Consider the following 93341-nt stretch of genomic DNA (forward strand, 5'->3'; position numbering starts at 1 on the left):
GCCGCCCGCCGCAGCAGCAGCTCCCGTTCCCGCTCGTTGCGGGCGAGGCCCGCGGCCCGTTCGAACTCCGCGCGGGCCTCGGCCGTGCGCCCGAGGCGGGCCAGCAGGTCGCCGCGGACGCTCGGCAGCAGGTGGTAGCCGCTCAGGGCGGGTTCGGCGGTCAGCGGGTCCACGATCGCGAGGGCCGCCGCCGGGCCGTCCGCCATCGACACGGCCACCGCACGGTTCAGCTCGACGACCGGGGACGGGGAGCGGGCCGCCAGCAGCCCGTACAGGGTGGCGATGGACCTCCAGTCGGTCTCCTCGTACGTGTAAGCGTGCGCGTGGCAGGCCGCGATGGCCGCCTGGAGGGCGTACGGCCCCGGCGCGCCGGTCGCCGTGGCGTCCGCGCGGGCCAGGGCCCTGATGCCGCGGGCGATGAGCATGCGGTTCCAGCGGCGGCGGTTCTGGTCCCTGAGCAGGACCATTTCGCCGTCGGGCCCGGTGCGGGCGGCCGTACGGGAGGACTGGAACTCCAGGAGGGAGGTGAGGGCGTGCACCTCCGGTTCCTTCGGCATCAGGGCGGACAGGACGCGGGCCAGCCGCAGTGCGTCCTCGCAGAGCGACGGGCGCAGCCAGTCGTCGCCCGCCGTGGCCGCGTAGCCCTCGTTGTGGATCAGGTAGATGACGTCCAGGACCGAGCCGAGGCGGGCCTCGCGGTCGGGCCCGTACGGCACCTCGAAGGCGACGTTCCTCGTCGCGAGGGTGCGTTTGGCGCGGACGATGCGCTGGGCGACCGTCGGCTCGGGGACCAGGAAGGCGCGGGCGATCTCGGCCGTGGTCAGGCCGCCGAGGAGGCGCAGGGTCAGGGCCGTGCGGGCCTCGGGCGAGAGCACCGGGTGGCAGGTGGTGAAGACGAGCCGGAGCAGGTCGTCGTCGATGTCCTCCGGGTCGGCGGGCTCCTCGGGCGGGGCCGTCGTCTCGGTGGCGCGGCCGATCTCGGCGAGCTTACGGGCGTAGTTCTCCCGGCGCCGGACCAGGTCGACGGCGCGGTGGCGGGCGGTCGTCATGAGCCAGGCGCCCGGGTTGTCGGGCACGCCGTCCCGCGGCCACTGCTCCAGGGCGGCGACCAGCGCGTCCTGCGCCAGCTCCTCCGCGATCCCGACGTCCCGGACGATCCGGGCGACGCCGGCGATCACGCGGGGCGATTCGAGCCGGAAGACGGTCTCGATGGCGTGGCGGGGATCGGCCGCGGCGCAGGCGGCGGGCTCGGCGGGGGGCTGTGTGCTCACAGCCCCCCATGCAACACCCGCCACCGGGCGTACGCCAGGAGGATCAGCCCTCCGCGATCTCCCGGACCTCGCAGGTCACGGTCCAGAACTCCTCGTGCACCTTGAGGAACCGCTTGGTCCACTCCAGGGCCTCGGCCTTGTCCTTGCACTGCATGATCGCGTAGCCGCCGACGACCTCCTTGGACTCGGTGAACGGTCCGTCGGTGACGGAGATCTTCCCGCCCTCCCAGTGCACGCGGGTGCCCTGGGCGGTCGGCGTGAGGCCCGCGGTGTCCAGCATCACGCCGGCCTTGGTGATCTCCTCGATCAGCTCGCCCATCCGCTGCATCAGCTCCTGGCTGGGGCCTTCGGCGGGGGCGGTGCTCTCGTCGATCTTCACGAGCGACAGGTAACGGGGCATGGTGGCTCCTGTTGGTCCGGTGCGGTGCGGGGTCGCTCCCCGCATCTCACCCTTGCGTCGAACGGCCCGCCCCCGGATCGACACGCGCACCGGAATTCCCCGAAGTTTTTTTCCGGGAGGTTTTCCGGCCCCTGCGCAGGACCTACCGCAGGGACGCCCACAGCTCGCTCGCCGCCGGCTCCTTCGCGATCACCCGGTTGTGGTCGGAGGGCGCGGTCACCACCGGCATCATCACCGTCTTCGTGTGGTCGGAGGTCAGTCCCTTCAGGCTCTGCCCGAGCCGCATCAGCTCGCTGAGCGAGTCCAGGCCGGTGTCGGTGGTGAGGCTGGAGGTGACCGCGTCGGCGACCTCGTAGAGCTTGCCCGGGTTGGTCAGCAGGCTGATGGAGGCGATCCGGTCGAGGAGGGCCTTCACCAGTTTCTGCTGGAGGCCTATCCGGCCCAGGTCGCTGCCGTCGCCTATGCCGTGCCGGGTGCGGGCGAGTGCCAGGGCCTGGGTGCCGTCAAGGTGGTGGGTGCCCTTCTTCAGGTGCAGGTGGCTGTCGTCGTCGTCGATGTCCTGGTCGGTGGTGACGGTCACCCCGCCGAGCGCGTCGACGAGCTTCGCGAAGCCCGAGAAGTCGATCTCCAGGTAGTGGTCCATACGGACGCCGGTGATCGACTCGACCGTCTTGACCGCGCACACCGCCCCGCCCACCGAGTAGGCGCTGTTGAACATCGCGTTGTAGGCGACGGACGTCGAGCCGCCGGAGGAGAGCGGGCAGGAGGGCCGGGTGACCAGGGTGTCGCGCGGGATGCTGACGATCGTGGCGGACGTGCGGCCGGCGTCGACGTGGACGACCATCGCGGTGTCGGAGCGGGCGCCGGAACTGCTGCCGCCGCCGAGCTTCTTGTTCTCCTTGCCGCTGCGCGAGTCCGAGCCCAGCACCAGGATGTTGATCGAGCCGGTGGGCAGCGGGGAGGCGGACGCGGACGGCTCGGCCGTGGGTGTCGTCACCGCCTTCGCCGGGCGGTCGTCCCCGAGCGCGCTGTTGATGTCGACACTCTTGATGTTGTCGTTGAGGTGCCAGTAGACCCATCCAGCGCCCGCGGTGCCGAGCGTCATGACCCCCGCCAGGGTGAGGCCGACGATCTTCAGCGCTCTCGACCGCCGGCCCACCCGTCTGCCCGCGCCGCCTTGCTCCTCGTGTCCCGTCACAAGGAAGGAACGTAAGTCCGAATTATTAGGGGACTGTTAGCGCGAGCACCACGAAGAGGTTTTCTTCGGAAAATCTCACCCTTCTCACCCACGGTTCAGCCCAGGGTTCAGCCGAGGGTGACGGTGGACGCCGGACTGCTGCCGCTCCGGGACGCGTTGAACCCGAAGGTGACCGAACTCCCGTCCGCGACCGTCCCGTTGCGGGAGGCGTTGTACCAGATCGTCGACCGGTAGCTGCCGTCCTCGCTGAAGGGTTCGTTGACGACAACTTTTGGCCAGGCCCGCCTCACGCGGTCCCGGGCGCCGCCGTGCTCGACCGCACCACCAGGCTCGTCGCCAGCTCCACCCGGGTCGCGGTCGTCGCCTCCTCGACCCGCCCCATCTCCAGCACCAGCCGCGCCGCCGCCTCGGCCATCTCGGTCAGCGGCTGCCGTACGGTCGTCAGCGGCGGCCCCACCCAGCGGGCCAGCGGCAGGTCGTCGAACCCGACGACGCTGACGTCCTCCGGGATGCGCAGCCCCAGCTCACGCGCTGCCTCGTAGAGCCCGAGGGCCTGGAGGTCGTTGCCGGTGAAGATCGCGGTGGGCCGGTCCGGCATGCGCAGCAGCTCAAGGCCGAGCCGGTAGCCGGCGTCGTGGTGGAAGTCGCCGGCCTTGATCAGGGCCGGATCCACCGGCAGCCCGGCGGTCTCCAGTGCGGCCCGGTAGCCGTCCACCCGGGCCCGGCTGCACATCATCCGGGACGGCCCGCTGATCGCCCCGATGCGCCGGTGCCCCAGCTCCACCAGGTGCCGGGTGGCGGCGAGCCCGCCCTGCCAGTTGGTGGCCCCGATGGACGGCACGTCCGGCCCCGGATCCCCCGCCGGGTCCATCACCACGAACGGGATGGACCGGCTCAGCAGCAGCGCCCGCTGCGACTCGTCGAGCCCCGACAGCACCAGCACCACTCCGTGCGGCCGCCGCGCCGCCACCTGGTCCGCCCAGGTCCGCCCCGGGGTGAGCCGCCCGGCGCTCTCACTCAGCACGACGCTCAGGCCGGCGTCCCGGGCCACGTTCTCCACCCCCCGGATGACCTCCATCGCCCAGGCGCTCTCCAGCTCGTGGAAGACCAGGTCGATCAGCGGCGACCGGGAGGCCTCGGCGCGGCGCCGCCGGTAGCCGTAGGTGCGCAGCAGCTCCTCGACCCGGGTGCGGGTGGCCGGAGCGACGTCGGCGCGCCCGTTGAGGACCTTCGAAACAGTCGGAGCGGACACGCCGGCCTCACGGGCGATTTCGGCGAGTGTCGCCGACTGCGTTTCTGTGGGCTTCGAAGGCGTCATGCCCGCGATCGTATACTCGCGCTCCTTCTTGACGAAGACCTTCGCTGGCCAAAGGTTTCCGGAACATTCGGCGCGCAGTACGAAACATTCGTAGCAGGTTCGCAGGAGGAGGGCGGTCGGGCGGTGGCGGGAGTGCTGTCGCGCGCGGGCGTGTCGCGTAGGACGCCTGGCGCCGCTACGCGGAGCTGCCGCGGTTGCTCCCCCACCGCCTCTTCGGGGCGCTCAGTCCGCCGCCACCGACTCGAACCGCCACCGGTGCACCGGGCGGCTCACCAACTCCTCCGGCGGGGTGGCGAGTTCGGGCAGGTCCGGGTCGTCGTACGGCGCATCCCACCAGGTGATCACCAGCACCCGGTCCTGCGGTGCCCGGAAGGTCTCGCGGCGCAACGGGGGCGCGGGGAGCACCTGTCGCCCCGCCCAGGCCAGCAACTCCTGGCCCCGGCCCGGTACCGCCCGTGCCTCCCACATCAACGCGACCGTCACGAGTAGAGGTTCTCCTTGCTGACCTCGTGCACGTGGTCGTGGTGGTGGCTGCCGGGGACGTGCGGGTCGGTCACCGGCAGGGAGCTGTCCGCCGAGAGGTCCCAGCCGGACGGGGTCCGGTTACGGGCGACCATCTCCGCCCCGAGCGCGGCCACCATCGCGCCGTTGTCCGTGCACAGCTTCATCCGCGGCACCCGGAGCCGGATCCCGGCCGCCTCGCAGCGCTCCTGGGCGAGGGCGCGGAGCCGGGAGTTGGCGGCGACCCCGCCGCCGATCATCAGGTGGTCGACGCCCTCGTCACGGCAGGCGCGGACGGCCTTGCGGGTCAGGACGTCGACGACCGCCTCCTGGAATGAGGCGGACACGTCGCGGACCGGGACCTCCTCGCCCGCCGCCCGCTTGGCCTCGATCCAGCGGGCCACCGCCGTCTTGAGACCGGAGAAGGAGAAGTCGTACGCCGGGTCACGGGGGCCGGTGAGGCCGCGCGGGAAGGCGATCGCCGCGGGGTCGCCCTCCTTCGCGTACCGGTCGATGACCGGGCCGCCCGGGAAGCCCAGGTTCAGCACGCGCGCGATCTTGTCGAAGGCCTCGCCGGCCGCGTCGTCGATGGTCGCGCCGAGCGGCCGCACGTCGGAGGTGATGTCCGAGGACAGCAGGAGCGAGGAGTGGCCGCCGGAGACCAGCAGGGCCATCGTCGGCTCCGGGAGCGGGCCGTGTTCCAGCTGGTCGACGCAGATGTGGGAGGCGAGGTGGTTCACGCCGTAGAGCGGCTTGCCGAGCGCGTACGCGTACGCCTTCGCCGCCGAGACGCCGACCAGCAGCGCCCCTGCCAGGCCGGGACCCGCCGTGACCGCGACGCCGTCGAGGTCCTTCGCGCTCACCCCCGCGTCCTTCAGGGCCCGTTCGATGGTCGGGACCATCGCCTCCAGGTGCGCCCTGGACGCCACCTCGGGGACGACCCCCCCGAAGCGCGCGTGCTCGTCGACGGAGGAGGCGACGGCGTCGGCGAGCAGGGTGGTGCCCCGGACGATGCCGACGCCGGTCTCGTCGCAGGAGGTCTCGATCCCCAGCACCAGGGGTTCGTCAGCCATTGATCTCGGTTCCTTGTTCTGAGGTGGGCCCGGTGGCGGAGCCACTGCCGGGCTGCCCGGTCGTCAGGCGCATCACCAGGGCGTCCACGTTCCCCGGCTGGTAGTAGCCGCGCCTGAACCCGATGGGCTCGAAGCCGAACCGCTCGTAGAGCTTCTGGGCACGGATGTTGTCGACCCGGCACTCCAGCATGACCTCGGCGCACTCGAAGGCGGTCGCGGCCCGCAGCAGTTCGGTGAGCAGCTCCGCGCCGAGCCCGGTGCCCCACTGGTCACGGCGTACGGCGATGGTCTGGATGTCGCCGACCGCGCCGGAGCCGCTGTCGTCGGAGGCGCCCTGGGCGGCGAGCCCCCCGTACCCGACGATCCGGTCGCCCTCCAGGGCCACCACGTACCGCCGGGTCGCCGCGGGTCCCCTCGCGTGCGCCAGTTCGGACCAGAACATCCCCCGCGACCAGGCGTCCTCGGGGAACAGGTCCTTCTCCAGCTCCAGGACCGGGTCGATGTCCCACCAGCGCATCTCGCGCAGCTGTGCGGTCACTTCGGGGTGACCACCTTGTAGTTCTTGGGCACCTGGGCGTCCGGCCGGCGCAGGTACAGCGGCCGGGGCGCGGGCAGCTCCTCGCCCGCGGCCAGCTTCGCGACGGCCAGCGACGCCAGGGCCGCGGCGGAGACGTGCTCGGGTTCGTGGACGACCGGGAAGGTGTCGGGGTAGAGCAGAGCCCCGGCGCCGACGGCGGGCAGCCCCGCGACCTTCTCGGCGATGTCGCCCGGCCGGTCCACGGCCGGGTCCGTGCGCCGGGTGCGCGAGTCCTCGTACACCGCCCAGTAGACCTCTTTGCGGCGGGCGTCGGTCGCGACGACGAACGGGCCCTTCTCGATGTCGGCCGCGTACGCGAGCCCGTCGAGTGTGCACAGTCCGTGGACGGGCACGCCGAGCGCGAGCCCGAAGGTGTCCGCGGTCATGAGACCGACCCGCAGGCCCGTGTAGGGGCCGGGACCGATGCCGGTGACGATCTCGGTGACGGCGTCCAGCTTGACCCCGGCCTCGGCGAGGACGCGGTCGACGGCCGGCAGCAGCAGCTCGCCGTGCCGGCGCGCGTCCACCTGGCTCGACGAGGCGATGACGGCCGTACCGTCGTGCAGGGCGACGGTGACGGCGGGGGTGGCGGTATCCAGAGCGAGCAAGAGCACGCGAACAGCCTACGGCTCCGGCGCCGCGAGCACGCCCGGCCAGGTCGGACGGTCACTGACTGCTACGGTCTGTACGAAGTACGACATATACGGCGAGTCTCCCCGTGGGGCTCTACGGCAGGCAGAGGTGGCGCACGTGGCAGGGACCAGCTCGGGAGTCGTGGCAGGCCTCACCGCGGCGGCCGTCGGAGCGGTCGGTTTCCTCGCCTACCAGGCCTCGGCCACCGTCCCGCCCGGCCTCGGCAGCCGGTCGTCGGCGAGCCCCGCGCCCGGCGCGCCCGCCGCCAAGGCGCCCCGGGACCACCGCCATCCCACCGCCCTGCCGAACACGTCCGGGACGGGTGAACGGGTGGTGTACTCGGTGGACGACGACCGGGTCTGGCTCGTCAACGAGCGGGGCCGCGTCGAACGCACCTTCAAGGTGAGCCCCGGCACCATCGACCCGCCGCTCGGCGCCTACTGGGTGACGTCCCGCTCGAAGGCCGTCACCGGCACCGACGGTCTCCCCATCGAGCACGTGGTCCGCTTCACCACCACGAAGGACGGCTCCGCCATCGGCTTCAGCGCGGTCACCGCCCAACGCGCCGCCGCGCCCCCCGACCCCACGGTCAAGACGGGCGGCATCCGCGAGACCCGCGCGGACGGCAACGCGATGTGGAACTTCGCGACGATCGGCGTGAAGGTGGTCGTGATCCGCTGAACGTGAAAACGCCCCCGAGGAAGCGCCCCGAAAGGGGCGCGGGGAACTGCGCGACCAGCCCGCACCGGCCCGCACCGGCCCGCCGGCCGAACCCGCCTGAGCGCTCCACGGGAAGTCCTGCGGTCCGCCGGCTGCCGCGCCGTCGTGGCTGATCGCGCAGTCCCCGCGCCCCTACGGGGGCGCTGCCGGGCCGCAGCAGACCTCGAGGGAACCTCCTACGCAGCCTTACGGTCCTGCGTAACCGGCCCGGAAACCGGCTCCGGCGCTTTCGGCGGCCGGGACACAGCGTCAGCGGCCGCACAGGACGCCAGCAGCTCACGCATGGAGACGCCTGGGACCACGGCGACCGCGGCCGGTCGCCGCTCCTCGTGCTGGGACACGGACACGGACGCCTCCTGAAGTGCGGGGGCGGACGTAGTTAGGTAGACCTAACTACGGACTGGGTACCATGTGACCACGCCCGATACGTCCGGCGCAATATCTTGCCGACACCTTGTCGGACATGTTCCCGACGCCTTGTCGGAACGTTCACACGGTCCTCAGGCCGACAGCACCCCCAGGTCCACGCCGTCCCACCGCTCGCCCAGCCCCGTCAGGGTCACGTGCCGTACCTCGTCGGTGGTCTCGCCGACCGCCCGGTGGATGCCGACCACGAGCCGGTCGTCGGTCAGCTCCTCGACCTTGCCCTCGCCCCACTCCACGACGACCACGGACTCGGGCAGCGAGACGTCGAGGTCGAGGTCCTCCATCTCGTCGAGTCCGCCGCCCAGGCGGTACGCGTCCACATGGACGAGCGGCGGGCCGCCCCCCAGGGACGGATGCACGCGGGCGATGACGAACGTCGGCGACGTGACGGCACCGCGTACCCCGAGCCCCTCGCCCAGTCCCCGCGTCAGCGTCGTCTTGCCGGCGCCGAGCTCCCCGCTGAGCATCACCAGGTCGCCGGCGCGCAGCAACTTCGCCAGCCTGCGGCCCAGCTCCCCCATCTGCTCCGGGGAGGTGACGGTCAACTCGGTCTCAGCCTGGCTGTGCCGTGCTGCTGGTGCTTCCATAGCCACTTACGGTAGCCCCTGCCGGCACGGCACCCGCGCGGGTGAGCAGGTCGGCGAGGCGGTCGGTGACCACTTCCGGGTGTTCCAGCATGACCAGGTGCCCGGCGTCCGCGACGAGCACCAGTTCGGCGTCGGGCAGCAGGTCGGCGATGACCTCGCTGTGCTCGCTGGGCGTGACGAGGTCCTGCACCCCGGCCAGCACCAGCACCGGCAGGTTCTGGAAGTAGGCGAGGGCCGCGGTCTTGTCGTGGTCGGTGAAGGCCGGGTAGAACTCGGCGACCACGTCGATCGGCGTCGACTCGATCATCCGCTCCGCGAACCGCTCCACCGCCGGGTCGACGTCCTTGGACGCGAACGAGTACCGCTTGATGATCCCGGCGAAGAGATCCGCGGTGACCCGCCGCCCCTTCTCCACCAGCGCGGCCTGCGTGCCCAGCGCCTTCAGCACCCCGGGCAGCACCCGGCGCACCACGTTCACGCCGGCGACCGGCAGCCCGAAGTTGACCTCGCCGAGCCGCCCGGACGAGGTGCCGACGAAGGCGGTGGCGACCACCCGCTCACGGATCAGGTCGGGGTACTGCGCGGCCAGCGCCATCACCGTCATGCCGCCCATGGAGTGCCCGACCAGCACGATCGGCCCCTCCGGCACCGCCGCGTCCAGGACGGCCTTCAGGTCCCGGCCCAGCTGGTCGATGGTGAGCTCCACCCCGTCCTCGTGCTGGGCGACGCCCCGCCCGGAGCGGCCGTGGCTGCGCTGGTCCCAGTGCACGGTGCGCACGACGCCGCGCAGGGCCGCCCGCTGGAAGTGCCAGGAGTCCTGGTTGAGGCAGTAGCCGTGGCTGAAGACGACGGTGACGGGCGCGGGCGCCTTGCGGCCGAAGAGCCGGCGGCGGCGCGGCGAGACGGCGGGGCCGGGGTCGGGGACCACCTCGTCGACCTCGTAGTACAGCTCGGTGCCGTCGTCGGCGAACGCCTTGCCGGGGGTGCCGCGCAGGGTGCCGTACGGGCCCGCCGAGTCCAGAGCCAGGCGGGCCTTGCGGCGCATCCCGCGGCCGACGGTCATCCGCTCCACGGCGACACCGGCGGCCGCCCCGGCGGCGAGCACTCCTATGGCGGCGCCGGCGACGCCCGTCACCTTGCGCCAGCTGCCGGAGGCCGCCCCCGTGGCCGAGGCGACGACGGCCGCCGCGGCGGCTTCCGCTACGGCCTCCGCACTGCTCTCGCTCACGTACCGCTCCTCTTCGCCGTACTGCAGTTCGCTGACTAGCTGACACGGGTGACGCTGACGCGACGCATGGTGCCGTTGTTGCCGGTGTTGCGGTTGATACAGGTGTAACCGGGTCGTGCCGCCGCCGAACCCCTGGGGTCAGGCGTCGCCCCCTGGTTCTTGCCCATTCGGTTCCCCGTTCACATAGACGCGGGGTACCCGGGTTCCGATGCGCGTGACGATTTCGTATGCGATCGTGCCCGCGGCCTGGGCCCAGTCCTCGGCGGTGGGCTCGCCCCGGTCGCCCGGACCGAACAGCACCGCCTCCGCGCCGACTTCGGGCTCGTCGCCGCCGAGGTCCACGACGAACTGGTCCATGGCGATGCGCCCGGCGGCCGTCCGCCACTTGCCGCCCACCAGCACGGGCCCGGTGCCGGAGGCGTGCCGCGGGATACCGTCCGCGTAGCCGACGGGGACGAGTCCGAGGGTGGTCTCGCCGGGCGTGACGTAGTGGTGCCCGTAGCTGACCCCGTGCCCGCCCGGTACGTGCTTCACGAGGGCGAGCGAGGCGGACAGCGTCATCACGGGGCGCAGCCCGAAGTCGGCCGCGCTGCCCAGCTCGGGGCTGGGCGAGAGGCCGTAGAGCGCGATGCCCGTACGGACCAGGTCGAAATGGGTCTCGGGGAGGGTGAGGGTGGCCGGCGAGTTGGCGATGTGCCGCACCTCGGGGCGCACGCCCTGCCCCTCCGCGTACCCGAGGAGCTCGCGGAAGAGGGTGAGCTGGGCGGCGACGGAGGGGTGGCCCGGCTCGTCGGCGCAGGCGAAGTGCGACCACAGTCCGGTGATCCGGAGCAGTCCCGCGGCCTCGGCGCGCAGCGCCTCGCGGACCAGCTCGGGCCAGTCGGCGGGCTGGCAGCCGTTGCGCCCGAGCCCGGTGTCGGCCTTGAGCTGCACGCGGGCCGGGCGTCCTGCCGCCCGCGCCGCCTCGGTCACCTCGCGCAGGGCCCACATGCCGCTCACCGACACGTCGAGGCCGGCCTCGATCGCCTCCCGCCAGGGGCCGCCCGGCGTCCACAGCCAGCACATGATCCGCACGTCCGCGGGCAGCCCGGGGTCCGCGCGCAGCGCCAGGGCCTCCTCCGGGGTGGCGGTGCCCAGCCAGCTCGCGCCCGCCTCGACGGCCGCGCGAGCACACCGCAGGGCCCCGTGGCCGTACGCGTCGGACTTCACCACGGCCATCAGGGCCGCGCCCGGCGCGAGGGCACGCAGGGTCCGCGCATTGGCCCGCAGGGCGGCCAGGTCGATCTCGGCGCGGGCGCGCAGGGGCGCGGTCGGTGCGGTCTGCGCAGTCTGCGCCGTCGGTGTCTCACTCATCGCGCCCCCAGTGTCTCAGAGGCCTCCGACAGCCCTCAGGCACAGCCCCGGGTACCGGGCTCAGGTACCCGTACGGTGGCCCCACACGTACACCTTGTCGCCCTTCTTCAGCACGCTCCACAGTTTCTTCGCGTCGCCGAGCTTGAGGTTCACGCAGCCCCAGGAGCCGACGGTGGTGTAGATGGAGCCGTACACGGCGTGGAAGGCCTGGCCGCCGTCGAAGAACTGGGCGTAGGGCATGGGCGAGTTGTACAGCGTCGACCAGTGGTTCTTGTGCCGCCAGTAGACGGTGTGCCAGCCGGCCCGGGTCGCGTACCCCTTCCGCCCGCTGCGCATCTGCACCGGCCCGTAGACCACCTTGCTGCCCTTCTGCACCCAGGTGACCTGCCGGTTGAGGTCCACGCAGGCGACCCGGTACGACTTCACGGGGCAGTTCCCGGCGGCGTTCGGGTTCTTCTTCGCCGACAGCAGCATCATCTGGTACCAGGTCACGGGCCCGGCGAACCCGATCGCCGGCTTGATCTTGTACTTCTTCTGGAACTTCTGGATGGCCTTGCAGTCGGCGGCGGACTGCTTCCCGTCCGCCTTCAGCTTCAGCCACTGCTCGATCTGCTTCTGATACGGCCCGGTCAGCTTGGAGCAGCTCACCGTGGAGACGGCGTCGCTGAGCGGCACGTACTCGATGAGGTCGTACGTCCCGGGGGCCGCCGCCTTCGGCTCGACGGCGTCCTCCTTGGCGGTGGGCGTGTACACCTTGGGCGCCAGCATCTGGTCGGGGGTGTCGATCTGCCAGGGCTGCGCGGGACCCGGCGCGACCCCCGGCACCAGCTCCGACTCGGGGACGGCGGCGCCCGGTTCGGGGGCGGCGCCGTCCGCGGCCCCGGTCCCGGCACCGAGGCAGAGCACCGCCACGGCGACCACGAGAACCCCTGCGACCTCCCGCACCAGACCACACCGATAACGAGCGATTCGTCCACAAATCATGCGATCAGACAACCCCGCGCCACCCGAAATCCCGGGAAGCCGCGCGGCGAGGTCACCCAGGGGGCGCGGGGAGGTCACCCGGGGGGTGCAGGGCAGCGCCCCGCAAGGGGCGCGGGGAACTGCGCGCCCAGCCACGACGACGCCGCACCCGACCGCCCGGCATCGGCCGGGGTCCGGGGCGGAGCCCCGCGACGGTGCGGCCTGTCCTACCGAGTCGGGTGGGCGGGTGGGAAAACACCCCGCCACGCCGCCGGCAACTCGTCCGCGACGGCATGCGCCACCGTCGGCGCCCCCTCCGCCGCGAACCGCCCCGCGAGCCCGTGCAGATACGCCGCCACACTCCCCGCGTCCCGCCCGTCCAGCCCTGCCGCCAGCAACGACCCCGCCAGCCCCGACAGCACGTCCCCGCTCCCGGCGGTGGCGAGCCAGGGCGTCCCCGTCGCGTTCACCCGGACGGCGGACCCGTCCCCCGCCGCCACCAGCGTCGTCGACCCCTTCAGCAGCACCGTCGCCCCGTACGCCGCCGCCAGCTCCCGCACCGCCGCGAACCGGCCGGCCTCGACCTCCTCGCGCCGTACCCCCAGCAGGGCCGCTGCCTCCCCGGCGTGCGGCGTCATCAGGGTCGGCGCCGTACGGCCGCGCACCGCGTCCCGGTCGGCGAGCCGCAGCCCGTCCGCGTCGACCAGCACCGGCACGTCCGCCGCCAGCACCTCGGCGACGGCGTCGGCGTCGTCCCCGACCCCCGGCCCGGCCACCCACGCCTGCACCCGCCCGGCCTTCCGCGGTCCCCCGTCCGACACCAGCGTCTCGGGAAAGCGGGCCAGCACCTCGCCCTTGGCCGGCCCGACGTACCGTACGGCCCCGGCCCCGCCCCGCAGCGCCCCCGCGACCGCGAGCACCGCGGCCCCCGGATACCGCGCCGACCCGGCCACGATGCCCACCACCCCGCGCCGGTACTTGTCGCTCTCCGCCGACGGCACCGGCAGCAGCCGCGCCACGTCCACGTCCTGCAACGCCTCCAGCTCGGCCTCCTCGGGCAGTTCGAGCCCGATGTCGACCAGCCGCACCGAACCGGCGTACTCCCGCGCCGGATCGATCAGCAGCCCCGGCTTGTGCGTCCCGAAGGTCACGGTCAGGTCCGCCCGTACGGCCGCCCCGAGCACCTCGCCGGTGTCCGCCTCCACCCCGCTCGGCAGGTCCACGGCGACGACGGCGGCCCGGGACCGCTCCACGACCGCCACCAGTGCGGCCGCCTCGGGCCGCAGCCCGCCCTTCCCGCCGATCCCCACGATCCCGTCGACGACGAGATCGGCCCGCAGGACCAACTCCTCGGCGCCGCCGTCGCGTACGACGGTCCCCCCGGCCCGGCGCAGTGCCGCAAGACCGCCCTCGTGCGTGCGCTCCGGCGCGAGCAGCACCGCCGCGACCCCCGCCCCCCGGCGGGCCAGCCGCGCCCCGGCGTACAGGGCGTCCCCGCCGTTGTCCCCGCTGCCGACCAGCAGGACCACCCGGCTGCCGTACACCCGTCCGAGCAAGTCGGCGCAGGCGGCGGCCAGCCCGGCGGCGGCCCGCTGCATCAGCGCCCCTTCCGGCAGCCGCGCCATCAGCTCCCGCTCGGCCGTCCGTACCGTCTCCACGCTGTAAGCAGTCCGCATGCCCCGAGTCTCCCCCGGAACCCGCGGGACGCGCATCCGTCCCGCCCCGCCCGGGTCACCCCTCGGCGATCACCACCGCCGACGCCACCCCGGCGTCGTGACTGAGCGACACATGCCACGACCGCACGCCCAGTTCCGCCGCGCAGACGGCCACGCTGCCCTGCACCTGCAGCCGCGGCCGCCCGTTGTCCTCGACGACGACCTCCGCGTCCGTCCAGAGCAGCCCCGGCGGTGCGCCGAGCGCCTTGGCCAGCGCCTCCTTGGCCGCGAAACGCGCCGCGAGCGAGGCGACACCGCGCCGCTCCCCGCTCGGCAGATACAGCTCCCGCTCGACGAACAACCGCCCGGCCAGCCCGGGAGTCCGCTCCAGCGACTCCCGGAACCGGTCGATCTCGGCGACGTCGATGCCTACTCCGATGATGCTCATGACCTGCACCCTAAGGTCACTCCACGGTGACCGACTTGGCGAGATTCCTCGGCTGGTCCACCTCGTTGCCCCGGGCGGTGGCCAGCTCGCAGGCGAAGACCTGGAGCGGGACGGTGGCGACCAGCGGCTGGAGCAGGGTCGGGGTGGCCGGGATCCGGATCAGGTGGTCGGCGTACGGTACGACCGCCTCGTCGCCGTCCTCCGCGATCACGATGGTGCGGGCGCCGCGGGCCCGGATCTCCTGGATGTTGGACACGATCTTGTCGTGGAGGACCGAGCGGCCGCGCGGGGACGGGACCACGACGACCACCGGCAGGTCCTCCTCGATCAGCGCGATCGGCCCGTGCTTCAGCTCGCCCGCCGCGAAGCCCTCGGCGTGCATGTACGCCAGCTCCTTGAGCTTCAGGGCGCCTTCGAGGGCCACCGGGTAGCCGACGTGCCGGCCGAGGAACAGCACGGTCTTCTTGTCCGCCAGCGTCCGCGCCAGCGCCCGTACCGGCTCCATGGTCTCCAGGACCCGTTCGACCTCGCCGGAGATGTGCGAGAGGTCCCGGATCACGGCGCTGATCTCGTCGCCCCACTTGGTGCCCCGCACCTGGCCGAGGTACAGCGCCACCAGGTAGCAGGCCACCAGCTGGGTGAGGAACGCCTTGGTCGAGGCGACCGCGACCTCGGGTCCGGCGTGGGTGTACAGCACCGCGTCCGACTCGCGCGGGATCGTCGAGCCGTTGGTGTTGCAGATCGCGAGGACCTTGGAGCCCTGCTCGCGCGCGTGCCTGAGCGCCATCAGGGTGTCCATGGTCTCCCCGGACTGGGAGATGGCGATGACCAGTGAGCGCGAGTCCAGGATCGGGTCCCGGTAGCGGAACTCGCTGGCCAGCTCCACCTCGCACGGGATGCGCGTCCAGTGCTCGATGGCGTACTTGGCGATCAGGCCGGCGTGGAAGGCCGTACCGCACGCGACGATGACGACCTTGTCGACCTCCCGGAGTTCGGCGGCGCCGATCCGGACCTCGTCCAGCGTCAGCGAGCCGTTCGCGTCGATGCGGCCCAGGAGGGTGTCGGCGACCGCCTTGGGCTGCTCGGCGATCTCCTTGAGCATGAAGTAGTCATAACCCCCCTTTTCCGCTGCCGACGCGTCCCAGTCGACGTGGTACGAGCGGACGTCCGCCGGAGCGCCGTCGAAGCCGGTCACCGTCACGCCGTCCCGGCGCAGCTCCACCACCTGGTCCTGGCCCAGCTCGATCGCCGACCGCGTGTGGGCGATGAACGCGGCGACGTCCGAGGCGAGAAAGGCCTCGCCCTCTCCAACGCCCACCACGAGCGGGGAGTTCCGGCGTGCGCCGACGACCACGTCCGGGTCGTCGGCGTGCACCGCGACCAGCGTGAACGCGCCCTCCAGCCGCCGGCACACCAGCCGCATCGCCTCGGCGAGGTCGGCGGTGCCGGAGAACTCCTCGGCGAGCAGGTGCGCGACCACCTCGGTGTCCGTCTCGGACGCGAGGTCGTGCCCGCGCTCGGCCAACTCCCCGCGCAGCGCGGCGAAGTTCTCGATGATCCCGTTGTGGACGACGGCGACCCGGCCCGCGTTGTCGAGGTGCGGGTGCGCGTTGGCGTCCGTCGGGCCGCCGTGCGTGGCCCACCGGGTGTGCCCGATGCCGGTGCCACCGGCCGGCAGCGGCCGCTCCGTCAGCTCCTTCTCCAGGTTGACCAGCTTCCCGGCCTTCTTCGCCGAGGCCAGCCCGCCGTCCGCGAGCACGGCGACACCCGCCGAGTCGTACCCCCGGTACTCCAGCCGCTTGAGCCCGGCGACCACCACATCGAGCGCCGACTGCGCCCCCACGTATCCCACGATTCCACACATGAGCGGCAGCCTAAGGGCCGCTCCCCACCCGAACCCGGCTCAGCGTGCCCGAAATCGGAAATCATCCCGCCCTTACGCCCCACGATCCACACCCACCCGGCCCGCCGGACCGGCGGACCGGCAGACCGGCAGACCGAAGAGCGCGAGACGCACGGCCGAATCCCGGTCCGACCGCGCTCAGGCCCCCGTTCGTTCCGCCTGGACGGTAGCTTCGGCCCTCGGCGCAACGCAGGAGCAGGAGGCCCCGTGAGTTACAGCCTGTACGTGTGCCGGTTCGTCGACGGAGAACCGGTGCCGATGGACGAAACGGTGATACGCGAGGTACTCGGCCCTGTCACGGTCGGCGGCATGCCTGCCTCCGGACTCCCGGAGTCCTGGGACCTCGAAGCCGGGGACGGAGGCGGCTCGGAGGTCTACGGCGACTCGACGGGGCTCACCTTCAACCGCTTCTCCACCGGCGCCGTCCTCGACCGCATGGCCCAACTAGCCCGCCGCACTGGCGCGGTGGTGCTGCCTCAGGACGGACCGGCGATCGTCGGGGACGAAGCCGACCGCGGGCATTTGCCGGAGCCGCTGCGCGCGGACGCGATCGTGGTACCGCCCACCGCCCTGACCGGCCGGGCGCTCGCGCAGATCATCGACCCGCAGCCGGCAGAACCCCTGCGGCCGATCCTCCCGGACTTCCCCTACCACCCGAACCCGGTCGCCACCGGCTCCGTGACCGCCTCCGACGAGGCGTGCGGGTGCTGCGGGCAGCAGCGCGGGTGGATCTACACAGGACCCGTCTACGCGGCGGACGCGCCCGGCACCGGCATCTGCCCGTACTGCATCGCCTTCGGCACCACCGCCGAACGCCACGGCGCCTCCTTCACCGACACGGTCGACGGGGACGTACCCCGGGAGGTCGTACTGACCATCCTGGAACGCACTCCGGGGTTCGTCGCCTGGCAGTCCCCGTACTGGCTGACGCACTGCGGCGACGGCGCCGCCTTCCTCGGCCGCGCCGGAGCCCGGGAGCTCACGGCGTATCCGAGCGCGGTCGAGCACCTGCGCCGCCAGTGGCCGGCCGGTCAGGCCGAGGGCCTGCCGGCCTCGCTCGACAAGGACGGCTCGCCCACCGCCTACCTCTTCCGGTGCAGGGCCTGTGGCATCCACCTCGCGTATGCCGACTTCACCTGAGCAGAACCCCACGTGACCGACCCCACCCCCCACCCCGTTCAAACTCCGTTAACAATGGAATGTGATCTCTCCGGTCTCCCCGATGCCCCGGAGCGCCCACCGGCACAGGCCGGAGGCGACTCCCTACGTCGACCTCACCCGTTCCGAGTGGAGCGCGCTGCGCGACAAGACGCCGCTGCCGCTCACCGCCGAGGAGGTCGAGAAGCTGCGCGGCCTCGGCGACGTCATCGACCTCGACGAGGTGCGGGACATCTATCTCCCGCTGTCCCGGCTGCTGAATCTGTACGTCGGTGCCACGGACGGCCTCAGAGGCGCCCTGAACACCTTCCTCGGTGAGCAGGGTTCCCAGTCCGGCACCCCGTTCGTCATAGGTGTCGCCGGCTCGGTGGCCGTCGGGAAGTCCACCGTCGCCCGGCTGCTGCAGGCCCTGCTCTCCCGCTGGCCCGAGCACCCCCGCGTCGAGCTGGTGACCACGGACGGCTTCCTGCTCCCGACCAGGGAACTCGAAGCCCGCGGCCTGATGTCCCGCAAGGGCTTCCCCGAGTCGTACGACCGCCGGGCCCTGACCCGCTTCGTCGCCGACATCAAGGCCGGCAAGGACGAGGTCACCGCCCCCGTCTACTCCCACCTCATCTACGACATCGTCCCGGACCGGAAGCTCACCGTCCGCCGGCCGGACATCCTCATCGTCGAGGGCCTCAACGTCCTCCAGCCCGCCCTCCCCGGCCAGGACGGCCGCACCCGCGTCGGTCTCGCCGACTACTTCGACTTCAGCGTGTACGTCGACGCGAGCACCGAGGACATCGAACGCTGGTACCTCAACCGCTTCCGCAAGCTGCGTGCGACCGCCTTCCAGAACCCGGACTCGTACTTCCGGAAGTACACCCAGGTCTCGGAGGAGGAGGCCGTCGACTACGCCCGCGGTCTCTGGCGGACCATCAACAAGCCCAACCTGGTGGAGAACATCGCCCCGACCCGCGGCCGCGCCACCCTGGTCGTCCGCAAGGGCCCTGACCACAAGGTGCAGCGACTGCGGCTCCGCAAGCTCTAGAACGCCTGTTAGAAAGGCGTCATGCTGCATCTGCGCCTGATCACCCCGGCCGGCCGGACGGACGACGTGGTCCGCCTGATCTCGACGACTGTGGGCACCACGCACCTGGTCGTGCTGCCGGGCGCCGCCCGCGACCCGGCCGGGGACGTCGTGATGTGCGACGTGGCCCGCGAGGCCGGGGACGAACTCATCCACGGGCTGCGGGCGTTGGATCTCGACCGCACCGGCTCGATCGCCGTCGAGGACATCGACCTGAGCCTCTCCCACCGCGCCGACGAGGCCGAGGCGGAGGCCCCGGGCGAGGGCGCGGACGCGGTGCTGTGGGAGGGGCTGACCGAGGCGACCCACGAGGAGTCGACGCTGTCGGTCACCTACGTCGCCTTCATCACGCTGGCCACGATGATCGCGGCCTGCGGTGTCGTCCTGGACAACGCGATCCTGATCGTGGGGGCGATGGCGGTGGGCCCGGAGTTCGGCCCGCTGGCCGGCCTGTGCACGGCACTGGTGCGGCGCCGGCCCCGCCTGGCGGTGCGCTCCGTCGTCGCGCTGCTGGTCGGCTTCGCGGTGGCGATGCTCGTGACGGTCGGGTTCACCTACCTCATGGACGGCCTCGGCCTGTTCACGAAGGTGCAGCTGGAGGCGGAACGCCCGAACACCAACTTCATCTACCGCCCCGACGCCTTCTCGTTCGTCGTCGCGGTCCTGGCCGGCATCGCCGGCATACTCTCCCTGACCTCCGCGAAGTCCGGCGCCCTGGTGGGCGTCGCCATCTCGGTGACGACGGTCCCGGCAGCCGCGAACGCGGCCGTGGCCTTCGCCTTCACGGAGTACCGCCAGGCGTGGGGTTCGTCGGAACAACTACTGCTGAACCTGCTGGGGATCGTGCTGGCGGGAGCGCTGACGCTGCTGGCCCAGAAGTGGTTCTGGGCCAGCCGGCGTGAGCGCACGGCGAAGGCCGGCGGTTCCTAGAACTGCCGCTCGCAGTTCGTGATGGTGTCGCCGGGGTCGGCGAACACGGTGTCCGTGCCGCCGCCGCAGTCGACCGTGTCACCGCCGGTGTTGTCCTCCACGCCGACCGTGTCGCTGCGGCCGTTGGTCGTCACCTTGTCGGTGCCCGTACCGGCATCGGCGACGGTGCTGACATTGGCGGTGGAACCGTCGAAGGTGTCGTTCCCGTCGCCCAGCTGTACCGCGAGCCGGGTGACCGTGGTGGCGATGCCGCAGTCCGCGGTGTTGGCGTCCACCCGGGTGCAGCCCGGGCCGATCGCGATGCCCGTGGCGTCCGTGAGGATCAGCCGGCCGGTGGAAGTGCTGGCCGTGACCACGTTGTTCACTCCGGCACGCGCCTGGAGTCCGACCAGGCCGCCGAAGATACGGAACGCCGTGGAGCCCGGTGGCGGGGCGGCGGCGACCGCGGTGGCGGACGAGGTGACGACGAGGCCCGCCACCAGAACCGGACCGGCCGCTCGCTTCAGGATGGTGCTCACGATCTTCATGCTGTGTTCTCTTCCGTCGAGAGGGCGCCGCACAGAGCGGCCTCGACGCAAGAGAAACAGTCAGTGATCGGTCGCGCACTTTTTGCTACGCCTTGAGGCTCAACCCAGCGCCGACTTCACCGCGTCGGCCAGCCGCCCCGCCACCGACCGGGCCTGCTCGATGTCGGCCGCCTCGACCATCACCCGCACCAGCGGCTCCGTGCCCGAAGGGCGAAGCAGCACCCGCCCGGTCTCCCCGAGCTCCCGCTCCGCCTCCGCGACCGCCGCCGCCAGGTCCCCGGAGGTCCTCACCCGCGACTTGTCGACGTCCGGCACATTGATCAGCACCTGCGGCAGCCGCTCCATCACGCCCGCCAGCTCCCGCAGCGACCGCCCGGTCTCGGCGACCCGCGCCGCCAGCAGCAGCCCGGTCAGCGTGCCGTCGCCGGTCGTCGCGTGGTCGAGGATGATGACGTGGCCGGACTGCTCGCCGCCGAGGGCGTAGCCGTGCTCCTTCATCTCCTCCAGCACGTACCGGTCGCCGACCGCGGTCTGCACGAGGTGCAACCCCTCCCGCTCCAGCGCCAGTTTGAAGCCGAGGTTGGACATGACGGTGGCGACGACGGTGTCGGCGCGCAGCTCACCGCGCTCGCGCATGGCGAGCGCGAGCACCGCGAGGATCTGGTCGCCGTCGATCTCCTCGCCGGTGTGGTCGACGGCGAGGCAGCGGTCCGCGTCCCCGTCGTGCGCGATGCCGAAGTCCGCGCCGTGCTCGACGACCGCGGCCTTGAGCTTGCCGAGGTGGGTCGAGCCGCAGCCGTCGTTGATGTTGAGCCCGTCCGGCTCCGCGCCGATGGTGACGATCTCGGCGCCGGCCCGGCGGAACGCCTCCGGCGAGACCCCCGCGGCCGCGCCGTGCGCCTCGTCCAGGACGATCTTCAGCCCGTCGAGCCGGTTGGGCAGGACCGACAGGAGGTGGCCGAGGTACTGCTCGAAGCCCTCGTCGTACGACCGCAGCCGGCCCACGCCCGCGCCGGTCGGCCGTTCCCACGGCTCGCCGTGCCGGTGCGACTCGTACACCGCCTCGATCCGGTCCTCCAGCTCGTCGGCGAGCTTGTGGCCGCCGCGGGCGAAGAACTTGATGCCGTTGTCGGGCATGGCGTTGTGGCTGGCGGAGAGCATGACGCCGAGGTCGGCGCCGAGCGCGCCGGTCAGGAACGCGACCGCCGGTGTCGGGAGGACGCCCACGCTCAGGACGTCGACGCCGGCGCTGGCCAGGCCCGCGACCACGGCGGCCTCCAGGAACTCCCCGGACGCGCGCGGGTCCCGTCCGACGACCGCCGTCGGCCGGTGGCCCTCGAACGTGCCCGCCTCGGCCAGCACGTGCGCCGCCGCGACGGACAGGCCGAGCGCCATCTCGGCGGTCAGGTCCGCGTTGGCGACACCGCGCACGCCGTCCGTGCCGAAGAGTCGTCCCACTTGTCCTCCTGAAGAAGCGTCCTTGCTGCCAGGAAATGATGGCAGGCGCTTAGTCATGCGATCACACCAGCCTTTGAGCGTCTTGTGTCGTTATACGCCCTTGACCGGGATAAACGAACGCCCCGACGGCACATGTGGCGTGCCGCCGGGGCGTTCGGAGTACGTGCAGGCAGCTGGTGATCAGCGCTTGCTGTACTGCGGGGCCTTGCGGGCCTTCTTCAGACCGGCCTTCTTGCGCTCGACCGCACGGTCGTCGCGGCGGAGGAAGCCGGCCTTCTTGAGCGGGCCGCGGTTGTTGTCGACGTCGGCCTCGTTCAGCGCGCGGGCGACACCGAGACGGAGCGCACCGGCCTGACCGGAGACACCGCCACCGGCGATGCGGGCGACGACGTCGTAACGGCCCTCGAGCTCGAGCACCTTGAAGGGCTCGTTGACTTCCTGCTGGTGCACCTTGTTCGGGAAGTAGTCCTCGAGGGTGCGGCCGTTGATCTTCCACTTGCCGGTGCCCGGGACGATCCGGACGCGGGCGATGGCGTTCTTGCGACGGCCCAGGCCGGCGGCCGGCTGCGGGTCGCCGAAGCGGGACGCGAGGGACTCGGAGGTGTACTCGCCCTCGACGGGGACGTCCGACTCCGTGGTGTAGCTGTCGATGTCAAGCTCTTCGAGCGGCTGCTCGGCAGTGGTCTCGGCCACGATGCTCCTCAGATTCTCTTCAGTCTTAGGGGGTGGCCGGACTTACTGCGCGACCTGGGTGATCTCGAACGGAACCGGCTGCTGAGCAGCGTGCGGGTGGTTCTCGCCTCGGTAGACCTTCAGCTTCGTGAGCATCTGACGGCCCAGGGTGTTCTTGGGGAGCATGCCCTTGACGGCCTTCTCGATGGCCTTCTCGGGGTTCTTGTCCAGCAGCTCGTCGTAGCGGACGGAGCGCAGACCGCCCGGGTAGCCGGAGTGGCGGTACGCCATCTTCTGGGTCCGCTTGTTGCCGGACAGGTGCACCTTGTCGGCGTTGATGATGATGACGAAGTCACCAGCGTCGACGTGCGGCGCGTAGATCGGCTTGTGCTTGCCGCGGAGAAGGGTCGCGGCGGTGGTGGCGAGACGGCCCAGGACGACGTCCTGAGCGTCAATGACGTGCCACTGGCGAGTCACATCGCCGGGCTTGGGGCTGTACGTACGCACTTCGCAGCCTTCTTCTTCAGTGGATGGGTGCTGACACATGGCATCACTGAAGCGATCGTGCAGCTGGGGACGACAATGCCGGGGACGCTGCCCGTATGCCGCCCACTGGTAACTGCTCCAGGGAACCTAGGTAGAGGCCACTCCCGTGAGAATGAGCGGGCCAATACACAACGAAGAGCAAGCGTACAAGGACGGCCCCGGACGGGTCAAAACGAGCTCGCGTGGACGTCGGGACGAGCGGTCGCCGACCGCCGCGGACATCCTGGGCGCACGCCCGTACCAGGATGCGCCGTCCTGCCCCCAAAGGTCCCCCAAAAGCCCCCCGAGGGTCACCGGTCTCCGTTCGTACAGTCGCACCGGCACCCCCCGGCCCCCGTCTAAGATGCGCCCCATGAGTTATGGGCAGGGGGGACCTCAGTCCCAGTGGGATCCGTGGAAACCGCAGTCTCAGCAGCCCTGGAGCAGCGGGGCCGGCCAGACCCCGGACTGGGCGTCGCTCGCCGAGGCGTCGGAGACGCGGAACAAGCGGCGCAGAGTGCTGTTCATCGGCGGCGGCGTGGTCGCCACGCTGGCGATCGGCACCGCCGTCGCGATGGCCGTGGTGTCCGCCAACGGTGACAACAAGGCCTCCGGCACGCCCACCAACCTGCCGGCCAGCGCCTCGCTGCCCAGCGACACGGCCGGCGCGGTGCCGTCCTTCGCTCCGACCAGCGCGCCGCCGCCGCTGGACCCGGAGGAGTTCATATCGAGCGTGCAGAAGGACACGGCCCCGCTGAGCGCCGCGACCCTCTTCCCGGGCACCCAGCTGACCATGGGCGAGACGGTCTACAAGAAGGGCGCCACGGCCGACACGAAGAAGTGCGCCACGGCCGCCAAGGGCTCCCTGCCTGCCGTCCTCGACAAGGACGGCTGCACCCGCCTGCTGCGGGTCACCTACTTCAAGGACGGCGTCGCCGTGACGGTCGGGGTGGCCGTCTTCAACACCGAGGCGCAGGCGGGCAAGGCCAAGACCGACGCCGACAAGAAGGGCTTCGTGACCACCCTGGCCGGCTCCGGCGTCAAGGCCTTCTGCGATTCCGGCGTCTGCCGTACGACGACCAATTCGTACGGCCGCTACGCGTACTTCACCACCGCCGGCTTCCTGAACGGCAAGGACGTCACCACCAAGGACACCAAGGTCTTCCAGGCCGGCGACGACCTGGCGGAGTTCACCTTCCGCCAGATCCACCGCCGCGGCGAGGCAGAGGCGTCGGCGGCGGCCAACCGGTGACCTGCCCGCCGGGCACGTGAGAGTCTCCCCCGTACCTGGCCGGTGATCAAGGACATCACCGGTCCCCGGGGCCCTGGGGGGACTCATGACGGACACGTCCAGACGCAGACTGCTCGCCGGCGCGGCCGGCCTCGGCGGCACGGCCCTCGCCGTCACGGCCACCGCCGCGACCCCGGCGGCGGCCGCCGCCGGCACCGGCGCGGGCTGGCTGAACGTGCGGGACGCCGAGTACGGCGCCCTCGGCGACGACTCCACCGACGACCGGCCGGCCATCCAGAAGGCGATCGACGCGGCCGGCCAGGGCGGCACGGTCTACTTCCCGCCCGGCAAGTACCGCATCGCCGCCCCGCTCAGGCTCTCGCTGGGCGTGACCCTCCGGGGCGACTGGAACCCGCACTTCCCGGTGCGCACCGACATGGCCGACTCCTTCCTCCGCCCCGGCATCGGCAACTTCACCGGCGAGGCCCTGATCGTCATCGACCCGGCACCGGTGAACGGCGACTACGCCGACTCCGCCTACCGCGGCGGCCCCCGCCTCCACGGCCTCGCCCTGGACGGCCGCGACCAGAAGGACGCCGGCGGCGCCGCGATCGACGGCGTCCGGATCAACCCGGGCGTCAAGGACGTCGGCATGGACAAGGTGACGGTCTGGCGCTGCACCGGCCACGGCCTGAACGCCCAGAACGCGGCCGGCCTCCAGCTCAACCAGGTGCACTGCGTCGACAACGACGGCCACGGCCTCACCTTCGGCGACGCGGCGGGCACCGGCGGCGGTCTGGTCGACGCCGACCTCTTCCAGTGCTACTCCCAGGGCAACAATGGCCACGGCTACGACATCCTCAACCCCAACGCCGTGACCATGGTCGACTGCCGCTCCGAATGGAACGCCCAGCACGGCTACGCGATCTCCGGCATCAACTACTCGATGGTCGTCGTCGGCTGCAACACCGACCGCAGCGGCCAGGACGGCTTCCACGTCGCCACCTCGGCCGGCGGCCGTTTCATCCAGTTCGTGGGCTGCCTGGCCAAGCGCGACGGCAGGTCCGGCACCGGCTACTCGGGCTTCAGCGTCACCGGCCCCTCGGCGGAGGGCGTGGTCCTCACCGCCTGCTCCACCACGACCGGCCGCGACGACGACAACACGGGCGACCTGTCACCGTCGTACGGCATCACGACGTCCGCCCTGAACACCGCGAGCGTGGTCTCGGTGGTCGGCGGTGAGTACGTCGGCACGACGGCCGCCTTCAACGACGCCGGCGTTGCACTCGTCCGCCACAGCGGTGTGGCCGCGGGCCTCCAGGACGCTTCCGGCATCACCTGGGACAAGTCCGATGTGCACATGCTCTCCGGGGCCGCGGGCACCAACCGGGACGTGCAGTTCTGGTCCCGGGGCAAGAACCGCCGGTGGGCCCTGCGGACCACGGACGCGACGGAGTCGGGCGCGGACGAGGGCTCGGACTTCGTCCTCGTCCGGTACGGCGACGACGGTACGGCCCTGGACACGCCGATCAGCGTCCGCCGCAGCTCCGGCCGCGTCACGCTCACCACCCCGGGTGTCGTCGTGAACGCCTCGGCGAGCCCGGGCATCAGCCTCGTCCAGGCCCGCCCGGCCGGCCAGGGATACGCGGTGACCAGCGCGGACGCCGCCTCACGGGTCTTCCAGGCCGGGGTGAGCGGCGACTCCGTCAACCGGTTCGCCATCGAGGTGAACGGCACCCAGACCTTCGGCCCCGGCGGCTCGGCGGGCCGGGACACCAGCTGGGGGCGGCTGGCGCCGGCGCAGGTGGGCAGCACCGACTCGGACCTCGTGGCGGGTCTGGCCGGCAAGGGGCTCAGGGTCAAGGAGGGCACCAACGCCAAGATGGGCACCCTGACGCTGAACGGGGCGACGGCGGTGACGGTGCCCACGACGGCGGTGACCGCGTCGAGCCGCATCTTCCTCACCGTGCAGGCACCCGGCGGCACCCCGGCGGGCGTGGCCTACGTCGCGGGACGCACCGTCGGCACGTCCTTCACCGTCAAGGGGGTGGCCGGCGACACCTCGACCGTCGCCTGGCTCATCGTGGAGCCCGCCTGAGCGCTCCGCTGGACGTACGCGATGTGCAGTCCGACGACTGCGGCGCCGTCGTGCCTGGTCGCGCAGTTCCCTGCGCCCTTACCGGGGCGCTGGCCGGGGCGGGGCAGAATGGTTTCGGCCAGGGCCGGGGGCCGGTCGGGGAGAGACACGGGAGCGGGCTGCGGTCATGCGCATGCGGGGACGGGTCGGGTTCATAGGGGCGGCTGTCGCGGGGCTGCTGGGTCCCCCCGCGGTGTGGTGGGCGCTGCGGGACTCCGAGGACACCGCGCGCACCCCCCGGCCCGTCCCCACCGAACTGCGCAACCGCGATCCCGCGGCGACGCCCGCCGCCCGCCGGGTCTACGCCCTGCTCGCCGGCCTGGAGAACCGGGCGCGGCGTGGCGAGCCGTCCCGGACGGTCATCGGCCAGCACGTCGAGCTGCACAACGAGCGCTACAACGTGTCGTACGGCGACTACCGGGGCACCAAGCAGCCGGGCTACTACTACAAGAAGGTCCACGACATCACCGGCCGGCTGCCCGGCTTCGTGGAGCTGGACCTGGGTCCCGGGTACGGACAGCCGGGCTGGGCGGTGGGCACGGCACGCCCGTACAACAAGGCCTGGCCCGCCTGCCGCCCCTACTGGGGTTACATCGAGGACGCGGTGGACCTCGCCGTCGGCGTGTGGGCGGGGCTGCCCCGGGCGGCCGACGGCTCCTACCGGGTCTCTGGCACGCACCGGGAGTGCGCGGCACACGCGGACGTGTCCCTGCCGCACAACGGAGGCAGGCCGGCCGGTCTGGTCGGCTTCTCCTTCCACCAGCCCTACCCGGGCAGCCCGGTCAAGGGCTTCGCCCAGACGCTGCACGCCAACTCCCCCGGCGCGAAGGACCCCGGCTGGTTCGGCCGGGTGGCCACCGAGGGCACCGCCGAGCACCAGGCCCTCCTGCACGACCTCGACTTCCTCGCGGACCACCTCGGCTACCTCGCAGGCCAGGGAGTGCCGGTGCTGCTGCGGCCGTACCACGAGATGAACGCGGCCCCGGGGCACGGTTTCTGGTGGGCCGGGCAGGATCCGTCCACGTACCGAAGGCTGTGGCGGCTGACGTACGACTACCTGGTGAACCGGCGCGGGCTGCACAACCTGCTCTTCGTGTGGTCGCCGAACTCCTGGGACGGGGGCTACGGCCGCTCGCCCGCCAAGTACTACCCCGGCGGGGACTACGTGGACGTGGTAGGCGTCGACGCCTACAGCGACACCCCTGCGAAGCCGCTCGGCAAGGGCGCCTGGACCGAGATCTGGTACCGCGGGCTGGAGGAGTTCGACCGGCCGCGCGTCGTCGCCGAGTCCTTCCACGTCCCCCTGAACGCGGCCCAGCCCCGGACCCTCACACGGACCCCTTGGGTCATGTGGACGGTGTGGGGTCAATCACTCACGTACGACAACGTCTCCGCCCCGCGGGCGAAGAACACGACGGCCGACGTCAAACAGACCTATGGGTCTTCGAAGTTGATCACCGGCGGCCATCCAACCCAAGCCGCCGACACTGAGTGAAGATCACCACACAAGGCGTAACTTGATTAACTTTTGAACACATCCTTCTCACAAGCATTCCCTGTAACGCCCATGCATGCGAGGATCCAGTGTCTATTCGGTCAGTGACGCGGGCGCCTGGGGGGGCATCTGAGCGGCAGTGGCCGAGGCGCCGAAGAAGGCGTCGAGGGGGATGGACCCGGAACAACCCAGCCGCCAGGCACTGCTCGCGCGTGCCGTGACTGAGATCCGTCGTTGCCTCGACGCACCACCGATTACACGGGAGTTCCGCAGTCGTCATGGCATCGACACTGGTCGACGGGGGTGTGCCGTATTCGCGGCACAATCAGAAGCTGGCCAAGCGCACCGCGGCGTGGAAGCCGGGAATCCTCCCCTTCCTACTGCCTTTCGTTTTCCTGGTCGTGTTCGGGCTGTGGAGCTTCCGGCCCAGTACCTCCCTGCTGAGCTGGGTCCTGACCGTTGTGTGGTCCCTGCCGGTGGCCGGTGTGCTGGTCGGCATCCAGGGCGCCCTGCTGATCCGCCGCCGGGTCCGCAAGAGCGACCTGATGACCCCGCCCGCACCGGCCGAACAGGACTTCCTGATCGTCCTGTGCCCGACCATCGGCCGCAACGACACCTACCCGGCCCTCGAGCGCTCGATCCTCTCGTACGTCGATCACCTGCCCGAGTGGTTCCCGTACATGCGCGTCGACATCCTCACCGAGGAGGGCTGCGAGGCGGCCGCGGACATCGACCGGCTCGCCGACTCCCACCCGCTGATCCGGGTGATCACGGTCCCCAAGGACTACGTCCCGGCCAACGGCACCCGTTTCAAGGCCCGCGCCAACCACTACGCCCACGAACTGCGTATCGAGGAGGGCGAGGCCCTCGACTACGTCTGGGTGCTGCACATGGACGACGACACCGGCGTCGGCCCTGACACCGCGTCCTCGCTCGCCCAGTTCATCAACCGCCAGCGCCGCGCTCACCCCGACGAGGCGAAGCACATGGCCCAGGGCATCCTCACGTATCCGCGCGAGAACGCGGTCAACAAGTTCACCTGGCTCGCCGACGCGGTGCGCCCCGCCGACGACATCGCCCGCTTCCGGGCGCTGACCGGTATGGGCACCCCGGCTGCCGGCGTGCACGGCGAGCTGCTGGTGCTACGCGCGTCCATCGAGGCCGAGATCGGCTGGGACTTCGGCCCCAAGGAGATCGTCGAGGACGCCCGGCTCGCCCTGACCTTCTGCCGCAAGTACCCGGGTCGCAGTGACTGGTTCAACGGCCGCTGTTACGGCGCCTCTCCCGCGACCGCGGCCGACTTCGTCAAGCAGCGGGACCGCTGGGCCTGGGGCCTGGTGGCCCTCTGCTTCAACAGGGCCGTGCCGTTGCGCTACCGCTGGTTCCTGTCGATCTGCGTGACCACCTGGATCCTCGGCCCGCTCCAGCACATCGGCGCCGTGCTCCTCATCGGCTGGCTCTTCAACGACATGAACACCTCGCCCGTGACCCAGTCCATCACCGTCCTGTGGGCCTTCAACTTCGCCTACGTCATCTGGACCTACTGGGAGGGACTGCGGCTGAACGCGCTCGCGTCGATCAGCGGCCGGCGCAAGTGGTGGGAGCCGATCGTGGTGGTCGCGCTCATCCCCGTCTTCTCCGTGATGGAAGGGCTCGGCGGCTTCAAGGGCTTCCTGAAGTTCGTCCGTCGCGAGGAGAACAAGTTCGTCGTGATCGCCAAGCCCGCCTAGCCGCCCGGAAGACAACCACTGACATGCGTTCACGACTGCCTCTGCTTGCCATTTTCCCGGTGACCGTCCTCACCGTCGTCCTCGGCAGCCCCTTCATCCTCGGCAACCACCCGGTGCGCTGGGAGTCGGGCTCCGCCCTGCCCAAGATCGTGATCGGCGACGAGAAGGAGTCCCCGGCCTCGTCCGGCCACCAGTCCGGAACGGCGACGGCCGCCTCCCCCTCCGGTTCCGCGTCCTCCGCCGCCGACGCCCTCCAGGTCGCCAAGCCCTGGAAGCAGGGCATGGCGCAGTGGGGCGTACAGCTCTACTGGGAGGAGGAGAAGACGAAACGCTCGGACACGTTCATCGAGAAGCAGGCCCGCAAACAGGCCGAGTACCTCATCGGCCTGGGCGCCAACTCAGTGTCCGTCTCCTTTCCCTTCTTCATCCAGAACTCCACCTCCGACACGCTCTCGGCCGGCGCCAAGACGCCCTCCCCCGAGCGGCTCCAGAAGGTGCTGAAGGTGTTCAAGGACGCCGGATTCCGCACCCAGGTCCGCCCGATCCTGGACGAGGGGACCCTCAAGCCGGCCAAGCACTGGCGCGGTGACATCGACCCCGCCTCCCGCTCCGCCTGGTTCGCCTCGTACAAGAAGTTCCTCACCCCGTACCTCCGGGCCGCCGACGACGCGAAGACCAACACCTTCGTGATCGGTACCGAGCTGAACTCGCTGGAGGGCGACGTGGGCTGGGAGCCCCTGGTGTCCTACGCCGAGAAGAACTTCTCCGGTGAGGTCTCCTACAACGCCAACTGGGACAACTACGTCACCGGCCGGATCAACATGCCGGTCAACCACCTCGGCGTCGACGCCTACTTCCCGGTCAAGGTGCCGGACACGGCACCCGTCTCAGACCTGGTCAAGGGCTGGAACACCTGGCTGGACCGCAAGGCCACCGGCCCGCTGCCCAAGATCCTCGTCTCCGAGACCGGCATCGGCGCCATGAACGGCGCCTACGACGCCCCCGGCGACTTCTATGCCCGGCGGGCCGTCAACCCGCACGTGCAGGCCAACTGGTACAAGGCGGTCTGCCAGGTCGTCCAGGACCGCAAGATGCAGGGCATCTACTGGTGGTCGCTCTGGTTCGACGACGACCCGAACACCAAGCCCGACGACAAGGTCGCCTCCCGGCTCGACTTCGCCGGACGTCCTCTCTCCGAGGCGGCCATCAAGTCCTGCTTCACCTCTGACTACGCGGGACCCGGCACCGCCACCACCAACTGACCGAGCGGAGGCAGTGATGCAAGAAGCCATCATCCTGGTCGGCGGCAAGGGAACGCGCCTGCGCCCGCTGACCAACCACACCCCGAAGCCACTGCTCAACGTGGCGGGCACCTCCTTCATCCGGCACCAGATCGCCAAGCTGATGGACGCCGGCGTCGAGCACGTGGTGTTCGCCACCTCGTACCTCGCCCGCCTCTTCGAGGAGGAGTTCAGGGACTTCTCCCAGGACCTGGCGATCTCCTACGCCGTCGAGGAGGTCCCGCTCGGCACGGGCGGCGCGATCCGCAACGCCGGGCGCCTGCTGCGCGGCACCTCGGCCGACGCGCCGGTGCTGATCCTCAACGGCGACATCCTGTCCGGCGTCGACCTGCCTGCCGTGCTGGAGCGCCACCAGGCACACGACGCCGACGTGACCCTGCACCTCACCCGGGTCCCCGACCCGCGCGCCTTCGGTCTGGTCCCCACCGACGAGTCCGGCCGTGTGCTCTCCTTCCTGGAGAAGCCCAAGACGCCCGAGGAGTGCGTCACCGACCAGATCAACGCCGGCTGCTACGTCTTCCGCCGGTCCGTGCTGGACGCCATCCCGGCCGACCAGGAGGTCTCGGTCGAGCAGACGACCTTCCCGCAGCTGGTCGCCGCGGGCCGGCGCGTGTTCGGCCACACCACGGAGGACTACTGGCGAGACCTCGGCACCCCACTGGCCTTCGTCCACGGCTCCGCGGACCTGGTCACCGGCGAGGCAGCCTCGCCCCTGGTGGCGGCGCCCGGCGACGCCCTGATCCACCGCACGGCCACCGTCGACCCGACCGCCCGGATCACGGGCGGCTCGACGATCGGCCCGCACGCCGTCATCGGCCCGCACGCGGTCGTCGACCGTTCCATCATCGGCGCGCACGTCATCGTGGCCGAGGGCGCGCAGATCCACGAGTCCGTGGTCGACCACGACTCCTCGATCGGCAGCGAATCGTTTCTCCGTGAGGCCGTGGTGGGCTGCCACTCGCATGTCGGCGCGCAGAACGAGCTCCCCGCCCAGCTACGGCTGTCGTGCGGCATCCGCATCCCCGCCCAGGGTGTACGCGTCAGCGGTACGGCTGTCGCCTGCCCGACGGTCCACTGAAGTCGCCGGCGTAGCCCGGACAGTTACTGGAGAACCGTGACCCGCCATCGAACATCGGCCGCCGACGCCCAGACGGAGCGCCTGCGCAAGTACCGGCCGGACATTCAGGGCCTGCGTGCCGTGGCCATCATGATGGTCGTCAGCATGCACTGCGGCATCCTCGACATCCACGGCGGCGTGGACGTCTCCTTCGTGCTGAGCGGCTTCCTCATCGGCAGCCAGCTCCTGGCCGAGATCGACAAGACCGGCAAGGTGTCCCTGGCCAAGTTCTGGGCCCGCCGGTTCCGGCGGCTGACCCCGCCCATGGCCATCGTCATCGTCGGCACCGCCGCTCTGGCATGGCTGTACGGCAGCCCGCTCAGGTTCCGCGCCTACATGGAGGACGGCCTCAGCGCCTCCCTCAGCTTCCTGAACTGGCGCCTGGTCGAGAACGGCACCGACTACTTCGCCAACGACGGCTCCCAGACCCCGTACCAGCACTTCTGGTCGCTGGGCATCGAGGAGCAGTTCTACCTCGCCGCCCCGATCCTCCTCGTCGTGCTGGTCTGGATCAGCCGCAAGATCTTCCGTAACCGTGCCCTGGTCGCCCTGTTCCTGATGGCCGTCATCGCCGGCTCGTTCTACCTGGGCTGGAAGAAGACCTCCGAGAACCAGCCGCTCGCGTACTTCTCCACGCACACCCGGATCTGGGAGATCACCTGCGGAGTGCTGCTCGCCCTCGCCGCCACGCAGGTCTCCCGCATGAACACCGGTGTGGCCGCGGTCATCTCGTGGCTGGGGCTCGCCACCGTGCTCGTCACCGCCTCACTCATCTCCAGCAAGACGCCGTTGCCCGGATACGCGGTGGCCGGCCCGGTCATCGGCGCCGTCCTGGTGATCGCCGGTGGCTGCGCCAATCCGCGGTACGGCGTGGAGCGGCTGCTCGACAATCCCGTCCTCGACTTCGTCGGCAACGTCAGCTACGGCTGGTATCTGACGCACTGGCCGCTGCTGGTGCTCTGGCCGTCCATCACCGACCGGGACTTCACCTTCCAGGAGCGGATGCGTGTCGTCGTCCTCTCGTTCCTGGTGGCCGTCCTCCTGCACTACGCGGTCGAGCGCAAGTTCAAGAAGAACGTGTCGCTGCTGGCCCGCCCCTGGAAGGGTGTCTTCACCGGGGGATTCACCACTGCGGGCACGGCCGGGGCGATGGTTCTGGCCACGATCGTCCCGCTGCACCTGGCGACCTCGTCCTCGTCGAGCGCGGTCGCGGCGGGGTACACCGACAAGACATCGGTCGAGAAAGCCGTACAGCGCACACAGCTCTCCGTGACCGCGCAGGGCGGTCTGCAGAGCGCGCCCAAGAACCTGGCCACGCACGGCTGCATCGACAACTTCGACGTGGCGAAGTTCGTGATGCGCGACGACTGTGTCGCCGGCGACCCGAAGGGCTCGAAGACCCTCGTCCTGATGGGCGACTCCCACGCCTGGCAGTGGAACGACCTCTACGACGTGATCGGCAAGGATCTCGGCGTCAGGGTGGTGACCATGGCGAAGGGCGGCTGCTCACCGCAGATCTACCACATCGTCAACCCCCAGCTGGGCCGCGAGTACAGCGAGTGCGACAGCTGGCGCCAGTCCGCCTTCGCGGAGCTCAGGAAGATCCACCCGGACGTCGTCGTCATCGCCGACCGAGCGCGTGGTGAGGCGAACCGGGCCGGGGCCGAGGCCTCGTTCAAGGTGCTCAAGGAGACCGGCGCCAAGCTCGTCTTCATGACGGACACCCCGGAGCCCGGCCAGAACATCCCGGACTGTCTCGCCACCCACATCGACAAGATCACCCTCTGCAACCGCCAGCAGTGGCAGGCGCTGGAGTACACGCAGTTCCGCACCATGGAGCGGGAGGTGGCCGAGAAGTACGGGGCGGAGATCATCGACACGACGCTCGCGTTCTGCGCCGCGGGCGTGTGCCCGGCGGTCATCGGCGACCAGATCGTCTACTTCGACAACAGCCACATCACGTCGTCGTACTCGAAGACCCTGAAGCCCTTCCTCGAGCCCACTCTGAAGGAGATCCTGGCCGGCTGACCCCGCCCGTCAGTGCACCTTCCCCCGTACCCGGCGAGCCTGCCGCTGCCTCTCCAGCAGCTGGTCGGCCGCCGGGTACGCGACCTCCTCCAGGGTCAGCCCGTGCGGCCGTACGACATGCACGGCGCTGTCCCGCACCCCCGCGTCCAGCACCTTCCGCGGCCACTCCACGCCCCGGTGCCCGTCCCCCACGAACAGCAGCGCGCCGACCATCGACCGCACCTGGTTGTGGCAGAAGGCGTCGGCCCGGACCTCGATCTCGACGACCCCGTCGGCGCGCCGGGTCACCCCGAAGCCGAGGATCTCCCGGATCGTCGTCGCCCCTTCGCGCTTCTTCGCGTAGGCGGCGAAGTCGTGCTCCCCCACCAGCGACTTCGCGGCGGCGTCCATGACGTCGACGTCCAGCTCCCAGTCGTGCCACAGCACGTGGTTGCGCAGCAGCGGATCCACGCCCCCCGGCCGGTCCCCGACCCGGTACACGTACCGCCGCCACAGCGCCGCGAACCGCGCGTTGAACCCCGGCGGCGCCTCGCCGACCGACCACACCCGCACGTCCTTCGGCAACCGTCCGGCCAGCCGCTTGAGCAGCTTCTCCCGCTGTTCCTCCCACACCCCGGCCGGCAGATCGACATGCGCCACCTGCCCCCGCGCATGCACCCCGGCATCCGTCCGCCCGGCCACGGTCAGGTCGTACACCGCGCCCTGCGACCGTGTGACGATCCGCAGCGCGTCCTCGATCTCCCCCTGCACGGTCCGCTTCCCGCCGGCCTGCTTGGCCCAGCCGTGGAAGTGGGTGCCGTCGTAGGACAGGTCGAGACGGATGCGCACATGGCCGGGCTGAACGTCGTCACTCACAAGAGAATCCTCTCAGGGCAAGAAAGCGGGCCCGCCCCTCGAAAGGAACGGGCCCACCGACGCGCCCTCGAAGGGGCGCGGGGAACTGCGCGACCAGCCACGACGGACCGGCAGCCAAAGGACGGCTTACGCCTCCTCGGCCTCCGGCTTCGCGTCCTCGACGACCTCGTCGGCCTTGGTCTCCTCGACCTTGGCCTCCTCGGCCTCCTTGACCGCACGCTTCGTCGCGGCCTCGGCCTCACCGGTCGCCTGCTGAGCGACGGTCAGCGCCTCCACCAGCTCGATGACAGCCATGGGCGCGTTGTCGCCACGGCGGTTACCGATCTTGGTGATGCGGGTGTAGCCACCGGGACGGTTCTCGTACCGCGGGCCGATCTCGGTGAAGAGCGTGTGCACGATGCTCTTGTCCGTGATGACCTGGAGCACCTGACGGCGGTTGTGAAGGTCGCCCTTCTTCGCCTTGGTGACCAGACGCTCGGCGTACGGGCGCAGGCGGCGGGCCTTCGCCTCGGTGGTGGTGATACGGCCGTGCTCGAAGAGCGACTTCGCGAGGTTCGCGAGGAGCAGCTTCTCGTGCGCGGCGCTGCCGCCCAGACGGGCACCCTTGGTGGGCTTCGGCATGGTTCTTCTCCTGTGTGTCTGCCCCGGCCGTGTCAGGTACCGGGGTCAGTATCCGAGCGGGCGGTCGCCCGTCGGAGATCCGGGGTTCTTTTCAACCCCGGAGGGTCCGCGCCCCCGAAGGGGCGCGGGGAACTGCGCGACCAGCCACAGCGGGTCCGCAGCCGCAGAACCGGCCTCCTCGCGGAGCGCTCAGTACTGCTCGGTCTCCACGAACCCGGCGTCCGCGTCGTCGTCGGCCCCGAAGGCGTCGGCCGCAGCGGTCGGGTCGAATCCGGGCGGGCTGTCCTTGAGGGCCAGGCCCATGCCGGCCAGCTTCGCCTTGACCTCGTCGATGGACTTCGCACCGAAGTTGCGGATGTCCAGGAGGTCCGCCTCGGAGCGCGCCACGAGCTCACCCACGGAGTGGATGCCCTCACGCTTGAGGCAGTTGTAGGAACGGACCGTGAGCTCCAGCTCCTCGATCGGCAGGGCCAGGTCGGCGGCCAGGGCGGCGTCCGTGGGGGACGGGCCCATGTCGATGCCCTCGGCGTCGATATTAAGCTCGCGCGCCAGACCGAACAGCTCGACCAGGGTCTTGCCGGCCGACGCCATGGCGTCACGGGGACGCATGGCCTGCTTCGTCTCGACGTCGACGATCAGCTTGTCGAAGTCGGTGCGCTGCTCGACACGGGTCGCCTCGACCTTGTACGTGACCTTGAGCACCGGCGAGTAGATGGAGTCGACCGGGATACGGCCGATCTCCTGGCCCACCTGCTTGTTCTGCACGGCGGAGACGTAGCCGCGGCCGCGCTCGACCGTCAGCTCCATCTCCAGCTTGCCCTTGCCGTTGAGCGTGGCGAGGACGAGGTCGGGGTTGTGCACCTCGACACCGGCCGGGGGCGCGATGTCGGCGGCGGTGACCAGACCCGGGCCCTGCTTGCGCAGGTACATCACGACCGGCTCGTCGTGCTCCGAGGAGACGACCAGCTGCTTGATGTTGAGGATCAGGTCGGTGACGTCCTCCTTGACGCCCGGCACGGTGGTGAACTCGTGCAGCACGCCGTCGATCCGGATCGACGTGACAGCCGCGCCGGGGATCGAGGACAGGAGGGTACGGCGGAGGGAGTTGCCGAGGGTGTAGCCGAAGCCCGGCTCCAGCGGCTCGATCACGAACCGGGAGCGGAACTCGTCGACGACCTCTTCGGTCAACGAGGGACGCTGAGCGATCAGCATGTGTGGATCAGATCCTTCTTTCGTGGACGCCCGCTATTTGACGCCCGACGGAACCGCACCCGTAAGAGTGCGGGTACTGCAAGGGTACGGGCGGCACGGCCCTTACGGAGCCGTACCGCCCGAGCAGCCCTGCGAAGCGAGGTCAGACGCGACGGCGCTTCGGCGGACGGCAGCCGTTGTGCGGGGTCGGGGTGACGTCCTGGATGGAGCCGACCTCGAGGCCCGTGGCCTGCAGGGAGCGGATCGCGGTCTCACGACCGGAACCCGGGCCCTTCACGAACACGTCGACCTTGCGCATGCCGTGCTCCTGGGCGCGGCGGGCAGCCGACTCGGCGGCCATCTGCGCGGCGAACGGCGTGGACTTCCGGGAGCCCTTGAAGCCGACGTGGCCGGCGGAGGCCCAGGAGATCACGTTGCCGGACGGGTCCGTGATGGAGACGATCGTGTTGTTGAACGTGCTCTTGATGTGCGCGTGGCCGTGAGCGACGTTCTTCTTTTCCTTGCGGCGCACCTTCTTGGCAGCGCCCTGACGACCCTTGGGGGGCATCTAGTAACTCCTACGGGGAGGTGGTCGGTCCTACAGCGAAGACCGCTGATGAAGCGTTGTCCGCTGCGGACTACTTCTTGCCCGGCTTCTTCTTGCCGGCGATGGCGCGACGCGGGCCCTTGCGGGTGCGGGCGTTGGTGCTGGTGCGCTGACCGCGGACGGGCAGACCGCGACGGTGACGCAGACCCTGGTAGCAGCCGATCTCGACCTTGCGGCGGATGTCGGCCTGGATCTCGCGACGGAGGTCACCCTCGGTCTTGATGTTGTTGTCGACGTACTCGCGGATGGCGACCAGCTGCTCTTCGGTCAGGTCGCGAACGCGGGTGTTCGGGTCGATGCCGGTCTCGGCCAGCGTCTGCTGCGAGAGTGTCCGGCCGATGCCGAACACGTAGGTGAGCGCGACCTCCACGCGCTTTTCGCGCGGGATGTCAACACCGGAAACGCGTGCCATTCAATGGCTCCTGGTGATCTTCGGAGGTCTTCCGCAGAACCGGTTCCCAGCCGCCGTGTCAGGTACGAACTGGGTCCCCGGCCTCCGAACCGGGGGTGTCAGGCGCCGTGGCACCTGGGTTCTGCGTATGAACATGTTCAGCTTGCGTCGCGCGAATCTCTGCGATGGATGCAGAGGGATCGGTCGTGCGTCAGCCCTGGCGCTGCTTGTGGCGCGGGTTCTCGCAGATGACCATGACCCGACCGTGACGGCGGATCACCCTGCACTTGTCGCAGATCTTCTTGACGCTCGGCTTGACCTTCATGGGATTGAGGTTCTCCGGGTCAGTTGCCGGCGGCCCCGCTCGCGCGGGACGTGGGCAAGATCTACTTGTATCGGTAGACGATCCGGCCACGCGTCAGGTCGTACGGAGACAGCTCCACCACGACCCGGTCGTCAGGGAGGATGCGGATGTAGTGCATACGCATCTTGCCGCTGATGTGTGCCAGGACCTGGTGGCCGTTCTGGAGCTCGACCTTGAACATGGCGTTCGGAAGAGACTCGACGACAGTGCCCTCGATCTCGATGGCACCTTGCTTCTTGGCCACGCTTCGCCCTTCGAATCGACTACCTTGATCGACTCCCACGCTTCCCGCTCGGGACACCTCACGGGCGCATGCGGACATGCGGATGCACGAGAGCCGACGAGTCAGTCTACGTCAGCGCACCCGGAAAGACGAATCGGGAAAGCCTGCCCCAGAAGCCAGATCATTAAGCGCGCACCTTTTGGAGCGCCCCTTCAGGGGCGATGGGGGCACCCCCGGCCGAAGGCTGGGGGAGGAACTGCGCGGCCAGCCCCCACCGGGCCGCGGAGTCACGAAATGCTCAGCCCAGCGGATCCGGCGCAGCCGTGATCCCGTGCTCGGCCAGCTTGGCCTTGCCCCCGTCCGGAGCCGTCAGCACCAGCGGACCCTCTTCGGTCAGCGCGACGCTGTGCTCCCAGTGCGAGGACCAGGTGCCGTCCGTCGTGATGACCGTCCAGTCGTCCGACAGGACCTCCGTCCGGGGCGTCCCCAGCGACACCATCGGCTCGATGGCCAGGCAGAACCCGGGCACCAGCTTCGGCCCCTTGCCCCGCCGCCGGTCCACGTAGTTCAGCAGGTGCGGGTCCATGTGCATCTCGGTGCCGATGCCGTGGCCGCCGTAGTCCTCGATGATGCCGTAACGGCCGCCGCCCGGCTTCGGCTGGCGGCGGATGTAGGTCTCGATGGCCCGGGAGACGTCGACCAGGCGGTTGCCCTGCTTCATCGCCGCGATGCCGGCCCACATCGACTCCTCGGTCACCCGGGAGAGCTCGATCAGCTCCGGAGCGTGTCCGGAGCCCACGAAGGCGGTGTAGGCCGCGTCCCCGTGCCAGCCGTCGACGATCGCGCCGCAGTCGATGGAGATGATGTCGCCGTCCTTGAGGACGACGTCCTCCGACGGGATGCCGTGGACGACCACCTCGTTGACGGAGGTGCAGATGGTGGCGGGGAAACCGCCGTACCCGAGGAAGTTCGGCTTGGCGCCGTGCTCGGCGAGGACCTTGCGGGCCACCTCGTCCAGGTCCTTGGTGCTGGCGCCGGGGACCGCCGCCTCGCGGGTGGCCGCGTGGATCGCCGCCACGACCAGGCCCGCCGCCCGCATCGTGGCGATCTGCTCGGGGGTCTTGATCTGCACCATGGGTGGCCTGCGCTCTCCATCACTCGCGTCGACTGGGTTGTCTCTACAACAGTACGGCCGCGGCACCCTGGGATTCCCGGACGTGGTCCGGGGAGGGCGCCGCGGCCGGAAGAACCGCGATCTAGTTGTTCTCGGCCTTCTCGCGCTTCAGCGCCTCCAGCGCCCGCTTGGTGATCTCGTCCACCGGGCCCAGGGCGGAGATCGTCACGACCAGCCCCTGCGCCTTGTAGTAGTCGATGATCGGCTCGGTCTGCGTGTGGTAGACCTCCAGCCGGGTGCGGACGGTGTCCTCGGAGTCGTCGTCACGCTGGTAGAGCTCGCCGCCGCAGATGTCGCACACGCCTTCCTGCTTCGGCGGGCTGTACGTCACGTGGAAGACGTGCGAGGAGTCGTTGCGGCAGACGCGCCGGCCGGCGATCCGCTTGACGACCTCTTCCTCCGGGACCTCCAGGTCCAGGACGGCGTCCAGCTCGATGCCCTCGTCGCTCAGCAGCCGGTCCAGCGCCTCGGCCTGCGAGACGTTGCGCGGGAAGCCGTCCAGCAGGAAGCCGTTCGCCGCGTCCGGCTGCTCCATGCGGTCCTTGGCCATGGCGATGGTGACCTCGTCGGGTACGAGGTCCCCGGCGTCCATGTAGGACTTGGCGAGCTTGCCGAGATCGGTCTGCTGACTGATGTTGGCGCGGAACAGGTCGCCCGTGGAGATGTGCGGAATGCCCAGCATCTCGGCAAGGCGGACGGCCTGCGTTCCCTTACCGGCGCCCGGCGGCCCGACGAGGACGATACGCATCAGCGGAGGAACCCTTCGTAATTGCGCTGCTGGAGCTGGCTCTCGATCTGCTTCACCGTCTCGAGACCGACACCCACGATGATGAGGATGCTGGTCCCGCCGAACGGGAAGTTCTGGCTCGCCCCGAAGCCGACCAACGCCACTGTCGGTACGAGAGCGATCAGCCCCAAATACAGCGAACCCGGCCAGGTGATCCGGTTGAGCACGTACGACAGGTACTCAGCGGTCGGTCGGCCAGCCCGGATGCCCGGGATGAAGCCACCATACTTCTTCATGTTGTCGGCGACTTCCTCGGGGTTGAAGGAGATCGCCACGTAGAAGAACGCGAAGAAAACAATGAGCAGGAAGTACAGGGTGATGTACGTGGGACTGTCGCCCTGCTTGGTCAGGTTCTGCTCGATCCAGCTCTTCCAGCCCGAGTTGCCGCCCGCGAACTGCGCCACGAGAGCCGGGATGTACAGCAGCGACGAGGCGAAGATGACGGGGATCACACCCGCCTGGTTCACCTTGAGCGGGATGTACGTGGACGTACCGCCGTAGGAACGACGGCCGATCATGCGCTTCGCGTACTGCACCGGGATGCGGCGCTGGGCCTGCTCGACGAAGACCACGAGCCCGACCATGACCAGGCCGATCGCGATGACCGCGCCGAACTCGATCCAGCCGTCGGCCAGGGTGCCCTGCTTCTTGATGGCCCACAGCGCGGACGGGAAGGTCGCGGCGATCGAGATGAACATCAGGATCGACATGCCGTTGCCGATGCCGCGGTCGGTGATCAGCTCGCCGAGCCACATGACGACGGCCGTACCGGAGGTCATGCAGACGACCATGGTGATCGTCGTGAAGATCGACTGGTCCGGGACGATGCTCGACGCGACCGAGCAGCCGTTGAAGAGCGCGCCGCTGCGGGCGGTGGCGACCAGACCGGTGCCCTGGAGGATGGCCAGGGCCACCGTCAGGTAACGGGTGTACTGCGTGATCTTCGTCGTACCGGCCTGGCCCTCCTTCTTCAGGGCCTCCAGGCGCGGGATGACCACGGTCAGCAGCTGAAGGATGATGCTGGCCGTGATGTACGGCATGATGCCCAGCGCGAAGATCGTGATCTGCAGCAGCGCGCCGCCGCTGAACATGTTGATCAGGCCGAAGAGCCCCTGGTTGCCAGAGGCCTCCTTCACGCACTGCTGCACCGACGAGTAGTTCACACCCGGGATCGGGATGTGCGTACCGACCCGGTAGACCACGATGATGCCCAGCGTGAAGAGCAGCTTCTTGCGCAGGTCGGGCGTCCTGAACGCCCGGGCGAACGCGGTGAGCACGGTGCCTCCTGCGACCCCCGCGCAAGTGCGTCAAGGGTGACGGTCTTGAGGTTCGACGAATGGGAAAAAGAACAGTGCTGGCCACCTTACCGGCCGCACTGCCCCCCTAGGAACGACCAACCGGGGATACCCCATTGTGAGGTATCCCCGGTCGGGATTCGCTTACGTCATCGAGACGACCGAAACGATCAGACGAGCTCGGTGACGGTGCCGCCGGCGGCGGTGATCTTCTCCTTGGCGGAGCCGGAGACGGCGTCGACCGTCACCTGCAGCGCCACGGAGACCTCACCCTGGCCGAGGACCTTGACGAGGCTGTTCTTGCGAACGGCACCCTTGGCGACGAGACCCTCGACGGTGACCTCGCCACCCTCCGGGTACAGCGCGGCCAGCTTCTCGAGGTTCACGACCTGGTACTCGGTCTTGAACGGGTTCTTGAAGCCCTTCAGCTTCGGAAGACGCATGTGGAGCGGCATCTGGCCACCCTCGAAGCGCTCCGGAACCTGGTAACGGGCCTTCGTACCCTTGGTACCACGACCGGCCGTCTTACCCTTCGACGCCTCACCACGACCGACACGGGTCTTGGCGGTCTTGGCGCCGGGGGCCGGACGGAGGTTGTGGATCTTGAGCGGGTTGTTCTCCGCCATGATCAGTCGACCTCCTCGACCGTCACGAGGTGGCGGACGGTGTGCACCATGCCGCGGAACTCGGGGCGGTCCTCCTTGACGACCTGCGTGTTGATGCCCTTGAGACCAAGGGAGCGCAGGGTGTCACGGTGGTTCTGCTTGCTGCCGATGTAGGACTTGACCTGCGTGATCTTGAGCTGCGCCATGATCACACACCCGCCCCGGCACGCGCACGGAGCAGAGCCGCGGGGGCGACGTCCTCGAGCGGCAGACCACGGCGGGCCGCGATCTCCTCGGGACGCTGCAGGCCCTTCAGGGCCTCCACGGTCGCGTGCACGATGTTGATCGCGTTGTCGGAGCCGAGCGACTTCGACAGCACGTCGTGGATACCGGCGCACTCGAGCACGGCACGCACCGGGCCACCGGCGATAACACCGGTACCGGGGGACGCGGGCTTGAGCAGCACGACGCCGGCAGCCTTCTCACCCTGGATCGGGTGCGGGATGGTGCCCTGGATACGGGGGACCTTGAAGAAGTGCTTCTTGGCCTCCTCAACGCCCTTGGCGATGGCGGCCGGCACCTCCTTGGCCTTGCCGTAACCGACACCCACGGTGCCGTCACCGTCGCCCACCACGACCAGCGCGGTGAAGCTGAAGCGACGACCACCCTTCACAACCTTGGCGACGCGGTTGATCGCGACGACGCGCTCAACGTACGCGGTCTTCTCGGCGGCAGCAGCGCCGCCGTCACGGCCCTTCCGGTCCCGCCGCTCGCCGCCACCGGCACCGCCACCGCGGCGCTGGGGTCCAGCCATTGGATTACCTCTCTCTTTCCGCTAGCTACAAGCGGCTCAGAACTTGAGCCCGGCTTCGCGGGCGGCGTCCGCCAGGGCGGCGATGCGCCCGGCGTACTGGTTGCCACCACGGTCGAACACCACGGCCTCGACACCGGCGGCCTTGGCACGCTCGGCGACCAGGGCGCCGACCTGCTTGGCCTGCGCGGACTTGTCGCCCTCGCCACCACGCACCGACGCGTCCAGGGTGGACGCGGAGGCCAGGGTGTGGCCCTTCAGGTCGTCGATCACCTGCGCCACGATGTGGCGGTTGGAGCGGGTCACGACCAGACGGGGACGCTCCGCCGTACCGGCGATCCGCTTGCGGATCCGGATGTGACGGCGCTTGATCGCGGCGCGCTTGTAGGCGTCGCCCTTGAGGATCTTCTGCCCGTATGCCATGGCTTACTTACCCGCCTTTCCGACCTTGCGGCGGATGACTTCGCCCTCGTACTTGACGCCCTTGGCCTTGTACGGGTCGGGCTTGCGCAGCTTGCGGATGTTGGCCGCGACCTCGCCGACCTTCTGCTTGTCGATGCCCTCGACCGAGAAACGGGTCGGAGCCTCGACCTTGAAGGTGATGCCCTCGGGGGCCTCGACCAGGATCGGGTGGCTGTAACCGAGCGCGAACTCGAGGTTCGAGCCCTTGGCGGTCACGCGGTAACCGACACCGCTGATTTCGAGCTTCTTCACGTAACCCTGGGTCACGCCGGTGATCATGTTCGCCACCAGCGTGCGGGACAGGCCGTGCAGGGCCTTGCTCTGACGCTCGTCGTTGGGGCGGGTCACCGCGAGAGTGCCGTCCTCGCCCTTGGCGATGTCGATCGGAGCCACGATGGTGTGGGTCAGCTCGCCCTTGGGGCCCTTGACCTTCACCGTGCGACCGTCGATGGTGACGTCCACGCCGGCGGGAACCGCGATGGGGAGCTTGCCGATGCGCGACATAGCTGTTTCCTCCGTTCCCTTCTGCTACCAGACGTAGGCGAGGACTTCTCCGCCTACGCCCTTCTTGCCGGCCTGCTTGTCGGTGAGGAGCCCGTGCGACGTGGAGATGATCGCCACGCCCAGGCCGCCGAGCACCTTCGGCAGGTTGGTGGACTTCGCGTACACCCGGAGACCGGGCTTGGAGATCCGCTTGATGCCCGCGATGGAGCGCTCACGGTTGGGACCGAACTTCAGGTCCAGGACGAGGTTCTTGCCGACCTCGGCGTCCTCGACCTTCCAGCCCGTGATGAAGCCCTCCTGCTGGAGGATCTCCGCGATGTGAGACTTGATCTTGGACGCCGGCATCGTCACGGAGTCGTGGTACGCCGAGTTCGCGTTCCGCAGACGCGTCAGCATGTCTGCGATCGGATCAGTCATGGTCATGAATTGGCCTTCGGCCTCTCTCGCCGGGGTTTCCTGGTGCGCCATCCCTCTCCCCGATCCGAGACGGGACGGGTGCGGCGCGGTGGACCTACGGCGTAGTAAGTCGTACGGGCGACCGTCAGGCGCCCAACCCTCCAAGCCTAAGCCATGGAGGGGCGGGCGCCTGACACGCCCATTGCTTACCGAGAGCCTCTGGAATCCCTAAAAGCGGGGATTACCAGGAGCTCTTGGTCACGCCCGGCAGCTCGCCACGGTGAGCCATCTCACGAAGGCACACGCGGCACAGGCCGAACTTGCGGTACACGGAGTGCGGACGGCCGCAGCGCTGGCAGCGCGTGTAGCCACGCACACCGAACTTGGGCTTGCGGGCGGCCTTGGCAATCAGAGCCTTCTTCGCCATCTCGCTCACGCCTCCTTGAACGGGAAGCCGAGGTGACGAAGGAGCGCGCGGCCCTCAGCGTCGTTGGTCGCCGTGGTCACCACGGTGATGTCCATACCCCGGGTACGGTCGATCTTGTCCTGGTCGATCTCGTGGAACATGACCTGCTCCGTGAGACCGAAGGTGTAGTTGCCACGGCCGTCGAACTGCTTGGGGGACAGACCACGGAAGTCGCGGATGCGCGGGAGCGCGAGCGACAGGGTGCGGTCCAGGAACTCCCACATGCGGTCGCCACGGAGCGTGACGTGGGCACCGATCGGCTGACCCTCACGCAGCTTGAACTGCGCGATGGACTTGCGGGCCTTGGTGACGGCCGGCTTCTGACCGGTGATGGTGGTCAGGTCGCGGATCGCGCCCTCGATCAGCTTCGAGTCACGGGCGGCGTCGCCGACACCCATGTTGACCACGATCTTGACGAGGCCGGGGATCTGCATGACGTTCTCGTACTTGAACTCGTCACGCAGCTTGCCCGCGATCTCCTCGCGGTACTTCAGCTTCAGACGCGGAGCAGTGGTGGTAGCCATCAGATGTCCTCACCCGTCCGCTTGGCAACGCGGATCTTGTTGCCTTCGTCGTCGAAGCGGTAACCGACACGCGTGACGACCTTGTTGCCGTCCTTCTCAACGACCAGCTGGACGTTGGAGACGTGGATCGGCGCCTCGGTCGTGACGATGCCGCCGGCCTGCGAACCGCGAGCGGTCGGACCGGCCTTGGTGTGCTTCTTGACCCGGTTGACACCCTCGACCAGGACACGCTCGTCGCGCGGGTAAGCGGCAATGACCTTGCCCTGCTTGCCCTTGTCCTTGCCGGTGATGACCTGGACCAGGTCGCCCTTCTTGATCTTCATGCTTACAGCACCTCCGGCGCGAGCGAGATGATCTTCATGAACTTCTTCTCGCGCAGCTCACGGCCGACCGGGCCGAAGATGCGGGTGCCGCGAGGGTCGCCGTCGTTCTTCAGAATGACGGCGGCGTTCTCGTCGAAGCGGATGTACGAGCCGTCCGGACGGCGGCGCTCCTTGACGGTGCGAACGATGACCGCCTTGACGACGTCACCCTTCTTCACGTTGCCACCGGGGATCGCGTCCTTGACGGTGGCGACGATGACGTCACCGATGCCCGCGTAGCGGCGACCGGAGCCACCGAGCACACGGATGCAAAGGATCTCCTTCGCACCAGTGTTGTCGGCGACGCGCAGTCGCGACTCCTGCTGGATCACGTCTATCTCCTGTTTGTCTGCCGGTTCCCCGGGCGGGTGCGCGACGTGCACACCCGCCCAGAGCCTGGCGGAACTGTCCTGCGGGGTTTGCCCCGCAGGAATTACTTGGCCTTCTCGAGGATCTCGACGACGCGCCAGCGCTTCGTCGCGGACAGCGGCCGGGTCTCCATGAGGAGGACGCGGTCGCCGACGCCCGCGGCGTTCTGCTCGTCGTGCGCCTTGAGCTTGTTCGTACGGCGGATGACCTTGCCGTACAGCGCGTGCTTGACGCGGTCCTCGACGGCGACGACGACGGTCTTGTCCATCTTGTCGCTGACGACGAGACCCTCACGGGTCTTGCGGAAGCTGTCGCGCCCCTCGGTCTTCTCAGTCACATTGCTCTCGCTCATCAGGCGTTCTCCACCGTTTCGATGCCCAGCTCACGCTCGCGCATCAGGGTGTAGATCCGCGCGATGTCCTTGCGGACCGCCTTCAGACGGCCGTGGTTCTCGAGCTGACCCGTCGCCGCCTGGAAGCGGAGGTTGAACAGCTCTTCCTTGGCCTCGCGGAGCTTGCCCAGAAGCTCCTCGTTGCCCAGCTCGCGCAGCTCGGACGCCTTGGTACCGGCCGACATCACGCTTCACCTGCCTCGCGCTTGACGATCCGGCACTTCATCGGCAGCTTGTGGGCCGCGCGAAGGAGCGCCTCACGGGCGATCTTCTCGTTGGGGTAGGACAGCTCGAACATGACCCGGCCCGGGTGCACGTTCGCGATCCACCACTCCGGAGAACCCTTACCGGAACCCATGCGGGTCTCGGCAGGCTTCTTCGTCAGCGGGCGGTCCGGGTAGATGTTGATCCAGACCTTGCCGCCACGCTTGATGTGGCGGGTCATCGCGATACGGGCCGCCTCGATCTGGCGGTTGGTCACGTACGCCGGCGTGAGGGCCTGGATGCCGTACTCGCCGAACGCGACCGTGGTACCGCCCTTGGCCTCACCGCGACGCTTCGGGTGGTGCTGCTTGCGGTGCTTGACCCTACGGGGGATCAGCATGTCGGTCAGGCCTCCGTTCCGGTGCTCTCAGCAGCCGGAGCGGCAGCGGCCTCGGCCTGGGGGGCCTCGGCAGCGGGAGCCTGCTGCGGCTTGCGACCGCGCCGCTCGCCACCACGGCCACCACGGGCCGGGCGGTCACCAGCGCCACCGCCACGGGCCGGGCGGTTGCCGGCGCGGGCAGCGGCGTTCTCGGCGCGGACCTCGGCGATGTTCTTGACGTCGCCCTTGTAGATCCAGACCTTCACACCGATGCGGCCGAAGGTCGTCTTGGCCTCGAAGAAGCCGTAGTCCACGTTCGCGCGGAGCGTGTGCAGGGGCACACGGCCCTCGCGGTAGAACTCCGAGCGGGACATCTCGGCGCCGCCGAGGCGGCCACCGCACTGGATCTTGATGCCCTTGGCGCCGGCCTTCATCGCCGACTGCATGCTCTTGCGCATGGCACGGCGGAAGGAGACGCGGGAGGAGAGCTGCTCGGCGACGGCCTGGGCCACCAGCTGAGCGTCCGTCTCCGGGTTCTTGACCTCGAGGATGTTCAGCTGGACCTGCTTGCCGGTCAGCTTCTCCAGGTCACCGCGGATGCGGTCGGCCTCGGCGCCGCGGCGGCCGATGACGATGCCCGGGCGCGCGGTGTGGATGTCCACACGCACACGGTCACGGGTGCGCTCGATCTCCACCTTCGAGATACCGGCGCGCTCCATGCCGGACGTCATCATCCGACGGATGGCGACGTCTTCCTTGACGTAGTCCTTGTACAGCTTGTCGGCGTACCACCGGGACTTGAAGTCCGTGGTGACACCGAGCCGGAACCCATGCGGGTTAACCTTCTGGCCCATTACCGGGTTCCTTCCTTGCTGCTGACGACCACGGTGATGTGGCTGGTCCGCTTGCGGATCCGGTAGGCACGGCCCTGGGCGCGCGGCCGGAACCGCTTCAGGGTCGGACCCTCGTCGACGTACGCCTCGGAGATGAAGAGGCTGTCGGCGTCGGTGTGGTCGTAGTTGTGCGCGGCGTTGGCGATGGCGCTGTCGAGCACCTTGCCGACCGGCACGGAGGCTGCCTGCGGAGCGAATCGCAGAACAGCCTGAGCCTCCGTGGCATCCATGCCACGGATAAGGTCCACCACGCGGCGGGCCTTCATGGGCGTAACGCGGATGTACCGCGCCTGGGCCCTGGCTTCCATGGTTGTCCCTCTCAGTTACTTACGTGTCTGAATGCGATCCGCTACTAGCGGCGCTTCGACTTCCGGTCTTCCTTGACGTGGCCCCGGAAGGTGCGCGTCGGCGAGAACTCGCCGAGCTTGTGACCGACCATCGACTCGGTGACGAACACCGGGATGTGGGTCTTGCCGTTGTGCACCGCAAGCGTGTGGCCGAGCATGGCCGGCACGATCATGGAGCGACGGGACCAGGTCTTGATGACGTTCTTGGTGCCGGCTTCGTTCTGGGCGTCCACCTTCTTGATCAGGTGGTCGTCGACGAAGGGCCCCTTCTTGAGACTGCGCGGCATCTAAACCCGCTCCTAGCGCTTCTTGTTCGTCTTGCGGCGGCGGACGATGTACTTGTTCGACGCCTTCTTGGGCGAACGAGTACGGCCTTCCTTCTTGCCCCACGGGGACACGGGGTGACGGCCACCGGAGGTCCGGCCCTCACCACCACCGTGCGGGTGGTCGACCGGGTTCATGACGACACCACGGACGGTCGGGCGGACGCCCAGCCACCGCTTGCGGCCGGCCTTGCCCCAGTTGATGTTCGACTGCTCGGCGTTGCCGACCTCACCGACGGTGGCGCGGCAGCGCGCGTCCACCATGCGGATCTCGCCGGACGGCATACGGAGGGTCGCCATGGCGCCCTCACGGGCGAGCAGCTGCACCGAGGCACCCGCGGAGCGGGCGAACTTGGCGCCACCGCCGGGACGGAGCTCGATCGCGTGGACCGTGGTACCGACCGGGATGTTGCGGAGGGCCAGGTTGTTGCCCGGCTTGATGTCGGCCCCGGGACCGTTCTCCACGGTGTCGCCCTGCTGCAGGTTGCGCGGGGCGAGGATGTAGCGCTTCTCGCCGTCCGCGTAGTGCAGCAGCGCGATGCGCGCGGTGCGGTTGGGGTCGTACTCGATGTGCGCGACCTTCGCCGGCACGCCGTCCTTGTCGTGACGACGGAAGTCGATCACTCGGTAGGCGCGCTTGTGTCCGCCACCCTGGTGGCGAACGGTCACACGACCGGCGTTGTTACGGCCGCCCTTGCTGTGCAGGGGGCGGACCAGCGACTTCTCCGGCGTGGACCGCGTGACCTCGACGAAGTCGGCGACGCTGGCGCCACGACGGCCCGGCGTAGTCGGCTTGTACTTGCGGATTCCCATTTCTCAGTCCTCGTCCGATATCGGACGATCCGACCCGCTTACGCGGTCGGACCGCCGAAGATGTCGATACGGTCGCCCTCGGCGAGGGTCACGATCGCGCGCTTGGAGCCCGCGCGCTGACCGAAACCGGTCCTGGTGCGCTTGCGCTTGCCCTGGCGGTTGAGGGTGTTGACCCCGGTGACCTTGACCGAGAAGACCGCCTGGACGGCCTGCTTGATCTGGGTCTTGTTGGCACCCGGGGCGACGACGAACGTGTACTTGTTCTCGTCCAGGAGCGCGTAGCTCTTCTCCGAGACGACCGGCTTCAGCAGCACGTCACGGTGGTCCGTGAACGACTTGCTGAGCGGGGTCTCGACGGTGTTCTTGCCCTCGGTGGCGTGGCGCTTCGCCTTGGCGACGCGCGCGGCCTTGGCGGCCTTGGCCGCCTTCGAGGCGATGCTCGGGTGACGGATAGCCATCAGACCTCGGTCCCTTCGGTGTCGTTGGCCTTCGGGCCGGCGACGAAGGACTCGAGAGCGGCCTGGGTGAAGACCACGTCGTCCGAGACGATCACGTCGTACGTGTTCAGCTGGCCCGGCTCCAGGATGTGGACCTGGGGCAGGTTGCGGGCGGAGAGCCACGCGGCCTCGTCGGCGCGGTCGACGACCAGGAGCAGGTTCTTGCGCTCCGAGATCTTGCCGAACAGCGTGCGAGCGGCCTTGGTGCTGGGGGTCTCGCCCTCGACCACGCCGGTGACGACGTGGATGCGGTTGTGGCGCGCCCGGTCGGTGAGGGCGTGACGCAGGGCGGCAGCCTTCATCTTCTTGGGGGTGCGCTGCGAGTAGTCGCGCGGCACGGGACCGTGCACGACGCCACCGCCCGCGAACTGCGGCGCGCGGGTCGAGCCCTGACGGGCGCGGCCGGTGCCCTTCTGGCGGTACGGCTTCTTGCCGCCACCACGGACCTCGCCACGGGTCTTCGTCTTGTGCGTGCCCTGGCGGGCAGCAGCGTTCTGCGCGACGACGACCTGGTGGATCAGCGGGATGCTGACCTTCTCCACGCCGAAGATCTCCGCGGGGAGCTCGACGCTACCGGTCTTCTCGCCGGCAGGCGAAAGGATGTCAACAGTGCTCATCGGTTACCTCAGGCCCCCTTGGCCGCGGTGCGGACCAGGACGAGGCCGCCGTTCGGACCGGGAACCGCGCCCTTGATGAGCAGCAGACCCTTCTCCGCGTCAACGGCGTGGACGGTCAGGTTCTGGGTGGTGACACGCTCGTTGCCCATGCGACCCGCCATGCGGAGGCCCTTGAACACGCGGCCCGGGGTGGCGCAGCCACCGATGGAACCGGGCGAGCGGTGCTTGCGCTGGGTGCCGTGACCGGCGCCGAGGCCCTTGAAGTTGTGACGCTTCATGACACCGGCGAAGCCCTTGCCCTTGCTCTTGCCGGTGACGTCGACCTTCACGCCGGCCTCGAAGACCTCGGCGGTGACTTCCTGACCGAGGGTGTACTCGGAGGCGTCGGCCGTACGGATCTCGACGAGGTGACGGCGGGGGGTGACGTCGGCCTTGGCGAAGTGGCCCTTGAGGGGCTTGTTCACCTTGCGCGGGTCGATCTCGCCGAAGGCGATCTGGACCGACTCGTAGCCGTCGACGTCGTTGGTACGGACCTGGGTGACGACGTTGGGGCCGGCCTTGACGACGGTGACCGGAACAACACGGTTGTTCTCGTCCCACACCTGCGTCATGCCGAGCTTCTCGCCCAGGATGCCCTTGATCTGCTTAGCCATTCTCAGATCACCGGCCTCAGAGCTTGATCTCGATGTCGACACCGGCCGGGAGGTCGAGTCGCATCAGAGAGTCAACGGTCTTGGGGGTCGGGTCGAGGATGTCGATCAGGCGCTTGTGGGTGCGCATCTCGAAGTGCTCGCGCGAGTCCTTGTACTTGTGCGGCGACTTGATGACGCAGTACACGTTCTTCTCAGTGGGCAGCGGCACCGGGCCCGCGACCGACGCACCAGTGCGGGTCACCGTCTCGACGATCTTCTTCGCCGAGGAGTCGATGACCTCGTGGTCGTAGGCCTTGAGCCGGATGCGGATCTTCTGTCCCGCCATGGCTACTCAGTAGTCCTTCTCTGCACGCTCTGGAACCCGGTGCCTGCTTCTCTTCTCCGACCCACGCGGTCGGGCGTGTCGCGCTCCCGCTGACACAGATGCCCCTTGTTCGAACATCCCTGCGGGGAATGCACACGGCCCTTCCGGAACCGCAAGCCGGGGGCGGAAGGCCCACCGGGTGCCTGGCCGGTGCCGCACTGCACTTCCCGAAAGATTCCCGTACGTCCGCCCCAGTGCTGCCGTGGTGGCAGTTAGGACGACGAGTACTGTGGGACTCGCTTCCGGTCCCCCCGGCGGGAGGCGCACAGCATCAACACTCGACCGAGCAACTCCGACAGTCTGCCACAGAGGGCGGCGGGCTGGCCAATCGGGCCGGGGAGCTTACCCCCGGAGTGACGCAGGTCAAACCCGGGCCCTCCCCAGCGGCGTTCCCGAGGTGCTCGGCCAGGCTCGGCCGCACCGTAATCCGCTCGCCCGCCACAACCCGGCGCCCCTACGCTGAGCAGGCACAACGGCTGTCACGGGGGACGTTCACCATGCGTACGCACTATCCACGGACCCGGCATCTGCCCTGGTCGCCCGGAGCGACCGCCGATGACCTCCGGATCACCGACCTGTCCGGTCTGCGCGGTCGCGAGGTCGTCGTGACCGAGAAGCTCGACGGCGAGAACACCACACTTTACGCCGACGGCCTGCACGCCCGTTCGCTGGACTCGGCCCCTCACCCCTCCCGTACCTGGGTCAAGGCACTCCAGGCCCGGATCGGCCACGCCGTCCCGGAGGGGTGGCGGGTGTGCGGGGAGAACATGTTCGCCCGGCACTCGATCGCTTACGTCGACCTGGAGAGCTACTTCTACGGCTTCTCGGTGTGGGACGCGGAGGGCCGCTGCCTGGACTGGGACCGGACGGTGGCCTTCCTGCGCGGACTCGGCGTTCCCGTTCCCCGGGTGCTGTGGCGAGGCGTCTTCGACGAGCGGGCGCTGCGCGCTCTGCGGCTGGATCCCGAACGGCAGGAGGGATACGTCGTCCGGGTCGCGGACGGGTTCGGCGCGCAGGAGTTCGGGGAGCGGGTGGCCAAGTGGGTGCGGGCGGGACATGTGCGGACGGACACGCACTGGATGCACGCGGCCGTCGTCGAGAACGGGCTCGGGGCCGGGGCGCCCCTGTGGGCGGTGCGATCGGGAGCGCCCGTCGACGTGCGCGCGCTGGAGGAGGCCGTGGGGCTGCCCGGCGAGGGGGACGCAGGGGCCGTCGGCCGCCTCGATCCGGCGGGCCGGTCCGGGGACGACCTGCTGGCCGGCGTCCTGGCCGCGCTGCTGCACGGAGTGCGGCGGGGACGGCTGGCGGCGCGGCTCGCCACGGTGGCGGGCATACCGCTCGCCCGCCGGGTCGCCGACCTCGTGGGGCTGCACCCGGCCCTGCACCGGCCGTATCCGGACGAGGACCGACGGGCCGGCCTGGTGCGCCTGTCGTACGCCGCCGACCTGGGCCTGCTGCATGCGGTCGCCTGGGCCACCGCGCACACGGACGCGGCGCGCGAGCAGGTGGAGTGGTCGGCGCTGCACGCCGAGGACGTGCGGAGTCTCGGGCTGTGGGAGGCGTTCGCCGGGCTGCCGGCCGACACGGCCGCCCGGTGCCGGGCCGAGGCCCGGGAGGCGTACGCGCTGGGGCGGATCGGCAGCGCCGACGAGGCCGTCGCCGCGACCTGGCGCTGGCGGTCCGGCGCGTTCCCGAAGCTGATCCAGACGGTCGGCCCGGCCGGCAGCGGCAAGAGCACCTTCGCACGGGGACTCACGGGTGTGGACGCGTACGTCTCCCTGGACGACCTGCGCGAGGCGCGTGGCTCGCGCGCCGACCAGCGGGCCAACGGCGAGGTCCTCCGCGAGGGACTCGCCCGGCTGGACCGGGCCCTGGCCGGCGGCGGGACCGCGGTGTGGGACGCCACGTCCCTCACCAAGCAGCAACGGTCGCTGGTGCACGGGATCGCCCACCGCCGTGACGCGCTGATCACGCACGCCGTGGTCCTGGTGGACGAGGACGAGCTGGTACGGCGCAACGCCCGCCGCGAGCACCCCGTGCCGCCCGACGTGCTCACCGGCCAGCTGCGGCGCTTCGTTCCGCCGTATCCCGGCGACGCTCACCGCACCTGGTACATCGGGGCGGCCGGGACCGTCGAGGAAGAGGTGTGACGCGTGCGTACGAGCGAGGAGATCTATCACCGGGTGCGCTGGGACGCGCGTTTCGACCCGGCCCGCTTCGTGCTCGGCGTCCTTCAGCGCGGCGCCGCGCCCAAACGTGTCCCGCTGCCCGCGTTCGTGCCCGGGGGCGAGATCCCCTGGCACCGGGTGCTGTTCATCGAGGCCGACGGCGAGGTGGTGTGGGACCGGGCCACGGGGGTGGACCGGATCGACGCGACTCAGGCGGGGCGGGTTCGCGCGGCCCGGCTGCTGCGGGCGCCGTTCTTCACGGCCCGCACGCCGTACGCGTGGGACGGCGCGGACTGGGTGCCCGCGCCCTCGCTACGCGGGAACGCGCCGGGCGGTGGCTGGGCAGCCGGGGGTGCGCGGGCGGCCGGGGGTGCGCGGGCGGCCGCAGGGGGTGCGCGGGCGGCCGGGGATGTGCGGGTCCTGACCTGGAACACGCTCTGGGACCGGTACGACGGCGACCGTATCGACAGCGCCCGGCGCAGGCCCCTGCTGCTGCGGGCCCTGCGCGACGCGGACGTGGACGTGATCGCGTTGCAGGAGGTCGAGGCGGAACTCCTCACCCTGCTGCTGGGCGAGGAGTGGGCGCGGGCGGGCTGGACCCTGGGCACGGACCCGCGAGGGCGGGACGTCGACACGTGCGGTCTGCTGCTCCTGAGCCGGCTCCCCGTCATCGAGGCCGCGCACCACGAACTGGGCCCGCACAAGGCGGTGGCCGCCCTCGTCGTGGAGGCGGGCGGACGGCCCGTGGTCATCGCGGCGACGCATCTGAGCAGCGACCACTCGGAGAACGGCGCCGACCGGCGGGAGGCGGAACTCACCCGCGTCGCCGAGGGCCTGGCGGGCGTGGACGCCGATCTGCTCCTGCTGGGCGACTTCAACGACGGCGGCGGCACACCGCAGCTGGCGCTGGGCCTGCGGGACGCGTGGAGCGAGGTGCACGGCGCCGACGACACGACCCCGACCTTCGACCCGGGCAGCAATCCGCTGGCCGCGATCTCGTCGCTGACGGGCCGGGCCTCACGGCTGGACCGGGTGCTGCTGCGCGGCGAGGGGCTGCGGGCACGGCGCGCCGAACTGTGCGGTGACGTGCCGTCGGCGGACGGGACGTACATCTCCGACCACTACGGTGTCCTGGCCGAGCTGGCGGTGGGCGCTCCGGAGGCGGGCGCCCTGGATTGCCTCGCCGAGGAACCGACACCGCGGACGGCGCTGGCGTGGCTCCCGCCCGAAGAGCTGTGGGCCCCGCTGCAGGAGATCCGCCGGGTCCACGACCCGCAGGTCCACCGCTGGCCCCCGCATGTGAACCTGCTCTTCGGATTCGTACCGGAACACACTTTCGAGCGGGCGGCGGCAGTGCTCGCGACGGCCACCACCTCTGATTTCGACGCCCGGTTGGAGGGGGTGCAGTGGTTCGGCCACCGGGACGACGCGACGGTCTGGCTCGACCCGGCGGCCGCGGGTGAGGAGCCCTGGGCCGACCTGCACCGCACGCTCCTGCGCCACTTCCCCCGCTGCGGCGGCCGCCACCCGGGCTTCACCCCTCACCTGACCCTGGGCCGCACCACCGACCCGAACACGCTGGCCACCGCCTGCGCGACCCGGCTCGCCCCGATGCCGGTCAGGGTCGGCGAGCTGGCACTGCTCTCGCGGCGCGGGGACGAACCGATGCGGGTGCGGGCCACGGTCACGCTGGGGACGGGCGAGGTGCGGTGGACGGAGGAGGCCGCGCGAGACGCGGCGCAGGACGTGGCGGCGCGGGTGGCCGAGGAGACCACCCACCGCCTCGAGAAGGCGTTCTCCGACGGTGTCGTCCATGTCGTCGGCTCCCGGCGGATGGGCTGCGCCCTGCCCGGTGCGGACCTGGACCTGGTCGCGGTGCTGCCCGGCGCGGTCGGACTCCCCCCCGTACAGGCACGGGTGGCGGCGGCGCTCCCCGAGGCGACGGACGTGCGGGAGGTGGTCGGGGCCCGCGTACCCGGTCTGCGGTTGCGGGTCGACGGGCTGGACGTGGACCTGGTCGTGGTCACCGCGGGTTCGACGGACCCCGCGGAGGCGGTCTCCCGCCGGACCGAGCTGGGCGAGGAGGCCGCGATCGCACTCAGCGCGGTGAGCGACGCCGACGCGGTAGTGGCCTCGGTGGGCGGGCACGGGCCTGCCTTCGCCCGGCTGGCCACGCAGGTCAAGGCATGGGCGAAGGCCCGGGGCCTGGACTCGGCGCCGTTCGGAGGCCTGCCGGGCCTGGCCTGGTCCGTCCTGGCCGCCCGCACCACGGCCGAGGCCGGCGACCTCGCGCCGGGCGATCTCCTACGGCACTTCTTCGCGACGTGGGCGGCCTGGGACTGGCGGGAACCGGTGGCCCTGACACCCGATCCGGCCCGGCCCCTCCTCCCCCTCACCGTCACGACCCCCTCCACCCCCGTACGCCCCTGCACCGACCAGGTGACGGCGGGCATGCGTGACCTGGTGGCCCAGGAGCTTTTCCGCGCCTGGGAGTTGCTGGAAGGAACCACGGACCCCTACCCCCGGGCCGAACTCCTCGCCCCGCCCCCGCTGCACCGCCGCCACGCGGCCTGGGCGGTCCTGACGGTGAGCCCGGACGCGGACGAGGGCCGGGTGCGGGGCAGGATGCGGGCCCTCCTCACCGACCTCTCGGCATCGGTCCCCGACTGCCACGCCTGGCCCCGCCCCTTCACCGCGAACCCGGTCCGCTACGCCATCGGCCTGGGCTCCGCCCCGCCGGCCGCCGACCATCTCGCGGCTCTCGCGGAACGCCGGCTGCGCGGTCTGACCGCGGTCACGCTGACACGGACCGAGGGGGGCGGGGTACCGACCTTGCGCTGACGCTCTGCGCCGGACGCGACCGGGCAGTGCCCGTCACGACCAGTCGTCGTCCTCACCGTCCTCCTCGTCCTCGTCGTCGGCATCCGAGGCGTCCTGGCGCAGCACGACGACGAGTTGGACGGGCGCGTCGGTGTCATCGTGCCGGTCAGCTCAGACTCTCCTCCACCAGGGGCAGAAGTTCGTCGAGCCCCAGTTCCCGGCTCCCGGACGCGTCCGAGAGCACCCACGTACCGTTGCGGTCCCACTGCACGCGCCGTACGTCACCGGCGCGGTTCTCGTACTCCACGAACCCGCCGGGAGCGTCCCTCAGCTCCGGGATCTCGGCCAGCAGGACCTCGGGCCGGGCCAGGGCCCACCCCGGGTTGTTGCTGCCTCCCCCGGTACGCGGGTTGTCGAAGCGCATCTTCAGGAACGGCAGGGGTCCACGGCCGATGTCCGCGGTGGGCAGCATCTTGTGATACCTGGCATCCGCCTCCTCCAGCGTCTCCCGCCCGGAGAACTCGCACCGGTACGCGGGAAAGACGATGGTGGTCACGGGCGTGAGGTCGGGGTTCTGGACCCGGTGGTGACCGTGCACCTCGGGAACGGTGGCCGCGACGGCGTCGAAGGCGTACCCGGGCGCTTCGAAGCCGCCGACGAAGGTCAGGAAGCGCCCCTGCGCGATCAGCTCCGACTCGTGCGCGCGGGCGAAGGCAAGGACCGCGGCCGCCAGCGCGTCGTCGTGCCGGCGGACCTGGTTCATCTGGAGAAGCCGGGTGCCGTCGCCGGTCAGCGCCCCCGCGAAGTTCAGCACCGGGTTCAGACGCCACGTCCAGGCGCGTTCCAGGCCGTCGATCGGCGTGGCTCGCGGGAACGCGGTGACGGTGGACTGCAGATCCATGGTTCCTTCCGGGGGGGTCCGGGGCCGGTTGTGGGCCGTCGGGCCCAGCCTCCATCGGTATGAATTGTTGTCGCCCGTGTCCTGCCGGTATCGCGCGTCCAGAGTTCTTACTCTCGCGCGCTGGTCCGGCTTCGACGAACTCGACACCGATGAACTCGCCTTCGCCGAGTGGGCCCCAGTGGTGTATCAGCCAATGTCATCGCCTCGGCCGACGAACATCTGAGGGCCTACTTCCGCTCCCGGGTGAAACGAGCGGCAGCATGAACAGTCCGCCGGTGGAGCGGCAGGATGGAACCCACCCGTACGCGGGAAATCCCGCCGCCACGCATGAGTGAGACGCACGGGAAACCATCGGCGCCGTGGCCACCGCCGTCGTCCGGCACCTGCCGAAGTACACCCGGGCACGTAGGACGACCTTCGCCTTTCTGCGGTCCCTGCTGGCCCACGAACTGGGGGCGTTCTGCGTATTGCCGAGGAACTGCTTGCCCTCTCCAGGCAGGAGCAGGATGAGCTGACCCGACTCCTCGACCGCATACCTGCCCCAGCCAAGGTCTCCTCGACCGCCATCGACCGGGCTTCCTGGGACCCAGGAGCACCAGGGTCCCTGAAGGGAGGGTCAGGCAATGCATCAAGGCTGACGGGGAGCTGCACCGCGTCCGGGAAAAATGGACGAGGGACTGCGCGGGCTCACCCACCAGCACGACCGCATGCCCGCTGCGAGGGCTGCGAGCGCGCGATCCGCACACCCGCACCCGGCTCCTACTGCCGTGAGTGCCGTGAGGCGGGTCTGGGCGTCAGCACAGCCGCGTGACCCCCGGGTCACCGGCCGCCTGGACGTCCAGGTGGCCGGGCAACTCCGTGAGACGGGTCAGCCGCCTCTCACTGGACTCCGACTCCGTGCCGTGCACGACGGCACCCGAGAGGCCTCGGCTGTCCGGGCCGTGCCGGTCAGACGGACTCCAGCAAGCGCTCCAGTTCCTGGTCGTAGGCCCGGTAACCCTCCTTCCCGGCTTCAGGCGCGCCGGACTGGGGGTGGAGAATGCCCGGGAGATGACCGACGCGCCACATGCGATGGACCAGTTCAGGCGTGCGCGCACCGGTCGGATCCACCAAATCGGTGGCAGTGCTCAGGAGTTGGGCGATGCGCCGGGCACCGGGTTCGGCGTCCGTACCGGCCGCGACGGCCGCGTTCACCAGGGCCTGGAGAACGTTGACGAGCTGCAGGTCCGCCGCCATACGACACATGCGCCGCACGATGGCCGGTTCCTCCAGCCTCTCCAGTGGCTGCGGGACGCCGGTGACACCCGCCGACCACAGAAGCAGCGACGGCGCGGACACCTCGTGGTCGCGGAAGTAGCCCAGTTCGTCCGCGATGGCCATGGTCTCGTCACCGAATCCGCAGACCGCTCTGACGCCTTCGAGAAGGGCCAGCACCCGGTCACCGTTGTGATCCAGGAAGTCGGCCATCGAGACATCCGAAAGAGCCCAGCTGCCCGTGGAGTTCACCGCACCGACCTCCACCACCCCACCGAGCGGCCCGAACACCTCACGAGCGAGCACACTCTCGGGAACCGGGAATGCTCGTCCTGTCAAAATCACTCGCCCCATTCTAGAATTGACCCATCATATGCTGGATTACCGCATCCCTTTGCGGGAGGGCCCGTGGGGAACCCGCATTCAGGATATCCAGCCCCTCCGGAGTGTTCACGAAATACTCAGGCTGCTTTCCGGCGGGCCCACTGTGCTCCCGCAAGACCGATTCGGCGAATGACTTGGGTACCTCGGTTCGCACAACCACCCCTTCGGGACCAGCATACTGAGTGGCTGCCCTGCTGAAATCATCCGTCAAGTACACGCCGGTGTCCGGCGTGTACTGGCGCTGCAAATCTCCCGAACTGCCCAGCGAGAATTTGTCACCGGTCCAGTTTTTCGAGCCATGGTAGAGGACGACGGTTTCCTCTTCGCATGACATGAGGCCCAGCGGGTCGATCTGCCGCCATGGATTGGTGACGTACCCATAGGGGTTCGGAGCAGGTGCCAGGCCGAGCGGGTCGAGCGATGTGTATCGCGCGGTCTCCGGATCGTAGTACCGGTGGAAGTTGTAGTGCAGACCGGACTCAAAGTCCTGGTACTGCCCGGGAAAACGCAGCGGTGTGTAAGCCTCGCACCCTCTCGGAGCAAAGGTCGCGCCCCATGTCGTCCGCCGTGCGCGCCAGGCCACCGAACCCTGGGGATCGACGAGTTCGGTGGGCGTTCCGACCAGGTCGGTGACGATCGCGAAGAACCGGGAGTCGATCTCCTCCTGGGTCGCCGGGTCGGTCAGCCGCTCGGTCTGCGTGAGGGGGCGTGGGCCGTCGTGGTCCCAGGTGAGGGTGACCGGGCGCGGTATCGCCGGGCCGTGGGTGGTCTGCTCGGCGAGGGTGGCCCCGTCCCAGGTGAAGTCCGTGCGCTCCACGACCGTACGGCCGTCGTCGCCGAGGCGTTCCTTGGCCGTTCGCCGGCCGAGGGGGTCGTAGAGGTAGCGCCAGACGGTGCCGTCCGGGGTCACCACGGAGGTGAGGCGGTCTTCGGCATCCCACGAGTACCGCCATATGTCGGGTTTCCGGGACAGCCTGGTCCTACGGCGCTCGACCACACGTCCGGCCACGTCATAGACGTAGCGGGTGGCGCCTGCCCGGTGCAGACGGGTTCCGGTGTAGGCCCGGTCGCCCGTCGCTCCTTCGGCTCCCGGGTATCCGGCCCAGGTGGCGGAGGCGATGTGCCCGGCCACGTCATAGACGTAGCTCTCCCTGCGGTCCCCGGCCTGGATGCCGCGTACCCGCCCCATGACGTCGATGTCCAGTGCGACCGGGCCGTCCAGCGCGTCCGTGATCCCCGTGAGATGGCCGTCCGGTCCGTAGGCGTAGCTGCGGCTCTGGACCAGCCGATCTCCCACGTCCCATCGCTGTTGGGAGGGCCGTCCGTTCGCGCCCCATGACTGGCTGAAACGCAGGGAGCCGTCGATCAGGCGGCTGATCTCCTGGCCTGCCGCGTCGTTCGCGAACTCGATGACGTGCCCGGAGCTGTCCAGGCCGATCGTGCGTCCGACGGCGTCGTAGCTGTACCGTGCCCGCGCTCCGGACGGCGTGCCGCGCTCGACGCGGCGCCCCGAGGCGTCGTACGCGGAGACCAGCGCCCGCCCGTCGACTCGCTCGACGACGGTCCGCCCGGCACGGTCACGCTCGAACCGGAGATCGCAGTCCGGGCCCGCGGCTCGGACGAGTCGGCCCATCGCGTCGTGCCCGTAGGTCGTCGTCTCACCGCCGACCGTCCTGGCGACAAGCCGGCCCATGACGTCGTAGGCGTAGTCGACGCTCTGTCCCGCCGGGTTCACCCGCCTGCCTACCCGGCCGACGGCATCGTGCTCGTACACCGTGCGCTGTTCGTCGAAGTCCGACTCGGCCACGAGGCGACCCGCGGCGTCGTACGTGTACCTCCAGTGCAGACCCAGCGGGCTGCTCACATCCGTGAGCCGGAGCGACGCGTCATAGTCGAACTCGTACCGGCCGCCGTCGGGGACGGTCTGTGCCGTCAGCAGATCGAAGGGACCGTATTCGAAGGTCGTCCGCGCACCGCCCGGTGCGGTGTGAGAGGTGCAGTTCCCCTCACCGTCGTAGCTCCAGCTCTCCTCCGAGCCATCCGGGGCGACCACCCGGGAGATCCGGCCCTCGGCCGTCCACCAGAGACTCGTGGTCCGCCCCAGCGGATCGGTGACTGCGCTGAGCCGGCCAAAGGCGTCGTAGGTGCGGGTTGAACGATCGCCCAAGGCGCTGACAGTCTCGACACGCAGGCCGGCCGGATCACACCGCACATGGGTCGTGGCACCGAGCGGGTCCGTGACCGACTCCAATGACCCACGGTCGTCGTACGTGAACCGGGTTTGACTCCCGTCGGGGGCGGTGGAAGACACCCGGTTGCCCCGGGTGTCGTAGCTGTGCTCCCAGAACGTCCCGTCCGGGAGACCTACCCGAACCGGCAGTTGGAGTGTGCCGTACTCCACCGTGATCGCACCGCCGTCAGGCAGCGCAACCCGCGTCGGCTTACCGACGGCGTTGTTCTCGTATCGGGTCACGGCCCCGAGCGCGTCAGTGCGCGAGAGCAGGTGATGATCTCGGTCGTATTCGGTACGGGTGGTGTTCCCGAGAGGATCGATCTCAGCGACGACCTGGGTGTCGTCGTTGACGACGAAGCGGGACACCGCGCCTTCCGCGGTGACATACGTGGTGATTCGACAGCCCGGCCAGGCGGGCTCCACGCTGTCGTACGCGAACGTCCCGGCGAGGTGTCCGGCCTCGCCTCGCTGTTCGACACACCGGTCACGGTCGTCGTAGGCGTACGAGTAACGGCTGCCGTTCCGGTCGGTCCACGAGGTGACGCGCAGACGCTCGTCGTAAGCGAATGTAAGGGCGCTGCCAGAGGAATCGACGACACCGGTGAGACCGCCGTCGGTGTACCCGTAGCCCCTCACCAGGACATCCGAGCCGTCCTCAGCCCCACCGACCAGGCTCATCGAGGTGACACGGCCTTCATCGGCCGTAAAGGCGAGGTGGTACCCGCCCGAGTGACGCATTGCCAGTGGCGTGCCGGCGGTGTCGTACTCGAAGGTAATGCGGTTGGTGTTGCGGTCGGCTATCTCGGTGATGTGTGCCGTGCCGTCAGCGAGCGGTGCGAAGCGGCGGGTGAGTCCGGTGTGCGGGTCCTCCACACGGTAGGTTCCGTCGGCTTCCCGGACGAGGGACAGCCTGGGTCCGGTGACGGGGAACCACGACCGGCTCTCGGCGTCCGCGACACGGTAGAGCAGCAGCATCCCGTCTTCCGTGACAAAGACGATCTCCCCATCGCCGATCTCCAGGCGCTGGTCCAGCGTGGAGGTCCAACCGGGACCGAACCACCAGCCGCATCGATATCCCGACGAGACCCTCCGGACGAATGCCAGGGGAAGGGTTCCGGGAAGGGAGACATCCGTCTCGGTGAGGAACATCTCGCCCGTCGCCACATCGACGGGGTCACCACACCCCTTGATTTTGGTCTTCAGCCGGTTGAAGGCACCCTTGGCACCGTCCTCCAACATGCCGCGGGCGTTCTTGCCCAGCCCGCGGACGGCGAGGCTCATGGCCTTCATGCCGCCGCGGAGGTTCTTCATCTCCTTAAGCCCCTTGGCGATCTTGCCGAGGCTGGTGATGCCCTTGCCGCCCGGTATGCAGTCCAGCGCGGCGAACGCCACGTCCCACAGCGACGCCTGGCCTTTGGAGTATTTGTAGAGCGTGTCCGCGAGCACGACGAGCGCGGCCACCAGCACGATCGCACCGAGGATCGGCCCGCCGATGATCATCGCGATGATCCCGACGACGGCGACGACGACCTTGCAGACGGTGACGATGGTGTCCCAGTTGTCCTCGAACCAGTGCCCGACGTCCTGCCACCAGTGCCGGTTCGGGATCCCCGCGTCCGAGGCCTCGTCGATCTTCCGCTTCGCCTCACCCGCCGCGTCATCACGCATCTTGCGGGCGTCCTCGGCCATCTTCTTCGCGGCGTCAAGGGCGCTCTGCGCGGTGGTGACGTCCGACTGGGCCTTGGTGTGCGCGGACTTGGCGCTCTGCACGTCCCGGGTGGCGGCCCGCACCTTGCCCTCGTCCGGCTGGTCGGCGTCCGACTTGCTGCCGGTGGGATCGTCCTTGTACTTGTCGGCTTCCTTCGTGGCCCGGGTGACCCAGGAATCGGCCGAGGAGAGCCGGGACTTGGCCGAGGACAGGTCCGACTGCGCCTCCTTCGCCTTGGCCAGGGCCTTGTCGGCCAGCGCCTGCGCCCGCTCCAGCTTCGGCCAGTAGTCCGCGAGGGCGTCCCCGCACATCTCGTAGGACTTCTTCAGCTTCTTCAGGTTCTTCGGAACGTCCTTGAACTGCTCCTTGAACACCTCGGCCGACTTGCCGGCCCACTGCAGGAGGGTGTCCTCACCGGCCATGCCCTTGACCAGACGCAGCGCGTCGGAGACGTCGTCGGCGAAGGAGTGCAGCTGCTGGGCGAGGGTGCGGACGCGCTGCGGGTCACCCGGAGTGGGGTCCCTGTCCAGGTCGAGTGGATGCCAGTCCGCCGGTCGGTACCCCGCCATGTCCCCGCAACCCCCGTCGCGTACGCCCCGTCAACAAGCCTGTGCACACGCGAACTTACAAGGAACGGCCGTTCGAGGTGAAGCCCGACGGCCGAGTCGGCCGTGCCGACACGGGCTCACCGTCGGCGTCCGCGCAAGGTCCGCTGGCCGTCCTGGATGGCGTCCACGGAGCGGAGCCACCAGTGCTCCACCGTGCCGCGCACGGTCACGTACACCCACCGGCGCTTGAACCACAGTGGCAGGTTCCGGAACGGCACGAAGGCGAGCGTGTCGTCGATCGCGTCCTCGGCCGGGCCGCCCGGCCTCTCGGCGCGCAGCGCCGCAAACAGCTCCGGGGTCAGCCGGCCGTTGAGCCGCGCCGCGGTACCTGCCGCGGTGAAGGCGTACCCCCGCTCGCCCTGGTCCGGGAGGTTCAGCACCCGCAGGATCCGAGGGGACACCTCCTCCAGCGGGCAGTGGAACGCCAGGCCGATCACCGCCGTGCCCAGGCGGGACTCGCCGCGTTCGAGGGCGGCGTCCCACTCCGCGGGGTCGTCAAGGCTCAGCAGGCCCTCGCCGGTCTCCCAGTCCAAGGAACCGGTCCGCTCAGTCCGCGAACCGGAACGTCGACGTGATCGCGTCGAAGATGTCGAAGAAGGAGTCGGCGAGGTCGAGGACCTGGCTGCTGCCGGCCACCAGCGCGACCTTGCCCTCCTGGCCGGGGACCGGGATGAAGGTCTGCATCAGGACCGCGCGGATCGTGCGGCCCAGGCTGTCCTCGGGGACCGGGATGTCCTCGATGCCGTAGGTGCGCGCTGCCGGGCCGACGCCGGGGATGTCCACGGTCGTGACCTTGCGCCAGGAGTCGCCCTCCCCGTGGGCCTCCTTGGGGGCGAGCTGGGCGGCGATGGCGGCCGGGTCGTTGGAGAGCGGTGCGCCCTCACGGGTGCGGCCGCCGACCAGCGAGACCGTGACCGATCCGGTGATCGGGGTGTCCCCGCCGAAGCTCTCCGCCATGCAGCCGCAGTACATCGCGCCGGACTTCCAGGCGTCGGCCGCGGACTTGCGCAGGAAGCCGACGTACGTGTCCCGGTACTGGGCCAGCTCCGGGTGCTGGGCGATGCGCTCGTTCACCATCCGCCGGATCGAGTCGTCCCGCGACTCCGGCCGCACGTCGAACTCCCACCACGACTCCGGCACCTTGATCCGGAAGCCGCCGCGCTCGATCGTGAGCGTCTCCATGTAGCGGGCCATGCTGTACGCCACCCCTCCCCCGATGATCTGATATACGGTGCGGCCCAGACTACGAGACGCGCGAACGGGGGACGGTCACGTGGGCAACGGCAAGAGCGATCTCGCCATACCGCTGAGCGAGCTTGAGGACTACGGACGCAAGCTGCGCTCCATCAAGGAACGCCTCAACCACACCAAGAAGATGTTCGAGTCCTACAAGGACGACGTCGGCAGCGGCACGGTCTACGACGCGCTCGACGACTTCGAGTCCAACTGGCACGACGGCCGCGAGGACATCACCAAGCAGATCGACTCCCTCGCCGACATGTCCGACACCGTGGTCCGCGAGTTCAAGAAGCTGGACGACGACCTCGCGAAGAAGGCGAAGGACGCGGTACGGCCGGAGGGTCAGCAGCAACCGCAGGGTGGCGGCGGGAACAAGGCGGAATAGCCGCGCCCCGGCGGACCGGCGCCGAGCAGTTCCTCCAGCGTCCCGTCGTACGACCGGAACCCCGCCTTGACCGGGTCCGGAGTGGGTGAGTCCGGGCGGAGCGTCGACGGCATGCGGGCGACTCGCCACATGCGGTGGACGTGGGACGGGGTGACATTGCCGGTCGGGTCGGCCAGGTCACAGGCGGCGGTGAGGATCTCGGTGACCTGGGGTGCGCCCGTGGCGGCGTCCGCCCCGGCATCGAGGGCCACTCCCACCAACCTGTCCAGGAACTCGGTCAGTTGGAGGTCTGCCGCCATGCGGCACATGCGGCGCACGACCGACGGCGCCGGGTCGTGGAGGCCCGCGATCCCCGTCACTCCGGCGGACCAGAGGACGAGGAGCGGCGCGGACAGGTCGTAGTCGCGGAAGTAGCCCGTCTCGTCGGCGGTCGCCTGGGCCTCCTCACGGTCGAAGGCGCAGAGCGAGCAGACGGCGGCGAAGAGGCGGTCCCACTCTCGCCGCCTGCCGTCCAGGAACGCGCCGACCGAGACGTCGGCGAACGACCAGGTGCCGGTGGCATTCAGCGCGCCCACGGCCACGACCGCCCCGAGCGGCGCGAACAGCTCGCGGGCGTACCTCACGCGCCGGTGGCGGCCGCGTGGGAGAGGAAGGCCGTCCAGGTGGCGGGCGGGAAGGTGAGGTGGGGGCCGCGGGAGGGGGTCGCGGTGTTCTTGGAGTCGCGGATGTGAACGGTGGTGGGGCCGGTGGCGACTTCGACACAGGAGTCGCCTTCGCTGCCGCTGCTGTAGCTGCTCTTGAACCACGTCAGACCGGAGGCGTCCTCGGCCGTGGTCTTGCGGATCATGTCTCCCCCAGCAGTTGTTCGATGAAGGCCGTCGACTCACGTGGCGTGAGCGCCTGCGCCCGGATGATGCCGTACCGCAGTTCAAGGATACGGAGCTGCTTCGCATCGGACACCGGTCGGCCGTTGGCCACTGCCGGCGAACGCCCCACCGCCGAGCCGTCCTCGGACTTCAGCACCTCGATTCCGCCATCGACCCCGGCGTGCTCCTCACGGTCCATCGGCATCACCTGAAGCTCGACGTTCCGCAACTGCGCGGCCTCCAGCAGGTGTTCCAGCTGCTGACGGAGCACCGCCCGCCCGCCGAGCGGACGCCGCAGCGTCCACTCCTCCAGGACGAAGCTGAGTTCGGGCGCCGGGTCCCGCTCGAAGACGGCCTTGCGGGCCACCCGCGCGGCGATGAACCGCTCCACCTCGTCCCCGGTGTACGCCGGGCGACGCATCAGGAGCAGCCCGCGCGCGTATTCGGGTGTCTGCAGCAAGCCGTGGACGTTGAGCGGGTCGTAGAGCTGGAGCTCGACCGCCCTCGCCTCAAGCTGCGCCAGGTCCCGCACCTTCTTGGGGTACCGGACCCGCCGTACGTCCTCCTTCATCGCCGAGAGCAGCCCTTCCGCCCCCAGCACCTCGTCCGCCTTGTCCAGATACTCCGGCCGGGGAATCCGCTTCCCACCTTCGATCTTGTAGACCATGTCCTCGCCGTACCCGACCGCCACCCCGAACTCGGCGGCCCGCATCCCCACCGCCTCCCGCCGCAGCTTCAGCTGCCGCCCGACGGTCGCGATGACCGCGACACCCCAGTCGTCATCGGGATCCACCTCCCAACCCGGCTCGTCCGCCTCGTGCTTGAGCCGCGCCACCGCGCCGTCCACACTCATCCCGCACCCCTCCGCCGTACGACCGTGCCTCGACGACGCCCTACCCGTACGCCCGTGTCCGACAGCCCGGACAGCACCGGACAAGCAGCGGACAGTGACCGTACGCAACGGCTCCGTCACTGTTCACGGTAGGCACGCGCGGCCACGCTGAGTGATGTGAACCAGGAAATCTCCACCCCCCTCGACTGCCCGATCCGCAACTTCAGCGTGCTGCTGTCACCCACCCGCAGAGGAGCCCGGCTGGCGCGGCTGCTGGCGACCGAGCAACTGCGGTCGTGGGGGCTGCCGTCGGAGGACGCGGCGCACGTCGTCGCGGAACTGGCGGCCAACGCGGCGACACACGGGCGGACGGCGGGCCGTGGATTCCGGCTGCTGATGTACGTCGTCGGGAACACCGTCCGCATCGAGGTGACGGACACCTGCGAGGAGCGCGGCCCCCGCCTGCACCTCCCCTCCGGGGAGGACGAGAACGGCCGCGGACTGGTGATCGTCGAGGCCCTCGCCGACCGCTGGGGCGTCTCCCTCGGACCCCGCCCCCGCAAGACCGTCTGGGCCGAACTGACCGTCACGCGATCCGCCGCGAGACGGTGACGCCCGCCGCCAAGTACTTGAAAACCCCAGGGAAATCCCCCTCCCCAACCCCACCCGCCTCCCCGCCGCCGCCTGTCACTCTCCGGAGTGAACATGGCCAACTGGGCTGAATTCGGTGCCGGTTGCCCGGCATATGCTCGCCGCGACACACCGGGTGACCGTGCGAGCACGCAGACGGCCACCCCCGCACAGACGACGGCCCCCGGCCGGGACTAGCGATCCCGATCGAGGGCCTGACCACCTAGGAAGCCACAACCTTCCCGATGGATACAGAGCACACTGGCGCGCCCTCGCGCGCCCGGTCAGCCGTTCCCGCGGCGAACCCCTCGTACGGGGTGACCCACGTCAACGTCCGGCTCACCACGCGGTACACGGTGGTCGACAACCGCCTTCTCCAGCACCGCGAACTCTCCTGAAGGGCCTGCAGGCCGACGACGAAGACACCGCGAGCATCTCCATCGAGCTCACCGAACAAGGCCTGGGCAAGACACCGGCCGCGGACCTCTGGAGGCACCTCATGGCCGTCGACCTCTCCATCTTCCAGTCCGAGACGGCCCAGGCCTTGCGCGCCGAAGGCCTCTCCAACGGCCTCTCCGAAGCCCTCCTCGTCGTCCTCGCCGGACGCGGCGTCCACATCAGCGACGAAGCCCGCCGACGCATCACCACCTGCGACGACCACGACACCCTCACCACCTGGCTCACCCGCGCCGCCACCGCCACCACCACGGCCGAGCTCTTCGCCCACGCGGAAGGCTGAGCGGGCCGTCCCCCATTCCGTTCTCCCGTGGACGGCCCCCTCCGGGGCACGAGATGTCGGTGCTCCGCGGCGCCCGGCAGGTGCTGAAGCGGGACCGGCCGACCCTGGTGATGGAGGCCTTGGCCGACGCCGACCGCAAGGACCTCGTCGCCGACTTCGAACCCCTCGGCTACGACGTCCGCTGGATCGCCGAGCACGACGGCGCTCTGGTGCCCTGAAACGAGCCCCGGCCACCGCACACCCGCAACCTGCTCTTCGCTCCACGCGACTGAGCCCTGACCGCACCGCACTGAGGCTGTCCCCACCCCCGACCCACCCGTCCGCCGGATGGTCGGGATCCCTCGGCGTCCTGCACCGTGAGGTGCTGTCAGACCCGGCCGGTAGCCTCCCGCCATGACGACCCGTACGACGCCGCCCCGCCCCCTGGACATCACCGCGGTCTTCCCCGAACTGGCCCCGCTCGCCCGCACCGCCATCCGCCTGCATCCCCGCGCCGGTGCGCCCACCGCAGCCGGCAGTTCCGTCGGCGGGCCCCTGCTGTGGCCGGCCGAGGAGCCGTGGCCGACCTGTCCGGAGCATGCGGGTCCCTGGCAGCGCGGTGTGGCGCCGGACGATGTCCACGCCGGCCGGCGCGTCCTGCGCGAGGCCTGGGCCCGGCCGCGCGCCGAGGGCGCCGACCTGCTGACCGCGGAGGAGCGCGCGCTGGTCGACCGGGGGACCACGCCGTACCGGGCAGCCTTGGACGGGCCGGTGCCGCTGGTGCCGGTCGCGCAGATACGTGCCGCTGATGTGCCGGCGCTGCCCCGGCCCGAGGGCGCCGATCTGCTCCAGGTGCTGTGGTGCGCCTTCGACCATCCCGAGGACGACTACGCACCGAGGGTCGAGCTGCGTTGGCGCCGGGCCGCCGATGTCGTGACCGCGCTCGCCGCTCCCCCGCGGCCCGCCGTCATCGGCAGCGACGACTATCTGCCCGAGCCGTGTGTGCTGCACCCCGAGACCGTCACCGAGTACCCGGCCCCGCACGAGCTGCCTCAGGAACTGGCGGACCGGATCCACGAGTGGGAGGAGGGCACCGAGGGCGAGGACGAGGAGCCGGAGGTCTGCTACCAGTACGACCTGGCCGTCGCCCCGGGATGGAAGCTCGGGGGACACGCGCCCTGGAGTTTCTCCGACCCGTTCCCCATGGCCTGCGCCGAGTGCGGCGCCGGGGTGCGGCCCCTGCTCACGATCGACGGCACCGAGTGGGACGGCGGCAGCGGCAGCTGGGCGCCGGTCGAGGACGCGGGATACACCGGCTACCACTCCCTCGGACCGGCGATGGACACGCAGATCACCATCGGGCGCGGCTACAGCCTCCAGGTCTACGTGTGCGAGGCGTCGTACGACCATCCACCCGTGCAGAACATGCAGTGAGTCCCTGCCGAGACAGCGAAGAGGCCCGTACGACCGGAGTCGTACGGGCCTCTTCAGACCTGCCTGGTCAGCCCTTGCGGGCCGAGATCACTTGTTGATCTTGGTGACCTGGCCGGCGCCGACCGTGCGGCCACCCTCGCGGATGGCGAACTTCAGGCCCTCTTCCATGGCGACGGGCTGGATGAGCTCCACCTTCATCTCGGTGTTGTCACCCGGCATGACCATCTCGGTGCCCTCGGGGAGGGTCACGACGCCGGTCACGTCCGTCGTACGGAAGTAGAACTGCGGACGGTAGTTGTTGAAGAACGGCGTGTGGCGGCCACCCTCGTCCTTGGAGAGGATGTAGGCCTGCGCCTCGAACTCGGTGTGCGGGGTGACCGAGCCCGGCTTGATGATGACCTGGCCGCGCTCGACGTCCTCGCGCTTGATGCCACGGAGGAGCAGACCGACGTTCTCACCGGCCTGGCCCTCGTCGAGCAGCTTGCGGAACATCTCGATGCCGGTGACCGTGGTGGTGGTCTTCTCGGTCTTGATGCCGATGATGTCGACGGTCTCGTTGACCTTGAGGACACCACGCTCGATACGACCGGTGACGACGGTGCCACGACCGGTGATCGTGAAGACGTCCTCGATCGGCATCAGGAACGGCTTGTCGACGTCACGCTCGGGCTGCGGGATGGCCTCGTCGACGGCGGACATCAGGTCCAGGACGGACTGGGTCCACTGGGCGTCGCCCTCGAGCGCCTTGAGCGCCGAGACCTTGACGACCGGGACGTCGTCGCCCGGGAACTCGTACTCGGAGAGGAGCTCACGGACCTCGAGCTCGACGAGCTCCAGGATCTCCTCGTCGTCCACCATGTCGGCCTTGTTCAGGGCGACGACGATGTACGGAACGCCGACCTGGCGGGCCAGGAGCACGTGCTCCTTGGTCTGCGGCATCGGGCCGTCGGTGGCGGCCACGACCAGGATCGCGCCGTCCATCTGCGCGGCACCCGTGATCATGTTCTTGATGTAGTCCGCGTGACCGGGGCAGTCGACGTGCGCGTAGTGACGGGTCTCCGTCTGGTACTCGACGTGCGCGATGGAGATGGTGATACCGCGCTGACGCTCCTCGGGCGCCTTGTCGATGTTGTCGAACGCGGTCGCCTCGTTCAGGTCCGGGTACGCGTCGTGCAGCACCTTGGTAATGGCGGCCGTGAGGGTCGTCTTACCGTGGTCGATGTGACCGATGGTGCCGATGTTGACGTGCGGCTTAGTCCGCTCGAACTTCGCCTTCGCCACTGGGGTCCTCCTGGGAGTGGTTCTGTACGCCTGGGTTCAGTCGGCGCCAGGTGATCTTTGCTGTTGGGTCCCGGGCCCCGGGCCGTACCGCCACGAATGTGGAGGAACGACCCGTGAGGCTCCGGGGTCAAGCCTAAGGCGTGTGTGCGCGCCGCGTTAAACGCGGTACTTACTCGCCCTTGGCCTTCGCGATGATCTCCTCGGCGACGTTCCGCGGAACCTCGGCGTAGGAGTCGAACTGCATGGAGTAGCTGGCCCGGCCGGACGTCTTGCTGCGCAGGTCGCCGACGTAACCGAACATCTCCGAGAGGGGCACGAGGCCCTTCACGACGCGGGCACCGGCCCGCTCCTCCATGGCCTGGATCTGACCACGGCGGGAGTTGATGTCGCCGATGACCTCACCCATGTAGTCCTCGGGCGTGGTGACCTCGACGGCCATCATCGGCTCAAGGAGCACGGGGGACGCCTTGCGCGCGGCCTCCTTGAAGGCCTGCGAACCGGCGATCTTGAAGGCGAGCTCGGAGGAGTCGACCTCGTGGTAGGCACCGTCGTGCAGGATCACGCGGACACCGGTCATCTCGTAACCGGCGAGGATGCCGAACTGCATGGCCTCCTGCGCACCGGCGTCCACCGAAGGGATGTACTCCTTCGGGATGCGGCCACCGGTCACCTTGTTCACGAACTCGTACGACGTGTCGCCACCCTCGAGCGGCTCGATGCCGATCTGCACCTTCGCGAACTGACCGGTACCACCGGTCTGCTTCTTGTGGGTGTAGTCGACGCGCTCGACGGCCTTGCGGATCGTCTCGCGGTAGGCCACCTGCGGCTTGCCGACGTTGGCCTCGACCTTGAACTCACGGCGCATACGGTCGACCAGCACCTCGAGGTGCAGCTCGCCCATGCCGCCGATGATGGTCTGGCCGGTCTCCTCGTCCGAGTGGACCTGGAAGGACGGGTCCTCCTCGGCCAGGCGCTGGATCGCGACGCCCAGCTTCTCCTGGTCGCCCTTCGACTTGGGCTCGATGGCGACCTGGATGACCGGCGCCGGGAAGTCCATGGACTCCAGGATCACCGGCTGCTTGTCGTCGCACAGCGTCTCACCGGTCGTGGTCTGCTTGAGACCCATGACGGCGATGATGTCGCCGGCGCCCACCGACTCGATCTCCTCACGCTTGTTCGCGTGCATGCGGTAGATCTTGCCGATGCGCTCCTTCTTGCCCTTGACGGAGTTCAGCACGGCGGTGCCGGACTCCAGGCGGCCCGAGTAGACCCGGACGAAGGTGAGTTTGCCGAGGTGCGGGTCGCTCATGATCTTGAACGCCAGCGCGGACAGCGGCTCGTCGTCGGACGGCTTGCGCTTGACGACCTCCTCCGGGTCGTTCACGGCGTGGCCCTCGATGGCCTCGACGTCGAGCGGGGAGGGGAGGTAGCGCACGACCGCGTCGAGCAGGGGCTGAACGCCCTTGTTCTTGAACGCGGTACCGCAGAACACCGGGGTGACGGTGGTGCCGTCGGACTTGCCGGACGCGATGGTGATACGACGGATCGCGGCGTACAGCTGCTCCTCGGAGGGCTCCTCGCCCTCCAGGTACAGCTCCATGATCTCTTCGTCGTTCTCGGCCACGGCCTCCAGCAGCTTGCCGCGGTACTCCTCGGCAGCCTCGGTGTGGGTGGCCGGGATGTCGACGACGTCGTACATCTCGCCCTTGGTGGCCTCGGCGGACCACACGAGCGCCTTCATGCGGACGAGGTCCACGACGCCCTGGAAGTCGGCCTCGGCACCGATCGGGAGCTGCATGACGATCGGCTGAGCGCCCAGGCGGTCAGAGATCATGTCGACGCAGCGGTGGAACTCGGCACCGGTCCGGTCGAGCTTGTTGACGAAGCAGATACGCGGAACGCCGTAGCGGTCCGCCTGACGCCACACCGTCTCGGACTGCGGCTCGACACCGGCGACGCCGTCGAACACCGTCACGGCACCGTCGAGCACGCGCAGCGAACGCTCCACCTCTACGGTGAAGTCGACGTGGCCCGGGGTGTCGATGATGTTGATGGTGTGGTCGACGTCTTCCAGCGGCCAGTGACAGGTGGTGGCAGCAGAGGTGATCGTGATGCCACGCTCCTGCTCCTGCTCCATCCAGTCCATGGTGGCAGCGCCGTCGTGGACCTCACCGATCTTGTACGACACACCGGTGTAGAACAGGATCCGCTCGGTGGTGGTCGTCTTGCCCGCGTCGATGTGGGCCATGATCCCGATGTTGCGGACCTTGGCCAGGTCAAGTGAAGTGGTAGCCATAAGGCTTCGGTCTTCTCTCGGTCTCGATGGGGGTAGCGACTACCAGCGGTAGTGCGCGAAGGCCTTGTTGGACTCGGCCATCTTGTGCGTGTCCTCGCGCTTCTTGACGGCCGCACCGAGGCCGTTGGACGCGTCGAGAAGCTCGTTGAGCAGGCGCTCGGTCATGGTCTTCTCGCGACGGGCGCGGGAGTAGCCGACCAGCCAGCGCAGCGCCAGGGTGTTGGCACGGCCGGGCTTGACCTCGACCGGGACCTGGTAGGTGGCGCCACCGACACGGCGGGACTTGACCTCAAGCGTCGGCTTGATGTTCTCGAGGGCGCGCTTGAGCGTGATGACCGGGTCGTTGCCGGTCTTGTCGCGCAGGCCCTCCATGGCGCCGTAAACGATCCGCTCGGCAGTCGAGCGCTTGCCGTTCAGCAGCACCTTGTTGATCAGGGAGGTCACCAGAGGGGAGCCGTAAACCGGGTCGATGATGACCGGGCGCTTCGGGGCGGGGCCCTTACGAGGCATTCTTACTTCTCCTTCTTGGCGCCGTAGCGGCTGCGGGCCTGCTTGCGGTTCTTGACACCCTGGGTGTCGAGCGAGCCACGGATGATCTTGTAGCGAACACCCGGCAGGTCCTTCACACGGCCGCCGCGCACGAGCACGATGGAGTGCTCCTGCAGGTTGTGTCCCTCACCCGGAATGTAAGCGGTGACCTCGATCCCGCTGGTCAGACGCACACGCGCGACCTTACGCAGGGCCGAGTTCGGCTTCTTCGGGGTGGTCGTGAACACACGCGTGCAGACGCCGCGACGCTGAGGGGAACCCTCGAGTGCGGGCGTCTTGTTCTTCTCGACCTTGTCCTGCCGGCCCTTGCGGACCAGCTGCTGGATCGTAGGCACTACTTCTCCGGTTTCTGTGTGCCGATTGGTGAAGCTAACCTGGAACGTCGCCGACCCACGCGGTCGGGTGTGTCGGATTCCGCGAACTCCTGCCGCGAGGCAGAAGGGGGCGCGGATCGCGGTGGCCACTTCGTCACTCCGGTGCGGTTTGAAGGCACGCACGAGGGTCAGGGCACACCCCAGGCACAAGGTCTGAGCGTACCCAGCGCAATCACTCCGGTCAAAACAAAAGAAGCGGGACCGGTTGCGGGGGACCTGAACTGGGGTTTTGGGCCGCCTTCCGATATACCACGAAGACGAACGACACGCGAACGGAGAGCGGCGCAGGCTGACGCCGATCGGATTCACGGCTGTGCGACGCTGATCGGATCTTCTGATCGCCGGTCGCCTCAGCGCCCCCTTGGGGGCGCGAGGAACTGCGCGACCAGCCACGATGGACCCGCAGCCGCCCGAAGACCACGCGCGGCACTGCGCACGGCGCGCTTTTCCTGGGGGGCAGCACACGCATGAGCACAGCTCAGAGCAACACCGCGCCGAACGTCACGACACCGCGTCGTCCCCTTCGTCTCCCCCTTCGCCTCCCTCCGGCCGCCCGCCCCTACCTCCCGCCCCTCGCCCTCTACGGCGCCGCCAAGCTCACCGGCCTCCTCGTCTTCGCCTGGCTGCTGACGTCCGCCGGCGACTACCGGACCAAGGACCCCCGCTTCGGCGGCGGTGCCCACTGGTGGGACGTCCTGTCCACCTGGGACGGCTGGTGGTACCTCCAGGTCGCGCAGAAGGGCTACCACCCCGAGCCCCTCCGGCCCCTCGCCCCCGGCGGCCAGTTCAGCGCGGAGCAGAACTCGGTCGCGTTCTTCCCCCTCTACCCCGGTCTGGTCCGAGTGGTCTCGGAGATCACCGGCATCGGCCTCTACGGCTCCGCGATCCTCGTCTCGGTCCTCTGTTCCTTCGTCGCGGCGGCCGGCATCTACGCGGTGGTCTCGCTGCTCGCCGGCGCCCGCGCCGGCACCATCGCGGCCGGCCTGTGGGCGGTGGCCCCCGCCGCCGGCGTCGAGTGGGCGGTCTACACGGAGTCCCTGTTCGTGGCGATCGCCGCCTGGACCTGTCACGCCGTGATGAGACGCCGCTGGGTGGCGGCGGGCCTGCTCGCCTTCCTGTCCGGCCTGAGCCGTCCCACGGCGGCCGTACGATCGGTGCGGTCGGCCTGGCCGCCCTGGTGACGCTGGTGCGCCGGGACAGCCGGCGCGAGCAGGGCGTCGCGGCCCCGCTGTACGCGGCGGTCGCCGCCCCCCTCGGCCTGCTCACCTACATCGCCTGGGTCGGCTGGTCCATGGGCAGCCCGGGCGCGTACTTCTCGCTCCAGCACCAGGCCTGGGCGCACTACTTCGACTTCGGCGCGTACACCCTGGACGTGCTGCGGAACGTGGCCGTGGGGCACGGCGACTACCTCTTCGCCTACCCGGTCCCGGACCTGATCGCCGTGCAGGTGGTGGTGGCGCTGCCGTTCCTCGTCGCACTCCTGCTCCGGAAACGGCCACCGCTGGTGCTGACGGCGTACACCCTCGCCTCGATCGTGACGATCCTCGGCACCCAGCAGATGTTCGGCAACACCCCGCGCTACCTGCTCCCCGTCTTCCCACTGCTGCTGGCACCGGCGGCGGCGCTGGCACGGCTGCGGTGGCCGGCCCTGGTGGTGTTCTTCTCCACTGCGGCCGTGGCCTCGGGGTGGTACGCGCATTACGTGATCTTCGAGCTGGGCATTCCGTAGCGAGGGGGACGGCCCGCCCGACCGGTGTGGGCGGGAACACCGATCTCGAACGCAAATCTCATTGATTCGGTGCAGCTTCCGTTGGTGAATTCAAGGCCTGTCCAGGATCACCCCGACCGAACCGGGCTTCGACGACACCGGACCCCTTTTCATCAATACGCCAGGATTCCGCGCCGCTACACGCAACTCCTCGATGACGCACGAGGTCACAGGCGCCATCGACCGCGACGGCCGACCGACTCTGCGGCCGCCTCGCACGCCGTCACGCCCAAGAGCGCGCATGCGCGAATGAATCACGGAATCCTTTCGATTCCGCCTTCATCGGTAAGGACTGACAGTCAGTTTCCGGGACGTTTGCGCGCGCAATTAAGACGCCAACTGGGCCGCCCGTGGCGCCGGTGTTCGGCAGACTCGGCATCCTGGTCGACAACGCACATGGGCTGCCACCACACGCCGAAGGGCGGTCACCCCGTACGAAACGGGGTGACCGCCCTTCAGAACCACTCTCCTACTGGTTGTACGGACCGTAGTCGTAGTCCTCCAGCGGGACGGCCTGGCCGGAGCCGGTGCCGAACGGCGAGTAGTCGATGTCGTCGTAGCCGACGGCCGAGTACATCGCGGCCTTCGCCTCCTCGGTCGGCTCGACCCGGATGTTGCGGTAGCGGGACAGACCCGTACCGGCCGGGATGAGCTTACCGATGATGACGTTCTCCTTGAGGCCGATGAGGCTGTCGGACTTGGCGTTGATCGCCGCGTCCGTCAGGACTCGGGTCGTCTCCTGGAAGGAGGCGGCCGACAGCCAGGACTCCGTCGCCAGCGAGGCCTTGGTGATACCCATGAGCTGCGGACGACCCGAAGCCGGGTGACCGCCCTCCTGGACCACACGACGGTTCTCGTGCTCGAACTTCGAGCGCTCGACCAGCTCGCCGGGCAGCAGCTCGGCGTCACCGGACTCGATGATCGTCACACGGCGCAGCATCTGCCGGATGATGATCTCGATGTGCTTGTCGTGGATCGACACACCCTGCGAGTTGTACACCTTCTGGACCTCGCCGACCAGGTGGACCTGGACGGCACGCTGACCCAGGATGCGCAGCACGTCGTGCGGGTTGGTGGCACCCACGGTGAGCTTCTGGCCCACCTCGACGTGCTCGCCCTCGCTGACCAGGAGACGGGCACGCTTCGAGATGGGGTAGGCCATCTCGTCGCTGCCGTCGTCCGGGGTGACGACGATCTTCTTGGTCTTCTCGGTCTCCTCGATCCGCACGCGGCCCTGGGCCTCGGAGATCGGGGCGACACCCTTCGGGGTACGGGCCTCGAAGAGCTCGACGACACGCGGCAGACCCTGGGTGATGTCGTCACCGGCCACACCACCGGTGTGGAAGGTACGCATCGTCAGCTGGGTACCGGGCTCACCGATGGACTGGGCGGCGATGATGCCGACCGCCTCACCGATGTCGACCAGCTTGCCGGTGGCCAGGGAGCGGCCGTAGCACATGGCGCAGGTGCCGACGGCGGACTCGCAGGTCAGGACCGAACGGGTCTTGACCTCCGCGACGCCACGGGCCACCAGCTCGTCGATGAGCACGTCACCGAGGTCGGTGCCGGCCGGGGCCAGGACCTGACCGTCGACCACGATGTCCTCGGCGAGGCAGCGCGCGTACACGGACGTCTCGACGTTGTCCGCCTTGCGCAGCACGCCGTCCGCGCCGACCTCCGCGATGTGCAGCTTGAGGCCGCGCTCGGTGCCGCAGTCCTCCTCGCGGATGATGACGTCCTGGGAGACGTCGACCAGACGACGGGTGAGGTAACCCGAGTCGGCGGTACGCAGGGCGGTGTCCGCCAGACCCTTACGGGCACCGTGAGTGGAGATGAAGTACTCCAGCACGGACAGGCCCTCACGGAACGACGCCTTGATCGGACGCGGGATCGTCTCGTTCTTCGCGTTCGACACCAGACCACGCATACCGGCGATCTGACGCATCTGCATCATGTTGCCTCGTGCACCCGAGTTCACCATCATGAAGATCGGGTTGGTCTTCGGGAAGTTGTCGTTCATCGCCTCGGCGACCTCGTTGGTCGCCTGGGTCCAGATCTGGATGAGCTCCTGCGTGCGCTCGTCCTTGGTGATCAGACCGCGCTCGTACTGCTTCTGGACCTTCTCGTCCTTGGCCTCGTACCCGGCGACGATCGCCTTCTTCGCCTCGGGCACGACGACGTCGGAGATGGCGACGGTGACGCCGGAACGGGTCGCCCAGTAGAAGCCGGACGCCTTCAGGTTGTCGAGCGTCGCCGCCACGATGACCTTCGGGTACCGCTCGGCGAGGTCGTTGACGATCTCGGAGAGCTGCTTCTTGCCGACCTCGTAGTCGACGAACGGGTAGTCCTCGGGCAGCAGCTCGTTGAAGAGCGCACGGCCGAGCGTGGTCTTCAGACGGAAGCTGTCACCGGTCTGGTACTCCGGCTCGCCCTCTTCCGCGGCCGGCGGGGTCCAGCCGCGCGGCGGGATGGTGCCCACCGGGAAGCGGATGTCGATCTTCGACTGGAGCGAGAGCTCGCCGGCGTCGAAGGCCATGATCGCCTCGGCCGCCGAGCCGAAGGCACGGCCCTCGCCCTTGACGTTGCGCATCTCGCTGTCGGTCGTCAGGAAGAACAGACCGAGGACCATGTCCTGGGTCGGCATCGTCACCGGACGGCCGTCGGCGGGCTTGAGGATGTTGTTCGAGGACAGCATCAGGATGCGGGCCTCGGCCTGTGCCTCCGCGGACAGCGGCAGGTGCACGGCCATCTGGTCACCGTCGAAGTCCGCGTTGAACGCGGTGCAGACGAGCGGGTGGATCTGGATGGCCTTGCCCTCGACCAGCTGCGGCTCGAAGGCCTGGATGCCGAGGCGGTGCAGGGTGGGCGCACGGTTCAGCAGCACCGGGTGCTCGGCGATGACCTCTTCGAGGACGTCGTACACGACGGTGCGGCCGCGCTCCACCATGCGCTTGGCGGACTTGATGTTCTGCGCGTGGTTCAGGTCGACCAGGCGCTTCATCACGAACGGCTTGAAGAGCTCCAGCGCCATGGCCTTGGGCAGACCGCACTGGTGCAGCTTCAGCTGCGGGCCGACGACGATGACGGAACGCGCCGAGTAGTCGACTCGCTTGCCGAGCAGGTTCTGACGGAAACGACCCTGCTTGCCCTTCAGCATGTCGCTGAGGGACTTCAGCGGACGGTTGCCGGGGCCCGTGACCGGGCGACCACGACGGCCGTTGTCGAAGAGGGCGTCCACGGCCTCCTGGAGCATGCGCTTCTCGTTGTTCACGATGATCTCGGGCGCGCCGAGGTCGAGAAGCCGCTTCAGGCGGTTGTTGCGGTTGATCACACGGCGGTACAGGTCGTTCAGGTCGGAGGTCGCGAAGCGGCCACCGTCCAGCTGCACCATCGGGCGGAGGTCCGGCGGGATGACCGGCACGCAGTCGAGCACCATGCCCTTGGGGCTGTTGCTGGTCTGCAGGAACGCCGAGACGACCTTGAGGCGCTTGAGCGCACGGGTCTTCTTCTGGCCCTTGCCGGTGCGGATGATCTCGCGGAGCTTCTCGGCCTCCTCGTCGAGGTCGAAGGACTCCAGGCGCTTCTGCAGCGCCGCGGCACCCATCGAGCCGTCGAAGTACGTGCCGAAGCGGTCCCGCAGCTCGCGGTAGAGCAGCTCGTCGCCCTCCAGGTCCTGGACCTTGAGGTTCTTGAAGCGGGTCCACACCTCGTCGAGGCGGTCGATCTCGCGCTGCGAACGGTCGCGCAGCTGCTTCATCTCACGCTCGGCACCCTCGCGCACCTTGCGGCGCACGTCGGCCTTGGCGCCCTCGGCCTCCAGCTCGGCCAGGTCGCTCTCGAGCTTCTTGGCGCGGGCCTCCAGGTCGGAGTCGCGGCGGTTCTCGATCTGCTGGCGCTCCACGGAGACGTGCGCCTCCAGGGAGGGCAGGTCGCGGGTACGGCGCTCCTCGTCGACGAACGTGATCATGTACGCCGCGAAGTAGATGACCTTCTCGAGGTCCTTGGGCGCCAGGTCCAGCAGGTAGCCGAGGCGCGACGGGACACCCTTGAAGTACCAGATGTGCGTGACGGGCGCGGCCAGCTCGATGTGGCCCATCCGCTCACGGCGCACCTTGGCGCGGGTCACCTCGACGCCGCAGCGCTCACAGATGATGCCCTTGAAGCGGACACGCTTGTACTTGCCGCAGTAGCACTCCCAGTCCCGGGTGGGGCCGAAGATCTTCTCGCAGAAGAGCCCGTCCTTTTCCGGCTTGAGGGTGCGGTAGTTGATCGTCTCGGGCTTCTTGACCTCGCCGTGGCTCCACTGACGGATGTCGTCAGCCGTGGCCAGGCCGATCCGGAGCTCATCGAAGAAGTTGACGTCGAGCACTATGCGTCAATCCCTCTCAGGGTTGTAAGTCTGTGGTCTGAAACGGGGGCCTGGGGGTCGGCGGGGCCCTGGTTCCTCAGGGCCCGCCGGACTCCCGTCAGACCTCTTCGACGCTGCTCGGCTCGCGCCGGGACAGGTCGATGCCGAGCTCCTCCGCAGCGCGGAAGACGTCCTCGTCGGTGTCACGCATCTCGATGGACATACCGTCGCTGGACAGCACCTCCACGTTCAGGCAGAGCGACTGCATCTCCTTGATGAGCACCTTGAAGGACTCGGGGATGCCGGGCTCGGGGATGTTCTCGCCCTTGACGATGGCCTCGTAGACCTTCACGCGGCCGGTGACGTCGTCGGACTTGATGGTCAGCAGCTCCTGGAGGGCGTACGCGGCGCCGTAAGCCTCCAGCGCCCACACCTCCATCTCGCCGAACCGCTGGCCACCGAACTGGGCCTTACCACCCAGCGGCTGCTGGGTGATCATCGAGTACGGGCCGGTCGAACGGGCGTGCAGCTTGTCGTCGACCAGGTGGTGGAGCTTGAGGATGTACATGTAGCCGATGGAGATCGGGTCCGGGAACGGCTCACCGGAGCGGCCGTCGAACAGCCGCGCCTTGCCGGTCGGCTGCACCAGGCGGTCGCCGTCGCGGTTCGGGATGGTGTGCTGCAGCAGACCCGCCAGCTCGTCCTCGCGGGCACCGTCGAAGACCGGGGTCGCGACGTTGGTGCGCGGGGCGACCTGGTCGGCGCCGATGGCCTGGAGCCGCTGGGCCCAGTCGTCGGCGAGACCGGAGACGTCCCAGCCGCGGCTGGCGAGCCAGCCGAGGTGGATCTCCAGGACCTGTCCCGGGTTCATTCGGGACGGCACACCCAGCGGGTTGAGGATGATGTCGACCGGGGTGCCGTCCTCCAGGAACGGCATGTCCTCGATCGGCAGGATCTTGGAGATGACACCCTTGTTGCCGTGCCGGCCGGCGAGCTTGTCACCGTCGGTGATCTTGCGCTTCTGCGCGACGTAGACGCGGACCAGCTGGTTCACGCCCGGCGGCAGCTCGTCGCCCTCCTCGCGGTCGAAGACGCGGACGCCGATGACCTTGCCGGTCTCGCCGTGCGGCACCTTCAGCGAGGTGTCACGGACCTCACGGGCCTTCTCACCGAAGATCGCGCGCAGCAGGCGCTCCTCCGGCGTCAGCTCGGTCTCGCCCTTCGGGGTGACCTTGCCGACCAGGATGTCGCCGGCGATGACCTCGGCGCCGATGCGGATGATGCCGCGCTCGTCGAGGTCGGCGAGGACCTCCTCGGAGACGTTCGGGATGTCCCGGGTGATCTCCTCGGGGCCGAGCTTGGTGTCACGGGCGTCGACCTCGTGCTCCTCGATGTGGATCGAGGAGAGGACGTCGTCCTGCACGAGGCGCTGCGACAGGATGATCGCGTCCTCGTAGTTGTGACCCTCCCACGGCATGAACGCCACGAGCAGGTTCTTGCCGAGCGCCATCTCGCCGTTCTGGGTGGCGGGACCGTCGGCGAGGACCTGGCCCTCGACGACCCGGTCGCCCTCCAGCACGATGACCTTCTGGTTGACCGAGGTGCCCTGGTTGGACCGGGCGAACTTGGCCAGGCGGTACGTGATGTACGTGCCGTCGTCGTTGGCGGTGGTGATGTAGTCCGCGGAGACCTCCTGGACCACACCGGCCTTCTCGGCCTTGACCACGTCGCCGGCGTCGACCGCGGAGCGGTACTCCATGCCGGTGCCGACGAGCGGGGACTCGCTCTTGATCAGCGGCACGGCCTGCCGCATCATGTTCGCGCCCATGAGGGCACGGTTGGCGTCGTCGTGCTCGAGGAACGGGATCATGGCGGTCGCGACCGACACCATCTGGCGCGGCGAGACGTCCATGTAGTCCACGTCGTCACCGGCGACGTAGTCGACCTCGCCGCCACGGCGGCGCACCAGCACACGGGCCTCGGAGAAGCGCATGTCGTCGTTGAGGCCGGCGTTGGCCTGCGCGATGACGAAGCGGTCCTCCTCGTCGGCGGTCAGGTAGTCCACCTCGTCGGTGACCTGGCCGTCGACGACCTTGCGGTACGGGGTCTCGACGAAACCGAACGCGTTGACCCGGCCGTAGGAGGCGAGCGAGCCGATCAGGCCGATGTTCGGGCCTTCGGGGGTCTCGATCGGGCACATGCGGCCGTAGTGCGACGGGTGCACGTCACGGACCTCGAAGCCGGCCCGCTCACGGGAGAGACCACCCGGGCCAAGGGCCGACAGGCGGCGCTTGTGGGTGAGACCCGACAGCGGGTTGTTCTGGTCCATGAACTGCGACAGCTGGCTGGTGCCGAAGAACTCCTTGATGGAGGCGACGACCGGCCGGATGTTGATCAGGGTCTGCGGCGTGATCGCCTCGACGTCCTGGGTGGTCATGCGCTCGCGGACGACGCGCTCCATACGGGCCAGGCCGGTACGGACCTGGTTCTGGATGAGCTCGCCGACGCTGCGCAGACGACGGTTGCCGAAGTGGTCGATGTCGTCGGTCTCGACGACGATCGTGCCACCGCTGTCGCCGACCGTCTCGGTCTCGCCCGCGTGCAGCTTGACCAGGTACTTGATCGTCGAGATGACGTCCTCGACGGTCAGCACACCGGCGTCCAGCGGGGCGTCCGCGCCCAGCTTCTTGTTGACCTTGTAGCGGCCGACCTTGGCGAGGTCGTAGCGCTTCGGGTTGAAGTACAGGTTCTCGAGCAGCGTCTGCGCGGCCTCACGCGTGGGGGGCTCGCCCGGACGCAGCTTGCGGTAGATGTCGAGCAGCGCGTCGTCCTGGCCCTGGGTGTGGTCCTTCTCCAGGGTGGCGCGCATCGACTCGTACTCGCCGAACTCCTCGAGGATCTGCTCGGTGGTCCAGCCGAGCGCCTTCAGGAGGACGGTCACGGACTGCTTGCGCTTGCGGTCGATGCGGACACCGACCATGTCGCGCTTGTCGATCTCCATCTCCAGCCAGGCACCCCGGGAGGGGATGATCTTGGCGGAGAAGATGTCCTTGTCGGACGTCTTGTCGATCGACGAGTCGAAGTAGACACCGGGCGAACGGACCAGCTGCGACACCACGACACGCTCGGTGCCGTTGATGACGAAGGTGCCCTTGTTCGTCATGAGCGGGAAGTCGCCCATGAAGACCGTCTGGGACTTGATCTCACCGGTCTCGTTGTTGGTGAACTCGGCCGTGACGAAGAGCGGAGCGGCGTACGTGAAGTCGCGCTCCTTGCACTCGTCGATGCTGTTCTTCGGCGGCTCGAAGCGGTGGTCGCGGAACGTCAGCGACATCGACCCGGAGAAGTCCTCGATCGGGGAGATCTCCTCGAAGATCTCCTCCAGACCGGACTTGGTGGGGACGTCCTGACCGGACTCCAGAGCCTCCTCGACCCGACTCTGCCAGGCGGTGTTGCCGAGCAGCCAGTCAAAGCTCTCGGTCTGCAGCGCGAGCAGGTTGGGAACCTCGAGAGGCTCCTTGATCTTTGCAAAGGAGATGCGCAGCGGGGCGGTGCTGGCGCCGTTGTTCATATTCGCGTTCGAGGCAGTGCGCGAGGCGGCCAAGAGGGGGTCCTTCCGAGGGCTCGGACTCACTACGCGCTCCCCGGTCCCGTCCCGGACACAGAGACAGAAACCCCAGTTCAGAGGAGGTTCGGTCGTCGGCATTCGGGTGAGGGCAGACCCCTGGTGACGGGCAGGGGAAGGCTAACAGGCAGCGCAAAGGGTCAGTGTAGCCACTTGGCACACTGATGTCCAGTCCCCATTTTCTGAGACCCTCTTCATCGTCAACGCCTGCGTCATGCCTGCCCTCAACGCACGTTGATACTGCCCTCTTCGTCGCCGATCCATGCCTCGGATTCGGACCGTTCTGGCGACGCGTCCTGAGAATTGCGCGCTGCGTGCGGTTCGTCAAGGCCCCCCTGCGCAAACCCGGTGCGCCCGGTGACACGACGAAGATCACCATACCTCCCGCCGGGGCGGGTGCAAGGCAACCGTGGTCGGCCTTCCAGGAACGCCGAAGAGCGACCACCCGGATGGATGATCGCTCTTCGCGGTCTGCGCGTTACAGCCCCCGAGGGGGTGTTTCAGCACACAGAGGTCGTGGTCGACCTCGGAGGTGTTACTTGACCTCGACGGAGGCGCCGGCGCCCTTGAGGGACTCGGCGGCCTTCTCGGCGGCGTCCTTGGCGACCTTCTCGAGGACGGGCTTCGGGGCGCCGTCCACCAGGTCCTTGGCCTCCTTCAGGCCGAGCGAGGTCAGCTCACGCACGACCTTGATGACCTGGATCTTCTTGTCGCCGGCGCCGGTGAGGATGACGTCGAACTCGTCCTTCTCCTCCTCGACCGGGGCGGCGGCGGCCGGACCGGCCGGGCCCGCGACGGCAACCGCGGCGGCGGCGGTGACGTCGAACTTCTCCTCGAACGCCTTCACGAACTCGGAGAGCTGGATGAGGGTCATGCCCTCGAACTCGGCGAGCAGTTCGTCCTGGGTGAGAGCCACGATGGCTTTCCTTCCACTAATTCGGCTGGTGCCGTATGTACATGTCTGGCGGGCGTACGTTCGGCCCGCTACGACCGTTGCCTTCGGCGGGCTGCCTCAGGCGGCGGTCATTTCGCGAGCCGAGTTACTCGGCACCGCCCTGCTCGTCCTGCTTGGCGCGAAGCGCGTCCACGGTGCGGACGAGCTTCGACGGGAGCGCCTGGAAGACCTGAGCAGCCTGCGTCTGCTTGCCCTTCAGGGCGCCCGCCAGCTTGGCGAGCAGAACCTCGCGGGACTCGAGGTCCGCAAGCTTCTTGATCTCGTCGGCGGACAGCGCCTTGCCGTCAAGGACACCGCCCTTGATGACGAGGTTCGGGTTGTCCTTGGCGAAGTCACGAAGACCCTTCGCCGACTCCACCGGGTCACCGGTGACGAAGGCGACCGCCGTCGGACCGTTGAACAGGTCGTCGAGCGTCGTGATCCCGGCCTCGTTGGCCGCAATCTTGGTCAGCGTGTTCTTCACCACGGCGTACTGGGCGTTCTCACCGAGCGACCGGCGCAGCGTCTTGAGCTGCGCCACGGTGAGACCCCGGTACTCGGTCAGCACGGCGGCGTTCGAGCTGCGGAACTGCTCCGTCAGCTCGGCTACCGCGGCAGCCTTGTCGGGCCTTGCCATAGAGCGTCGGCCTCCTTCCGGGTGATGAGGACCGCTCGGAAGGGGCTGGGGAAAACGAAACGCCCCGGCGCAGGCGCACGGGGCGTAGCTCGACCGAAATCACATACGCGACGCATGCGGCTCCGGGAGCACTTCCACAGTCACCTGCGCGGGTCGTCCGCGGTTCAGCGGATCCTTCGGCCACCGCACGCTCTTGCGAGCACACGGCAACGACCAGCGGTCTTTGGCTTCTGTAGGAGAGTACGGGACCCGGGCACTGTCGAGCAAATCGGCCACGGCAGCGCGCCCTGAACGGGCGCCGGGGTGCCCCGGTCGAAGCCTGGGGAAGCCTGGGGTAGAAACTGCTCGACCACCCCCACCGCCCGTCAGCTGGACAGCCGCCGCTCCGCCCTCCCCGGCGGGACCCGATGGCTCAGGAGGTCAGCCCGGTCGCGCCCTGCGCCTTGAGCAGGGCCTTGAAGTCCTCGGTGTCGCCGGCCGGGGGCACCTGGGCGCTGACCTTGACGCCGTAGTCGCTGTAGTGCGCGGTCTGGGTCATCGTGCCGTTCGCCGTGGTGGCCTTCTCGGTCTTCTTGACCAGCAGGTCCTGGCCGTTGACCCAGATGTCGACGGTCTCGGTGCTGACGCCGGCCTGGGTGAGCTGCTTCTTCAGGGCGGCCAGCTGGCCGGCCGTGAGGCTGCTGCTCCGCCCGGCCAGGTCGGCCACGTCCACGGTGCCCGCGTAGTGGGTGGTGGCCTGGCCGTCGACCTTCTCCTCGCCGACCTTCCGCACGTCGCCGGAGGCCAGCAGCATCTGCACCGACCTGTTGGGCGTGGTGTTCTGCATCTGGTCCTTGAGCAGGGCCCCCGAGCCGCCGGCGACGGAGGCCAGGTCGCCGTACCCGTACCGGATCCAGTGCTTGCCGCCGGTCTGCGCGGCGAAGGTGTCGCTCATCCTCGCGTAGTAGGCGTCGGGCAGGTAGCGGGCCTCCATCGACGTCGTACCGAGCTTGCGCATCAGCTCGGCCGTGCTGCCGCCCGTGTAGGTGATGGTGACGGTGCCGGACATCCCGTGGTCCCAGGCGAGGCTGCCGTCCGTCGTCATGGACAGCAGGGAACCCATGGTCGTGGTGGAGCGGACCCGGGCCGAGTCGGCGTCGTCGGTGGACTTCTCCGCGGAGCGCAGCTCGGCGATCGGGCTGACCCTGGTCGCGGCGCGGGCGCCGGACCTGTCCTCCGTGCCGGAGCCCCCGGTGCCTCCTGAGCCCCCCGCGGAGCTGCAGGCCGCCGCCCCGGTCAGCGCGGCCGCCACCGCGATCGAGACGGCCGTACGACGCGCTCGCCTGGTCCTCATCCCGCCCACCCCCGTGAAGGTCCCGTACCCCGACGCTAACCCAGGGCACTGACAGCGCGCCGGGAGTCGCTCAAACAGCAGGACGGGCCCCGCAACCGAGAGGTTGCGGGGCCCGTCCTGGTGGTGTCGCGTCCCTGACGCGGCTACCGGGCCGAGCGCGGGGCTCAGACGGCGGCCGGGTCCTCCTCGGTGAGGAGGTTGCGGGTGCGGTTCGGGTCGACCGGGATGCCGGGGCCCATGGTGGTGCTGACCGCGGCCTTCTTGATGTAGCGGCCCTTGGCGGCGGACGGCTTCAGACGGAGGATCTCCTCCAGCGCCGCGCCGTAGTTCTCCACCAGCTTGTCGTCGTCGAAGGACGTCTTGCCGATGATGAAGTGCAGGTTCGAGTGCTTGTCGACGCGGAACTCGATCTTGCCGCCCTTGATGTCGTTGACAGCCTTGGCGGTGTCCGGCGTGACGGTGCCGGTCTTCGGGTTCGGCATCAGACCACGGGGGCCGAGGACGCGGCCGAGGCGGCCGACCTTGCCCATGAGGTCCGGGGTGGCGACGACGGCGTCGAAGTCCAGACGGCCCTTCGCCACCTCGTCGATCAGTTCGTCGGCGCCGACGATGTCGGCGCCCGCGGCACGCGCGGCCTCGGCACGGTCACCGGTCGCGAAGACCAGGACCCGGGCGGTCTTGCCGGTGCCGTGCGGGAGGTTCACGGTGCCACGGACCATCTGGTCGGCCTTGCGCGGGTCGACACCCAGGCGGAAGGCGACCTCGACGGTGCCGTCGAACTTGGTCGTGGAGGTCTCCTTGGCGAGACGGACGGCCTCGAGCGGGGCGTACAGCTTCTCCCGGTCGATCTTCTCGTCCGCAGCGCGGAGAGCCTTGCTGCGCTTGCTCACAACTTGCTCCTGTGTGTTCTGAAGGAGTCGTGGTGTACGGGCCGAGCAGGCCCTACCACGGTGGTTCTACGAAGGTGGGGTTCAGCCCTCGACCGTGATGCCCATGGAGCGGGCGGTGCCGGCGATGATCTTCGACGCGGCGTCCAGGTCGTTGGCGTTCAGGTCGGGCAGCTTGGTCTGGGCGATCTCGCGGACCTGCGCCTCGGTGATCTTGGCGACCTTGGTCTTGTGCGGCTCGCCGGAGCCCTTCTCGACACCAGCGGCCTTGAGGATCATCTTCGCGGCCGGCGGGGTCTTGGTGATGAAGGTGAAGGAACGGTCCTCGTAGACCGTGATCTCCACCGGGATGACCCAACCGCGCTGCGACTCGGTCGCGGCGTTGTAGGCCTTGCAGAACTCCATGATGTTGACGCCGTGCTGACCGAGCGCGGGGCCGACCGGCGGGGCCGGGTTCGCCGCACCGGCGTTGATCTGGAGCTTGATGAGCCCCGTGACCTTCTTCTTCTTGGGAGGCATAGCTCTCCGGGTCCTTTCATTTCGGGTCCTGCCTGCGCGAGGGGACCAACCCGAACGCAGGCATACCGCACAACGATAACGGGTATAGATGCGCGGCCAAAAACGAAGCAGGTCAGGTGGCCCGCTTGAGGCCTACCTGACCTGGCTTGCCCAGGGGCGCGGGGCGGTAGCAATGTGCGGCTACCGCCGCGTGGGCGCGACCAGCCCCCACGCACCTGCGGCCGAAGAACTACCGACTAGTTCTTCTGGATCTGATCGAACGAAAGCTCCACCGGCGTCTCTCGCCCGAAGATCTCCACCAGACCCTTGACCTTCTTGGAGTCCGGGTTGATCTCGTTGATCGTCGCCTGCAGCGTGGCGAACGGACCGTCGGTCACCGTCACCGAGTCGCCCACCTCGAAGTCCAGCACCTGGACCTCGACCTTGCGCTGCGGCACCGGCTTGCCCTCGGCCTCCGCCGCCTCGCGCGCCGCCTTCTCCTCGGCCTCCGGCGCGAGCATCTTGACGATCTCGTCCAGGGTCAGCGGGTACGGGTCGTACGCGTTGCCGACGAAGCCGGTGACACCCGGGGTGTTGCGGACGACACCCCACGACTCGTTGGTCAGGTCCATGCGGACGAGCACGTAACCGGGCAGCTTGTTCTGCTTGATGGTCTTGCGGTCGCCGTTCTTGATCTGGACGACCTCTTCCTGCGGCACCTCGGCCTGGAAGATGTAGTCCTCGACGTTCAGCGAGACGGCGCGCTGCTCCAGGTTGGTCTTCACGCGGTTCTCGTAGCCGGCGTACGTGTGGATGACGTACCACTCGCCGGGGAGCACGCGCAGCTCCTCGCGCAGCGCCTGGACGGGGTCGACCGGCTCGGCCGGCGCCTCCTCGAGAACCTCTTCGGCCTCTTCGGCCTCCTCGGTCCCGTCGGTGTCCTCGTCCTCCGCCGTGTCCTCGTCCTCGACGTGGATGGCGGCCTCCTCGGCCGGCTCCCCCAGTTCGGCCTCGGCAGCCTCGAACTCGTCCCGCTCGTCCGCGCCCTCGACGATGTCCAGCTCGTCATCGACGGCCTCATCGGGCGCGACGGCGTCGTTCAGGTTCGGGTCAGACACGATGGCTGCTTCTTCCTGGATACATAGGGGTGGAACATGCGAAAACGGGCGCCGGTACCACGGCGCCCTTCGCTCTGTGCTCAGCCGAAGACGTACTTGGCCGCGTGGTTGAGTCCATAGTCAATCACGGTCACCAGAGCGATCATGATGGCGACGAAGAAGATCACCACGGTGGTGTACGACGTCAGCTGGTTACGCGTCGGCCAGACGACCTTGCGGAGCTCCGCAATGATCTGGCGGTAGAAGGTGGCAAGGCGCTTCAGCGGGCCCTTCTTGGCACGCTTGCCGCCCTTGCGGCCCTTCTTCTTGGACTCCTGCACCTCATCGGCATCAGGCGTGTCGATGGAGCCCACGGCGTCCGTCATTCGTCCTCACCTGGTCCCGGGTCATGGCCGTGCCGCGCCCGGTTTCTGGAGCCGCACGGCGGTGCAATGCTTGTACGTACATGCGCACACATCCTGGCGGTGTGTGTAGCAGGGCCGGAGGGACTTGAACCCCCAACCGCCGGTTTTGGAGACCGGTGCTCTACCAATTGAGCTACGACCCTTTGCTGTGTCCCCAACGTACCGCATCCGACCGGGTGCTCGGTGTGCACCTGCTCACGCGCGGCTGCTGAAGGCCAACGAGTGGAGAGTGTACGTGGTCCGCGGGCCCGCGTCGAACAGAAAGCGGCAGTCCGGGCCGACCGTACGGAAGATCGTCCTGGCCCGGGGGCGGATCCGCACGCTTGTGCATGGTTGGGTCCGTAGTTGTTCAGTCCGTGAAACCGGCGTGCCGGGCAGGTTTCCAGTCTGAAACGATGGGCCCCATGAGCGCTGCAACCCCTCCCACCGAGCGCCGGGTCTCCGCCCGAGTCGGCGCGATCTCCGAGTCCGCCACCCTCGCCGTGGACGCCAAGGCCAAGGCCCTCAAGGCCGCCGGGCGCCCGGTGATCGGCTTCGGCGCCGGTGAGCCCGACTTCCCGACGCCGGACTACATCGTCGAGGCCGCCGTCGAGGCCTGCAAGAACCCGAAGTACCACCGCTACACCCCGGCCGGCGGTCTGCCCGAGCTGAAGGCCGCGATCGCCGCGAAGACGCTGCGCGACTCCGGCTACGAGGTCGACGCCTCCCAGGTGCTCGTCACCAACGGTGGCAAGCAGGCCATCTACGAGGCCTTCGCCGCGATCCTCGACCCCGGCGACGAGGTCATCGTCCCCGCCCCGTACTGGACGACGTACCCGGAGTCCATCCGCCTGGCCGGCGGTGTCCCGGTCGACGTCGTTGCGGACGAGACCACCGGCTACCGCGTCTCCGTGGAGCAGCTGGAGGCGGCCCGCACCGAGAAGACGAAGGTCGTGCTCTTCGTCTCCCCGTCCAACCCGACCGGCGCGGTCTACAGCGAGGCCGAGACCGAGGCGATCGGCCGCTGGGCCGTGGAGCACGGCCTGTGGGTCCTCACCGACGAGATCTACGAGCACCTGGTCTACGGCGACGCCAAGTTCACCTCGCTGCCGGCGATCCTGCCCGAGCTGCGCGACAAGTGCATCGTCGTCAACGGCGTGGCGAAGACGTACGCCATGACCGGCTGGCGGGTGGGCTGGCTCATCGGCCCCAAGGACGTCGTCAAGGCGGCCACGAACCTCCAGTCGCACGCCACGTCGAACGTCTCCAACGTGGCGCAGGTCGCCGCCCTGGCCGCCGTCACCGGTGACCTGGAGGCCGTGGCGACGATGCGCGAGGCCTTCGACCGGCGTCGCCGGACGATCGTGCGGATGCTCAACGAGATCGACGGCGTGGTCTGCCCGGAGCCCGAGGGCGCCTTCTACGCCTACCCGTCGGTCAAGGCGCTGCTCGGCAAGGAGATCCGCGGCAAGCGCCCGCAGGACTCGGTCGAGCTGGCCGCGCTGATCCTGGAGGAGGCCGAGGTCGCGGTCGTCCCGGGCGAGGCCTTCGGCACGCCCGGCTACCTGCGGCTGTCGTACGCGCTGGGTGACGAGGACCTCGTCGAGGGCGTGAGCCGGATGCAGAAGCTGCTGGCCGAGGCGAAGGACTGACTCCTTCTCGCGCTGCACACGCGCGTGCGGGCCGTCTCCCTGCGGGGAGGCGGCCCGTTCTCGTGCGCGTCCTCAGGTGCGTTCTCGTGCCCGTTCTCGTGCGCGTCCTCAGGTGCGTTCTCGTGTGCGAGCAAGGCCACTAATGGGGAATCGGCTACCGGTACGGCAGGTACGTACGGCAGGATCCTGGAATGGAGCACGTACGTGATGTCTCTGAGCTGCCGAAAGCTCATCTGCATCTGCACTTCACCGGTTCGATGCGGCCGGGAACCGTCCTGGAACTGGCCGACAAGTACGGCGTACGCCTCCCCGAGGCGCTGACCGAAGCCCTGACCAGCGGCGAACCACCGCGACTGCGGGCCACCGACGAGCGGGGCTGGTTCCGCTTCCAGCGGCTGTACGACGCTGCGCGCTCCTGCCTGAGAGAGCCCGAGGACATCCGGCGCCTGGTCCGGGAGGCCGCCGAGGAGGACCTGAAGGACGGTTCGCGCTGGCTGGAGATCCAGGTGGACCCGACGTCGTACGCCCCGCGCCTCGGCGGTCTGATCCCGGCCCTGGAGATCATCCTGGACGCGGTGGAGACGACCTCCCGGGAGACCGGCCTCGGCATGCGCGTGCTGGTGGCCGCGAACCGTATGAAGCACCCTCTGGACGCGCGCACGCTGGCCCGGCTCGCCATCCGGTACGCGGACCGGGGTGTGGTCGGCTTCGGACTGTCGAACGACGAGCGGCGGGGCATGGCGCGGGACTTCGACCGGGCCTTCCACATCGCGCGCGAGGGCGGCCTGCTGGCGGCCCCGCACGGCGGCGAGCTTACCGGGCCGGCGTCGGTCCGGGACTGCCTGGACGACCTGCACGCCTCCCGGATCGGGCACGGCGTCCGGGCGGCGGAGGACCCGAGGCTGCTCAAGCGCCTGGCCGACCGGGAGATCACCTGCGAGGTGTGCCCGGCCTCCAACGTGGCCCTGGGCGTCTACGAGAAGCCCGAGGACGTCCCGCTGCGCACCCTCTTCGAGGCCGGCGTCCCGATGGCCCTGGGCGCCGACGACCCGCTCCTGTTCGGCTCCCGGCTGGCCGCGCAGTACGACATCGCGCGCGTGCACCACGCCTTCACCGACGCCGAACTGGCCGAACTGGCCCGCCAGTCGGTTCGCGGCTCGGCCGCACCCGAGGACGTGAAGGCCGGGCTCCTGGCGGACATCGACGCCTGGCTGACCGCCCCGGTGTCCTGATCCCCGGTCACGGGCGGGCGGGCTCCCCGGCGACGGAGAGCCCGCCGAGCAGGGTGCGGGCGACGCGGGCGGCGAACGCGTCCACCGGCGGGCGCTCCCCGGTCTCCGTCGCCTCGTAGGAGAAGACGCGCTGGACACAGGCGCCGAGGAGCAGGGCGGCGGCCGCGGACGTGTCGGCGTCGGGCCGGATCCGGCCGAGGGCCGCCTCGGCGCGCAGGTAGCCGTCCAGGGCCCTCATCGGCACGTGCGGGCCCGCGCCGATGGTGCGCAGTGTGTCGTCGAGCTTCCGCTTGAGCTGGTGCTCGGCGTAGAGGGACGCGGTGATCGGGAAGCTCTCCTCGTAGAAGAGCGCGGCCTGCCGGGCGATCTGCGTGAGGTTGTCCTCCAGGCTGCCCCGGCCGGGTTCGACGGTGAGCTCGCCCAGCAGCGGGAGGAGCCGCGGCAGCCGCTCGGTGAGCACGTGCACGAACAGCTCTTCCTTGCTGGGGAAGTACTTGTAGAGGGCCGCCTCGGAGCAGTCGGCCGCCCTGGCGATCTCCTTGGTGGTGACGCGGGCGAGCCCGACGGTGCGCATCAGCTCGTGAGCGGCGTCGAGGATGCGGACGCGGGCCGGTTTCTGCTCCATGGCATCCAAGGATCACATGCCCCTTCCGGCGATTCCGACGGACTTCCCGAGAAGCCTTGACGGGTGAGTGAGTGCTTACCCACCCTAGAGGTGGCCATGGGTGAGTGAACACTCACCCACCTCCATCCACAACCACTCTGCTGGAACGGGAGCAGTCATGAATCTCACTGTGTTCGGCGCGACCGGCGGGATCGGCCGGGAGATCGTCCGTCAGGCGCTGGCGTCCGGCCACCGGGTCACGGCGGTCGTCCGCGACCCCGCCCGGCTGACCGTGACCGGCACGGGCCTGGAGGTGGTCCGCGCGGACCTCACCGACCCCGAGGTGATCCGCCCGGCCGTGGCCGGGCGGAACGCGGTCCTGTCCGGTCTTGGCCCGCGCGGCCGGGGGGGGGGGGGGGGGGGGGACCCCCCCCCCCCCCCCCCCCTTGTCTCCATCGAAGGCGAGGGCGTGAGGCGGGTGGTGGGTGGTGGCGTACCGTCCGCGGGGCCGGACCCAGA

Annotated in this window: 94 protein-coding genes, 1 tRNA gene and 1 pseudogene (1 of these 96 only partly in view); 23 read left to right on the forward strand and 73 right to left on the reverse strand. The window is 69.3% G+C overall.

Features of this window, described 5'->3' with window-relative positions; all coding sequences use genetic code 11:
* The 8 genes from ACZ63F_RS16150 to tsaB all read right to left on the reverse strand — a co-directional run.
* A protein-coding gene (locus ACZ63F_RS16150; protein ID WP_469711654.1) for an RNA polymerase sigma factor crosses the window boundary here: on the reverse strand, positions 1-1271 show its 5' portion. 16 nt of this gene lie to the left of the window's left edge; only the first 1271 of its 1287 coding nucleotides appear in the window; it begins with the start codon at positions 1269-1271; its stop codon lies beyond the left edge, outside the window.
* Positions 1272-1314: 43 nt separating this feature from the next.
* Complete coding sequence (locus ACZ63F_RS16155; protein WP_351957624.1) at positions 1315-1671, reverse strand: YciI family protein; 357 nt, start codon at positions 1669-1671, stop codon at positions 1315-1317.
* Positions 1672-1813: 142 nt separating this feature from the next.
* Positions 1814-2869 (reverse strand): LCP family protein, encoded by a 1056-nt coding sequence (locus ACZ63F_RS16160; RefSeq protein WP_469711657.1) that lies wholly within the window; start codon positions 2867-2869, stop codon positions 1814-1816.
* Between the two features lie 286 nt (positions 2870-3155).
* Entirely contained in the window at positions 3156-4187 is a 1032-nt protein-coding gene (locus ACZ63F_RS16165) for a LacI family DNA-binding transcriptional regulator (RefSeq protein WP_469711660.1), read from the reverse strand.
* 222 nt (positions 4188-4409) lie between these two features.
* Positions 4410-4670, reverse strand: a complete 261-nt coding sequence (locus ACZ63F_RS16170; RefSeq protein WP_469711663.1) for a hypothetical protein — start codon at positions 4668-4670, stop codon at positions 4410-4412.
* Positions 4667-5761: a tRNA (adenosine(37)-N6)-threonylcarbamoyltransferase complex transferase subunit TsaD gene (gene tsaD / locus ACZ63F_RS16175; RefSeq protein WP_351957615.1), complete on the reverse strand. Its 1095-nt coding sequence runs from the start codon at positions 5759-5761 to the stop codon at positions 4667-4669. The genes ACZ63F_RS16170 and tsaD overlap by 4 nt, the downstream gene beginning before the upstream one ends.
* Positions 5754-6278 carry a ribosomal protein S18-alanine N-acetyltransferase gene (gene rimI / locus ACZ63F_RS16180; protein ID WP_469712043.1) on the reverse strand — a complete coding sequence of 175 codons (525 nt, stop codon included), beginning with the start codon at positions 6276-6278 and terminating at the stop codon, positions 5754-5756. Before rimI ends, tsaD begins: the two co-directional genes overlap by 8 nt.
* Positions 6279-6295: 17 nt before the next feature.
* Positions 6296-6952, reverse strand: coding sequence for a tRNA (adenosine(37)-N6)-threonylcarbamoyltransferase complex dimerization subunit type 1 TsaB (gene tsaB, locus ACZ63F_RS16185; protein WP_352359589.1), 657 nt, complete (start codon positions 6950-6952; stop codon positions 6296-6298).
* A gap of 136 nt (positions 6953-7088) precedes the next feature.
* On the opposite strand from tsaB, the gene ACZ63F_RS16190 reads away from it, so the two are divergent.
* Positions 7089-7652 (forward strand): hypothetical protein, encoded by a 564-nt coding sequence (locus ACZ63F_RS16190; protein WP_469711668.1) that lies wholly within the window; start codon positions 7089-7091, stop codon positions 7650-7652.
* Positions 7653-8191: 539 nt separating this feature from the next.
* On the opposite strand, the gene tsaE is transcribed toward ACZ63F_RS16190, so the two are convergent.
* The 7 genes from tsaE to glmS form a co-directional block, all read right to left on the reverse strand.
* Complete coding sequence (gene tsaE / locus ACZ63F_RS16195; protein WP_469711670.1) at positions 8192-8704, reverse strand: tRNA (adenosine(37)-N6)-threonylcarbamoyltransferase complex ATPase subunit type 1 TsaE; 513 nt, start codon at positions 8702-8704, stop codon at positions 8192-8194.
* Entirely contained in the window at positions 8670-9932 is a 1263-nt protein-coding gene (locus tag ACZ63F_RS16200) for an alpha/beta fold hydrolase (RefSeq protein WP_469711673.1), read from the reverse strand. The genes tsaE and ACZ63F_RS16200 overlap by 35 nt, the downstream gene beginning before the upstream one ends.
* 138 nt (positions 9933-10070) lie before the next feature.
* Complete coding sequence (gene alr, locus ACZ63F_RS16205) at positions 10071-11285, reverse strand: alanine racemase (protein WP_469711676.1); 1215 nt, start codon at positions 11283-11285, stop codon at positions 10071-10073.
* A 60-nt stretch (positions 11286-11345) separates the two neighbouring features.
* Positions 11346-12230, reverse strand: a complete 885-nt coding sequence (locus tag ACZ63F_RS16210) for a L,D-transpeptidase family protein (RefSeq protein WP_469711679.1) — start codon at positions 12228-12230, stop codon at positions 11346-11348.
* Between the two features lie 245 nt (positions 12231-12475).
* On the reverse strand, positions 12476-13924 hold the full coding sequence (locus ACZ63F_RS16215) for an NAD(P)H-hydrate dehydratase (protein WP_469711681.1): 1449 nt from the start codon (positions 13922-13924) through the stop codon (positions 12476-12478).
* Positions 13925-13979: 55 nt separating this feature from the next.
* Positions 13980-14351, reverse strand: a complete 372-nt coding sequence (locus tag ACZ63F_RS16220) for a holo-ACP synthase (protein WP_469711683.1) — start codon at positions 14349-14351, stop codon at positions 13980-13982.
* A gap of 16 nt (positions 14352-14367) precedes the next feature.
* Positions 14368-16215 (reverse strand): glutamine--fructose-6-phosphate transaminase (isomerizing), encoded by a 1848-nt coding sequence (glmS, locus tag ACZ63F_RS16225; protein WP_469711688.1) that lies wholly within the window; start codon positions 16213-16215, stop codon positions 14368-14370.
* Between the two features lie 246 nt (positions 16216-16461).
* Between glmS and ACZ63F_RS16230 the strand changes: the two genes are divergently transcribed.
* From ACZ63F_RS16230 to ACZ63F_RS16240, 3 genes are all read left to right on the forward strand, one after another.
* On the forward strand, positions 16462-17394 hold the full coding sequence (locus ACZ63F_RS16230; protein ID WP_469711691.1) for a CbrC family protein: 933 nt from the start codon (positions 16462-16464) through the stop codon (positions 17392-17394).
* A gap of 82 nt (positions 17395-17476) precedes the next feature.
* Positions 17477-18445: a type I pantothenate kinase gene (coaA, locus tag ACZ63F_RS16235; protein WP_352359609.1), complete on the forward strand. Its 969-nt coding sequence runs from the start codon at positions 17477-17479 to the stop codon at positions 18443-18445.
* Between the two features lie 21 nt (positions 18446-18466).
* On the forward strand, positions 18467-19414 hold the full coding sequence (locus ACZ63F_RS16240) for a DUF389 domain-containing protein (RefSeq protein WP_469711694.1): 948 nt from the start codon (positions 18467-18469) through the stop codon (positions 19412-19414).
* Here ACZ63F_RS16240 and ACZ63F_RS16245 read toward each other — a convergent pair.
* The 4 genes from ACZ63F_RS16245 to rplM form a co-directional block, all read right to left on the reverse strand.
* Positions 19411-19932 (reverse strand): hypothetical protein, encoded by a 522-nt coding sequence (locus ACZ63F_RS16245; RefSeq protein WP_469711696.1) that lies wholly within the window; start codon positions 19930-19932, stop codon positions 19411-19413. The genes ACZ63F_RS16240 and ACZ63F_RS16245 overlap by 4 nt on opposite strands.
* A 108-nt stretch (positions 19933-20040) precedes the next feature.
* Positions 20041-21399 carry a phosphoglucosamine mutase gene (glmM, locus tag ACZ63F_RS16250; RefSeq protein ID WP_352359613.1) on the reverse strand — a complete coding sequence of 453 codons (1359 nt, stop codon included), beginning with the start codon at positions 21397-21399 and terminating at the stop codon, positions 20041-20043.
* 180 nt (positions 21400-21579) lie between these two features.
* Positions 21580-22092 (reverse strand): 30S ribosomal protein S9, encoded by a 513-nt coding sequence (gene rpsI / locus ACZ63F_RS16255; RefSeq protein ID WP_352359615.1) that lies wholly within the window; start codon positions 22090-22092, stop codon positions 21580-21582.
* A gap of 42 nt (positions 22093-22134) precedes the next feature.
* The gene (gene rplM / locus ACZ63F_RS16260; protein WP_351502660.1) at positions 22135-22578 is read right to left on the reverse strand and encodes a 50S ribosomal protein L13; all 444 of its coding nucleotides are present in this window, start codon (positions 22576-22578) and stop codon (positions 22135-22137) included.
* A gap of 391 nt (positions 22579-22969) precedes the next feature.
* Between rplM and ACZ63F_RS16265 the strand changes: the two genes are divergently transcribed.
* From ACZ63F_RS16265 to ACZ63F_RS16295, 7 genes are all read left to right on the forward strand, one after another.
* Complete coding sequence (locus tag ACZ63F_RS16265) at positions 22970-23848, forward strand: hypothetical protein (RefSeq protein WP_469711699.1); 879 nt, start codon at positions 22970-22972, stop codon at positions 23846-23848.
* An 85-nt stretch (positions 23849-23933) separates the two neighbouring features.
* Positions 23934-25925: a glycosyl hydrolase family 28-related protein gene (locus ACZ63F_RS16270; RefSeq protein WP_469711702.1), complete on the forward strand. Its 1992-nt coding sequence runs from the start codon at positions 23934-23936 to the stop codon at positions 25923-25925.
* A gap of 166 nt (positions 25926-26091) precedes the next feature.
* Positions 26092-27459: a glycoside hydrolase family 26 protein gene (locus ACZ63F_RS16275; protein WP_469711704.1), complete on the forward strand. Its 1368-nt coding sequence runs from the start codon at positions 26092-26094 to the stop codon at positions 27457-27459.
* Between the two features lie 278 nt (positions 27460-27737).
* Positions 27738-29189 (forward strand): glycosyltransferase family 2 protein, encoded by a 1452-nt coding sequence (locus tag ACZ63F_RS16280; RefSeq protein WP_469711706.1) that lies wholly within the window; start codon positions 27738-27740, stop codon positions 29187-29189.
* Between the two features lie 59 nt (positions 29190-29248).
* Positions 29249-30451 carry a glycoside hydrolase family 113 gene (locus ACZ63F_RS16285; protein ID WP_469711708.1) on the forward strand — a complete coding sequence of 401 codons (1203 nt, stop codon included), beginning with the start codon at positions 29249-29251 and terminating at the stop codon, positions 30449-30451.
* A 16-nt stretch (positions 30452-30467) separates the two neighbouring features.
* The gene (gene manB / locus ACZ63F_RS16290) at positions 30468-31568 is read left to right on the forward strand and encodes a mannose-1-phosphate guanylyltransferase (protein WP_469711710.1); all 1101 of its coding nucleotides are present in this window, start codon (positions 30468-30470) and stop codon (positions 31566-31568) included.
* A gap of 36 nt (positions 31569-31604) precedes the next feature.
* Complete coding sequence (locus ACZ63F_RS16295; RefSeq protein ID WP_469711712.1) at positions 31605-33635, forward strand: acyltransferase family protein; 2031 nt, start codon at positions 31605-31607, stop codon at positions 33633-33635.
* A gap of 9 nt (positions 33636-33644) precedes the next feature.
* On the opposite strand, the gene truA is transcribed toward ACZ63F_RS16295, so the two are convergent.
* The 31 genes from truA to rpsJ all read right to left on the reverse strand — a co-directional run bounded on the left by truA (position 33645) and on the right by rpsJ (position 51084).
* Positions 33645-34490, reverse strand: a complete 846-nt coding sequence (gene truA / locus ACZ63F_RS16300) for a tRNA pseudouridine(38-40) synthase TruA (protein WP_469711714.1) — start codon at positions 34488-34490, stop codon at positions 33645-33647.
* 126 nt (positions 34491-34616) lie between these two features.
* Positions 34617-35111, reverse strand: coding sequence for a 50S ribosomal protein L17 (gene rplQ / locus ACZ63F_RS16305; RefSeq protein ID WP_316776882.1), 495 nt, complete (start codon positions 35109-35111; stop codon positions 34617-34619).
* Between the two features lie 189 nt (positions 35112-35300).
* Positions 35301-36323, reverse strand: a complete 1023-nt coding sequence (locus ACZ63F_RS16310; RefSeq protein WP_003966937.1) for a DNA-directed RNA polymerase subunit alpha — start codon at positions 36321-36323, stop codon at positions 35301-35303.
* A 142-nt stretch (positions 36324-36465) separates the two neighbouring features.
* Entirely contained in the window at positions 36466-36870 is a 405-nt protein-coding gene (gene rpsK / locus ACZ63F_RS16315) for a 30S ribosomal protein S11 (RefSeq protein ID WP_003956432.1), read from the reverse strand.
* Between the two features lie 70 nt (positions 36871-36940).
* The gene (gene rpsM, locus ACZ63F_RS16320; RefSeq protein WP_031167100.1) at positions 36941-37321 is read right to left on the reverse strand and encodes a 30S ribosomal protein S13; all 381 of its coding nucleotides are present in this window, start codon (positions 37319-37321) and stop codon (positions 36941-36943) included.
* 190 nt (positions 37322-37511) lie between these two features.
* The gene (rpmJ, locus tag ACZ63F_RS16325) at positions 37512-37625 is read right to left on the reverse strand and encodes a 50S ribosomal protein L36 (protein WP_003998809.1); all 114 of its coding nucleotides are present in this window, start codon (positions 37623-37625) and stop codon (positions 37512-37514) included.
* Positions 37626-37686: 61 nt separating this feature from the next.
* A complete protein-coding gene (infA, locus tag ACZ63F_RS16330) occupies positions 37687-37908 on the reverse strand; it encodes a translation initiation factor IF-1 (protein WP_003948620.1) in 222 nt (73 codons plus the stop codon).
* Positions 37909-38185: 277 nt separating this feature from the next.
* The gene (gene map, locus ACZ63F_RS16335) at positions 38186-39022 is read right to left on the reverse strand and encodes a type I methionyl aminopeptidase (RefSeq protein ID WP_352359638.1); all 837 of its coding nucleotides are present in this window, start codon (positions 39020-39022) and stop codon (positions 38186-38188) included.
* A gap of 121 nt (positions 39023-39143) precedes the next feature.
* The gene (locus ACZ63F_RS16340) at positions 39144-39809 is read right to left on the reverse strand and encodes an adenylate kinase (RefSeq protein ID WP_469711715.1); all 666 of its coding nucleotides are present in this window, start codon (positions 39807-39809) and stop codon (positions 39144-39146) included.
* Positions 39809-41125: a preprotein translocase subunit SecY gene (gene secY, locus ACZ63F_RS16345; protein WP_457680283.1), complete on the reverse strand. Its 1317-nt coding sequence runs from the start codon at positions 41123-41125 to the stop codon at positions 39809-39811. The genes ACZ63F_RS16340 and secY overlap by 1 nt, the downstream gene beginning before the upstream one ends.
* 188 nt (positions 41126-41313) lie before the next feature.
* Positions 41314-41769 carry a 50S ribosomal protein L15 gene (gene rplO / locus ACZ63F_RS16350; protein ID WP_352359641.1) on the reverse strand — a complete coding sequence of 152 codons (456 nt, stop codon included), beginning with the start codon at positions 41767-41769 and terminating at the stop codon, positions 41314-41316.
* A gap of 2 nt (positions 41770-41771) precedes the next feature.
* A complete protein-coding gene (rpmD, locus tag ACZ63F_RS16355; protein WP_003974250.1) occupies positions 41772-41954 on the reverse strand; it encodes a 50S ribosomal protein L30 in 183 nt (60 codons plus the stop codon).
* Positions 41955-41956: 2 nt separating this feature from the next.
* Entirely contained in the window at positions 41957-42562 is a 606-nt protein-coding gene (gene rpsE, locus ACZ63F_RS16360; protein WP_004984517.1) for a 30S ribosomal protein S5, read from the reverse strand.
* A gap of 36 nt (positions 42563-42598) precedes the next feature.
* Positions 42599-42982, reverse strand: coding sequence for a 50S ribosomal protein L18 (rplR, locus tag ACZ63F_RS16365; RefSeq protein WP_030860987.1), 384 nt, complete (start codon positions 42980-42982; stop codon positions 42599-42601).
* A 3-nt stretch (positions 42983-42985) separates the two neighbouring features.
* Complete coding sequence (rplF, locus tag ACZ63F_RS16370) at positions 42986-43525, reverse strand: 50S ribosomal protein L6 (protein ID WP_093499637.1); 540 nt, start codon at positions 43523-43525, stop codon at positions 42986-42988.
* Positions 43526-43549: 24 nt separating this feature from the next.
* Positions 43550-43948, reverse strand: coding sequence for a 30S ribosomal protein S8 (gene rpsH / locus ACZ63F_RS16375; RefSeq protein WP_030420829.1), 399 nt, complete (start codon positions 43946-43948; stop codon positions 43550-43552).
* A gap of 214 nt (positions 43949-44162) precedes the next feature.
* The gene (locus ACZ63F_RS16380) at positions 44163-44348 is read right to left on the reverse strand and encodes a type Z 30S ribosomal protein S14 (protein ID WP_003948630.1); all 186 of its coding nucleotides are present in this window, start codon (positions 44346-44348) and stop codon (positions 44163-44165) included.
* Positions 44349-44353: 5 nt separating this feature from the next.
* Positions 44354-44911 (reverse strand): 50S ribosomal protein L5, encoded by a 558-nt coding sequence (gene rplE / locus ACZ63F_RS16385; protein ID WP_093499638.1) that lies wholly within the window; start codon positions 44909-44911, stop codon positions 44354-44356.
* Positions 44911-45234 carry a 50S ribosomal protein L24 gene (rplX, locus tag ACZ63F_RS16390; protein ID WP_053674523.1) on the reverse strand — a complete coding sequence of 108 codons (324 nt, stop codon included), beginning with the start codon at positions 45232-45234 and terminating at the stop codon, positions 44911-44913. Before rplX ends, rplE begins: the two co-directional genes overlap by 1 nt.
* A 2-nt stretch (positions 45235-45236) precedes the next feature.
* Entirely contained in the window at positions 45237-45605 is a 369-nt protein-coding gene (gene rplN / locus ACZ63F_RS16395) for a 50S ribosomal protein L14 (protein ID WP_003998823.1), read from the reverse strand.
* A gap of 101 nt (positions 45606-45706) precedes the next feature.
* Positions 45707-45994 carry a 30S ribosomal protein S17 gene (gene rpsQ / locus ACZ63F_RS16400; RefSeq protein WP_351957585.1) on the reverse strand — a complete coding sequence of 96 codons (288 nt, stop codon included), beginning with the start codon at positions 45992-45994 and terminating at the stop codon, positions 45707-45709.
* The gene (gene rpmC / locus ACZ63F_RS16405) at positions 45994-46218 is read right to left on the reverse strand and encodes a 50S ribosomal protein L29 (protein WP_018564811.1); all 225 of its coding nucleotides are present in this window, start codon (positions 46216-46218) and stop codon (positions 45994-45996) included. The genes rpsQ and rpmC overlap by 1 nt, the downstream gene beginning before the upstream one ends.
* Positions 46218-46637: a 50S ribosomal protein L16 gene (rplP, locus tag ACZ63F_RS16410; RefSeq protein ID WP_093499640.1), complete on the reverse strand. Its 420-nt coding sequence runs from the start codon at positions 46635-46637 to the stop codon at positions 46218-46220. Before rplP ends, rpmC begins: the two co-directional genes overlap by 1 nt.
* A gap of 5 nt (positions 46638-46642) precedes the next feature.
* Positions 46643-47470: a 30S ribosomal protein S3 gene (gene rpsC / locus ACZ63F_RS16415; RefSeq protein ID WP_093499641.1), complete on the reverse strand. Its 828-nt coding sequence runs from the start codon at positions 47468-47470 to the stop codon at positions 46643-46645.
* A complete protein-coding gene (gene rplV / locus ACZ63F_RS16420) occupies positions 47470-47817 on the reverse strand; it encodes a 50S ribosomal protein L22 (protein ID WP_003974262.1) in 348 nt (115 codons plus the stop codon). The genes rpsC and rplV overlap by 1 nt, the downstream gene beginning before the upstream one ends.
* 44 nt (positions 47818-47861) lie before the next feature.
* On the reverse strand, positions 47862-48143 hold the full coding sequence (gene rpsS / locus ACZ63F_RS16425; protein WP_023547380.1) for a 30S ribosomal protein S19: 282 nt from the start codon (positions 48141-48143) through the stop codon (positions 47862-47864).
* A 12-nt stretch (positions 48144-48155) separates the two neighbouring features.
* A complete protein-coding gene (gene rplB, locus ACZ63F_RS16430; RefSeq protein WP_093499642.1) occupies positions 48156-48992 on the reverse strand; it encodes a 50S ribosomal protein L2 in 837 nt (278 codons plus the stop codon).
* Positions 48993-49030: 38 nt separating this feature from the next.
* Positions 49031-49450 carry a 50S ribosomal protein L23 gene (rplW, locus tag ACZ63F_RS16435; protein WP_469711724.1) on the reverse strand — a complete coding sequence of 140 codons (420 nt, stop codon included), beginning with the start codon at positions 49448-49450 and terminating at the stop codon, positions 49031-49033.
* Positions 49450-50106 carry a 50S ribosomal protein L4 gene (rplD, locus tag ACZ63F_RS16440; RefSeq protein ID WP_352359647.1) on the reverse strand — a complete coding sequence of 219 codons (657 nt, stop codon included), beginning with the start codon at positions 50104-50106 and terminating at the stop codon, positions 49450-49452. The genes rplW and rplD overlap by 1 nt, the downstream gene beginning before the upstream one ends.
* A gap of 8 nt (positions 50107-50114) precedes the next feature.
* On the reverse strand, positions 50115-50759 hold the full coding sequence (gene rplC / locus ACZ63F_RS16445) for a 50S ribosomal protein L3 (RefSeq protein WP_062706771.1): 645 nt from the start codon (positions 50757-50759) through the stop codon (positions 50115-50117).
* Between the two features lie 16 nt (positions 50760-50775).
* Positions 50776-51084 carry a 30S ribosomal protein S10 gene (gene rpsJ, locus ACZ63F_RS16450; RefSeq protein WP_003948644.1) on the reverse strand — a complete coding sequence of 103 codons (309 nt, stop codon included), beginning with the start codon at positions 51082-51084 and terminating at the stop codon, positions 50776-50778.
* Between the two features lie 536 nt (positions 51085-51620).
* On the opposite strand from rpsJ, the gene ACZ63F_RS16455 reads away from it, so the two are divergent.
* Together ACZ63F_RS16455 and ACZ63F_RS16460 are read left to right on the forward strand one after the other, a co-directional pair.
* On the forward strand, positions 51621-53273 hold the full coding sequence (locus ACZ63F_RS16455; RefSeq protein WP_469711725.1) for an RNA ligase family protein: 1653 nt from the start codon (positions 51621-51623) through the stop codon (positions 53271-53273).
* A gap of 3 nt (positions 53274-53276) precedes the next feature.
* Entirely contained in the window at positions 53277-56132 is a 2856-nt protein-coding gene (locus ACZ63F_RS16460) for a poly(A) polymerase (protein WP_469711727.1), read from the forward strand.
* Between the two features lie 145 nt (positions 56133-56277).
* Here the strand turns inward: ACZ63F_RS16460 and ACZ63F_RS16465 are convergent, their stop codons facing one another.
* From ACZ63F_RS16465 to ACZ63F_RS16485, 5 genes are all read right to left on the reverse strand, one after another.
* Complete coding sequence (locus ACZ63F_RS16465) at positions 56278-57012, reverse strand: hypothetical protein (protein ID WP_469711728.1); 735 nt, start codon at positions 57010-57012, stop codon at positions 56278-56280.
* A 948-nt stretch (positions 57013-57960) separates the two neighbouring features.
* Positions 57961-58557, reverse strand: a complete 597-nt coding sequence (locus tag ACZ63F_RS16470) for a hypothetical protein (RefSeq protein WP_469711729.1) — start codon at positions 58555-58557, stop codon at positions 57961-57963.
* Between the two features lie 64 nt (positions 58558-58621).
* The gene (locus tag ACZ63F_RS16475; RefSeq protein ID WP_469711730.1) at positions 58622-63160 is read right to left on the reverse strand and encodes a DUF6531 domain-containing protein; all 4539 of its coding nucleotides are present in this window, start codon (positions 63158-63160) and stop codon (positions 58622-58624) included.
* 116 nt (positions 63161-63276) lie between these two features.
* Positions 63277-63732 (reverse strand): hypothetical protein, encoded by a 456-nt coding sequence (locus ACZ63F_RS16480; RefSeq protein ID WP_469711731.1) that lies wholly within the window; start codon positions 63730-63732, stop codon positions 63277-63279.
* A gap of 13 nt (positions 63733-63745) precedes the next feature.
* Positions 63746-64393 carry a hypothetical protein gene (locus tag ACZ63F_RS16485; protein WP_469712044.1) on the reverse strand — a complete coding sequence of 216 codons (648 nt, stop codon included), beginning with the start codon at positions 64391-64393 and terminating at the stop codon, positions 63746-63748.
* Positions 64394-64472: 79 nt separating this feature from the next.
* Here ACZ63F_RS16485 and ACZ63F_RS16490 point away from each other — a divergent pair, with 79 nt between their 5' ends.
* Positions 64473-64823 (forward strand): hypothetical protein, encoded by a 351-nt coding sequence (locus ACZ63F_RS16490; protein ID WP_352359661.1) that lies wholly within the window; start codon positions 64473-64475, stop codon positions 64821-64823.
* Here ACZ63F_RS16490 and ACZ63F_RS16495 read toward each other — a convergent pair.
* The 3 genes from ACZ63F_RS16495 to ACZ63F_RS16505 are packed head-to-tail and all read right to left on the reverse strand — an operon-like array spanning position 64781 to position 66542.
* Positions 64781-65446: a hypothetical protein gene (locus tag ACZ63F_RS16495; protein WP_469711732.1), complete on the reverse strand. Its 666-nt coding sequence runs from the start codon at positions 65444-65446 to the stop codon at positions 64781-64783. The two genes, ACZ63F_RS16490 and ACZ63F_RS16495, sit on opposite strands and share 43 nt — an antisense overlap.
* Positions 65443-65670: a DUF397 domain-containing protein gene (locus tag ACZ63F_RS16500; RefSeq protein WP_469711733.1), complete on the reverse strand. Its 228-nt coding sequence runs from the start codon at positions 65668-65670 to the stop codon at positions 65443-65445. Before ACZ63F_RS16500 ends, ACZ63F_RS16495 begins: the two co-directional genes overlap by 4 nt.
* Complete coding sequence (locus ACZ63F_RS16505) at positions 65667-66542, reverse strand: helix-turn-helix domain-containing protein (RefSeq protein ID WP_469711734.1); 876 nt, start codon at positions 66540-66542, stop codon at positions 65667-65669. The genes ACZ63F_RS16500 and ACZ63F_RS16505 overlap by 4 nt, the downstream gene beginning before the upstream one ends.
* A gap of 156 nt (positions 66543-66698) precedes the next feature.
* On the opposite strand from ACZ63F_RS16505, the gene ACZ63F_RS16510 reads away from it, so the two are divergent.
* The 5 genes from ACZ63F_RS16510 (at position 66699) to ACZ63F_RS16530 (ending at position 69303) form a co-directional block, all read left to right on the forward strand.
* Positions 66699-67133, forward strand: coding sequence for an ATP-binding protein (locus tag ACZ63F_RS16510; protein WP_469711736.1), 435 nt, complete (start codon positions 66699-66701; stop codon positions 67131-67133).
* A 263-nt stretch (positions 67134-67396) separates the two neighbouring features.
* The gene (locus ACZ63F_RS16515) at positions 67397-67549 is read left to right on the forward strand and encodes a hypothetical protein (RefSeq protein WP_469711738.1); all 153 of its coding nucleotides are present in this window, start codon (positions 67397-67399) and stop codon (positions 67547-67549) included.
* A gap of 101 nt (positions 67550-67650) precedes the next feature.
* Positions 67651-67890, forward strand: coding sequence for a hypothetical protein (locus ACZ63F_RS16520; protein WP_469711739.1), 240 nt, complete (start codon positions 67651-67653; stop codon positions 67888-67890).
* Between the two features lie 53 nt (positions 67891-67943).
* Complete coding sequence (locus ACZ63F_RS16525; protein ID WP_469711741.1) at positions 67944-68108, forward strand: hypothetical protein; 165 nt, start codon at positions 67944-67946, stop codon at positions 68106-68108.
* Between the two features lie 175 nt (positions 68109-68283).
* Positions 68284-69303 carry a hypothetical protein gene (locus ACZ63F_RS16530; RefSeq protein WP_469711742.1) on the forward strand — a complete coding sequence of 340 codons (1020 nt, stop codon included), beginning with the start codon at positions 68284-68286 and terminating at the stop codon, positions 69301-69303.
* 87 nt (positions 69304-69390) lie between these two features.
* On the opposite strand, the gene tuf is transcribed toward ACZ63F_RS16530, so the two are convergent.
* The 4 genes from tuf to rpsL form a co-directional block, all read right to left on the reverse strand.
* Complete coding sequence (gene tuf / locus ACZ63F_RS16535; RefSeq protein ID WP_352359669.1) at positions 69391-70584, reverse strand: elongation factor Tu; 1194 nt, start codon at positions 70582-70584, stop codon at positions 69391-69393.
* A gap of 169 nt (positions 70585-70753) precedes the next feature.
* Positions 70754-72880 carry an elongation factor G gene (gene fusA / locus ACZ63F_RS16540; protein ID WP_351957571.1) on the reverse strand — a complete coding sequence of 709 codons (2127 nt, stop codon included), beginning with the start codon at positions 72878-72880 and terminating at the stop codon, positions 70754-70756.
* A 39-nt stretch (positions 72881-72919) separates the two neighbouring features.
* Positions 72920-73390: a 30S ribosomal protein S7 gene (gene rpsG / locus ACZ63F_RS16545; RefSeq protein ID WP_009330725.1), complete on the reverse strand. Its 471-nt coding sequence runs from the start codon at positions 73388-73390 to the stop codon at positions 72920-72922.
* Positions 73391-73392: 2 nt separating this feature from the next.
* Positions 73393-73764 carry a 30S ribosomal protein S12 gene (gene rpsL / locus ACZ63F_RS16550; RefSeq protein WP_003948652.1) on the reverse strand — a complete coding sequence of 124 codons (372 nt, stop codon included), beginning with the start codon at positions 73762-73764 and terminating at the stop codon, positions 73393-73395.
* A gap of 506 nt (positions 73765-74270) precedes the next feature.
* On the opposite strand from rpsL, the pseudogene ACZ63F_RS16555 reads away from it, so the two are divergent.
* Positions 74271-75532, forward strand: a pseudogene (locus ACZ63F_RS16555) (hypothetical protein).
* Between the two features lie 508 nt (positions 75533-76040).
* Here the strand turns inward: ACZ63F_RS16555 and ACZ63F_RS16560 are convergent.
* From ACZ63F_RS16560 to ACZ63F_RS16605, 10 genes are all read right to left on the reverse strand, one after another.
* Positions 76041-79940: a DNA-directed RNA polymerase subunit beta' gene (locus ACZ63F_RS16560; RefSeq protein ID WP_469711745.1), complete on the reverse strand. Its 3900-nt coding sequence runs from the start codon at positions 79938-79940 to the stop codon at positions 76041-76043.
* A 97-nt stretch (positions 79941-80037) separates the two neighbouring features.
* A complete protein-coding gene (gene rpoB, locus ACZ63F_RS16565) occupies positions 80038-83523 on the reverse strand; it encodes a DNA-directed RNA polymerase subunit beta (RefSeq protein WP_351957568.1) in 3486 nt (1161 codons plus the stop codon).
* Positions 83524-84079: 556 nt separating this feature from the next.
* Entirely contained in the window at positions 84080-84463 is a 384-nt protein-coding gene (gene rplL, locus ACZ63F_RS16570; protein ID WP_093499670.1) for a 50S ribosomal protein L7/L12, read from the reverse strand.
* 121 nt (positions 84464-84584) lie between these two features.
* Positions 84585-85115 (reverse strand): 50S ribosomal protein L10, encoded by a 531-nt coding sequence (gene rplJ, locus ACZ63F_RS16575; RefSeq protein ID WP_009330729.1) that lies wholly within the window; start codon positions 85113-85115, stop codon positions 84585-84587.
* A gap of 412 nt (positions 85116-85527) precedes the next feature.
* Positions 85528-86448: an SCO4651 family lipoprotein gene (locus ACZ63F_RS16580; RefSeq protein WP_469711747.1), complete on the reverse strand. Its 921-nt coding sequence runs from the start codon at positions 86446-86448 to the stop codon at positions 85528-85530.
* Positions 86449-86612: 164 nt separating this feature from the next.
* Positions 86613-87338: a 50S ribosomal protein L1 gene (gene rplA / locus ACZ63F_RS16585; RefSeq protein WP_093499673.1), complete on the reverse strand. Its 726-nt coding sequence runs from the start codon at positions 87336-87338 to the stop codon at positions 86613-86615.
* 81 nt (positions 87339-87419) lie between these two features.
* Entirely contained in the window at positions 87420-87854 is a 435-nt protein-coding gene (gene rplK, locus ACZ63F_RS16590; protein WP_055515278.1) for a 50S ribosomal protein L11, read from the reverse strand.
* A gap of 236 nt (positions 87855-88090) precedes the next feature.
* Positions 88091-88951, reverse strand: a complete 861-nt coding sequence (gene nusG, locus ACZ63F_RS16595) for a transcription termination/antitermination protein NusG (RefSeq protein WP_469711749.1) — start codon at positions 88949-88951, stop codon at positions 88091-88093.
* Between the two features lie 80 nt (positions 88952-89031).
* Positions 89032-89316, reverse strand: coding sequence for a preprotein translocase subunit SecE (gene secE / locus ACZ63F_RS16600; RefSeq protein WP_093499675.1), 285 nt, complete (start codon positions 89314-89316; stop codon positions 89032-89034).
* A 109-nt stretch (positions 89317-89425) separates the two neighbouring features.
* Positions 89426-89498, reverse strand: a tRNA-Trp gene (locus ACZ63F_RS16605).
* Positions 89499-89759: 261 nt separating this feature from the next.
* Here ACZ63F_RS16605 and ACZ63F_RS16610 point away from each other — a divergent pair.
* Entirely contained in the window at positions 89760-90986 is a 1227-nt protein-coding gene (locus ACZ63F_RS16610; RefSeq protein WP_469711751.1) for a pyridoxal phosphate-dependent aminotransferase, read from the forward strand.
* A 191-nt stretch (positions 90987-91177) separates the two neighbouring features.
* Entirely contained in the window at positions 91178-92218 is a 1041-nt protein-coding gene (locus ACZ63F_RS16615) for an adenosine deaminase (protein WP_351957564.1), read from the forward strand.
* A 7-nt stretch (positions 92219-92225) separates the two neighbouring features.
* Here ACZ63F_RS16615 and ACZ63F_RS16620 read toward each other — a convergent pair whose 3' ends face one another.
* Positions 92226-92843, reverse strand: a complete 618-nt coding sequence (locus tag ACZ63F_RS16620) for a TetR/AcrR family transcriptional regulator (protein ID WP_469711753.1) — start codon at positions 92841-92843, stop codon at positions 92226-92228.
* Between the two features lie 157 nt (positions 92844-93000).
* Between ACZ63F_RS16620 and ACZ63F_RS16625 the strand changes: the two genes are divergently transcribed.
* Positions 93001-93341, forward strand: a 341-nt coding sequence (locus tag ACZ63F_RS16625; protein WP_469711754.1) for an NAD(P)-dependent oxidoreductase, incomplete at its 3' end; no start/stop codon positions are given.

It is taken from the genome of Streptomyces sp. NPDC104761 (genome assembly GCF_055583445.1).

Excerpts from the sequence above, each read along its gene's own strand:
- ACZ63F_RS16455 (WP_469711725.1), top strand. The coding sequence starts at position 51,621 with ATGCGTACGCACTATCCACGGACCCGGCATCTGCCCTGGTCGCCCGGA.
- ACZ63F_RS16215 (WP_469711681.1), bottom strand. The coding sequence starts at position 13,924 with ATGCGGACTGCTTACAGCGTGGAGACGGTACGGACGGCCGAGCGGGAG.
- rplF (WP_093499637.1), bottom strand. The coding sequence starts at position 43,525 with ATGTCGCGCATCGGCAAGCTCCCCATCGCGGTTCCCGCCGGCGTGGAC.
- ACZ63F_RS16280 (WP_469711706.1), top strand. The coding sequence starts at position 27,738 with ATGGCATCGACACTGGTCGACGGGGGTGTGCCGTATTCGCGGCACAAT.
- rpsK (WP_003956432.1), bottom strand. The coding sequence starts at position 36,870 with ATGCCCCCCAAGGGTCGTCAGGGCGCTGCCAAGAAGGTGCGCCGCAAG.
- ACZ63F_RS16155 (WP_351957624.1), bottom strand. The coding sequence starts at position 1,671 with ATGCCCCGTTACCTGTCGCTCGTGAAGATCGACGAGAGCACCGCCCCC.
- ACZ63F_RS16270 (WP_469711702.1), top strand. The coding sequence starts at position 23,934 with ATGACGGACACGTCCAGACGCAGACTGCTCGCCGGCGCGGCCGGCCTC.
- ACZ63F_RS16515 (WP_469711738.1), top strand. The coding sequence starts at position 67,397 with ATGGATACAGAGCACACTGGCGCGCCCTCGCGCGCCCGGTCAGCCGTT.
- secE (WP_093499675.1), bottom strand. The coding sequence starts at position 89,316 with ATGACGGACGCCGTGGGCTCCATCGACACGCCTGATGCCGATGAGGTG.
- ACZ63F_RS16310 (WP_003966937.1), bottom strand. The coding sequence starts at position 36,323 with ATGCTGATCGCTCAGCGTCCCTCGTTGACCGAAGAGGTCGTCGACGAG.
- ACZ63F_RS16615 (WP_351957564.1), top strand. The coding sequence starts at position 91,178 with ATGGAGCACGTACGTGATGTCTCTGAGCTGCCGAAAGCTCATCTGCAT.
- ACZ63F_RS16265 (WP_469711699.1), top strand. The coding sequence starts at position 22,970 with ATGAGTTATGGGCAGGGGGGACCTCAGTCCCAGTGGGATCCGTGGAAA.
- fusA (WP_351957571.1), bottom strand. The coding sequence starts at position 72,880 with ATGGCTACCACTTCACTTGACCTGGCCAAGGTCCGCAACATCGGGATC.
- rplP (WP_093499640.1), bottom strand. The coding sequence starts at position 46,637 with ATGCTGATCCCCCGTAGGGTCAAGCACCGCAAGCAGCACCACCCGAAG.
- rpsE (WP_004984517.1), bottom strand. The coding sequence starts at position 42,562 with ATGGCTGGACCCCAGCGCCGCGGTGGCGGTGCCGGTGGCGGCGAGCGG.
- rplO (WP_352359641.1), bottom strand. The coding sequence starts at position 41,769 with ATGGCGGAGAACAACCCGCTCAAGATCCACAACCTCCGTCCGGCCCCC.
- ACZ63F_RS16505 (WP_469711734.1), bottom strand. The coding sequence starts at position 66,542 with ATGAGTGTGGACGGCGCGGTGGCGCGGCTCAAGCACGAGGCGGACGAG.
- rpmC (WP_018564811.1), bottom strand. The coding sequence starts at position 46,218 with ATGTCGGCCGGTACCAAGGCGTCCGAGCTGCGCGAGCTGGGCAACGAG.
- rpsC (WP_093499641.1), bottom strand. The coding sequence starts at position 47,470 with ATGGGCCAGAAGGTTAACCCGCATGGGTTCCGGCTCGGTGTCACCACG.
- ACZ63F_RS16380 (WP_003948630.1), bottom strand. The coding sequence starts at position 44,348 with ATGGCGAAGAAGGCTCTGATTGCCAAGGCCGCCCGCAAGCCCAAGTTC.
- rplB (WP_093499642.1), bottom strand. The coding sequence starts at position 48,992 with ATGGGAATCCGCAAGTACAAGCCGACTACGCCGGGCCGTCGTGGCGCC.
- rplE (WP_093499638.1), bottom strand. The coding sequence starts at position 44,911 with ATGGCTACCACCACTGCTCCGCGTCTGAAGCTGAAGTACCGCGAGGAG.
- rplJ (WP_009330729.1), bottom strand. The coding sequence starts at position 85,115 with ATGGCAAGGCCCGACAAGGCTGCCGCGGTAGCCGAGCTGACGGAGCAG.
- ACZ63F_RS16530 (WP_469711742.1), top strand. The coding sequence starts at position 68,284 with ATGACGACCCGTACGACGCCGCCCCGCCCCCTGGACATCACCGCGGTC.
- rplR (WP_030860987.1), bottom strand. The coding sequence starts at position 42,982 with ATGGCATACGGGCAGAAGATCCTCAAGGGCGACGCCTACAAGCGCGCC.
- map (WP_352359638.1), bottom strand. The coding sequence starts at position 39,022 with ATGGTGCAGATCAAGACCCCCGAGCAGATCGCCACGATGCGGGCGGCG.
- rpsQ (WP_351957585.1), bottom strand. The coding sequence starts at position 45,994 with ATGAGCGAGAGCAATGTGACTGAGAAGACCGAGGGGCGCGACAGCTTC.
- ACZ63F_RS16525 (WP_469711741.1), top strand. The coding sequence starts at position 67,944 with ATGTCGGTGCTCCGCGGCGCCCGGCAGGTGCTGAAGCGGGACCGGCCG.
- rpsG (WP_009330725.1), bottom strand. The coding sequence starts at position 73,390 with ATGCCTCGTAAGGGCCCCGCCCCGAAGCGCCCGGTCATCATCGACCCG.
- rpmD (WP_003974250.1), bottom strand. The coding sequence starts at position 41,954 with ATGGCGCAGCTCAAGATCACGCAGGTCAAGTCCTACATCGGCAGCAAG.
- ACZ63F_RS16465 (WP_469711728.1), bottom strand. The coding sequence starts at position 57,012 with ATGGATCTGCAGTCCACCGTCACCGCGTTCCCGCGAGCCACGCCGATC.
- rpsS (WP_023547380.1), bottom strand. The coding sequence starts at position 48,143 with ATGCCGCGCAGTCTCAAGAAGGGGCCCTTCGTCGACGACCACCTGATC.
- ACZ63F_RS16610 (WP_469711751.1), top strand. The coding sequence starts at position 89,760 with ATGAGCGCTGCAACCCCTCCCACCGAGCGCCGGGTCTCCGCCCGAGTC.
- rplD (WP_352359647.1), bottom strand. The coding sequence starts at position 50,106 with ATGAGCACTGTTGACATCCTTTCGCCTGCCGGCGAGAAGACCGGTAGC.
- rplQ (WP_316776882.1), bottom strand. The coding sequence starts at position 35,111 with ATGCCGAAGCCCACCAAGGGTGCCCGTCTGGGCGGCAGCGCCGCGCAC.
- glmS (WP_469711688.1), bottom strand. The coding sequence starts at position 16,215 with ATGTGTGGAATCGTGGGATACGTGGGGGCGCAGTCGGCGCTCGATGTG.
- tsaD (WP_351957615.1), bottom strand. The coding sequence starts at position 5,761 with ATGGCTGACGAACCCCTGGTGCTGGGGATCGAGACCTCCTGCGACGAG.
- ACZ63F_RS16340 (WP_469711715.1), bottom strand. The coding sequence starts at position 39,809 with ATGCGTATCGTCCTCGTCGGGCCGCCGGGCGCCGGTAAGGGAACGCAG.
- rplC (WP_062706771.1), bottom strand. The coding sequence starts at position 50,759 with ATGGCTAAGCAGATCAAGGGCATCCTGGGCGAGAAGCTCGGCATGACG.
- ACZ63F_RS16500 (WP_469711733.1), bottom strand. The coding sequence starts at position 65,670 with ATGATCCGCAAGACCACGGCCGAGGACGCCTCCGGTCTGACGTGGTTC.
- ACZ63F_RS16580 (WP_469711747.1), bottom strand. The coding sequence starts at position 86,448 with ATGAGGACCAGGCGAGCGCGTCGTACGGCCGTCTCGATCGCGGTGGCG.
- rpmJ (WP_003998809.1), bottom strand. The coding sequence starts at position 37,625 with ATGAAGGTCAAGCCGAGCGTCAAGAAGATCTGCGACAAGTGCAGGGTG.
- ACZ63F_RS16165 (WP_469711660.1), bottom strand. The coding sequence starts at position 4,187 with ATGACGCCTTCGAAGCCCACAGAAACGCAGTCGGCGACACTCGCCGAA.
- manB (WP_469711710.1), top strand. The coding sequence starts at position 30,468 with ATGCAAGAAGCCATCATCCTGGTCGGCGGCAAGGGAACGCGCCTGCGC.
- rpsM (WP_031167100.1), bottom strand. The coding sequence starts at position 37,321 with ATGGCACGCGTTTCCGGTGTTGACATCCCGCGCGAAAAGCGCGTGGAG.
- ACZ63F_RS16240 (WP_469711694.1), top strand. The coding sequence starts at position 18,467 with ATGCTGCATCTGCGCCTGATCACCCCGGCCGGCCGGACGGACGACGTG.
- rplV (WP_003974262.1), bottom strand. The coding sequence starts at position 47,817 with ATGGAAGCCAGGGCCCAGGCGCGGTACATCCGCGTTACGCCCATGAAG.
- rplK (WP_055515278.1), bottom strand. The coding sequence starts at position 87,854 with ATGCCTCCCAAGAAGAAGAAGGTCACGGGGCTCATCAAGCTCCAGATC.
- rplX (WP_053674523.1), bottom strand. The coding sequence starts at position 45,234 with ATGAAGATCAAGAAGGGCGACCTGGTCCAGGTCATCACCGGCAAGGAC.
- ACZ63F_RS16475 (WP_469711730.1), bottom strand. The coding sequence starts at position 63,160 with ATGGCGGGGTACCGACCGGCGGACTGGCATCCACTCGACCTGGACAGG.
- rpsH (WP_030420829.1), bottom strand. The coding sequence starts at position 43,948 with ATGACCATGACTGATCCGATCGCAGACATGCTGACGCGTCTGCGGAAC.
- ACZ63F_RS16275 (WP_469711704.1), top strand. The coding sequence starts at position 26,092 with ATGCGCATGCGGGGACGGGTCGGGTTCATAGGGGCGGCTGTCGCGGGG.
- ACZ63F_RS16620 (WP_469711753.1), bottom strand. The coding sequence starts at position 92,843 with ATGGAGCAGAAACCGGCCCGCGTCCGCATCCTCGACGCCGCTCACGAG.
- tsaE (WP_469711670.1), bottom strand. The coding sequence starts at position 8,704 with ATGGAAGCACCAGCAGCACGGCACAGCCAGGCTGAGACCGAGTTGACC.
- coaA (WP_352359609.1), top strand. The coding sequence starts at position 17,477 with ATGCCCCGGAGCGCCCACCGGCACAGGCCGGAGGCGACTCCCTACGTC.
- ACZ63F_RS16520 (WP_469711739.1), top strand. The coding sequence starts at position 67,651 with ATGGCCGTCGACCTCTCCATCTTCCAGTCCGAGACGGCCCAGGCCTTG.
- rplW (WP_469711724.1), bottom strand. The coding sequence starts at position 49,450 with ATGGCTATCCGTCACCCGAGCATCGCCTCGAAGGCGGCCAAGGCCGCC.
- ACZ63F_RS16485 (WP_469712044.1), bottom strand. The coding sequence starts at position 64,393 with ATGGCCCGCTACATGGAGACGCTCACGATCGAGCGCGGCGGCTTCCGG.
- alr (WP_469711676.1), bottom strand. The coding sequence starts at position 11,285 with ATGAGTGAGACACCGACGGCGCAGACTGCGCAGACCGCACCGACCGCG.
- ACZ63F_RS16220 (WP_469711683.1), bottom strand. The coding sequence starts at position 14,351 with ATGAGCATCATCGGAGTAGGCATCGACGTCGCCGAGATCGACCGGTTC.
- rpsJ (WP_003948644.1), bottom strand. The coding sequence starts at position 51,084 with ATGGCGGGACAGAAGATCCGCATCCGGCTCAAGGCCTACGACCACGAG.
- rimI (WP_469712043.1), bottom strand. The coding sequence starts at position 6,278 with ATGCGCTGGTGGGACATCGACCCGGTCCTGGAGCTGGAGAAGGACCTG.